Source organism: Bradyrhizobium sp., from assembly GCF_035652035.1.
Lineage (GTDB): Bacteria > Pseudomonadota > Alphaproteobacteria > Rhizobiales > Xanthobacteraceae > Bradyrhizobium.
Map to the genome: position 1 here is coordinate 56,213 of NZ_DASREO010000002.1, position 81,646 is coordinate 137,858.

Annotated in this window: 71 protein-coding genes (1 of these 71 only partly in view); 24 read left to right on the top strand and 47 right to left on the bottom strand. The window is 62.2% G+C overall.

The window, feature by feature from the left end; genetic code table 11:
- From VFB05_RS00510 to VFB05_RS00520, 3 genes are all read right to left on the bottom strand, one after another.
- A protein-coding gene (locus VFB05_RS00510; RefSeq protein WP_325007590.1) for an extracellular solute-binding protein crosses the window boundary here: on the bottom strand, positions 1–1,717 show its 5' portion. The gene continues 152 nt to the left of window position 1, outside the view; the window shows 1,717 of its 1,869 coding nt (coding positions 1–1,717); the start codon lies at positions 1,715–1,717; its stop codon lies beyond the left edge, outside the window.
- A gap of 14 nt (positions 1,718–1,731) precedes the next feature.
- Positions 1,732–3,627 (bottom strand): extracellular solute-binding protein, encoded by a 1,896-nt coding sequence (locus VFB05_RS00515; protein WP_325007592.1) that lies wholly within the window; start codon positions 3,625–3,627, stop codon positions 1,732–1,734.
- 239 nt (positions 3,628–3,866) lie between these two features.
- Positions 3,867–4,415 (bottom strand): cytochrome c family protein, encoded by a 549-nt coding sequence (locus VFB05_RS00520; protein WP_325007594.1) that lies wholly within the window; start codon positions 4,413–4,415, stop codon positions 3,867–3,869.
- 210 nt (positions 4,416–4,625) lie between these two features.
- Between VFB05_RS00520 and VFB05_RS00525 the strand changes: the two genes are divergently transcribed.
- Both VFB05_RS00525 and VFB05_RS00530 read left to right on the top strand, forming a co-directional pair.
- A complete protein-coding gene (locus VFB05_RS00525; protein ID WP_325007596.1) occupies positions 4,626–5,372 on the top strand; it encodes a 3-deoxy-manno-octulosonate cytidylyltransferase in 747 nt (248 codons plus the stop codon).
- Between the two features lie 44 nt (positions 5,373–5,416).
- A complete protein-coding gene (locus VFB05_RS00530) occupies positions 5,417–6,277 on the top strand; it encodes a prephenate dehydratase (RefSeq protein ID WP_325007599.1) in 861 nt (286 codons plus the stop codon).
- A gap of 191 nt (positions 6,278–6,468) precedes the next feature.
- Here VFB05_RS00530 and VFB05_RS00535 read toward each other — a convergent pair whose 3' ends face one another.
- Positions 6,469–7,488, bottom strand: coding sequence for an LLM class flavin-dependent oxidoreductase (locus VFB05_RS00535; protein WP_325007602.1), 1,020 nt, complete (start codon positions 7,486–7,488; stop codon positions 6,469–6,471).
- A 372-nt stretch (positions 7,489–7,860) separates the two neighbouring features.
- On the opposite strand from VFB05_RS00535, the gene metF reads away from it, so the two are divergent.
- Positions 7,861–8,775: a methylenetetrahydrofolate reductase [NAD(P)H] gene (gene metF, locus VFB05_RS00540; RefSeq protein WP_325007604.1), complete on the top strand. Its 915-nt coding sequence runs from the start codon at positions 7,861–7,863 to the stop codon at positions 8,773–8,775.
- A gap of 4 nt (positions 8,776–8,779) precedes the next feature.
- Positions 8,780–12,673, top strand: a complete 3,894-nt coding sequence (metH, locus tag VFB05_RS00545) for a methionine synthase (RefSeq protein WP_325007606.1) — start codon at positions 8,780–8,782, stop codon at positions 12,671–12,673.
- Between the two features lie 85 nt (positions 12,674–12,758).
- On the opposite strand, the gene VFB05_RS00550 is transcribed toward metH, so the two are convergent.
- The gene (locus VFB05_RS00550) at positions 12,759–13,229 is read right to left on the bottom strand and encodes an Lrp/AsnC family transcriptional regulator (protein WP_325007608.1); all 471 of its coding nucleotides are present in this window, start codon (positions 13,227–13,229) and stop codon (positions 12,759–12,761) included.
- A gap of 142 nt (positions 13,230–13,371) precedes the next feature.
- Here VFB05_RS00550 and VFB05_RS00555 point away from each other — a divergent pair, with 142 nt between their 5' ends.
- The gene (locus tag VFB05_RS00555; RefSeq protein WP_325007610.1) at positions 13,372–14,391 is read left to right on the top strand and encodes a 1-aminocyclopropane-1-carboxylate deaminase; all 1,020 of its coding nucleotides are present in this window, start codon (positions 13,372–13,374) and stop codon (positions 14,389–14,391) included.
- 11 nt (positions 14,392–14,402) lie between these two features.
- On the opposite strand, the gene VFB05_RS00560 is transcribed toward VFB05_RS00555, so the two are convergent.
- Positions 14,403–14,963, bottom strand: a complete 561-nt coding sequence (locus tag VFB05_RS00560; protein ID WP_325007613.1) for a DUF3617 domain-containing protein — start codon at positions 14,961–14,963, stop codon at positions 14,403–14,405.
- 195 nt (positions 14,964–15,158) lie between these two features.
- Between VFB05_RS00560 and VFB05_RS00565 the strand changes: the two genes are divergently transcribed.
- Positions 15,159–18,437: an efflux RND transporter permease subunit gene (locus VFB05_RS00565; RefSeq protein WP_325007615.1), complete on the top strand. Its 3,279-nt coding sequence runs from the start codon at positions 15,159–15,161 to the stop codon at positions 18,435–18,437.
- Positions 18,438–18,913: 476 nt separating this feature from the next.
- Positions 18,914–20,311: a cytochrome C gene (locus tag VFB05_RS00570; protein WP_325007617.1), complete on the top strand. Its 1,398-nt coding sequence runs from the start codon at positions 18,914–18,916 to the stop codon at positions 20,309–20,311.
- A gap of 62 nt (positions 20,312–20,373) precedes the next feature.
- On the opposite strand, the gene VFB05_RS00575 is transcribed toward VFB05_RS00570, so the two are convergent.
- From VFB05_RS00575 to aspA, 8 genes are all read right to left on the bottom strand, one after another.
- Positions 20,374–21,402 carry a cobalamin-independent methionine synthase II family protein gene (locus VFB05_RS00575; protein WP_325007619.1) on the bottom strand — a complete coding sequence of 343 codons (1,029 nt, stop codon included), beginning with the start codon at positions 21,400–21,402 and terminating at the stop codon, positions 20,374–20,376.
- Positions 21,403–21,405: 3 nt separating this feature from the next.
- Positions 21,406–22,149 carry an ABC transporter ATP-binding protein gene (locus VFB05_RS00580; RefSeq protein ID WP_325007621.1) on the bottom strand — a complete coding sequence of 248 codons (744 nt, stop codon included), beginning with the start codon at positions 22,147–22,149 and terminating at the stop codon, positions 21,406–21,408.
- Entirely contained in the window at positions 22,139–22,885 is a 747-nt protein-coding gene (locus VFB05_RS00585) for an ABC transporter ATP-binding protein (protein WP_325007623.1), read from the bottom strand. Before VFB05_RS00585 ends, VFB05_RS00580 begins: the two co-directional genes overlap by 11 nt.
- Complete coding sequence (locus tag VFB05_RS00590) at positions 22,882–23,835, bottom strand: branched-chain amino acid ABC transporter permease (RefSeq protein WP_325007625.1); 954 nt, start codon at positions 23,833–23,835, stop codon at positions 22,882–22,884. The genes VFB05_RS00585 and VFB05_RS00590 overlap by 4 nt, the downstream gene beginning before the upstream one ends.
- Before the next feature lie 2 nt (positions 23,836–23,837).
- The gene (locus tag VFB05_RS00595; RefSeq protein WP_325007627.1) at positions 23,838–24,707 is read right to left on the bottom strand and encodes a branched-chain amino acid ABC transporter permease; all 870 of its coding nucleotides are present in this window, start codon (positions 24,705–24,707) and stop codon (positions 23,838–23,840) included.
- Between the two features lie 286 nt (positions 24,708–24,993).
- Positions 24,994–26,238, bottom strand: coding sequence for an amino acid ABC transporter substrate-binding protein (locus VFB05_RS00600; protein WP_325007629.1), 1,245 nt, complete (start codon positions 26,236–26,238; stop codon positions 24,994–24,996).
- Between the two features lie 158 nt (positions 26,239–26,396).
- A complete protein-coding gene (locus VFB05_RS00605; RefSeq protein WP_325007631.1) occupies positions 26,397–27,305 on the bottom strand; it encodes a dioxygenase in 909 nt (302 codons plus the stop codon).
- A gap of 159 nt (positions 27,306–27,464) precedes the next feature.
- Positions 27,465–28,922: an aspartate ammonia-lyase gene (gene aspA, locus VFB05_RS00610; RefSeq protein ID WP_325007634.1), complete on the bottom strand. Its 1,458-nt coding sequence runs from the start codon at positions 28,920–28,922 to the stop codon at positions 27,465–27,467.
- A gap of 50 nt (positions 28,923–28,972) precedes the next feature.
- On the opposite strand from aspA, the gene VFB05_RS00615 reads away from it, so the two are divergent.
- Positions 28,973–29,380, top strand: coding sequence for a hypothetical protein (locus tag VFB05_RS00615; RefSeq protein ID WP_325007636.1), 408 nt, complete (start codon positions 28,973–28,975; stop codon positions 29,378–29,380).
- Between the two features lie 68 nt (positions 29,381–29,448).
- Positions 29,449–30,420 carry a GGDEF domain-containing protein gene (locus tag VFB05_RS00620; RefSeq protein WP_325007746.1) on the top strand — a complete coding sequence of 324 codons (972 nt, stop codon included), beginning with the start codon at positions 29,449–29,451 and terminating at the stop codon, positions 30,418–30,420.
- Between the two features lie 192 nt (positions 30,421–30,612).
- Here VFB05_RS00620 and VFB05_RS00625 read toward each other — a convergent pair whose 3' ends face one another.
- Both VFB05_RS00625 and VFB05_RS00630 read right to left on the bottom strand, forming a co-directional pair.
- On the bottom strand, positions 30,613–31,272 hold the full coding sequence (locus tag VFB05_RS00625) for a hypothetical protein (RefSeq protein ID WP_325007748.1): 660 nt from the start codon (positions 31,270–31,272) through the stop codon (positions 30,613–30,615).
- A gap of 128 nt (positions 31,273–31,400) precedes the next feature.
- Complete coding sequence (locus VFB05_RS00630) at positions 31,401–31,652, bottom strand: hypothetical protein (protein WP_325007638.1); 252 nt, start codon at positions 31,650–31,652, stop codon at positions 31,401–31,403.
- Positions 31,653–31,817: 165 nt separating this feature from the next.
- On the opposite strand from VFB05_RS00630, the gene VFB05_RS00635 reads away from it, so the two are divergent.
- A complete protein-coding gene (locus VFB05_RS00635; protein WP_325007640.1) occupies positions 31,818–32,156 on the top strand; it encodes a hypothetical protein in 339 nt (112 codons plus the stop codon).
- 12 nt (positions 32,157–32,168) lie between these two features.
- Here VFB05_RS00635 and VFB05_RS00640 read toward each other — a convergent pair whose 3' ends face one another.
- From VFB05_RS00640 to hisE, 4 genes are all read right to left on the bottom strand, one after another.
- Positions 32,169–33,137 (bottom strand): nitronate monooxygenase family protein, encoded by a 969-nt coding sequence (locus VFB05_RS00640; protein WP_325007642.1) that lies wholly within the window; start codon positions 33,135–33,137, stop codon positions 32,169–32,171.
- 111 nt (positions 33,138–33,248) lie between these two features.
- Positions 33,249–33,809 (bottom strand): hypothetical protein, encoded by a 561-nt coding sequence (locus tag VFB05_RS00645; protein ID WP_325007644.1) that lies wholly within the window; start codon positions 33,807–33,809, stop codon positions 33,249–33,251.
- A complete protein-coding gene (locus VFB05_RS00650; protein ID WP_325007646.1) occupies positions 33,806–34,387 on the bottom strand; it encodes a YqaA family protein in 582 nt (193 codons plus the stop codon). The genes VFB05_RS00645 and VFB05_RS00650 overlap by 4 nt, the downstream gene beginning before the upstream one ends.
- 52 nt (positions 34,388–34,439) lie before the next feature.
- Positions 34,440–34,832, bottom strand: coding sequence for a phosphoribosyl-ATP diphosphatase (gene hisE / locus VFB05_RS00655; RefSeq protein WP_325007649.1), 393 nt, complete (start codon positions 34,830–34,832; stop codon positions 34,440–34,442).
- A gap of 390 nt (positions 34,833–35,222) precedes the next feature.
- Between hisE and VFB05_RS00660 the strand changes: the two genes are divergently transcribed.
- From VFB05_RS00660 to VFB05_RS00690, 7 genes are all read left to right on the top strand, one after another.
- Positions 35,223–36,260, top strand: a complete 1,038-nt coding sequence (locus VFB05_RS00660) for an ABC transporter substrate-binding protein (RefSeq protein WP_325007651.1) — start codon at positions 35,223–35,225, stop codon at positions 36,258–36,260.
- A gap of 108 nt (positions 36,261–36,368) precedes the next feature.
- Positions 36,369–37,631, top strand: a complete 1,263-nt coding sequence (locus tag VFB05_RS00665) for a serine hydrolase domain-containing protein (RefSeq protein ID WP_325007653.1) — start codon at positions 36,369–36,371, stop codon at positions 37,629–37,631.
- Positions 37,632–37,749: 118 nt separating this feature from the next.
- Positions 37,750–39,525 carry a glucan ABC transporter ATP-binding protein/ permease gene (locus VFB05_RS00670; RefSeq protein ID WP_325007655.1) on the top strand — a complete coding sequence of 592 codons (1,776 nt, stop codon included), beginning with the start codon at positions 37,750–37,752 and terminating at the stop codon, positions 39,523–39,525.
- Positions 39,526–39,725: 200 nt separating this feature from the next.
- Positions 39,726–41,105: a D-alanyl-D-alanine carboxypeptidase family protein gene (locus VFB05_RS00675; RefSeq protein ID WP_414643122.1), complete on the top strand. Its 1,380-nt coding sequence runs from the start codon at positions 39,726–39,728 to the stop codon at positions 41,103–41,105.
- A gap of 196 nt (positions 41,106–41,301) precedes the next feature.
- The gene (locus tag VFB05_RS00680; RefSeq protein WP_325007659.1) at positions 41,302–42,987 is read left to right on the top strand and encodes a long-chain fatty acid--CoA ligase; all 1,686 of its coding nucleotides are present in this window, start codon (positions 41,302–41,304) and stop codon (positions 42,985–42,987) included.
- A gap of 24 nt (positions 42,988–43,011) precedes the next feature.
- Positions 43,012–43,563 carry a DUF924 family protein gene (locus VFB05_RS00685; RefSeq protein WP_325007661.1) on the top strand — a complete coding sequence of 184 codons (552 nt, stop codon included), beginning with the start codon at positions 43,012–43,014 and terminating at the stop codon, positions 43,561–43,563.
- A 70-nt stretch (positions 43,564–43,633) separates the two neighbouring features.
- Positions 43,634–44,119 carry a peroxiredoxin gene (locus tag VFB05_RS00690; RefSeq protein ID WP_325007663.1) on the top strand — a complete coding sequence of 162 codons (486 nt, stop codon included), beginning with the start codon at positions 43,634–43,636 and terminating at the stop codon, positions 44,117–44,119.
- A 188-nt stretch (positions 44,120–44,307) separates the two neighbouring features.
- Here the strand turns inward: VFB05_RS00690 and rnhA are convergent, their stop codons facing one another.
- The 3 genes from rnhA to ispH are packed head-to-tail and all read right to left on the bottom strand — an operon-like array spanning position 44,308 to position 46,719.
- Positions 44,308–44,760: a ribonuclease HI gene (rnhA, locus tag VFB05_RS00695; protein ID WP_325007666.1), complete on the bottom strand. Its 453-nt coding sequence runs from the start codon at positions 44,758–44,760 to the stop codon at positions 44,308–44,310.
- Positions 44,761–45,729: a homoserine kinase gene (locus VFB05_RS00700; RefSeq protein WP_325007668.1), complete on the bottom strand. Its 969-nt coding sequence runs from the start codon at positions 45,727–45,729 to the stop codon at positions 44,761–44,763. It abuts the gene before it with no gap.
- 24 nt (positions 45,730–45,753) lie between these two features.
- Positions 45,754–46,719, bottom strand: coding sequence for a 4-hydroxy-3-methylbut-2-enyl diphosphate reductase (gene ispH, locus VFB05_RS00705; RefSeq protein WP_325007670.1), 966 nt, complete (start codon positions 46,717–46,719; stop codon positions 45,754–45,756).
- Positions 46,720–46,953: 234 nt separating this feature from the next.
- On the opposite strand from ispH, the gene VFB05_RS00710 reads away from it, so the two are divergent.
- Positions 46,954–47,646, top strand: a complete 693-nt coding sequence (locus tag VFB05_RS00710; protein WP_325007673.1) for a DUF1013 domain-containing protein — start codon at positions 46,954–46,956, stop codon at positions 47,644–47,646.
- 28 nt (positions 47,647–47,674) lie between these two features.
- On the opposite strand, the gene VFB05_RS00715 is transcribed toward VFB05_RS00710, so the two are convergent.
- From VFB05_RS00715 to VFB05_RS00735, 5 genes are all read right to left on the bottom strand, one after another.
- Positions 47,675–47,944 carry a hypothetical protein gene (locus VFB05_RS00715; RefSeq protein WP_325007675.1) on the bottom strand — a complete coding sequence of 90 codons (270 nt, stop codon included), beginning with the start codon at positions 47,942–47,944 and terminating at the stop codon, positions 47,675–47,677.
- A gap of 152 nt (positions 47,945–48,096) precedes the next feature.
- Positions 48,097–50,007, bottom strand: coding sequence for a propionyl-CoA synthetase (locus VFB05_RS00720; RefSeq protein WP_325007677.1), 1,911 nt, complete (start codon positions 50,005–50,007; stop codon positions 48,097–48,099).
- A gap of 136 nt (positions 50,008–50,143) precedes the next feature.
- A complete protein-coding gene (locus VFB05_RS00725; RefSeq protein ID WP_325007679.1) occupies positions 50,144–51,499 on the bottom strand; it encodes a tetratricopeptide repeat protein in 1,356 nt (451 codons plus the stop codon).
- An 87-nt stretch (positions 51,500–51,586) separates the two neighbouring features.
- Entirely contained in the window at positions 51,587–52,360 is a 774-nt protein-coding gene (locus VFB05_RS00730) for a hypothetical protein (RefSeq protein ID WP_325007681.1), read from the bottom strand.
- A gap of 7 nt (positions 52,361–52,367) precedes the next feature.
- A complete protein-coding gene (locus VFB05_RS00735) occupies positions 52,368–53,171 on the bottom strand; it encodes a glucose 1-dehydrogenase (RefSeq protein ID WP_325007683.1) in 804 nt (267 codons plus the stop codon).
- Positions 53,172–53,353: 182 nt separating this feature from the next.
- Here VFB05_RS00735 and VFB05_RS00740 point away from each other — a divergent pair, with 182 nt between their 5' ends.
- Positions 53,354–54,523, top strand: a complete 1,170-nt coding sequence (locus VFB05_RS00740) for a beta-propeller fold lactonase family protein (RefSeq protein ID WP_325007685.1) — start codon at positions 53,354–53,356, stop codon at positions 54,521–54,523.
- 906 nt (positions 54,524–55,429) lie between these two features.
- Here the strand turns inward: VFB05_RS00740 and VFB05_RS00745 are convergent.
- From VFB05_RS00745 to VFB05_RS00755, 3 genes are all read right to left on the bottom strand, one after another.
- The gene (locus VFB05_RS00745; protein ID WP_325007686.1) at positions 55,430–55,993 is read right to left on the bottom strand and encodes a hypothetical protein; all 564 of its coding nucleotides are present in this window, start codon (positions 55,991–55,993) and stop codon (positions 55,430–55,432) included.
- Between the two features lie 438 nt (positions 55,994–56,431).
- Entirely contained in the window at positions 56,432–57,334 is a 903-nt protein-coding gene (locus VFB05_RS00750; RefSeq protein WP_325007688.1) for a CoA ester lyase, read from the bottom strand.
- A 17-nt stretch (positions 57,335–57,351) separates the two neighbouring features.
- Complete coding sequence (locus VFB05_RS00755) at positions 57,352–57,843, bottom strand: hypothetical protein (RefSeq protein WP_325007690.1); 492 nt, start codon at positions 57,841–57,843, stop codon at positions 57,352–57,354.
- A 202-nt stretch (positions 57,844–58,045) separates the two neighbouring features.
- On the opposite strand from VFB05_RS00755, the gene VFB05_RS00760 reads away from it, so the two are divergent.
- Positions 58,046–58,342: a hypothetical protein gene (locus VFB05_RS00760; RefSeq protein WP_325007750.1), complete on the top strand. Its 297-nt coding sequence runs from the start codon at positions 58,046–58,048 to the stop codon at positions 58,340–58,342.
- A 142-nt stretch (positions 58,343–58,484) separates the two neighbouring features.
- Here VFB05_RS00760 and VFB05_RS00765 read toward each other — a convergent pair whose 3' ends face one another.
- On the bottom strand, positions 58,485–59,702 hold the full coding sequence (locus tag VFB05_RS00765; RefSeq protein ID WP_325007692.1) for a hypothetical protein: 1,218 nt from the start codon (positions 59,700–59,702) through the stop codon (positions 58,485–58,487).
- Between the two features lie 70 nt (positions 59,703–59,772).
- A complete protein-coding gene (locus VFB05_RS00770) occupies positions 59,773–60,753 on the bottom strand; it encodes a tripartite tricarboxylate transporter substrate binding protein (protein ID WP_325007694.1) in 981 nt (326 codons plus the stop codon).
- Positions 60,754–60,911: 158 nt separating this feature from the next.
- On the opposite strand from VFB05_RS00770, the gene VFB05_RS00775 reads away from it, so the two are divergent.
- The 3 genes from VFB05_RS00775 to VFB05_RS00785 all read left to right on the top strand — a co-directional run bounded on the left by VFB05_RS00775 (position 60,912) and on the right by VFB05_RS00785 (position 62,935).
- A complete protein-coding gene (locus tag VFB05_RS00775; RefSeq protein WP_325007697.1) occupies positions 60,912–61,340 on the top strand; it encodes a PaaI family thioesterase in 429 nt (142 codons plus the stop codon).
- Between the two features lie 115 nt (positions 61,341–61,455).
- Complete coding sequence (locus tag VFB05_RS00780; protein ID WP_325007699.1) at positions 61,456–62,475, top strand: aldo/keto reductase; 1,020 nt, start codon at positions 61,456–61,458, stop codon at positions 62,473–62,475.
- A gap of 178 nt (positions 62,476–62,653) precedes the next feature.
- The gene (locus VFB05_RS00785; protein ID WP_325007701.1) at positions 62,654–62,935 is read left to right on the top strand and encodes a hypothetical protein; all 282 of its coding nucleotides are present in this window, start codon (positions 62,654–62,656) and stop codon (positions 62,933–62,935) included.
- 168 nt (positions 62,936–63,103) lie between these two features.
- Here the strand turns inward: VFB05_RS00785 and VFB05_RS00790 are convergent, their stop codons facing one another.
- From VFB05_RS00790 to VFB05_RS00855, 14 genes are all read right to left on the bottom strand, one after another.
- Complete coding sequence (locus tag VFB05_RS00790; RefSeq protein ID WP_325007703.1) at positions 63,104–64,756, bottom strand: tetratricopeptide repeat protein; 1,653 nt, start codon at positions 64,754–64,756, stop codon at positions 63,104–63,106.
- A gap of 133 nt (positions 64,757–64,889) precedes the next feature.
- On the bottom strand, positions 64,890–66,239 hold the full coding sequence (locus VFB05_RS00795) for a HAMP domain-containing sensor histidine kinase (protein WP_325007705.1): 1,350 nt from the start codon (positions 66,237–66,239) through the stop codon (positions 64,890–64,892).
- Positions 66,232–66,930, bottom strand: a complete 699-nt coding sequence (locus tag VFB05_RS00800; protein ID WP_325007707.1) for a response regulator transcription factor — start codon at positions 66,928–66,930, stop codon at positions 66,232–66,234. Before VFB05_RS00800 ends, VFB05_RS00795 begins: the two co-directional genes overlap by 8 nt.
- 28 nt (positions 66,931–66,958) lie before the next feature.
- Positions 66,959–68,515, bottom strand: a complete 1,557-nt coding sequence (locus tag VFB05_RS00805) for an efflux transporter outer membrane subunit (protein WP_325007709.1) — start codon at positions 68,513–68,515, stop codon at positions 66,959–66,961.
- A gap of 135 nt (positions 68,516–68,650) precedes the next feature.
- Positions 68,651–69,925 carry an efflux RND transporter periplasmic adaptor subunit gene (locus VFB05_RS00810; protein WP_325007711.1) on the bottom strand — a complete coding sequence of 425 codons (1,275 nt, stop codon included), beginning with the start codon at positions 69,923–69,925 and terminating at the stop codon, positions 68,651–68,653.
- A 27-nt stretch (positions 69,926–69,952) separates the two neighbouring features.
- Entirely contained in the window at positions 69,953–73,147 is a 3,195-nt protein-coding gene (locus tag VFB05_RS00815; RefSeq protein ID WP_325007714.1) for an efflux RND transporter permease subunit, read from the bottom strand.
- A 441-nt stretch (positions 73,148–73,588) separates the two neighbouring features.
- Entirely contained in the window at positions 73,589–73,789 is a 201-nt protein-coding gene (locus VFB05_RS00820) for a hypothetical protein (RefSeq protein WP_325007716.1), read from the bottom strand.
- Between the two features lie 148 nt (positions 73,790–73,937).
- Positions 73,938–74,822, bottom strand: coding sequence for an alpha/beta hydrolase (locus VFB05_RS00825; protein WP_325007718.1), 885 nt, complete (start codon positions 74,820–74,822; stop codon positions 73,938–73,940).
- A gap of 40 nt (positions 74,823–74,862) precedes the next feature.
- Complete coding sequence (gene hydA / locus VFB05_RS00830; protein WP_325007720.1) at positions 74,863–76,272, bottom strand: dihydropyrimidinase; 1,410 nt, start codon at positions 76,270–76,272, stop codon at positions 74,863–74,865.
- Positions 76,272–77,036 (bottom strand): aspartate/glutamate racemase family protein, encoded by a 765-nt coding sequence (locus VFB05_RS00835; RefSeq protein WP_325007723.1) that lies wholly within the window; start codon positions 77,034–77,036, stop codon positions 76,272–76,274. Before VFB05_RS00835 ends, hydA begins: the two co-directional genes overlap by 1 nt.
- Positions 77,033–77,773 (bottom strand): GntR family transcriptional regulator, encoded by a 741-nt coding sequence (locus VFB05_RS00840; RefSeq protein WP_325007726.1) that lies wholly within the window; start codon positions 77,771–77,773, stop codon positions 77,033–77,035. The genes VFB05_RS00835 and VFB05_RS00840 overlap by 4 nt, the downstream gene beginning before the upstream one ends.
- 6 nt (positions 77,774–77,779) lie before the next feature.
- The gene (locus tag VFB05_RS00845; protein WP_325007728.1) at positions 77,780–78,538 is read right to left on the bottom strand and encodes a maleate cis-trans isomerase family protein; all 759 of its coding nucleotides are present in this window, start codon (positions 78,536–78,538) and stop codon (positions 77,780–77,782) included.
- A 25-nt stretch (positions 78,539–78,563) separates the two neighbouring features.
- Complete coding sequence (locus VFB05_RS00850; RefSeq protein ID WP_325007730.1) at positions 78,564–79,862, bottom strand: MFS transporter; 1,299 nt, start codon at positions 79,860–79,862, stop codon at positions 78,564–78,566.
- 243 nt (positions 79,863–80,105) lie between these two features.
- The gene (locus VFB05_RS00855) at positions 80,106–81,053 is read right to left on the bottom strand and encodes an N-carbamoyl-D-amino-acid hydrolase (RefSeq protein WP_325007752.1); all 948 of its coding nucleotides are present in this window, start codon (positions 81,051–81,053) and stop codon (positions 80,106–80,108) included.
- Positions 81,054–81,235: 182 nt separating this feature from the next.
- On the opposite strand from VFB05_RS00855, the gene VFB05_RS00860 reads away from it, so the two are divergent.
- Positions 81,236–81,646 (top strand): PaaI family thioesterase (locus VFB05_RS00860; RefSeq protein ID WP_325007733.1); only part of this gene is annotated, 411 nt, incomplete at its 3' end.

Sequence of the window (81,646 nt, forward strand, 5' to 3'; positions counted from 1 at the left end):
TCCAGTAGCGCCCGGCACGGAAGACGCGGTCGATCGCGCGGCACGCCGCGGTGAGTTCGGCACGCGTTTGCGCGCCGATAGCTCTCTCGACCAAAGCATCAATCGCTGGATTGGCAACACCCGCCAGATTGTAGGACCCCTTGGTGGCGGCGGCCTGCGATGTGAAGTAGGGACGCAAGGAGTCGCCCGGCGTCGCCGAAATGCTGAGGCGCTCGACGGTAATGTCGAAATCGAAATCTTCCACGCGCGCGCGAAACTGCACGGCATCGATCAGGCGGATACTGGCGTCGATGCCAAGCACGCCGAGATTCTTGATGAAGGTTGCATGGTGTGGCTGGAACGACGGTTCGTCGAGCAGAAATTCGACCGTGAAGCGCTCGCCATTTGGAAGCAGCCGCTTGCCGTCCTTTACCGGCAGGCCGGCTTCCTGGAGCAGTTGCTGCGCCTTGCGCAACAACGCGCGGTCCTGCCCGGACCCATCCGAGACCGGCGGCACGAAAGGCTCCTTGAACACTTCCTCCGGCACCTGGCCGCGAAACGGCTCCAACAGTTTCAGTTCCTCCGACGACGGCAACCCGCTCGCCACCATGTCCGAATTCTGAAACGGCGAACTGGTGCGGGCGTAGGCGCCGTACATCACCGTCTTGTTGGTCCATTCGAAATCGAAGGCGCAAATCAGCGCTTCGCGAACGCGTGGGTCTTTGAACTTGTCGCGTCTTGTATTGATGAACCAGCCTTGGCCGCCGGACGGAGTTTCATCCGGCACCAGCTCGCGCTTGACGCGGCCATCCTTGATGGCCGGAAAATCATAGCGCGTCGCCCAGATCCGCGAGGTGAACTCCTCACGAAAGAGATAGTTCTTGCCGGTAAAGCCTTCGAAGGCGACGTCGCGGTCACGATAGAATTCAAAGCGAATGACATCGAAATTGTAACTGCCGCGATTGACCGGCAGATCGGCCGCCCACCAGTCCTTCACGCGCTCGAATTCGATGAAACGGTTGATCTCGAACTTCCCGACCTTGTATGGCCCCGAACCCAATGGCGTATCGACCGTGGACTCCTCAAACGGCCGTGACGCATAGTAGGTCTTGGAGAAGATCGGCAGGCCCGCAACATACAGCGGCACGTCGCGCGCGCGGTTGGGCGCGAAGGTGACGACGAGCGTGGCCTCGTCCGCCGCTTCGGCCTTCACCATGTCGCGCAACTGCACGATGACCAGGGGATGGCCCTTTTCCTTCAGCACCGTGAGCGAGAACGCCGCATCCTGCGCAGTCAGTTTCGATCCGTCGTGGAAGCGCGCCTCCGGTCGCACGGTGAAGCGATACGTCAGCCCGTCAGGCGAAATCTGAACGGACTTGGCCGCCAGACCGTACATCGCATCGGGCTCGTCGCTGGCGCGCGCCATCAGCGAGGCGAACGTCATGTCCATGCCCTGGGCGCCTTCGCCCTTGAGGACAAAAGCGTTGAGCGAATTGAAGGTGAAGAAGGATTGGTTGTAGGCCCGCGTCGGCGGGATCAGCGAAAACAGTCCGCCTTTTGGCGCAGCCGCATTGACGTAGTCAAAATGGGCAAAATCGGCGGGATATTTCAGATCGCCAAACGCCGATATGCCGTGAACAGCCTTGTCTGTCTCCGCTGCCCTGGCGCCAGCCAGCCACGGCGCGCTCATGGCGCCAAGGCTCAAGCCCAGCACATGCCGGCGGGAGAAAAGCGCCATGCGCGATAAATCCTTCAAGATTTCCTGGCCGTCCTGGCGGCCTTGTCGGCGTCGAACCACCACAGAGCTGGAAATGCTGCTGCCCCGTATTTCGGCATTTCAGCCGGCCGGCTAAAACGATCCCAGCGCGCGGTCCGTACCTTCGGGTAATTCCACTGCGGCACGACGTAATGATTCCACAACAAGACGCGGTCGAGCGCGTGCGTCGCCGCCACCAGCTCGGTGCGGTCCTTGGCGAAGATTACCTTGTCGATCAGAGCATCGACAGCGGGATTCTTGATGCCGATGTAATTACTCGACCCCGGAACGTCGGCGGTTTGCGAGCTCCAGTACTCCCGCTGCTCATTACCGGGCGAAAGAGACTCTGGCCATGAATGGATGATGATGTCGTAATCGAAGCTGCGCAGCCGGTTCTCGTATTGCGCGTTGTCAACAACACGGACCGACGTCGCGACCCCGATCCTTTCCAGTGACGGCTTGTAGAACAGAGCAACTCGTTCGAAGGCCGGATCCTGAACCAGGATTTCGACCGCAACCGGCTTTCCGGTTGTGTCGACCAGCTTGCGATCCTTGATCTCGTAGCCAGCTTCCTTCAACAACCGCATAGCTTCGCGCAAATTGCCGCGCACCGCTTCGGGATCGCCGCCGACCGGATTTTGATACGGTTTGGTGAAGACCTCGGGCGGCACCTTGTCGCGCACGGTTTCGAGGATCGCCAGTTCCTGTCCCTCTGGAAGGCCGGAGCTCGCAAGCTCCGTTCCGGCAAAATAACTATTGATGCGGATGTATTGTGCGTAGAACAGCTGCTTGTTCATCTCCTCGAAGTCGAAGGCCCAGTTGAACGCATTTCGCACCCGGGCATCCCTGAATTGATCCCGGCGATTATTGAGCACGAAGGCCTGCATGACACCGGAGCTGCGGTTCGGAAACTCTTCCTTCACCACGCGCTTTTCGGTGACGGCCGGAAAGTCGTAGGCCGTGGCCCAGTTCTTCGCGCTGTTTTCGAGGCGCCAGTCGACCTGATCGCCCTTGAACCCTTCAAGCGCAACGGTCGAGTCGCGGAAGAATTCGTAGCGCAGTTCGTCGAAATTATTCTGGCCGATCTGTACCGGAAGGTTGGCGCCCCAATAATCCTTCACCCGCTCCAGAGTCAAAGTGCGGCCGGCGGCGAAATCCTTGATGCGGTAGGGACCGGAGCCCAATGGCGGCTCCAGAGTGGTCTGCGAGATATCACGCTTTTTGCCTTGGCTGTCGGTGCCTTCCCAATAGTGCTTGGGCAGCACCGTCAACTCGCCGACGATCTGCGGCAATTCACGATTGCCGACAGAATCGAAGCTGAACTTGACCTCGCGCTCGCCGGTCTTTTCAGCCTTCGCGACGTGGCGATAGTATGCGGCATATAGCGGGTTGTATTTCTTCAGCACCTCAAGCGAATAGACGACGTCCTCCGGCGTCACCGGCTTGCCGTCGTGCCAGCGGGCTTCCTTGCGAAGACGGTAGATGACCCAGGAAAAATCGCCCGGATGTTGGGCCGCTTCGGCCAGCAGACCGTATCCGGTCGCAACCTCATCCAGAGCATTTTCCATCAGCCTTTCGTAGATCAGTCCGATCGGCGCAATCGACCCCTTCACACCCGAGACCGCGATGTTGAAATTGTCGAACGTGCCGACCGAAATCTGGCGTACCGCTCCGCCCTTGGGCGCGTCGGGATTGACATAATCGAAGCGTTTGAAATCGGCCGGATACTTGATGTCGCCGAACAGCGACAAGCCGTGCCGCCAGGCAGGCTCATTTGCGGACGTCTGTGCGCGCGCGGCGCTGACGAGAGGAAATCCGGATGTAGCGCGAAGGGCCGGCGCGATCGCAGCAACGGCGCCACCCTGCAAAAGACGTCTTCGGTTAAAGGCCAAATGAGAAATCCCGTGTTGATCCGCGTTACAGGGAACGGAGTATAAGGCAAGGTTTTGACCGATTAAGTTGCTTTTTGCTCATCATGGCCGCCATCGTGGGACCAAAGGCCGCGGCAACGAAAGTGAAACCGGCGCCACACGCGCAGATTTGAACCTCGGACCGGGAACCGACGGGGCGAATGCGAAAACGGCCGGGAAACCCCGGCCGTTCCAAAACCGAATGCCTCAATCAGCAGACGCTACTTCGCCGCGGTCGGCAAGGGCTGCGGATTGTCCGAAAGCGAGTTCAGGTAGGCGATCACGTCGGCGCGCTCGCTACCCTTCTGGATACCGGCAAAGCCCATCGCGGTGCCGGGAATAAAGCCCTTCGGGTTGTCGATGAACTTGTCGAGGTCGTCGATGGTCCAGGTGCCGCCCTTGGCCTTCATGGCCGCCGAGAAATTGAAGCCACGGCCTTCACCCTTCTTGTCACCGACGATGCCATAGAGATTCGGACCGACCTTGTTGGGCCCGCCCTTGGCGAAGTCGTGACAGGCGCCGCACTTCTTGGCGGCCGCCTCACCCTTCTGGACAGAGGCGGTCTGAAGCAGCTTCTCGATCGGCTCGGCCGGCGCCGCGGCGGCGGCCTTTTCGCCACCCGCAGCTTCTTCCTTCACGGCGATTTCGAAGCCGGGCTTTTCGGGCTTGTTGGGAGCGAAAATCGCGCTGGCGGTGAAGCTCGTCACCAGCAGAAGAATGCAGGTACCGAGAACGGCACCGAGAATTTTATTGAGTTCGAAGGAGTCCATTTTGGATCAGGCTCCAGGCCGGAAATGTCGAGTTGGCCGGAGAGAAACGGCCGCGAGAGCGCCGAGGAATCGGCCCTTTGCGCCGCCCCCCAAGGCTCGCATCAGATATCGGTTTGCCCGTGCTCTGGCAACCCGTATAAACGCTTTGGCTTTTGACCCGTCCCCCATTATTTCCGGCCACTTCTCCAAGGGGTATCCAACCTTATCCCGATGACCAACCCCCGCATTTTGGTCCTGATTCCGGCCCGCATGGCCGCGACGCGCCTGCCCGGCAAACCGCTGCTGGAGATGGCCGGCCTGCCGATGATCGTCCACGTGCTGCGGCGGGCCGAGGCAGCCGGAATCGGCCGCGTCGCGGTTGCAACCGACACGGCCGATATCGCATCCGCCGTGACCAGGCATGGCGGAGAGGCCGTCATGACCCGCGCCGACCACCCCTCCGGCTCGGACCGGATCTTCGAGGCGGCGTGCCTCCTCGATCCCAGCCGCGAGGCCGAGATCGTCGTCAATTTGCAGGGCGATTTTCCGACCGTCAGTGCCGACAATATCCGCGACGTGCTGATCCCGCTGGCCGACCCGGACGTCGATATCGCGACGCTCGCCGCGGAAATCCACACCGAGGAGGAGGCCACGGCGCCCAGTGTGGTGAAGGCGGTCGGCTCCATGATCGGCCCACGCCGCCTGCGCGCCCTCTATTTTACCCGTGCCACCGCGCCCCATGGCGATGGGCCGCGCTACCATCATATCGGGCTCTATGCCTATCGGCGTGCGGCTCTCGAACGCTTTGTCAGCCTGCCGCCCTCGCCGCTGGAGCAGCAGGAGAAGCTCGAGCAATTGCGGGCGCTGGAAGCGGGCATGCGGATCGACATCGGCATCGTCGACACGGTGCCACGCGGCGTCGACACCCCGGCCGACCTCGAGGCCACGCGCCAGATACTTGCACTGGCGAAATCCTGATACCCGCACTGGCGAAATCCTGACCGGCTGCTACAAGGCACGCCATGACCAAGAAGCTGAAAATCGCATTCCAGGGCGAGCCGGGCGCCAACTCCCACATCGCCATCACCGAAGCCTATCCGGACGCGCAGGCCCTGCCCTGCGCGACCTTTGAGGACGCGCTGGCCGCGATCTCTTCCGGAGAGGCCGATCTCGGCATGATCCCGATCGAGAATTCGGTCGCCGGACGCGTCGCCGACATCCATCATCTGTTGCCGCAGTCCGGCCTCTTCATCGTCGGCGAATGGTTCCTGCCGGTGCATCATCAGTTGATGGCCCCGCGCGGCGTCAAAATCGGCGACATCAAGACCGTCGAGAGCCACGTGCATGCGCTGGGGCAATGCCGGCGCATCATCCGCAAGCTCGGCATCAAGCCGATCGTCGGGGCCGACACCGCCGGCAGCGCGCGCATCGTAGCCGAGCGTGGCGACAAGAATTGCGCGGCGATTGCCTCGAAGCTCGCAGCCGAAATCTACGGCCTCGACATTCTGGCCGAGAACGTCGAGGACGAAGATCACAACACCACCCGCTTCGTGGTGCTGGCGCGGGAAGCCGACTGGGCAAAACAAGGCGCGGGACCGCTGGTCACCACTTTTGTTTTCCGTGTGCGCAACCTCCCCGCAGCGCTCTACAAGGCGCTCGGCGGTTTTGCCACCAACGGCGTCAACATGACCAAGCTCGAAAGCTACATGGTCGACGGCAATTTCTTCGCCACGCAATTCTATGCCGATGTCGACGGCCATCCCGACGACAAGGGTCTCGCCTTTGCGCTGGAGGAATTGAAGTTCTTCTCGCGCGAATTCCGCATCGTCGGCGTCTATCCGGCCCACCCGTTCCGCGAGACGTTTAGCGAGAAGCAGGACTAGCCGAGTCGCACGATCGTCTTCCGTCGCGCCTGTAGATTCCGTCATTGCGAGCAAAGCGAAGCAATCCAGAAGATGCACCGCATCAAGATTCTGGATTGCTTCGTCGCTTGCGCTCCTCGCAATGACGGCAACAACATCTGTCCGCGGTTATGGGTCCGGCTCGCGCTTGCGCTTGGCCGGGACGACGCGGATCAAGCCGCTTCCTTCTTGCCGAGCCCGAACGCATTCGCCAGTAGGCTGTACGACTGCTTGCGCGCTTCGTGATCGTAGATCGCGCTGACGATCATCAGTTCGTCGGCCTGGCAAGCCGCAATCATCGGTTCAAGCTTCTGCATGACGGTTGCCGGGCTGCCGACAAACAGCCGTGAGCGGTTGCGTGCGATCGCGGCGCGATCGGCGTCGGTGTAGGGGAAGGCCTGCGCCTCCTCCGGGCTCGGCAGCGGGATATATTGACCGCGGTCGCGCAGCAGCCGGTTGAGATCCATCGACGCCGCGAGCCGCTCGGCCTCGGCGTCGGTGTCGGCCGTAACGACTGCAACCGCCAGAATCGCATAAAGCGTCTCGCGCCAGCCGGTTTGCTTGAAATGCGCGCGATAGTTCGTCATCGCGGCCGTCGCATCGTACGACGCAAAGTGATGCGCGAACGCAAAGCCCATGCCGACCTGCGCCGCCAACTCCGAACTGTAGTCGCTCGAGCCAAGCAACCAGATCGGCGGCAGCGGCGTGTCGTCCGGCATCGCCACCACCTTGTTGAAGGGGTGATTGGGCGGGAAGTTGCGAGTCTCCCACAATGTCAGTTCGTGCAACCGTTCGAGAAAATCGTCGCCCTCGCGTTTGTCGAGCCTGGAGCGTAGTGCATAGGCCGTGGGGCCATCGGTGCCGGGCGCACGCCCCAAACCGAGATCGATCCGGCCAGGGAACAGCGCCTCCAGCATCTTGAAGCGTTCGGCCACCACCAGCGGCGCATGGTTCGGCAACATCACGCCACCGGAGCCGACGCGGATGTTTTTCGTCACCGCCGCGATCTGCCCAATCATCAGATCAGGCGCGGGGCTCGCCACCGACGCCAGATTATGATGCTCGGCGAGCCAGTAGCGGGTGAAGCCGAGCGCATCGACGTGGCGGGCGAGATCGATGCTGTTGCGCAGCGCCGCGGCCGGCCTGGTGGCGGACGTGACAACGGAGAGATCGAGGACGGAAAGCGGGATCATGGCCGTAAACCTAGTGCAGGGAACCGGCAGCACAACGGCGCGGCGCGCAGGTCAGGTCTTTGGGCCGACACGCGAAGCAAGGCGCCACTTGGCTCGGTGGGCAATGGATTTTGTCTTTCTTAATAATGTCAATTTGCCCACTCCCTTCTTCAAAATCGGATCGAAATAAATAATTTAAAACAATATATTATGCTGATTCAAGCTTCGCCCACCGGAGAAGAAACGGGTCTAGAATTCCATTTCTATTGGCGTAATTGGGCTACTTCCCACATATAGTGGGCTATTTCGCGAAAGCCTTTTCACCTATCTTGGTTCGATACCATCAACGCCCCTGCGCGGCTTTTCAGGTTTGTTGCGGAGATTACCAAAGTCATGAGTGAAACTACCCTGGCCACGTCGGCCGCATCCCGCGCGCCAAATCAGCCGGCGATCTCCTTCGAATTCTTCCCGCCGAAGACCGAGGAGATGGAAAAGAGCCTGTGGGAGACCATCAAGCGTCTCGCGCCGCTGACCCCCAGTTTCGTCTCGGTGACCTATGGCGCCGGCGGCTCCACCCGCGAGCGCACCCATTCCACCATCGCCCGGATTCTCGGCGAGACCGAACTTCTGCCGGCCGCGCATCTGACCTGCGTCGGCGCCGCGCGCAGCGAGATCGACGACATTGTCAGCCGCTATCACGCGACCGGCGTCCGCCACATCGTGGCGCTGCGCGGCGATCCGCCCGGCGGCATCGGCACCCCCTACTCCACCCATCCCGACGGCTATCAGACCTCTTCCGAACTTGTCGCCGGCATCAAGAAGCGATTTCCCGATATCGAGGTCTCGGTTTCGGCCTACCCGGAGAAGCATCCGGAGAGCCCGAGCTTCGATGCCGATATCGATACGCTGAAGGCGAAAGTCGACGCCGGCGCGACGCGCGCGATCACGCAGGTCTTCTTCGACAACGACCATTACCTTCGCTACCTCGACCGCGTGCGCGCTCGCGGCATCGATATTCCGATCGTGCCCGGCATCATGCCGATGCACAATTTCAAGCAGGCGCGAAATTTCGTCACCCGGGCCGGCACCACCGTGCCGGATTGGCTTGCGGCAAAATTCGACGGCCTCGACGACGACGCCGAGACCAGGAAGCTCGTCGCGGCGACTGTCGTTGCCGGGCAAGTGCAGAAGCTCAACAAGCACGGCGTCGACACCTTTCATTTCTACACCATGAACCGCGCCGACCTGGTTTTCGCGATCTGCCATCTGCTCGGCATCCGCCCTTCGGCTGCGCAGAAGGCGGCGTAAGTCGATGACCGTTCCCGTCTCTCCGAAACGCACTGCGTTCCTTGCTGCCGCCAAGGAGCGCATTCTCGTGCTCGATGGCGCCATGGGCACCATGATCCAGGCGCTGCAATACGACGAAGCTGCTTTTCGCGGCGCGCGCTTTGCGGATTTTCATCGCGACGTCAGGGGCAACAACGACCTGTTGATCCTGACCCAGCCGAAAGCGATCGAGGACATCCACGCCGCTTACCTGCGCGCGGGCGCCGACATCGTCGCCACCAACACTTTCTCGTCGACCGGAATCGCGCAAGCCGACTATGACATGTCGGACCTCGCCTACGAGCTCAACCTCGAGGGCGCGAAGCTCGCGCGCGCCGCCGCGGAGCGCGTGGCCGCCGAGGACGGCAAGCCGCGATTTGTCGCCGGCGCCATCGGCCCGACCAATCGCACCGCCTCGATCTCGCCCGACGTGTCGAATCCGGGCTACCGCGCCGTCACCTTCGACGATCTCCGCACGGCCTATGGCGAGCAGATCAAGGGCCTGCTCGACGGCGGCGCTGATTTGCTGCTGGTCGAAACCATTTTCGACACGCTCAACGCCAAGGCTGCGCTTTACGCGATCGCCGAGATCACCGAAGCGCGCGGCATCGACGTGCCCGTCATGGTGTCGGGCACGATCACCGACAAATCCGGCCGCTTGCTCTCGGGCCAGTTGCCCGAAGCGTTCTGGAATTCGGTCCGGCACGCCAAACCGATCACGATCGGCTTCAATTGCGCGCTCGGCGCCGAGGATCTGCGCGCGCATATCGCCGATATCGGCCGTGTCGCCGATGCGCTGGTCTGTGCCTATCCCAATGCCGGCCTGCCCAACGAGTTCGGCCAGTACGACGAGAGTCCGGAATATATGGCGCGGCTGATCGGCGAGTTTGCCGCGAGCGGCCTCGTCAATGTCGTCGGCGGCTGCTGCGGCACCACGCCCGAGCATATTTCCGCGATTGCGGCCGCAGTCAGCCCGCACAAGCCGCGCATCGTTCCCGTGATCGAACCGCGCCTGCGGCTTTCCGGCCTCGAACCTTTTGAGCTCACCCCGGCCATTCCCTTCGTCAATGTCGGCGAACGCACCAACGTCACGGGATCGGCGCGCTTCCGCAAGCTAATCACGGCCGGCGACTACACCGCGGCCCTGCAGGTCGCGCGCGACCAGGTCGAGAACGGCGCGGTCGTGATCGACGTCAACATGGACGAAGGCCTGCTCGACTCCGAAGCGGCGATGGTGACCTTCCTCAACCTCGTTGCCGCCGAGCCGGACATCGCCCGCGTTCCCGTGATGATCGATTCCTCGAAATTCCACGTGATCGAGGCCGGCTTGAAATGCGTGCAGGGCAAGCCGGTCGTGAACTCGATCTCCATGAAGGAGGGCGAGGAGAAATTCATCCACGAGGCCAATATCGCGAGGCGCCATGGCGCGGCTGTCGTTGTGATGGCCTTCGACGAAAAGGGCCAGGCCGATACGTTTGCGCGCAAGACCGAAATCTGCAAGCGCGCCTATGACATCCTGGTCAACCGCGTCGGCTTCCCGCCGGAAGACATCATTTTCGATCCGAATATTTTCGCGATCGCGACCGGTATCGAAGAGCACAACAATTACGGCGTCGATTTCATCGAGGCGACGCGCTGGATCCGGCAAAACCTGCCGCACGCGCATATCTCCGGCGGCGTTTCCAACCTGTCGTTCTCGTTCCGCGGCAACGAGCCGGTGCGCGAAGCCATGCACTCGGTGTTCCTGTATCACGCCATCAAGGCGGGCATGGACATGGGCATCGTCAATGCCGGACAGATGATCGTCTATGACGACATCGATCCCGAGCTGCGCCAGGTGTGCGAAGATGTCATCCTCAACCGCGACGCCGGCGCGTCCGAGCGGCTGCTCGGCTTGGCCGAAAAATTCCGCGGCAAGGAGAAGAAGACCGAGACGCAAGATCTCGCCTGGCGCGAATGGCCGGTCGACAAGCGCCTCTCGCACGCGCTGGTGCACGGCATCACCGAATATATCGACGCCGACACCGAGAAAGCGCGAAAGCTCTCGGCGCGCCCGCTCGATGTGATCGAAGGCCCGCTGATGGCCGGCATGAACGTCGTCGGCGATCTCTTCGGCGACGGCAAGATGTTCCTGCCGCAGGTCGTCAAATCCGCCCGCGTGATGAAGCAGGCGGTCGCCTACCTGATGCCGTTCATGGAAGAAGAGAAGGCGAGGAACCTTGCCAATGGCACGGTCGCCGACGACCGTCATGCCGCCGGAAAGATCGTGCTCGCGACCGTCAAGGGCGACGTCCACGACATCGGCAAGAATATCGTCGGCATCGTGCTGCAATGTAACAACTTCGAGGTGATCGACCTCGGCGTGATGGTGCCGGCGGCAAAGATCGTCGAGACCGTCAAGGCGCAGAAGGCAGATATTGTCGGCCTGTCCGGCCTCATCACCCCCTCGCTGGACGAGATGGCGTTCTTTGCGTCCGAGCTGCAGCGTGAGGGGTTGAAGGTTCCGCTCTTGATCGGCGGTGCCACCACCAGCCGCGTCCACACAGCCGTGAAGATCGATCCCAATTATCGCAGCGGACCGGTGGTGCATGTCAACGATGCGAGCCGCGCCGTCGGCGTCGCCTCTGCACTGCTGTCGCCGGAAAAGCGCGAGGCCTATGCCGCAGAAGTCCGCGCCGAATACGCCAAGATCTCCGCGGCACATTTCCGCGCACAGGCCGACAAGAAGCGGTTGAAGCTCTCCGATGCGCGCGCCAACGCCGTGCCGGTCGATTTTGCCAAGACGCCGCCGAAAAAGCCGTCGTTCCTCGGGCTGAAGACGTTCCGCAGTTACGATCTTGCGGAGCTCGCCGACTACATCGACTGGACGCCGTTCTTCCAGACCTGGGAGCTGAGCGGGCGCTTTCCCGCCATTCTCGACGATCCCAAGGTCGGCGAAGTGGCGCGCTCGCTCTATGACGATGCGCGCAAGATGCTCCATCGCATCATTGCCGAGAAATGGTTCACGGCGCAGGCGACGATCGGCTTCTGGCCGGCCAACACGGTCGGCGATGACATCCTCGTTTACGCGGACGAGACGCGGAGCAAGCCGATTGCAACGCTTCACACGCTGCGCCAGCAGCTTGAGAAGCGCGAAGGCCGCTTCAACGCTGCGCTGTCGGATTTCATCGCGCCTGTGGCTTCCGGCGTGAAGGACTATGTCGGCGGCTTCGTGGTCACGGCCGGCATCGGCGAGGACGCGGTCGCCGACCGTTTCAAGAAATCGAACGACGATTATTCGTCGATCCTGTGCAAGGCGCTGGCCGATCGCCTTGCCGAGGCCTTTGCCGAGCGCATGCATGCGCGCGTGCGCCGCGAATTCTGGGGCTATGCGCCGGACGAGGCTCTCTCGACTGACGATCTCATCCTCGAGAAATACGACGGCATCCGTCCCGCGCCCGGCTATCCGGCACAGCCCGACCACACCGAGAAGGCGACGCTGTTCAAACTGCTCGATGCCGAGAACACTGCGGGCGTGAAACTCACCGAGAGCTTTGCGATGTGGCCGGGCTCGTCGGTGTCGGGGCTTTATTTCAGCCATCCCGAAAGCTTCTATTTCGGTGTCGGCAAGATCGAGCGCGACCAGGTCGAAGACTATGCCGCTCGCAAGAGCATGACGGTCGCGGAAGTCGAACGCTGGCTGGCGCCGATCCTGAACTACATCCCGGCGCAGGACCAGTCGGCGCAGAGCCGTGGTGTGAGCGGGACGATTGCAACGCTGGCGCTGTCCTCCGCCGCGCCCGCCAACGACGCCGACGTGAAGGAGCTTTCCTCGCATCCGCCCGGCTGCAACTGCGCGATCCATCTCGCCTGGCGCAAGAAGAAGGTCGGCGCGGGGTAGGTTCTTTCCCCTCTCCCCTTGCGGGAGAGGGCGCCCGAGCGAAGCGAGCGCCGGGTATTTCTCCACGGACGCGCCGGCATCGGCCTTAGAAATCGAGCGGCGCGTTGTCGACCACTTCCTTCATGACAAAGAATGTGCGGGTCTGCCGGACGCCGGGCAGCGCCAGCAACTGTTCGCCGTGCAACGATCTGAAATCGGCGATGTCCTTGACGCGGATCTTGAGGAAGAAATCGAAGTCGCCGGCGACCAGATGGCAATCGAGCACAAACGGCAATTTCCGGATCGCCGCCTCAAAGGCCGAAAAACTCTCCTGCGTCGAGCGATCGAGCACCACGCCGACAATGACGAGCGCGCCGCGATCGACCTTGTCAGGCGAAATGTCCGCGCGCACCGAGCGAATGTAGCCCTCGTCGAACAGCCGCTGGGTCCGCCGGTGACATGTCGCGGGGCTGATATTGGCGGCCTTCGCCAACTCCGCATTGGTCATCCGCCCCTCGCGTTGCAGACGCCGGAGAATGCGTTGGTCGACGCGATCGAGCGTGGAATATTCTTTCATATTTTCGCGCCTTATTCGAAGAAATGAGCTGTATTGTTGTTCCAAATAGGCCATTTTTGAAAAAATGGGAAGAACATTCGAGAGCACCTTTTCCGGGATTTTCGCTACACCTGTCTCGCAGCCGCCTGACCCGGAGATCGACATGCTGAGACTGGACAAGTTCGAACGCTATCCGCTGACCTTTGGCCCGACGCCGATCGAGTACCTGCCGCGGATGACCGAAGCGCTCGGCGGCAAGGTGAAGATCTACGCCAAGCGTGACGACTGCAATTCGGGTCTTGCGATGGGCGGCAACAAGCTGCGCAAGCTTGAATACATCGTGCCCGATGCGATTGCTTCTAACGCCGACACGCTGGTGTCGATCGGCGGCGTGCAGTCGAACCACACGCGCATGGTGGCGGCGACCGCGGCCAAGATCGGCATGAAGTGCGTGGTCATCCAGGAGACCTGGGTGCCGCACGAGGACGCCGTGTACGACCGTGTCGGCAATATCATGATGACGCGGTTGATGGGCGCCGAGAGCCGCATCGTCCCTGATGGATTCGACATCGGCATCCGCAAGAGCTGGGAAGAAGCGATCCAGTCGGTGAAGGACGCCGGCGGCAAGCCCTACGGCATCCCGGCCGGCGCCTCGGTGCACAAATATGGCGGCCTCGGCTATGTCGGCTTCGCCGAAGAAGTTCGCGCCCAGGAAAAGCAGATGGGCGTCACCTTCGACTACATCATCGTCTGCGTGGTCACCGGCTCGACGCAAGGCGGCATGATCGTCGGCTTCGCTGCGGATAATCGCGCCCATCGCGTGATCGGCATCGATGCTTCAGGAACCCCCGAGCAGACTCGCACGCAGGTTCGCGGCATCGTCGATCAGACCGCCGAACTGGTCGAGCTTGGACGGAAAGTGCGCGACGACGAAATCGTCATCCTGAACGACTATGCCTATCCGGCCTATGGCGTGCCGAGCAAGGAGACCAGCGACGCGATCCGCTTTGCGGCGCGCACCGAAGCCATGATCACGGACCCTGTCTACGAGGGCAAATCGATGCAAGGCATGATGGATCTCGTCAGGAAAGGCTTCTTTCCCGATGGCGCCAAGGTGCTCTACGCGCACCTCGGCGGCGCGCCTGCGCTCAACGGCTACAGCTACACCTACCGAAACGGATAGAAGGTCGCGGCCTACTTGCCGAACGGCACCATCGCACCCGGTGCGCCCGCGCGCTTCTGCAAGTCCGGGATATTGACCTTGACGCCACCCGCCATGACGACATCGCCGGGCCGCTGATCCGCCGCACAGGCGCCCAGCCATTTGGCGTCCATCGTCATCCTGGTCGCCGGCAGATCGACACCTTCTGCCGTCACCGTCATGGTGTAGGCGGAATCGAAGCTGCCTGACACCACTGCATGCGCGCTTGCCGGCTTGCCGTTGAAGGTGCACTGCGTGTCGATCGTCATCCCGCCTTCCGATTTCTTCACCTCACGCTTGGCGCAAATCGGCGCCGCAAGCGGGCCGGTGCTCGATTGCAGCATCTGGTCGGTCGCGGCATCGATGCATTGTTGCACCGTGACCGCGCGCCCGCGGTCGTCGATCGAGGTCTTGACTTCCCACAAGCCCGGCTTGCGCGCAGGCGCATCTTCGGCTGTCGCAGGCACTGCGGCGAGCAAACCAAGGACAGCGCCGATACGGACCACAGCGTGTAACCCGGTGTTACCGGGCAACCGGCGTTTACAAGAATTCATTTGCAGCGACCTCGTCTCATCGGCAACTTCCTATCAATATCATCGATCTCCGCGCAACAATTACGCGGGTGAGAACAGGCTGGTTTCGAGGCCTTGATTTGGGGCAGGCGTGTGGCGATATCGTGTGACATTGTGTGGCTTTTGCCTCGAAGCGTTGCCAGATAGAAGCTGGCCACAACGACTTCGAATGCGCCGATGAGCCTGTCCGCACCCTTCGTCCGCCGCCCGGTCGCCACCACGCTGCTCTCGCTGGGACTCGTGGTGGCTGGCGTGATCGCGTTCTTCAAGCTGCCGGTCGCGCCGCTGCCGGACGTCGACATCCCGACCATTTTTGTGCAAGCGACGCTGCCCGGCGCGAGCCCGGAGGACGTCGCCACCACGGTCGCCAGCCCGCTCGAGCGCCATCTCGGCCAGATCGCCAGCGTCACCGAAATGACCTCGTCGAGCAACCTCGGCTCCGCGAACATCGCCCTGCAATTCGACATCGGTCGCGACATCAATGGCGCCGCACGCGACGTGCAGGCCGCGATCAACGCGGCCCGCGCGGATCTACCGTCCAGCCTGCGCACCAATCCGACCTATCGCAAGCTCAACCCGGCTTCGTCCCCGATCCTGATCTACACCCTGACGTCAGACACGCTGATGCCGGGGGAACTCTACGACGCCGCCTCGACCATCCTGGCGCAGAAGCTGTCGCAGATCGAAGGTGTCGGTCAGGTCTCCGTCCAGGGCGGGTCGCTGCCGGCGGTGCGTGTCGAGCTGTTGCCACCGGCGCTCTATAAATACGGCATTGGCCTCGAGGACGTTCGCGCCGCGCTGGCCTCAACCAATGCGCACAGCCCGAAGGGCGGCATCGATGTCAGCAGCCAGCGCTACCAGATCTACTCCAACGACCAGGCCAACAAGGCTGACGACTACAAGCCGCTGATCGTCGCCTACCGCAACGGCGCGCCTGTGCGGCTCGCCGATATCGGTGAAGTCGTCAACTCGGTCGAAAACGTGCGGACGCTCGGCCTTTCAAACGGCAAGCCGGCGGTGATGATGATCGTGTACCGGCAGCCGGGCGCCAACGTCATCCAGATGGTCGATCGCGTGAAGGCGCTGATGCCGCAACTCAAGGCGTCGGTCTCGCCTGCGATCGATGTCAATCTTGCCCTCGACCGCTCGAAGACGATCCGCGCCTCGCTCAGGGACGTCGAGATCACGCTGCTGATTGCGGTCGCGCTCGTGATCCTCGTCGTGTTCGCCTTCCTGCGCGATGCGCGCGCCACGCTCATTCCGACCGCAGCCGTCCTGGTGTCGCTGGTGGCGACGCTCGCCGTCATGTATGTACTGGGTTATACCCTCGACATCTTCTCGCTGATGGCGCTGACAGTCGCGACTGGCTTCGTTGTGGATGACGCCATTGTCGTGCTGGAAAACATTGCCCGCCATATGGAGGCCGGCTTGTCGCGGCTGGAGGCCACCCTTGTCGGCTCCCGCGAGGTCGGCTTCACTGTTCTGTCGATGAGCGTGTCGCTGGTCGCGGTGTTTATCCCGGTCCTGTTGATGGGCGGCCTGGCCGGCCGGCTGTTTCGCGAATTCACCATGACGATCACGATCGCGATCGCGATTTCGCTCGTGGTGTCACTGACGACGACGCCGATGATGTGCGCCATCTTGCTGCGCGGCGATCGCCGCCAACCGCATGGGCGCATCTACCGGATCAGCGAATACGTCTTCGAGGCGATGTTGCGCTTCTATCGCTGGACGCTTGGGATAGCATTACGCCACCCGCTGCTGGTGATGTTGACACTGGCCGCGACGCTCTACCTGAACTTCCATCTCTACCGCGTGGTCCCGAAGGGCTTTGTGCCGCAGCAGGATTCCGGTCTTTTGCGGGGGGTGATCCAGGCCGATCAACATTCCTCGTTTCAACTGATGCGACAGAAGCTCACGCAATTCATCGACATCGTCAAACAGGACCCGGCGGTCGACACCGCGCTCGGCTTCACCGGCGGCGGCGGGCCGGGCTCCGGCGGCGTCAATACCGGAACGGTATTCGCCTCACTGAAACCGATCAGCGAGCGCGGGGTCTCGGCAGAGCAGGTGGTCGAACGGCTACGCGGGCAGCTCTCGGCTGTGGCAGGCGCCACTTTGACACTGCAATCGCTCGGCGACCTCGGCGCCGGCGGGCGTACGGGCAACGCGGCTTATCAATACACCCTGCAAGGCTCGACGTCCGACGAACTGAACGAATGGACGCCGAAACTGGTCGCAGCGCTTCAGGCCATGCCCCAGCTTTCGGACGTCTCCAGCGACCAGCAGAACAAGGCGCTGCAATCCAACCTCATCATCGACCGCGACGCCGCCGCTCAGTTCGGCATCAGCGTCCGCGAGATCGACAACACGCTCTATGACGCCTTCGGACAGCGGCAGGTCTCGACGATCTATGTCGAGCGCAACCAGTATCACGTGATCATGGAGGTGACGCCCGACTACTGGCAAAATCCGGAGACCCTGAAGGACGTCTATGTCAGCACCATCGGCGGTCCCGCGAGCGGTTCGCAAACGACCAACGCTGTGGCAGGAACGGTCGCCTCGCGCTCTCAGCCGAACTCGCTCAGTTCGATCGTCGCGAACGCGGTGCGAAACCAGGCGACCAATTCGATCGGCGCGGCCGGCAAGGGCGCCTCGTCGACCGGAACGGCGATCTCGACCAGCGCCGAAACGATGATTCCGCTGGCAAGCGTCGCCCGCTTCGCGGAGGGCGAGACGCCGCTTTCGGTCAGCCATCAGGATGGTCTCGTTGCCTCGACCGTCTCCTTCAACCTCCCGCCCGGCGTTTCCTTGAGCGCGGGCACGGCCGCGATCGAGGCGACGATGAGCAAGATCGGCATGCCGGCCGATATTCGCGGCAGCTTTGGCGGCGCTGCCAAGCTTTTCCTGCAATCGGTGGCGAACGAGCCGTTCCTCATTCTGGCGGCGCTCGCCACGATCTACATCTCGCTCGGCATGCTCTATGAGAGTTACATTCATCCGCTCACGATCCTGTCGACGCTGCCGTCGGCGGGTGTCGGCGCGGTCGCCGCTCTGATGCTGTCGCACACCCAATTCGACATCATCGCGATGATCGGCGTGATCTTGCTGATCGGCATCGTCAAGAAGAACGCGATCATGATGATCGACTTTGCGCTGGACGCCGAACGCATGCGCGGGCTGTCGTCACGCGAGGCGATCTTCGAGGCCTGCGTGATGCGCTTCCGCCCGATCATGATGACCACCATGGCCGCTTTGTTTGGCGCGGTGCCGCTGATGGTTGGCCTCGGCGAAGGCAGCGAATTCCGCCAGCCGCTGGGTATTGCCATTTTTGGCGGGCTGATCCTGAGCCAGATTCTCACCCTCTATACGACGCCGGTGGTCTACCTCTATCTCGATCGCGCGCGGCATTGGCGGCGGCGACGGCGCGAGCGTCGTCTGGTTCCCGGCGAGTAGACGCGTCGCCATCGAACGCATTTCGGCGTTGCGCGCTGCTTGAGAGACGGCAGCCGCCGGTCCCACCCGCATCGCGTGGCAACTCCCGCTCGCAAGCCCGTCGCAACAACATCATCGTATCGCCGCCGAACGACGGGTGACACAAAGTCTTCACCCGTTGAGCACACATCGCGCAACCCGCGTTACAATGTCGGGCATCATTCCGCCGGTTGCATCGTCCGTCGCTGCAATCACCAAATGAACATGATTAAACGTACTGCTCCGCCATCTTTGGACGAACGCTTGCCCGCATTCGCGTCGATGTTCTTTGCAGTCCTGAGTACGGTGAAATCTCCGCAGCTTTCGCCAGTGGGGTCTCGGTGACCGCGAGTGACCGCAAGGAAAGCTCGCGCTGATTTCTGCGTGGGGAGCATCACATGCCGCGAGAGACTCGTTCTCGGGGCTTCCGTTTGGCATGTCTGCCGAATGGAGCCCTGTTGCTTGCAATCGTCATCCTCGAGCTGTTCATTCCGCGCCAGGCGTCCGCGCTACCGAGCTTCGCGCGACAGACCGGACTCGGTTGCGGCGCATGCCACACCGAGTTTCCACAACTCACCCCCTTCGGCAGGCGTTTCAAGATTCTCGGATATACGCTCGGTCGTTCGGTCCCGGAGGACAAACGGGTGCTGGGCTACAATTCGCCATTTCCGAGCAAGGACCAGGTGACGCCGGATGCTTCACTGCCGTTGTCCGTGCAGGCTATCGCATCCTTCACACACACCGCGACGGGTCAGGACACCGCTGGCTCGGCGCCCTTTCTGAAGTCGAATGATAACGTCGAGCTCCAGACCGCCAGTCTTTTCTATGGCGGCGCCATCACCGATCATATCGGCGCCTTTATCCAGGGCACCTATAATGCGCAAGGGTTTGGCCCGCCCGCAGCTCATCTGTTCACATGGGATAATCTCGACCTGCGCTATGCCAACACTTTTGACATTGGCGGCATGCCGCTGGTCTACGGCGTCACCGTGAACAACAATCCAACCGTGCAGGACCCCTGGAATACCACGCCGGCATGGGGGTATCCCTTCACGACATCAAACCTCGCCAATACACCTGCCGCGAAGACGCTCATCGACCAAACCTATGCCGCGCAGGTGCTAGGTATCGGCGCCTATACCTTCATCAACGATCAGCTCTACCTCGAACTCGCCGGCTACCAGACGCTGAACCCCGGCGCGCTCAATTCGCTCGGGGTCAATCCGGACAACACCCTACCGATCAACGGTGTTGCGCCTTATTTCAGGGCCGCTTTCGAACAGCAATGGGGCAGGCACTCGCTCGAACTAGGAACATTCGGCCTGCTTGCCGAAACCGGCTTGCCGCTCGCCACTCCGGGCGCAGGCACCAATCGCTTCACCGACATCGGGCTGGACTCGCAGTATCAGTACCGGGGTGACGGCTATTGGGTGACGCTGCGTTCCACCTATCTGCACGAGAACCAGTCGCTCGGCGCCAGCGTTGCCAATGGTCTTGCCGCCAATCTCAATAACACGCTGAATACATTCCGCACCCAGGCCTCATTGAGCTATGGCACTGATGGCAAGGTCATCCTGACCGGCGGCTATTTCAATACCTGGGGCAGCTCCGATTCCATCCTGTATGGTGGAAACCGTACATTCAGCCCGAACAGCGACGGCTTTGTCGGCGAGATCGCCTACCAGTTCTTCGGCAAGAACAACGCTCCAAAACTATGGCCGTGGTTCAATTCGCGCGTCGGCCTGCAATATATCGCCTACAACAAGTTCAATGGCGCCAGCACGAACTTCGACGGCAACGGAACGAATGCCCGCGACAACGACACACTGTTGATCTATCTCTGGTCAACTTTTTAACGTGCCGCGGTGATCGATCGCTGGCAAGACGGTACCGGCGGTACGAAGTCGGCAACGGCGCCTCACGACAACGCTGCGCGCACGATCGCCGCGCCGTCAGCGAGCGCCTTCAACTTGGCAAAGGCGAGCTCGCGCGGCAGATATTTCATGCCGCAATCGGGTGCGGGCACCAGCCGCTCTGGCGGAAGATGTTTCAGCGCGGCGCGAATGCGGTCCGCGACCACAGTGGCGGTTTCCGCATTGGGATCGGCAAGGTCGATCACGCCCAGCATGATCTTCTTCGGCGACAAATCTTTGAGCACGCCGAGATCGAGCTTCGGCTGCGCCGCCTCGATCGAAATCTGGTCGGCCTTGCACGCGGCGAGCTCGCCGAGGAAGGAATAGCCGACCGGCTTCTCGCCCTTGACGACCGCGGCGTAGCCGAAACAGAGATGTACCACCGTCGTGACCTTCAAGCCTTCCAGCGCGCGGTCGATCGCCTTCACCGCGATGCGTTTGGCGGCCGCCGGATCCTGACGCAGCCAGGGTTCGTCGAGCTGGATGACGTCGGCGCCGGCCTTTTCGAGATCGCGCGCCTCGGCGTTCACCGCGGCGGCGAAATCCATCACCATCTCGTCGTCGTCCTTGTAATAGTCGTTGACGGCCTGCCGGCTCATCGTGAACGGACCGGGCAGCGTGATTTTGGCCAGACGCTCGGTGTTACGGCGCAAAAATTCCATGTCGCGCGTTTCGACCGCCTGCGTGCGCTTGATCGGACCGACCACGCGCGGCACCGGCGTGGCAAGGCCGGCCTTCGAGATCACCTCGGCGGGCTTGGTGATCGAAATACCGTCGAGCGCGGTGGCAAATCGGTTGGAATAGCTTTCCCGCCGCACCTCGCCGTCGGTGATGATGTCGATGCCGGCGCGCTCCATGTCGCGGATCGCCAGCAGCGTCGCGTCATCCTGCGCCTGTTCGAGCCAGGGTTCCGCGACGCGCCACAGATCGAGCCGCACCCGCGCCACGCCTTTCGACAGCATCTGGCGGTCGACCAGCCAGTCGGGCTGGGGGTAGCTGCCGACAACGGTCGTGGGCAGAAGTTTTGCTGTCATTGGCTATCCTGTCTTGACGCTGCCGCCGAGATAAAGCTGCTTGACGATATCGTTGCCGTGCAACTCGCTGACATCAGCAGCAACGACAATCTCGCCATGCACGATGATATAGCCGCGATCGGCGATACGCACGGCCTGATTGAAGTTCTGCTCGGCCATCAGGACCGTGAGGTCGAAGCGCTCACCGAGCTCGCCGATCTTGGTGATCATTTGCGAGACCAGAAGCGGCGACAGGCCGACAGACGGCTCGTCGATTAGCAGCAACCGCGGCGAGGACATCATCGCGCGCGCGATCGCCAGCATCTGCTGCTGACCGCCCGACATGGTGCCGGCCAGTTGTTTGGCGCGCTCCTTCAGCACCGGAAAGGCATCGAACGCAAGCGCGAGGTTGCGGTCGATGTCAGCCCGGGCGGCGCGGCGGAACGCGCCCAGCATGAGATTTTCCGAAACCGTCAACCGCGGAAACAGCCGCCGCCCCTCGGGGACCAACGCGACGCCGAGATCGACGATCGCCTCCGGCGACATCCTGGAGAGATCGTGAGCAGTGCCATCGATCGTGAGCGATACGCTGCCGCGCCACGGCCGCACCAGACCCATGACGCACTTCATCAGCGTGCTCTTGCCGTTGCCGTTGGTGCCGAGCAGCGCCACCGTCTCGCCGGTTGCAACGTCGAGCGAAACGCCGCGCAGCGCTTTCACCGCGCCGTAGCCGGCATCGAGGTCGCGGATCGCAAGGCTAAGTGCCAAGATAAGCCTCCTGCACCCGCGCATTGCCCATCACTTCCGACGGCTGGCCGATCGCGATGATCTTGCCGGCATCGAGGCACATGATTCTCTGGGAGAAGCGCATCACCGCCTGCATGATGTGCTCGATCATGATGATGGTGATGGATTCGCCCGCGAGCTTGAGCAGAAGATCAAGCACCTCGTCGACTTCCGAGCCGGACAGGCCCGCCATCGCCTCGTCCGAAATCAGAAGCTTGGGTCGCGTCGCCATCGCGCGTGCGAGCTCCATCTTGCGCAGTTCGACCTGGCTCAGGCCGGTCACGCGCGCGTTTGCCTTGTTGGCGAGACCCATCTGCTGAAGGATCGCCATCGCCTGGTCGCGGTGGTCGTCAGCCGTGAGGCTGAGATGGCCGCCGGTGAAGTCGGCAGCGACCATCAGATTCTCGATCACAGTCATGCTGCGGAAGGGCCGTGGGATCTGGAAGCTGCGCGCGATCCCGCGCCGCGTGCGCACATGCGGCGGCATGCGCGTGATGTCCTCGCCATTGAAGACGACGGTCGATGGCTCGGTACGGAATGCGCCGGAGATGCAGTTGATCAGCGTCGTCTTGCCGGAGCCGTTGGGGCCGATCAGCCCGAACCGTTCGCCGGGCCGGATATCGACGCTGACATTGTCGAGCGCGGTGAAGCCGCCGAAGCGTTTCGTCAGTCCGCCGATTCGCAGCAACGCAGCCTCTGTCGTCTCGCTGGAGGTCATGTCTTGCCCTCCGCGCCGCGGCGGTTGCGGAACAGCCCGATGATGCCCTCGGGCGCGCCGATCACGAACAGCACGAGCATGATGCCGAGTACCAGCACGTTGACTTCCGAGGAGATGGTGACGGCGAGCAATTGCTGGGTGACGCCAAGCAGAATCGCGCCGATCACGGGGCCGATCCAGTGCGCAGTGCCGCCGATCAGCGCCATCGCGAGCACCGAGACCGAATAGTTCAGGTTAAACGCCGAGCCGGGATCGGCGTATTGCAGATACATCGCCGCCGGCGCGCCGGCCGCGCACATCAATGCGCCCGAGATCACGCAGGCGGTCAGTTTCAGCCGCAGCGTCGGCACGCCGGTGCATTCGGCGGCGAGTTCGTCGTCGCGAAGCGCCTGCAGGCCGCGACCGATCCAGGAATTCTGGATGTAGCGCGCGATCGCGACCGAAAGCACCACGAGCAGCGCCTGCACGAACACCAGCATCTGCACATAGCTGTGGAACGGCGGGCTGACCGGCGGCCGCTGGATCTGGATGCCCGCCGCGCCGCCGAGTTCGCGCCAGTTGGTCACCGTGGTCTCGATGATGATGGTGAGCGCGATGGTGGCGATGGAAAAGAAAATGCCCTGCATGCGCAGCGTCAAAAGGCCGACCGCAAAGCCCAGGATCGCCCCGACAACGGCGGCGACCGCGATCTGAAGGGGAAGCGGGGCGCCGAATGTGCTGACCAGAAAGACCGCCGTATAGACGCCGACGCCGAAGAACGCGCTGGTGCCGAAGTTCACATAGCCCGCATAACCGCCCAGAATGGTCCAGGCGACCGAGAGCACAATGAATTGCAGGATCACATAGCCGGCGAAGAACCAGTATTCGTTGGCGACGAGCTCCGTCGACACCAGAATGGCGGCGAGAAACAGGACGCAGGCACCCCAGAAGGCGAGAGCGTTGCGCTTCATGGTCATCGCCTGCCGAGCAAGCCTTGCGGCCGCACGGCGAGGACGCCAAGCAGCAGCGCAAAGGAAATCGCCGGCGCCCAGGAGGCGCCGAACATGGTGAGCACGATGGTCTCTGAGATGCCGAGAATGATCGCCGCGATCAGCGTCCCGGTCATGCTGCCGAGTCCCGCCATGACAACGACGCAGAAGGTGCGCCCGATATAGGCGCGGTCGAGCGTCGGATCGACCGGCGCGACGATAATGAGCAGCGCGCCGGCAACCCCTAGCACAGCAGTCGCAATCCCGAACGCCCATTGCTTGATGCGCACCGGATTGGCGCCCATCAGCCGCACGGCTTCCTCATCCTGCGCCACCGCGCGGATCGCCCGGCCCATGAAGGTGCGCGACAGATAGACGGCCAAGAGCAGCGTCAATCCGGTCGCGACGGCAAATGCCACCATCAGGCGGAGCGGAATCCGCATGCCGCCGAAGCGCCAGGATTTACCGATGTATGAGGCCGTGACGGAGTGCTGGTCGACGCCGAAGTACAGGATCAGCAGAACCTCGATGATGAAGGCGACGCCGAAGAAAAACGCGATGCCGCGCACGGCCGCATCGGTACCGCGGCGTTCGAAGGTCTCGTAATAGAGCCGGTAGGCGGCAAGCCCGAAAAAGAACAGCAGCGGCGTGACCAGGAGACCCGCCAGCAGCGGATCGATCTCGTAGGTGTCGTTGAGGAAGAAAACCGCGTAGGACGCCATCACCAGAAACGCCGGATGCGCCACATGCGGCACGTCGAGGAGCCCAAAGGAAACCGACAGCCCGATGCTGACGGCCGCATAGAAGCAGCCGAGCAACACGCCGGTGACGACCGACTGGAGCAGCAGGTCCATCGAAAACAATTTCAGGCTCCCCTCGCCCTTCTAGTCGCTACTCGTTGCTCTACGTGTGGGTTACCTCTTCCCGCAAGTAGGAAATCGATCGTGCTCGGTTGCGCTGGCACTTTCTTTTCCCTCCCCCTTGCGGGGAGGGTCGGCGAGCGAAAGTGAGCCGGGGTGGGAGTCCTCAAAAATCCCTTCCGCCGTTTCTTGATGTCACCAGCCGCCCCCACCCGACCGTCGCTCCGCGACGGCCACCCTCCCCGCGCTCCCGCGGGGGAGGGATAAGAATCCCCGAAGATTACTTTCGCGCCGCTTCGAACGGCGTGATGAGATTGCCGGACTTCAGCTTCTCGGGAAACAGGATGACCTGCTTGCCGGGCTTCTTGAACTGATCCATGTCGTTGTCGACGATGCCCTGGAACTGCGCCTGCAGGGTTGCGGTCTCCTTGCGCTCGCCATCCTCCGAGAACGCAATCGGACCGACAATGGTCTTGATCTCGCTTTCGTGCAGGTATTTTGCGATCGCCTTCTGATCGAGCGAGTTCGTCGCCGTGACGGCCGCCGCGATGATCTGACCCGACGCATAGCCGAACGGCGCGAGATAAAAGCCGAGCGGATCGACCTTGGCCGCGACGGCGCGTTTCGAATATTCCTCGAAGAAGGCCTTGGTGCCGTCGAAAAACATGCCGGGCTCGGGCAGCCAGGTATTGAAGTTGACGACGCCGTTAAGCAGCGAGCCCATCTTCGCCATCACCGGGCCGAACTGAAGCCCGACCATGCCACCGCCGAACAGCTTGACGTTATCGCCGATGCCGATCTCGTTGACGGCGCGCAGGATGCCCGCCGAATCCGGCGGATAGGATGCGACATAGACGATGTCGGGTTTGGCGGCGCTCAGCGCGCGCACGATCGAGGAGAACTCCACCGTATTGGGCGGATAGGCCTGGTCGAACACGATCGGCATGTTGCGCTTGCCGGCGACTTCGCGCGCGGTCTTGGCCAGATTCTGCGCGAACTCCTGGTCGGCGGTCAGCAGCGCCACCGACTTGCCGCCGGCCTTCTGGCCAAGATCGAGAAACGACGACGCCCAGGCGTCGGCCGGTCCCCACGGCGCGTTGTTGAACCACATGTCGTGGTGGATCTTGCTGTTGACCTGGAACGAGAAGTTGCCGATCAGCACCATGCCGCGCTGCTTGACCAGCGGCATGATCGGCGCGGTCGGCACCGTCGCATAGGGCGCGAACAACAGATCGACCTTGTCGATGTCGAGCAGCTTGGAATAAAGCGCCGGCGTTTCGGATGCGCTTGATTTGTCGTCATAGACGATGAGTTCGACCTTGCGGCCGAGCAGCCCGCCCTTGGCGTTGATATCGTCGCGCCAGATTTCATGGCCGAGCAGCGCAGGCTTGCCGCCCCCCGCCAGTCCACCGGTCAGCGGCATTGACATGCCGATCTTGATCGGCGGCTGATCGGCCCCCGCCTTGCCGATCAACGAGACGCCGATGCCGGTGATGGCCGCGCCGAGAAACGTTCTGCGTTTCATAATTCCTCCCTGGGATATGCTTTTAGAGGCGGCCCTCGCCGGGTCTTTCGCCCGGTCGCGGACAGCATCAGGTGTCGTCAAACGTTAGGGCCAGCGGGCTTGGAGCCACAACCCAACTCTGGTCGCATGCCCCCTGCCCGCCCATACGCCCGCTTTGGTCAAGCCGGCTGCTTCAGGATCGCGGCCGGATCGGCGCCGACGCGGCCGCCGGCCCGGTCGGCCGCGGTTTCGCGCGACAGGCGCATGTCGAAGCGGATGCTCGGCAGGCCCGGAATCGGGCATTCCGGATCCTTCTTGATATCGACCGCCAGATCGCCGGAGGAGCCGAACACGACGTCGTCCGCGAGATGCGGATCGTCGCGCAGGTAAAGCGCGGTCACGAGCTCCCGATAGCCGGGCGCGCCGACCAGGAAATGAATGTGCGCCGGCCGCATGCCGTGCCGCCGTTGCGCGGTGACCATCTCGCCGACCGGCCCGTCCATCGGGATCGAATAGCCGAGCGGCTTCACCGTGCGCAGAACGAAGAGCCCCTTGGCGTCGGTGGTGAAGATGCCGCGGTAGTCGACCGAACCCGGATCTTCCTGAATGTCATAAAGACCGCTGGCAGAGGTCTGCCACAGCGAAACGGTCGCACCCGCGAGCGGCTTGCCGTTCACATCGGTCACATAACCGTAGAGCGCGATTTCGGTGTCCGGCTCGGCGTTTTTGGCAATCTGGCTGCCGGCAGGCAGGTTCGGCGTGGTTTCGCGATAAAACGGGCCGAGCAAACTCGTATGCGTTCCCTCCTCCAACGCGGTCTCGTCGTGAAGGCCGTTGACCAGCGCCGAGAGACCGAGCGTATCCGACAGCAGAATGAATTCCTGCCGCGCCGGCGTGCAGATTTTTCCGACCGCGGTCATGAAGGCGATGCCCTTGAGCCATTCCGCCGGCGTCAGATTCACGTCCCTGGCGAAGGCATGCAGGTGTTTGACTGCCGACGCCATGATCTCCTTCAGGCGCGGATTGGCTGTCGTGGACATCTGGTCAAGCACGGCCTGGGTGATGTTTTCCGGCGTCAACTCCTGCATAGGCTCCTCCTCAGGTCTGCTTGTCCATGGCTTTGGTGATCCATGGCTTTTTTATCAGGCGATAACGTATCGCCCTCCGCGCGCAACCGCAAATCCGGAAAGCTCTGCCTGCATGGGAATTTGCGACGCGTCCGGCCCAAATTTTCATCAGATGAGAAATCAGTCGGTCTGGTCGCGGCGGACGCTGAGCGGGTGCGTCTGCGCGGTCGTTGTGGCGGTGCCGAACATCCGCGGCTGGGTCAAAACCTCCGGCTGCAGGATCTGGTCGAGCTGCTCGCGGGTCAGGAGCTTCTTGGCGAGCACCAGATCGTAGACGCTCTGGTCGGTCAGAAGCGCCTGCTGCGCGACCTCGGTCGCGTTGGCGTAACCGATATAGGGATTGAGCGCGGTGACGATGCCGATCGAGCGCTCGACGCCGCGGCGCAGATGCTCGCGATTTGCCGTGATGCCCTTCACACAGCGTTCGGCCAAGGTCAGGCAGCCCGAGCGCAGGTGATTGACGCTCTTGAACAGGCTGTGGGCAATGATCGGCTCGAACGCATTGAGCTGCAACTGGCCGGCCTCGGCGGCAAAACTCACCGTCACGTCGTTGCCGATCACCTCGAAGGCGATCTGGTTGACGACTTCGGGAATCACCGGATTGACCTTGCCCGGCATGATGCTCGAGCCCGCCTGCATCGGCGGCAGGTTGATCTCGTTGAGGCCGACGCGCGGGCCCGATGACAATAGCCGCAGATCGTTGCAGGTCTTCGACAGTTTCACCGCGACGCGCTTGAGCACGCCGGAGAGCTGCACGAACGAGCCGCAATCCTGCGTCGCCTCGATCAGGTTCGAGGCGGTGACGACGGGAATGCCGGTGACGTCGCGCAAATGCTGACAGACCAGGCGCGCGTAATCGGGATGGGCGTTGATGCCGGTGCCGATGGCGGTCGCGCCCATGTTGATCTCACAGACCAGAAGCACCGCCTCCTTCAGCCGCATCTCGTCTTCGCCGAGCATGACCGCATAGGTCGAGAACTCCTGCCCGAGCGTCATCGGAACCGCGTCCTGCAACTGGGTCCGGCCCATCTTGATGATGTCCTTGAACTCTTCGGACTTGGCCTCGAAGGTCCCGCGCAGCTCCGCCATGGCATCGACGAGGCGCATGATGCCGGAATAGGCCGCAAGCTTCAGCGCCGTCGGATAGACGTCGTTGGTGCTCTGACCCATGTTGACGTGTTCGTTGGGATGCAAAAATTTGTAGTCGCCCTTGGCGTGGCCAAGCAGTTCCAGCGCCCGGTTGGCGATCACCTCGTTGGCGTTCATGTTGGTCGACGTGCCGGCGCCGCCCTGGATCACATCGACGACGAACTGCTCGTGCAGCTTTCCTGTCCTGATCTCTTCGGCGGCCGCCACGATGGCGTCAGCTTTCGTGGAATCGAGCAGGCCGAGGTCGCGATTACTTCGCGCCGCCGCCATTTTGATCGACGCCAGCGCCTTGATCAGGTCGGGATAGATCGAGATCGGCGTTCCGCTAATCGCGAAGTTCTCGACCGCCCGAAGCGTGTGAACTCCGTAATAGGCCTCAGCCGGAACATCCCTGTCACCCAATAGATCGTGTTCGCGTCGCGTGCTCATGAAGGCCTCGTCCGATTCTCGCTAGTGTCCTTTCGATTCCGAAGTTCAAAATGTGGCTCGGCAAAATGCCGCCGAACTTCAGAATCGGGACACTAGTGAGCGATCAAAACAGGATGGGGCGGGATTTCAAGACGGCATTTTCGTCCCTTATGCACCCCGATTGGCGTGCCTTATACGGAAGCGAACACGCGGCGATTGTGGGAATCTTCAATCGCGATCAACCCGGGAATCTCCATCATTATCAACGAAAGTTTCGACCGATTTCAGGGATTTTGGATGCCAGCAGACCAGCTGTAGGGGCAATGTTTAAAGCATCATTTAGATGTGGCGGCTATCGTGGTCGCGCGATTGCCCTGATTGCACTGGGGAATTCGTCAAAATCCTTATCGCCGGTTAACCAGTCGATTTTCCAAGATTCTGGGCCGGAAAAGTCCCGGGTGGGGATGGATTCAAGATAATGAGCAGCACCGTCAACGAGATTGACTTCGATTACGCGACGTCAACCGCGGATCGGGCCAATCGTTTGATGGCGCAGTATGGCGTGCCGCCAACCCCCGATAATTTTTCAGTCTGGTTTTACTACGTGAGCGGCGGCTCGCTCACGCTGAAAAAAACCATCGACATCCTGATCGCCAACAAGCGCAAGTTCGATTCCGCGACCAACCGCGATCTCTACATCACCTACGTCAATCCGCATTCGAGCACGAGCGGGGACTTCCCCGAGCAATTGCGCAGCGTGATCGACAGCGCCAAGGATTTCCTGGCAACCGCGATTTCCGACAACCGCACCCAGATGGAGACGCTCGACGAAGTCTCTGCACAGTGCAAGCCGACCACCGATCCACGGCCGATCATCGAGATGCTGGTGAAGGAGCTTTCGCACGCGACGACGCGGTCCACGGCGCTGGAGGAAAATTTCCTTCAGACCACGAAGGACCTCGATCAGATCAAGGATTCACTCAAGCAGGCGGAGGAGCACTCCAACACCGACGCGCTCACCGGGCTTGCCAACCGCCGTTCGCTCGAGGCCTTCCTGCGCGCCGCCCAGATCACGGCGATGGAGGCCGGAACGCCGCTCTCGATCCTGATGATCGACATCGACCACTTCAAGAAATTCAACGACAGCTACGGCCATCAAGTCGGCGATCAGGTGCTGCGGCTGGTCAGCAGAGTGTTGCTGGAGAGCGTCCGCGAATGCGATCTCGCCGCGCGCTATGGCGGTGAGGAACTGATGGCGATCCTGCCGGGCGCCTCGCTCGATGCCTGCGCCGAAGCGGCCGAGCGCCTGCGCCGCCGCATCGCCGAAGCGCGGTTGACGCGGCGCACGACCGGCGAGGAAATTTCCAGCGTGACGGTTTCGATCGGCGTGGCGCAATTCCGCATGGGCGAAACCGCCGACGGCATGATCGAACGCTGCGACCGCGCGCTCTACCAGGCCAAGCGCCAGGGGCGTAACCGCACGGTCAGGGAATCCGCCGAAGAAGAGATCGCGGCCTAAGCGTCCATCTTGAAGCCAGCGCGCCGCCTAGTGGTCCAATTCTAACATTCGCATCCCTTCTCAGCGTCCACTTTTGCGAATGTTAGAATTAGAAGGACCACTAGCAAGTATAAGTTGCTAGCGGAGTTTGGGATTTGACATTCGCTTGACGGGCCCGTGGCTAGATGGGCGGCGAATGTCAAATCCACTCCGCTAGATCATCGCCGCGACTTTTTCCAGACCAATCAGGCGGGCGAGCAGGCGCACTTCGCGCTTCTGGTCTTCGCGCAACTGAAACAGCAGCGGCATCGCCGCCGATTTCAACTGCTGGACTTCCGCGGAATCCGGATCGATATGCGCCGCTGCATTGGGGTCGGTCTGGTGCGTGGCGTGAAGCTTTCGAGCGACCGCGCGCAGGGCATTCTCCACCGCCGGCCAGTAATATTCTTGCGACGACGACAGTTGCAGCCGCTCCTTGATGCCGGCGATCTGCGCGTCGCTCAATAGCGTGTAGGATTTCTGCACCGGCGGCTTGGCGACCACCGGCTTCGGCTTCGACGGTGCGGCGGGCGCCGGATCGACCAATTTGGGAGCCTCTGTCTCGGCAGCCGGCGCGAACGCCAGGGCCTGCCGCAGCGGCTCGGGCGCAATCGCGCCGGTGGGCTCTGCGGGGACCGGATCCGGCGGTGCAACGGCTGCGACGGTCAGCCTGTCGGCCTTGCTCTCCCGGTTCGAGACGACCTGCGTGAAGGCCGGCGACACCGACGCCGCCACGCCCGCGGCGGGTATGCTGTCGCGGCCCAAAATCGCGGCCGCGGCTGCGCCTACGACCAGAAAGCAGGTCAGCGCAATAATAGTCACCACTTTTGACAGGAAACTCTCCATTCTCGGCGGCAAGGACTTGGGCGGCGTAAACTTGATCCGAACCTTCCCGACAATAACGGCGGGAAATAAGGCCTAACCGTGCCACGGCCGTGACAATCCGGACCTATGAGGGCGAATCAAGCGGCTGCGACGAGTTCGTAGGCATCCTGAATGTCGGCAATGATATCGGACGCTTCCCACAGCGCATCCGGCGCGACCGTCTGCCAGCTGATGGTCCAGTTCCGCCCGCCCCTGGTCGAGCGCGGCATGCTGACGACGTCGAATTGCACCTGGCGGCAGAGCGGGTGGCGCTCGAGGGCGTAAGTGACGCGGCGCCTGATCTCCTCCAGTGTCGCCGGCGTCTTCGCAAAAAGCGTCTCGAAATCCATGCCACACCCCCGCAACTCGCAACCTCCGGCCGGCCCGCGCAAGCATGCGTCGGGTGGCCTTCGGGGATGAATCTTGGGCTGGCGTGGTTAATGGCGGGTTAAGTCGCCGCAGTCGCTGCAAACGATCGCGGCGCGCTCAAATTTTGCGAGGATCGGCGCGCCCAAATGCCTTTCGATGCAAGCTTGGCGACGCTACCTTATCGAGCTTTTTCAACCTTGGGGTACGGCATGACTGATAGCGAAAGGAGATTACTCACGGCGCTCGTGTATATGGTCCGGCAGCATCTGCCTGAGCACGGCGACGAGATCGACAACCTCGCCGAGTCCGCCGGAGAACGCGCAATTCAGGTACTCGCAGATTTCGGGCTAATGGAGCTTCGCAACTCCCGCTTCGGGTTCTGGACAGAAGCGGGCAAGAACTTCATCAAAGAGATCTACCCACGTGGGCGTCAGCTAGCGGACCGTTCGAGCGGGATAGTGTTGGTCGGTAAAAAGCCGACCTAGATTTGCCGCCTCTCACAGCGGCGGATCGACCGCGGCGTCATATTCCTTTTTCAGGCGTGCAATGAGTTCGGCCGCCGGCAAGATCTTTTCGACGCTGCCGACGCCCTGGCCCGAGCCCCAGATATCCTTCCAGGCCTTGGCCTTCGCACGCTCGCCGGAGCTATCTGTCCCAAAACTCATCTTCGAGGCATCCGACTGCGGCAGGTTTTCCGGGTCCATGCCGGCCGCCACGATCGAGGGCTTCAAGTAATTGCCATGCACTCCGGTGAAGAGATTGGAATAGACGATGTCTTCCGCGCCTGACGCCGTGATCATCTCCTTGTAACGATCGACCGCATTCGCTTCTCTGGTGGCGATGAAGGCCGAGCCGATATAGGCGAAGTCGGCGCCGAGCAGACGCGCGGCGCGGATGGCCTGGCCGTTGGCGATGGCGCCCGACAGCGCGATCGGGCCGTCGAACCATGCCCTCGTCTCGGCCACGAACGCGAACGGCGAGATCACACCGGCATGCCCGCCGGCGCCGGCGGCGACCAGGATCAGGCCGTCGGCGCCCTTCTCGACCGCCTTGTGCGCGAATTTCTGGTTGATCACGTCGTGAAAGACGATGCCGCCCCAGCGATGCGCCGCCTCGTTGACCTCCTCACGCGCGCCAAGCGAAGTAATGATGATCGGCACCTTGTGCTTCTCGCAGAGCGCCAGATCATGCTCGAGGCGGTTGTTCGAGCGGTGCACGATCTGGTTGACCGCAAATGGCGCCGACGGCCGCTCCGGATGAGCGGCGTCATATTCGGCGAGCTCTTGCCTGATCCGCGTCAGCCACTCGTCGAGCAGTTCGGGCGGGCGCGCGTTCAGCGCTGGAAACGCGCCGACGATGCCGGCCTTGCATTGGGCGATCACGAGATCAGGCACCGAGATGATGAACAGCGGCGCCCCGATCACCGGAAGCGACAGGCGGCCTTTGAACAGCGCAGGCATCGACATCAGAGAAATCCTTGAATTCCGGACGGCGGGAAATTTTTCCCGGCTCAAAGGATGATGCCCGACATTATATCAGGAAGGCAACCGCGGTTATTGTTTCAGCGAGCGGTCACGCTACTGGCACAAGGCGCGCGTCACAAAATTGTCGGTCCGGCAGTCGTCGGGCTTTCGCGTCCGGCCCGGAATCAGCACCTTCGGCGAACAGGCTTCAACCGAATCCGTCGACAGGCTCTTGCCTTCCTTGAATCCCTTGGACTGGCAAAGCTTGTCTGCCGCCATCTTGCAATCGGCCGCGCCGTTGGCGGCGGCAGGACACTTGCTGCGGCCGGTCACCATCGACGAAGGGTTGGTGAAGCGCGACAGGCTTTCGCTCGCGTCCTTGACGGCGTCCTTGGTTTTCGCATTGAGGTCGTCGATCGTCTCGCTCGGGCTCTTCATCGTCGGCAGGATCGACAGGGATTTTTCCAGCGCCTTGCCCATTTCGTTGAGCAGGCCCGGATTTTCCGGAGCGGCGGGCTGGGCCGCGCCTCCTGCCGGCGGCGGAGCTTGCGGGTTTGCCGGCTGCGGCGTTGACTGTTGCGTTGGTGGTGGAACTTGAGGCGGAGCTGCCGTTTGCGGCCAGCCGCTACTGACGACGCAAGTCCAGACCAGCGCGGCTAGTACTGCCGATCTCAAATCAGCTTGACCGCGATGACGAAACCACCGGCGAGCAAGATAATGAATGCCGTCAACCACAGGCCAAGCCGCTTCTCGATCTCGGCGCGGATCACATCGCCGTATCGATTCAGCACGATCGCGACGATGAAAAAGCGGCCGCCCCTGGCGATGATGGAGCACAGGATGAACAGCCAGATGTTGTAGCCGGCAAAGCCGGAGGTGATCGTGACCAGCTTGTAGGGGATCGGCGTCAGCCCCTTCAAAAGGATGATCACGCTGCCCCATTGCGCGTAGGAAGCTCGAAAAGCCTCGACCTTGCCGCCGAGGTGATAGAGGTTGATCAGCCACTGCCCGACCGAGTCATAGAGAAGCGCTCCGATGGCGTAACCGAGCACGCCGCCGGCCACAGACGCAATCGTGCAAAGCGTCGCAAACAGCCACGCGCGCTTCGGCCGCGCCAGCGACATCGGCAGCAGCATGATATCAGGGGGAACCGGAAAGAAGGAACTTTCCGCAAACGCGACCGCACCCAAAATCCACAGCGCGTATGGCTTGTCGGCGGCGTCGATACACCAATCGTAGACACGTCTGAGCATGCCGCGATGAAGCATCTAGGGAAGCTTTTGTCTATTGCGGAAACGGCTGGATTTAGTGGCGCTTGCGCAAGCCACGCCCTTCGAGCGCGACAATTGGCCGCCGCGCGATCCGGGAGGGTGGGACCTTCACCGGCGACTTCGGCATCTTCTCGGCGATCCCGAGCAGGTCCTCGCGCCGTTCCATCTCCTGCCAGACATCTGCGGGGCGGACGCCGGCGGAGGCCCACAGCACGGTCAGGTTATAGAGCAGGTCGGCGCTCTCGCGGACGACCGCGTCGGTCTTGCCGTTGACCGCGTCGATGACGACCTCGATGGCTTCTTCGGCGAGCTTCTTGGCCATTTTGTCGGGGCCGCGCTGAAACAGCCTTGCCGTGCGCGAGACCTGGGGATCGAGATCCTTGGCCGCGATAACCGCCTGATAGAGCCGTTCGAGCGAATCACTCATAGCCGTTAAGATAATCCAAACGCCTCGCCGGCGTGTTAACGGTCGCAGGCCAAATCCGGAAACCGCCGGCCACGGTGACCAGCGACTTAACTCGGCCGCGAGATTTCAGGTGCCGGCAAACGGCGCGAGGCGCGGCGCTTGCGTTGGGACCGAGCAATATCCACCGTGAAAGGCAGCGTCACCGCCGTAATAATACGGCCCCTTGCTCTGCCGATCCCTATATCGATCCTTGCGCACTCAGATGTGAATTGATCGACCGCTCAAACCAATCTGAAACCACGCCTGCTCACCCGCGGTTCAGGTTAGCCTGTGCATAATGCCCTGAAACCGGCGGTGTCATGAAACCGACATATCTACCGGACCAATTCTAACATTCGCATCCTTGGTGCGATGCCGATGCGCGTCACTCAGACCATCATTGCCTGTTGCCTCGCTGCCTGGGCCAGCCTCGGCCTGTCGGCAAGTCATGCCGGCGAGGCCGCCCACCCCGTTTCGATCAACCTTGCTTTCGATCGTCCGATCAATGCCGGCGAGGCTCCCGTGATCGTCGGCATGACCGACGGCCTGTTCGCTGCAGAGGGACTTGCGGTCACCACCAGTACGGCGGCCGGCTCGCCGGAAGCCATCGCGCGGGTCACCTCGGGATCAAGCGAATTTGCCCTGGTCGATCTCAATGCGCTCATTCGATTTCGCAGCCAGAGTTCCGTGCCGGTGAAAGCGGTGTTCGTGCTGTTCAACAAGGCGCCTTACGCCATCGTCGCCCGCAAGAGCCGGGGCATCCACGTTCTCTCCGACCTCGAAGGCAAGACGTTCGGCATCGCCGACAGCGACCTTTCGGCCGGACTTTGGCCGGCGCTGGCGCACCAGAACGGCATTCATCTCGATCACGTCAAGCAGAGCCGCATCAGCGCCGCCGTGCGCGAGCCGATGCTATCGGCCGGCCAGGTCGATGCCGTTGCCGGGTTCTCCTACCTGTCTGCCGTAAACTTAAGGGACCGCGGCGTTCCCGCCGACGATCTCGCGGTGCTGCGCTTTGCCGATTATGGCTGCGATGCCTATGGCTTTGCGATCATCGTCAATCCCGCCTTTGCCGACAAACATCCCGATGCGGTCAAGGGCTTCGTGCGGGCCCTGATTGCCGCCACCAACCTGACCATCCGCGACGAAGGCCATGCGGTCGACCAGGTGCTGACCCGGATGGATGAAGGCACGCGCGACCTGGAACTCGAGCGTCTACACGCGGTGATCCGCGACAACATCATGACCGACGAAGTCAACCGCAACGGCCTTGGCGCGGTCGATCCAGTCCGGCTCGAGCGCTCGATCGACCAGGTCGGCGAAGGTTTCAAATTCGGAAAGCGTCCGTCGGCGGCCGATATTTTCGACGACCGCTTCCTGCCTCCTCGCGCCGACCGTCTGATCAATTAACGGGCCTTGTAGCGCGCTTCGCCAACGGCGGCTAAGATGTCCGCTGCGCTCCCCAGCCGCGCAAAGGCAAGACAAGGCTGTTGCTTCTCGCCGACCCCTTGAACAGAGATGACCGACCGGCTTAGACGGCGCACCTTTTTGCAGGCGCTTGCAATGACCAGCCTGAGTGCGGTCGCGCACCCCCCCGCTCGCGGCGCTACGCCAGCCCGTCTTCGCTTAAAGAATGAAGACATTGATACAGCGCTACGCGCCGCGGTCGATCGCGCTGACATCGCCGGCGTGGTCGCGATGGCGGCAACGGCGACATCGGTTTTCTATCAGGGAAATTTCGGGCGCCGCGATATCAGCGGAAAATCGGAAATGTCTCCGGACACGACTTTTCGTATCGCCTCAATGGTCAAGCTGCTGACGTCGGTTGCGGCCCTCCAACTGGTCGAAACGGGCAAGCTCACGCTCGATGATCCCGTCGCGGCATTGGACCCGACGCTAAGCGCGGCGCAGGTGCTGGCCGGATTCGATGCCGAGGGAGCACCAATTCTGCACCCGGCGCAAAAGGCCATGACGCTTCGCAATCTGCTGACGCACACCTCGGGATTGAGTTACCAGCTCTGGGATTCAAATCTGGTTCGTTATGTCAAAATCGCTCGAACGAAGCCGGACCTGCCACGCATGCCGCTGATGTTCGATCCCGGCACGAGATGGGCTTACGGCGGCAGCCTCGATCGCGTGGGACGGCTGATCGAGCTCGTTTCCGGAAAGAATCTGGACCAGTATTTCCGCGACCACATTCTGGGCCCGCTGGGAATGGCAAATACCGGCTTTTCGTTGACTGAAAATCAACGCGCGCGGCAAGCCAGCCTTCATACCCGGAAAGCCGATGGCACGCTGATCCCGCAACCTCTCGAGAAACTATCTGCCCCGAAGACGTTTTCCGGAGGAGGCGGCATCTATTCCACGGCTCCGGACTACCTGACCCTGCTCCAGGCTCTTCTCAACGGCGGGCATTTGGGAACAGCGACCATTCTCCGTCCCGAGACCGTCGCGCTGATGAACCAAAATCAGATCGGAAATCTCGACGCCGGAATTCTCAAGACGACCAACCCCGCGCTGTCCAACGACGTGGATTTTTTCCCCGGAGTGCGGCTGCGGTGGGGATTGGGACACATGATGAACCTGGATCCGGTGGAAGGCGGTCGCAAAGCGGGGAGCCTGACCTGGGCAGGCCTCTACAACACATACTATTGGATGGACCCGGTCTCTGGAATTGCCGGGGTCATCATGATGCAGGTGTTGCCGTTTGCGGACACACGCGCTCTGCGCGTCTATCGCCGGTTTGAAGTTGGCGTGTACCGTTCGATCGCGCGCGGTTGAGGGTCAAACGGCAAGATCATGTGGGTTCGCAAGTCGGCGCTGGTCCTTCGCCGTGATCCCTGATTAGAATACGCCCAGCCGTGTTGAAGTCGTCCCGGCCGGTTATTTTTGGATTTGCATGTCCTTGCCTCGTCTCTATGCGCGTGTGCTCGAATTGCTCGGCAAGGAAGCACGGCTGGGCTGGATCCTCGCCGGCGCCAACCTGCTGCTTGCCGGCGCGCAGTTCGCCGAACCGGTCTTGTTCGGCAAGATCGTCGACACGCTCTCCGGCACGCCGGCGAGCGGTTCCGGATCGCCGTCAGCCTGGGTGATGCTGCTCGCCTGGGCCGGCTTCGGGCTTTTCACCATCCTGTGCGGCGCCTGGGTCGCACTGCACGCCGACCGGCTGGCGCACCGCCAGCGCCAGGCCGTGCTGACCAGCTATTTCGAACATATCCTGCAACTGCCCCTCACCTTCCACACCGGAACCCATTCCGGGCGGCTGATGAAGGTGATGCTCAACGGCACCGACGCGCTGTGGCGGCTGTGGCTCGGATTTTTCCGCGAGCACTTTGCCGCGATCCTGTCGCTGGTCGTGCTGCTGCCGCTCGCGCTTTACATCAACTGGCGGCTGGCGATCCTGCTGTTCCTGCTCTGCGTGGTGTTCACCGTGCTGACGACGCTGGTGGTGCGCAAGACCTACGGCATGCAGAGCGACGTCGAGACCTATTACGGCGACCTCTCGGCGCGTGCGTCAGATGCGCTCGGCAATGTCGCGCTGGTGCAGAGTTTCGTGCGCATCGACGCCGAGGTGCAGGGCGTGCGCTTCGTCGCCGACAAGCTGCTGGCGGCGCAGATGCCGGTGCTGTCGTGGTGGGCGCTGGTCACCGTGATCACGAAAGCCTCGACCACGATCACGATTCTCGCGATCTTCACGATCGGCATCTTCCTGCACGAACGTGACCTCACCACGGTCGGACAGATCGTGATGTTCGTCTCCTTCGCCACGCTTCTGATCCAGAAGCTCGAGCAGGTGGTCAGCTTCATCAACAACGTGTTCATGGAGGCGCCGCGCCTTGCCGAGTTCTTCAACGTGCTCGATGCGGTGCCCGCCGTGCGCGACCGTCCCGATGCGATCGACACTGGACGGTTGTCGGGCCTTGTCGAATTCAACGACGTGTCGTTCTCCTATGACGGCAAGCGGCCGGCGGTCGAAGACCTTTCCTTCAGTGCGCTGCCGGGCCAGACCATCGCGCTGGTCGGCCCGACCGGCGCCGGCAAGTCCACCGCGATTGCGCTGCTGCATCGCGCCTTCGATCCGCAATCCGGCTTCATCAAGATCGACGGCATGGACGTGCGCGGGCTGAAGCTGAACGCACTACGGCGGAACATCGGCGTGGTGTTCCAGGAAGCTCTGTTGTTCAATCGCACGATCGCCGACAACTTGCGGGTCGGCAAGCCGGATGCGACCGACGATGAAATGCGGCAGGCGGCTTCCCGAGCGCAGGCGCTGGAGTTCATCGAGCGCAGCGACCTCGGCTTCGACACCAATGCCGGTGAGCGCGGGCGAATGCTGTCGGGCGGCGAGCGTCAGCGGTTGTCGATTGCGCGCGCGCTGCTGAAGGACCCGCCGATCCTGATCCTCGACGAGGCGACCAGCGCGCTCGATGCCGTCACCGAAGCCAAGGTCAATGCCGCACTCGACGAAGTGATGAGGGGCCGCACGACCTTCGTCATCGCCCATCGCCTGTCGACCATTCGCAATGCCACGCGGATCCTGGTGTTCGACGGCGGGCGGGTGATCGAAAGCGGAACTTTCGATGAACTTGTCGCGAAAGGCGGCCGTTTCGCTGAGCTAGCGAAAGCCCAGTTCATGGTGCAGGAAAGCGCACGCGCGAGCGTTACAGCTTCCTGAGAAACCTCACATCGCCGTCAAGACTCAAGTACCGTCGAAATTCGGCCTATTTCGTCATCGATTTTTTGCCTCTTGAGCCTGTTCCAGACCGGCAAGCCGGTATAGGTTGGCGTCCGCCGCCGGACACGCTTGAAACCCGAATGTCATCTAGTGAAGACCTCCTTGGCCGAAGGCGGGTCTCAAAGGACCGGAATCGGATAGTGCATTTTCATCGCCCGTCGATTTTCAGATCATCTTTGCGTTCGATCGTCCTTGTTGTGGCGTTTGCGCTCGCCACGACGCATGCAAACGCGGAAGCGCTGCTCCTGGTCGAAGCCGATACGGGCAAGGTTCTGCAGGCCGAGAACGCGACCTATCCCTGGTATCCGGCTTCCATCACCAAGATGATGACGGCCTATGTGACGCTCAAGGCCGTCAAGGAAGGACGCATCACCCTCGACACGCTGTTCACGGTGTCCCCGGTCGCGGCCTCGCAATCGCCGTCGAAAATGGGATTGCGGCCCGGCACGCAGGTCACCGTCGACAATGCGCTCAAGATGATGATGGTGAAGTCGGCCAACGACATGGCGGTGGTGCTGGCCGAAGGCGTCGGCGGTTCGATCGACGGCTTTTCGGCGATGATGAACGACAACGCCAAGCGGCTCGGCATGACGCAGACGAACTACGTCAATCCGAACGGGCTGCCCGCCGAAGGGCACGTCACCTCGGCGCGCGATCAAGCGATCCTGGCGCGCGCGATCATTCACGATTTGCCGGAATACGAATATTTCGTCCACATTCCCTCGATCCGCTACGGCCGCCGGATCACACAGAACTTCAACAAGCTGATCGGGCGCTATCCCGGCGCCGATGGCTTCAAGACCGGTTTTATCTGCGCGTCCGGCTACAACCTCGTGGCGTCCGCAACGCGCAACGGCAAGCGGTTGATCGCGGTCGTGCTCGGCGCTTCGTCCGGGATGGCGCGTTCGATCAAGGCCGTGCAGATGCTCGACCGCGGCTTCGCCAACGACCAGCTGTCATGGCTGAAGCCATCGCTCGGCACGGTGGACAGTCTCGCGCCGGTCGACGCCTCGCCGCCGGACCTGCGCGACGAGATGTGCAACGGCAAGCGGCATCGCCCGGCCTCCGACGACGATGACACGGTCGCCAGCAACAGCTCCGAAGGCTCCGGCCAGGCGCTCGCCTTTTTCGCAACCGGCCAGACGCCGACGATGAAGCCCTCGGAATTGCTCGCAGCCGCGCCCGCACCCTCCGAGCCGATTCCTGTCTATGCCGGACCGACCCGCACCGGCGCCGCGCTGATCGCCACGGTCGCGGCTGACACGGCCGCCCAGGAACAGGCCTCGGCCAAGCATCGCGGCAAGAAGTCTCGTGTGGCCGCCAGGAAGCCCCCGGAAGCGGGGACCGACGATGCCGGCAAGCAAGCCAAATCTTCGGCCAAGCCGGTCAAGCATGCCAATGCCAGGCCTGATGCGGCGGCAAAGACCGCCGACAAGCCGGCGACATCGGCCAAGCCGAAGGCTGTTGCCAAGCCGGCCAAGCCCGCGCCCAAGCCGGACGCCAAAAGCAGCAACGGCTAACAGAGCGAGCCAGCGCCGCCGCTGGCGGCGATCAAAGCCGCGCGCATTAACCCTTGGAGGGGTTCCCAAGGCCGCCTGTCGGCCGTCCCCGCCGCTTGCCATCGGCGGCGGCAGCGCCCAATATTGCAAGATAATAAAATGTGCCGTCACAGAAACAGACACAATCCAGGCGACATGATTGAGGAGGGGAAGTGACATGGAGCGCATCTGGCTCAAGCAATATCCGGCTGGCGTGCCCGCCGATATCGATCTGACCCAGTACTCATCCCTGGTCGAGCTATTGGAAGAAAGCTTTGCGAAGTTCAGGGATCGCAAGGCCTTCATCTGCATGGACAAGTCCATCACCTACCGCGACCTCGACGAGATGTCGCTGGCGCTCGCCGCCTATCTGCAGAGCAAAGGCTTGAAAAAGGGCGCCCGCGTCGCGCTGATGATGCCGAACGTGCTGCAATATCCGATCGCAACCGCCGCGGTGCTGCGCGCCGGCTATGCCGTCGTCAACGTCAATCCGCTCTATACGCCGCGCGAACTGGAGCATCAGTTGAAGGATTCCGGCGCGGAAGCCATCGTGGTGCTGGAGAATTTTGCGACCACCGTGCAGCAGGTGATGGGCAAGACGTCGGTCAAGCACGTCATTGTCGGCAGTATGGGCGATCTGCTCGGCTTCAAGGGCGTCATCGTCAATCTCGTGGTGCGGCGCGTGAAGAAGATGGTGCCGGCCTATTCGCTTCCGGGCAGCGTTTCATTCAACGACGCGATTGCGGCCGGACGCTCGATGACATTTCAGAAGCCGCGGCTGATGCCCGATGACGTCGCCTTCCTGCAATATACCGGCGGCACCACTGGCGTCTCCAAAGGAGCGACGCTGCTCCATCGCAACATCCTCGCCAATGTGCTGCAAAACGACGCGTGGCTGCAGCCGACGCTGACGCGGCCGCCGCAGGTCGACGAGCTCTTCATCGTTTGCGCGCTGCCGCTCTATCACATCTTCGCGCTGACGGCCTGCTACCTGCTCGGGGTGCGCGCCGGCGGCGTCAACTTGCTGATCCCCAATCCGCGCGACATGCCGGGCTTCATCAAGGAGCTTGCGAAATACCAGGTCAATTTCTTCCCCGGCGTCAATACGCTTTACAATGGCCTGTTGCACACGCCCGGCTTCGACAAGCTTGATTTCTCCAAGCTGAAAGCCTGTAACGGCGGCGGCATGGCCACGCAAAAGCCGGTTGCTGAAAAGTGGCTCGCGGTGACGCACTGCCCTCTGTCGGAAGGCTATGGCCTGTCGGAGACCTCGCCGACACTGACCTGCAATCCGGCCGACATCGACCGCTTCACCGGATCGATCGGCATTCCCGTTCCCTCGACCTGGCTGTCGATCCGCGACGACGATGGCAATGAAGTGCCGCTCGGCGAAGCGGGCGAAATCTGCGCCAAGGGCCCGCAGGTGATGGCCGGGTACTGGAACAGGCCGGATGAGACCGCGAAGGTGATGACGGCGGACGGCTATTTCCGCACCGGCGACATCGGCGTGATGGGCCCGGACGGCTACACCAAGATCGTCGACCGCAAGAAGGACATGATCCTGGTCTCCGGCTTCAACGTCTATCCGAACGAGATCGAGGAAGTGATCGCAAGCCATCCCGGCGTGCTCGAATGCGCCGTGATCGGCGTCGAGGACACGAGGTCCGGCGAGGCGGTGAAGGCCTTTGTGGTCCGCAAAGACCAAAACCTCACCGCCGAGGACGTCATCAAGTTCTGCGCCACGCAGCTCACCGCCTACAAGGTGCCGAAGCAGATCGAGTTCAGGGCTGCTTTGCCGAAGACCAATGTCGGCAAGATCCTGCGCCGCGAGCTGCGCGACGAGAAGAAGGCGGCGGCCGCTTAAGGGAAACGCGGCCGTGTCGAGGCGATGACGGATCCGGAAAGCCGTATCCAAGACGTCCTCGCGTTTTGGCGCGAAGCCGGTCACGAGCGCTGGTACACGCCAGACGCCGATTTTGATGCGGGCGTACGCGAGCGGTTTCTTGCCCTCTGGCGGGAAGCTGCGTCAGGCCAGCTGTCATCCTGGGAGACGAGCGACGACGGCGCGCTCGCGCTCGTCATCGTGCTCGATCAATTTCCCCGCAATATGTTTCGCGGGCTCTGCGAAGCCTTCTCGAGCGATGTGCTGGCGCGTGAGGTAGCGATCCGCGCCATTGCCCGCGGCGTCGACATGCGCATCGAGCCACCGCTTCTGCAATTCCTCTATCTGCCGTTCATGCACTCGGAGGAGTTGGCCGATCAGATCCGCTGCGTCATCCTCTTTCAGGCCGGCGACGACCCGGAAAACCTGCGATATGCCGAGGAACATGCCGACATCATCCGCCGGTTCGGGCGATTTCCGCATCGAAATCGCGTGCTCGGGCGCATCACAACGCCGGAAGAGCAGGCCTTTCTCGACGGCGGCGGCTTTTCCGGCTAGACCCTCTCGCTATATTGTGCCCTGCACAGACCCCATTTAGAAACGCCCGCACATCCCCAAGGAGACTAAGATGACAATCAAAGTTGGCGACAAGCTGCCCGAGACCAAGTTTCGCGTGTTGACCGCGGACGGTCTCCAGGTCCGCACCACCGATGACATTTTCAAGGGCAAGAAGGTCGCGCTGTTCGCCGTGCCCGGCGCCTATACCGGCACCTGCCACAAGATGCATCTGCCGAGCATCTTCCTGAATGCCTACGCCATGAAGGACAAGGGCGTCGATACGATCGCGATCGTTTCCGTCAACGACGCCTTCGTCATGAGCGCCTGGAAGCGCGACACCGACCAGCGCGACGAGGCCACTTTCCTTGCCGACGGCAATGCCGACTTCGCCAAGGCGATCGGCATGGAGCTGGATGCGTCCGGCAACGGGCTCGGCATCCGCTCCAAGCGCTACTCGATGGTGGTGGAAGACGGCGTCGTGAAAAAGTTCAACCTCGAAGCCGCGCCCGGCAAGGTCGAGGTTTCCGGCGGCGATACGCTGCTGGGACAACTTTGAGCCGAGCTGCATTTCTTCCCCTCTCCCCTTGTGGGAGAGGGTGGCGAAATCGAATGGAATGAGATTGAGCCGGGTGAGGGGTTACGCTTCATCGATAGAGCATGACCCCTCACCCGGTTTCTCGTTGACGCTCGAAACCACCCTCTCCCACAAGGGGAGAGGGTAAAGAGCCCGCCCCGCGAGTTGGACTACCCCTTCAACCTCGCCATCGCGACGCCGTCGCGCGCCAATTGATCGGCACGTTCGTTCTCGTCGTGACCGGCATGGCCCTTGACCCAGTGCCAGCTCACCTTGTGCGGCTTGAGCGCCTCATCGAGGCGCTGCCACAGCTCTGCATTCTTCACCGGCTTCTTGTCAGCGGTGCGCCAGCCATTCTTCTTCCAGCCGTGAATCCACCCGGTGATGCCCTGACGGACATACTGGCTGTCGGTATAGAGATCGACCGCGCAGGGTTTTTTCAGCGCCTCCAGTGCCGAAATCGCCGCCATCAACTCCATGCGGTTGTTGGTGGTGTGGGCTTCAAACCCGACCAGCTCTTTCTCGACCTCGCCGAATTTCAGGATTGCGCCCCAGCCGCCCGGACCGGGATTGCCGGAACAGGCGCCGTCGGTGTGGATGATCACCTGGGGAAGCGCAGCCATTTAAGCGAGCACGCCGTAGTCGCGGATCGACGTCACGGTCTGATGGAAGCGCAGCTTGCGGACATATTCGAGCGGATCTTTCGGGCGCACCAATGCGCCCTTCGGCACGTTGAGAAAATCGACGAGCCGCGTCAGCAGGAAGCGCAGCGCCGCGCCGCGCGCCAATAACGGTAGTGCGTCTTCTTCGGCTTTCGTGAGTTTGCGCTCGCGGCCATAGGCCGACAGGAGCGCCCGCGCCTTGGTGACGTTGAAAGAGCAGTCGGGCTCGAAACACCAGGCGTTCAGGCAAATCGCCACGTCATAGGCGAGCATGTCGGTGCAGGCGAAGGTGAAGTCGATGATGCCGGAGACCTTATCCTCGAGAAAGAACACGTTGTCCGGAAACAGGTCGGCATGAATGACGCCGCCCGGCAACGCCTTCGGCCAGACGCCGCTTTCGAGATATTCGAGTTCGGTCTTAAGAAAATCGCGCAAGCCCAATTGCACCTCGTCGGCGCGCGCGGCCGCCTGTTCGAACAGCGGCCGCCATCCCGCAACCGACAGCGCGTTCGCCCGCACCATCGCGAAATCAGCACCCGCCAGATGCATTTGCGCCAGCACCTTGCCGACGCCGGTGCAATGCGCAGAGTTGGGCTTGCGCGGCCAGATGCCTTCGAGAAAGGTGATGATCGCGGCCGGGCGGCCGGCGAGCGTGCGTAGCGCTTCGCCGCTTCTATCCCTCACCGGCTGCGGGCAATTCACCCCGCGCGAGGCAAGGTGCGTCATCAGCGCAAGAAAGAACGGCAGGTCGCCTAAAGCGACGCGCTTTTCGTACAGCGTCAGGATGAAAGAACCCGACGTCGTGTGCAGCAGGAAGTTGGAATTCTCGACGCCCTCGGCGATGCCCTTGTAGGACAGGAGTTCGCCGATCTCGTAGTTCTTCAGGAAGTCCGCAAGCTCGTCGGCGGCGACGTCGGTGTAGACCGCCATTTGCGCTTTGCCCCGGCTTTGAGCTTACTCGGCGGCGTCAGGCCGCAGCGAACGCGGCAGCGGGAAGAACTCGTTCTCCTGCGCGGCCGACACTGTCTCCACGTGCAATTCGTAGCGCTCGGCGAACGCGCCCATGATCTCTTCCACGATCACTTCCGGCGCGGACGCGCCCGCGGTGATGCCGAGGCTCGTGATGCCGTCAAAGCGCGACCAGTCGAGGTCGCTGGCGCGTTGCGCCAGAATCGCGATCGGGCAACCCTCGCGCTCGGCGACCTCGCGCAGGCGCTGCGAGTTCGACGAGTTCGGCGCGCCGACCACGATCAGCGCATCGACCACCGGCGCCACCTTCTTCACCGCGAGCTGGCGGTTGGTGGTGGCGTAGCAGATGTCTTCCTTGTGCGGACCGGAAATGTTCGGAAACCGTTCCTTCAGCATCGCGACGATTTCCGCGGTGTCGTCGATCGACAGCGTGGTCTGCGTCACGAAAGCGAGGTTGTTGGGATCTTTCGGCGTAAAGGTCTTGGCGTCTTCGGCGGTCTCGATCAGCGTCACCGCGCCCTGCGGCAATTGGCCCAGCGTGCCGACCACTTCCGGGTGATGCGAATGGCCGATCAGGAGGATTTCGCGGCCGCGCTTGAAATGGATCGCCGCCTCCCGATGCACCTTGGTCACCAGCGGACAGGTGGCGTCGAGCGAAAAGAAATTGCGGGTCTGGGCTTCGGCCGGAACGGACTTCGGAACCCCATGGGCCGAGAACACCACTGGTGCATTGGTATTGTCGGGGATTTCGGCCAGTTCCTCGACGAAAATCGCCCCCTTGGTCTTGAGGCTGTCGACCACATAGCGGTTATGCACGATTTCGTGGCGGACATAGACCGGGGCGCCGTAAATCGTAAGCGCCCGCTCAACGGTGTCGATCGCCCGCACAACGCCGGCACAAAAGCCGCGCGGCGAACAAAGCACGATTCTCAGGGGGGGTTTGGCTGGCATAAGGGGCCTCGGACCTCCTCCGCGCCTTCAGCCTTAACCATGGCCGAAGGGTCGTGGAACGGTCGATTCAAAGGGATTAATCCAAGCAAGGACTTGGGACGGCTTTGCCGCCCTGTCAAGGGCAACCCATTGCGCGAAAGCCCTTAGGCGGCATATAAGGGGCTTAATTCCCGTCATCGTTGATGACCATGGCTTCGCCTCCGAGAGGTGGGCGAAGCGCAAAGGAGATTTGCCATGAGCAATGCACCGCTGATGCCGAAGGCAACCGCCGTGTGGCTGGTCGATAATACCGCCCTGACCTTCGATCAGGTGGCCGATTTCACCAAGATGCACCCGCTCGAGGTCCGCGCCATCGCCGACGGCGACGCCGCCCAGGGCATCAAGGGCATGGACCCGATTTCGACCGGGCAATTGACCCGGGACGAAATCGAAAAAGGCGAACAGGACCCGAACTATCGGCTCAAGATCGCCGAGAGCAAGGTGACCTTGCCGCCCCAGGCCAAGAAGAAGGGCCCGCGCTATACCCCGGTTTCGCGCCGGCACGAGCGGCCGAGCGCGATCCTCTGGCTGGTGCGCAACCACCCCGAACTGAAGGACGCGCAGATCATGCGCCTTGTCGGCACCACCAAGACCACGATCGCCAGCGTTCGCGACCGCACCCACTGGAATGCCTCGACCTTGACGCCGATGGACCCGGTGACGCTCGGCCTGTGCTCGCAGATCGAGCTCGATTTCGAGGTGCAGCGCGCGGCCAAGGAAAAGCCAACCGACATCTCACATGGCGGCCCGACGCTGCTGCCGGCCTCCGAGACCACCCGCAAGGAGCCGGAACTGGAGACCGCCGAAAAGGGCGGCGACGACCTCAACGTCGATGCGGTGTTTGCCAAGCTCAAGACCATCGGCGGCAAGAAGCCGGACCAGGAATAGTTTATTCCAACCGGCCGCAGTTCGCGCCTTAAGGCCGAACCGGATTGTTCAGCATGTACTCGCCGACATCGCGCTGTCTCCTGTCGGCACGCGCGATCTCGTTGGCGCGCTGCGCATCGCGATCCCTGATGCAGGCGACATATTCAGGCGAGCCCGGTGCAACCTGTCCGCCCTTCCGGCAGAAGGTGTCGTCGTCTTCCTTCAAAGACGAATAGGTCGGCGCCTCGCCACGATGGGAGCAGGACGCAAGCGCAAGCGCCGTCAGCGCGATAATAAGCGACGTGGATCGCAGTCCCATACGCAGGTGCCTCGAGTTTCGTCATAGCCGGGCATCGCCGTTTGAAGAACGGCTTCGCTTCCGCTCGCCTTTGACCCGGCAATCCATCAAAAACAAGGCATTCTCTTGAATGGACGCCCGGGTCAAGCCCGGGCATGACGACTGGGCTGGCCTCAGCCCCTCCCCTTCAAGGCCTCGGTGATCTCGTCCAGCACCTTGGGATCCTCGATGGTGGCGGGCATGGCCCATTCGTCGCCGTCGGCGATCTTCTTGATGGTGCCGCGCAGGATTTTCCCCGAACGCGTCTTCGGCAAGCGACCGACCGTGATCGCCAGCTTGAAAGCTGCGACCGGGCCGAGCTTCTCGCGCACCAGCGCCACGATTTCCTTTTCGATCTCGATCGGCTTGCGCGTCACGCCAGCCTTCAGCACCAGGAAGCCGCAGGGTACCTCGCCCTTGATCGCGTCCTTGATGCCGAGCACGGCGCATTCGGCGACATCGGGATGCGACGCCAGGATCTCCTCCATGCCGCCGGTGGAAAGCCTGTGGCCGGCGACGTTGATGATGTCGTCGGTGCGGCCCATCACGAAGACGTAGCCGTCCTCGTCGATGTAGCCGGCGTCGGAGGTTTTGTAGTAGCCGGGAAACTCGCTGAAATAGGCTTCCTTGCAGCGCGCATCCTGCTGCCACAGCGTCGGAAGGCATCCGGGCGGCATCGGCAGCTTGATCACGATCGAGCCCATGGTGCCGGCGGCGACAGGCTTCGACGCTTCATCCACCACGGCGAGCTGGTAGCCGGGCATCGGCACCGTCGGCGAGCCATGCTTGACCGGCAGAAGACCGAGGCCCACCGGATTGCCGGCGATGCACCAGCCGGTTTCGGTCTGCCACCAGTGATCGATCACCGGCACCTTCAATTGGCTCTCCGCCCATTCGACCGTCGGCGGGTCGGCGCGCTCGCCGGCGAGAAACAGCGTGCGGAATTTTGTCAGATCATATTGCCGGATGAATTTGCCGTCGGGGTCTTCCTTGCGGATGGCGCGAAACGCCGTCGGCGCGGTGAACAGCGCGACCGCGCCGTGCTCCGCGATGACTCGCCAGAACGCGCCGGCGTCGGGCGTGCCGACCGGCTTGCCCTCATACATGATCGAGGTCGCGCCATGAATGAGCGGGCCGTAGACGATGTAGCTGTGGCCGACCACCCAGCCGATGTCCGAACCGCACCACCAGACCTCGCCCGGCTTGATGCCATAGAGATGAAACATCGACCATTTCACCGCGACGAGATGCCCGCCATTGTCGCGCACCACGCCCTTCGGGATGCCGGTCGTGCCTGACGTATAGAGGATATAGAGCGGATCGGTCGCCAGGACTGGAACGCAACCGGCGGATTTCTTCGCCTTGATTGCGGCCTCGCGCAACGAAGCCCAGTCGTGATCGCGCCCGGCGGTCAATTCGCAGGTCTGCTGCGGCCGCTGAAGGATGATGCAGGCCTGCGGCTTGAAACGCGAAAGCTTGATGGCTTCGTCGAGCAGCGGCTTGTAGGCGACGATGCGGCCCGGTTCGATGCCGCAGCTTGCGGACAGGATCAGTTTCGGCGCGGCGTCGTCGATCCGGGTCGCGAGCTCCTTCGGCGCGAAGCCGCCGAACACCACGGAATGCACCGCGCCGATCCGCGCGCAGGCGAGCATCGCGACCACCGCTTCGACCACCATCGGCATGTAGATGATGATGCGATCGCCCTTGGTAATGCCGAAGTCGACCATGACAGCGGCCAGCGTCTTCACCTCGTTCAGCATCTCGGCATAAGTGAGTTTGGTGACGCGGCCGGTGAGCGGCGAATCATGGATCAGCGCAAGTTGATTGGCGCGGCCACGTTCGACGTGGCGATCGAGCGCGTTGTAGCAGGTGTTGACGATCCCGCCCGCAAACCAGCGGCCGTAGAGGCCCTGGGCAGGATCGAACACCTTCTCCGCCGGTTTGATCCAGTCGATCTCGCGCGCCGCCTCGCCCCAAAAGCCCTCGGGATCACGCAGTGAGCGTGCATGGACCTCGTGATAGCGGCTCTTCTCCTGGATGTTCATGGCGTCCTCCGGCAGCCGCTTCCCTGTCATGGCCGGGCATGACGATGCGGAATGGCCATTAATTATCTCATGACCATTGTCATCCGAAGTTGCGCGAGATCAAGCCGGAACCGCTTCGCCCTTCGGCTAAAGGTACCTACTTGGAGATCGCACTGAGCTGGTCGACCCGCTGCGCCATGGCCTGGCGCAGGTCGTAACCCGGGCGGCCATAGGAGGCGTTGCGCTTGTCGATGAACTCGCGTTGCTGCTTGGTCAGGTTCAGCGCCGCGCGATGGCTGTCGCTTTCGGCCGCAGCAATCGCCTTCAGGAAGGCATCGCTCATGTTGCGGTCGAGCCGCGCCAGATCGGGATTGGCGCAAATCGCCTTTTCCACGTCACGCCTGGCAACCGCGCAATTGAAGCTCGGCAGGCCACCCGCGTCCTTCAGTCCGTTCAGGCGCTCGATCTCGACCGAGACCTTCTTGTAGTTGTCGGCAGCCTTGGCATCGGACGGATTGAGCCGAACGCCTTCCGCATAATCCTGCAAGGCGCGTTCACGGTCGCCCTGGCCCTCATGGGCCGCACCGCGGTTGTTGTAGGCGCGCTGGAACTTCGGATCGAGCTTGATCGCCGCATCGTAGTCGGCAATCGCACGGTCGTAGTTTTTCATCGCCTGATAGGCATCGCCGCGATTGGTCAGGAAATTCGCGGTCTGGCGAAGCTTGATCGCCTGATCGAAATCGGCGATCGCACTGGTGTAGTCGCCATTGCGGTAAAGATCGAGCCCGCGATTGTCGAAGAATTCGGGCTTTGAGGGGTCGATCCGGATCGCCGCCGTCTCGTCGTCGAGCGCGTGCTGGATGTTGCCGAGCTTGCGCCAGGCCGCGCCGCGATTGGTCCAGGTTTGCGCCCGGTCCGGATCGAGCTTGATGGCCTGATCGTCGTCGGCAATCGCCTTCTGGTACTCACCCTTGAAATACCAGGCGGCGCCGCGATCGGCATAGGCCAGCGCAAGATCGGGCTTCAGCCGCAGCGCCTCGTTGTAGTCTTCGATCGCGCGGTCATATTTGCCGGTGTTGTTGAAGACGCTGGCGCGGGTTTCATAGGCTTCCGCATATTCGGGATCGAGCCGGATGGCCTCGTTCAGCGCGCCAAACGCCTCCACGGTATTGCCTTGCTGGCGCAGGATCTCGCCGCGGGCGCGGTAAGCAGGCGCAGGCCTGGGATCCTCGGCGATGACATGGTCGAGTTCGTTCAGTGCCTGGTCGCTCTGGCCGTTGTTGTGGCGTGCCAGCGCCTGCACGACCATGGCCTTGTAACGATCCGCATCCGCCGTTGCCGGATTGTCGATCACAGCAGTGCAAGCGTCGATCAACGGGGCGGCCGCAGTATGCCAACTCAGGGCGCAAGCGACCGGCGGCTCGCCGGTCGTCTGGGCACGCGCGGCGGTGGACGGCAGGCTGGCAGCGGCCAGAACGGCCGCAGTTAACAATGGCGAGGCAAAAATTCGCATGACCGGCTCTTGAGTGTCGGGTGCTCGGCAAAACTGCCGATTTCGCAGGATTTGTCGCCAAAAACCGCCGCGAGGTTCAAGCACCAGTTACCGATTAACCAGGCCCATCAGATGATCCAGCCGGTCCCGCATCATCTTTTGCAGGTCGAAATCGCCCTTGCCGAAGTCGGCGTTGCGCCGGGCGATGAAGTCATCCTGTTCGCGCTGCATGGCGCGCCCGGCGCGCGGATCGCGCTGCGCCGTCTCGCGGACGACCCTGGTGTTCACGGCGTTGATCTCGCGGTCGAGATTGGCAAGCTCGGGATTGGCGCAGATCGCCTTTTCAACTGGACGCCGCGCGGTCGCGCAATTGAAGCTCGGTCTGTTGTTGACCGCCATCATGGCGCCGATGCGTTCGATCTCAAGCGACAGCGACTTATAGTTGGCCTTGGCCGCCGCATGATTGGGGACAAGCCTGACCGCCGCTCCGAAATCGGCGAGCGCGTGCACACGGTCGCCTATCCTGCGATAGAGTTCGCCTCGCGCATTGAGCACATCCGGCATCGCGGGATCGAGCCTGAGCGCAATGTCGTCGTCGCCGATCGCGCGATCGATGTCGCCCTTGCGGTCGTAGGCGGACGCGCGCGCAATCGCCGCCTTGACGCGATCGGCTTTAGGAGCCTTGTCGTTGCCGATCAGCGCCGCGCAGGAGGCGATGATCCTGTCATCGTCATTGGCCGACAACGCCGCCATGCAGGGCGCGGAATCGATCTGCTCGCCGGTCGGCTCGACGGGAGCTGCGAGCGCCGTGTGCGGCATTGCCGCAAGCCACAACATGACCGCCGCGAGCGTACGGATCGGCATCACAAGCGAAAAACGCATTTGCTGTTCAAGTCACTTTCAGCGTGATGCCGCCGTCGACCACGAGTTCGATGCCGGTGATGTATTTCGATTCGTCGGAGGCGAGAAACAGGGCGGCGTTGGCGACGTCGAAGGCATCGCCCATATGCCCCATCGGCACCTGCGCGTCGCGCGCCCGCCACATCGCCTCCACATCGCCCTTGGCGTAGCTCGCGGCAAGGCCGGCCGAATGCTCAACCATCGGCGTCTTCATCAGCCCCGGCAGGATCGCATTGACGCGAATTTTTTGCGCGGCGAATTCGACCGCCGTGGTGCGCGTCATCTGGTTCATCGCCGCTTTCGTGGTCGCATAGGTGACATAGGAGATGCCAAGATGCCGGATCGAGGCGATCGAGGAAATGTTGATGATCGAACCGCCGCCTTGCGCCACCATGACGGGAATGACGTGCTTCATGGCAAGATAGGCGCTCTTGAGATTGACGGCGAAGACGCGGTCCCAGTCGGCCTCGGTGACATCGACCACGCTGCCGGTTTCGGCAATGCCGACATTGTTGTCGAGCACGTCGATGCAGCCGTAGGCCTTCAGGCACGCCGCCACCATCGCCGCAATATCCTCAGCGCGCGACGCATCGGCGGCAAAGGCCGTCGCCGTGCCGCCCTCGCTTGTGATGATCTCGGCGGTCTCACCGGCCGCCGCCGCATTGCGGTCGACGCAAAAGACCAGCGCGCCCTCACGCGCAAAGGTCACGGCGGTCGCCTTGCCATTGCCCCAGCCCGGCCCAATCGAACCGGCGCCAACCACGATTGCTGTCTTGCCTTGCAGACGTCCCAAAATGCATCTCCGCTTTTCCGGGAGCATTGGCCGGAGCCGCGCCTCCGGTCAACTGTTCAGTCGCGTGCCAAACAACGCCATACCAAGGTCGAAAGTCTGGCACTAGCAACGAGGAGGCTCGCCGCGTAATGTCGCGGCCGCCAACCCGCCCGTGAGAGGCCGGTTTAAGGGAGAACGCGAATATGACTGTTTTTCGAAAGCTTGGATTTGCGCTGGCGACCACGATGCTGTGCGGCGCCGGTGTCAACCATGCCTGCGCCAAGCCGTTCATGATCGTCGGCATCGACGAGAAGGTCACCTGGGATGACGACGGCAAGACCGTGCTTGCCGCGCCCGGCAAGGACTCGGTCCTGATCGTCGATCTCGCCAATCCGGAAACGCCCAAGATCGTCGCCTCGCTGCCGCTGGAGAATTCCGTGGTCGGCCCGCCGGTCAATGTCGACATCGATCCGACCGGCGCGGTTGCGCTCGTTGCCGACTCGGTCGACGTGGTCAAGGACGGCAGTGCGCTCAAGCAGGTTCCGGACAACAAGATCTTCGTCATCGACATGAAGGCCGAACCGCCGAAGCTGGCTGCGACCATCACTGGCGGCAAGCAGCCGTCGGGACTGAATTTCAGCCCGGACGGCAAGATGGCGCTGGTCGCCAATCGCGGCGACAATTCGGTCAGCGTGCTTTCCGTCAACGGCACCGACGTCAAGATCACCGATACCATCACGTTCCCGGACAGCGTCGCGCATGTGATGTTCACGCCGGACGGCAAGCATGCGCTGGCGGTGCGCTTTCCCGCGCACAAGGTCTCGGTGCTGGACGTCAATGGCGACAAGGTGACCTACAACAAGATCGACCTGCCGACCGGCCAATGGCCGTACAACGTCGTCGTCACCCCCAACAGCAAGCTCGCGCTCACCTCCGACAATGGCGGAGCCGGATCGTCCGACGGCAGCGTCGACACGACGAGCGTGATCGACCTCGAGGCCAACCCGCCGCGGATCATCGATCGCGTGGTGGTCGGCGACGGCCCGGAGGGACTGGCGATGTCGCCGAAGGGCAATCTCGCGGTCGCGGCGATCCTGCGCGGCTCCAACATGAAGAAGGCGTTCTTCTACAACAAGAACGGCAGCCTCTCGATCCTGAAGATCGACGGCAAGAAGGTGACCAAGACCCAGGACATCGAGGTCGGCGGATTGCCGGAAGCCGTCGCGTTCACGCCTGATGGTAAATACCTTCTCGCCGGCAACTATCTCGACCAGGACTTTTCGATCCTGAAGGTCGACGGCACCAAGGTCACCGACACCGGCAAGCGCTTCAAGGTGCCAGGTCATCCGGCCTCGGCACGCATGGGGCATTGAGGCAACCGCCGTCATCGCGAGGAGCATTGCGACGAAGCGATCCAGGATCACAAGGAAAACTGGATCGCTTCGCTGCGCTCGCGATGACGTCGTGCCATAGTAATAGCTCGCGTTGCAGTTCTATACAGTTTTCAAACAGCACGTGCATTCGGCCTCATGGTTCGAGACGGTGCTCCGCACCTCCTCACCATGAGGGTTTAGAGCCGCTTGCTTCGACCTCATCCTGAGGAGCATCGCGCAAGCGATGCGTCTCGAAGGATGGGCCGCACCAAGAATCGAGACGACACGAGCTCGCATCCCCGCAGCGGCTTTCCGCCCAGGCTTTACCAAATCGTCGGCCCTCGAAAAAAGAGGGCGCAGGGAATGCCGGGTGATCAGGCTCACCCGCAGCCTCGTGCGCAGAAGTAAAAAGCACACGAGTTAGTCACCACAGGTTCGCCGAACATTCCGGCATTCCCTGCGCGACGGTTTACGACTTACTCCGCGCTCTCTCCGGCGATCGGGCTCTTTGTCACCGTCACCGGCGCAATGCGTCAGCATTGTCGCCAGCTTCACGCCAGCGTCGAGGCGTCAAGACCACACGGCTTCGTCGTCCGTGACAATGCACCCGTCTTGTGCGCTGTCGGCGTCCATCGCATCCCGCGCCCAACGTTCGTGACGATCGCGAAACGCCCCTCTTGATCGGGTGCAGGATGGCGCGAGCTTGTAGAGATGATTTGCCCGACGGGCGAAGCGAAATATTTTTCCGCGAAGGGCTTGTGTGTCTGAGCAAATCAGCTGTGGCGCTTCTGTTGGGAAGTACGGTGCTTGGTTCAAGGCTACGCTTTTATCGGTACGATCAGGTCGCATTTTCGACCCAAACCGGACATTGATTACTTGGTAACCGCGCCCACACTGGCGCAGCGGTCACTCATAGTTGGCAATTCCCAAGCGGCGCCATTCCTTGGCCTCTCCTGAGGCAAGATCAAATCCCATTTCGACCGCGAAGGTGACCTTCGTGATCCCCTGATATTTTGAAACGCGGATAAACGGCGGTGACGTACGTTTCTGCGGTGGTTCCGGATCAAGGCAGGGACTACGAAAGCCATCCGTTGCCAACTCGATATAACCAAAGCGCTCGTCGCGAGCGATGACGCCTTGTTGCACGCGGCTCAAGTCAAGATGCTGAACTTTCCAGGAACTGTCGTCGCCCCAATAACAGCCCCAGACGAAACCAAAATCGCCGACCGGCCATTCGTCATCCGCCGTCCAGTGTTTACCGCCGGGGATAAAGGATTCGTCGAGTACGTCCAGCCAGTCGGGCACGTAGAAACCAACGGGACAGAATCCGTTGCCGTTGGGCCCGCGAGCCTCCTCAGCGATCACCTCCCCGGAGGTCAGGTCCAGAACAGCCGTCGTGGTGTAATCTCGGGAAATCAAAGCAAGTTCGCGGTCTCCTTGACGAAAGGGTTCAAAAGTCTGGAACATCACGTGATTACGCTCATATCGGCAGACCTTTTCCACGTCCCCGGCGGGTGTGTTGCGGCGAAATACATCGACGATGGTCGAGTCTGTTAGCCCCGGTCTGGTTTTCGGCGTGAGCTCGACGAAGTACTTGTCTCGGGGGGGCAGGGCGCGCGGGGACTTCGAAGTCAGTCTCGACCGTCACGTCGCGGATGACAAAACCGCTATTGTGATACTGCTCGGCCCAATTTCGTCCGTTCATCTCTTTAGCCCGAAGCTTCGCGATCTCCGCCTCTGCCTCGAGAACGGTCCGGAACGCCCCGAAATATACATCCTTGTCGCGCCCGGCGTGGACACCGTACACATGATAGACAATGTCGCCACGCATCAGTTGTCCACCCTATAGCGGGTATCGAAAGCCACATCGCCGCGGTTGCCTGTATGTCGGCCCACGCTTCGAGTTCATTACTTAGCTTCACCCCGCTCAAACTCCTGCATCGCCTCGTGACGGGCAAGCAGGCGTTTGGCGGTGGCATAGGCCGGCATTTCGACCAGTGCGCCGTCGAGTTCGACGCGCCCCTGCCCTGAGGCTCGCGCCTGTTCGAACGCTGTGACCAGACGGCGCGCGCGCAGAACTTCATCGTCGCCAGGCGAAAGAATGCCGTTGATGACAGGCGCATGTGCAAGCGCCACGAGGCTCTTTGCGACATAGCCGAGCCGCCGCGCCCAGCGCGTCTCCTGGGCAACGCCCTCGGCATCGCTGAACGTATAGGGACAATCGACCGCGACGACGCCAGCGGCGACGCATTCGACCAGAAAGCGCTGCCGGCAATAAGCGAGTTCGATGCCGTCCGGCCCGCGCTCGGCGCCGAGATCGGCCGCCATGTCTTCGGAGGCCATCAGGCACGCGACCGTTCTTGGGCTCGCCTTGGCGATCAAGGCCGTTTGAACGAGGCCGCGGGCGAATTCGATGTTCGGCAACAGCGCGGTCGAGCCCTCGGGGAGACCATACTCGCGTTCGAACCGGGTCACCGCCTTGTCAAGCCGTGTCACATGAAAGGGTTCGGCGACTTTCGGCAAGCCAACGATGTCGGGCGCCCCGCGCATGACGGCTGCGAGATCATCCATGCCGTCCTGATCGAGCGGATTGACGCGCACGGCAACGACGCGGCCTGCCGCACGCCAGGATGCATAGAGATCGGGAGCGAGCGCGCGCGCCTTGATGCGCAACGCCGGCGGCGTAAAATCCTCCAGCTCCTGGATCAGGACATCGGCGCCGCTTGTCCCCGCCTGGCCCAGCGCCGTTTCATTGGCGCCTTCGACGAAGAGCCAGGACCGGCAAAATCGCGCGGGCCGCAGGCGGCGCATCAGCAATCAGTTCCCGCTCACTGGAAAGTCATATCGATACACTTCGTGATATCCGAGCCGAGGCCGGAAGAGATGGTGATGCAGCCGCGCACCCGCTGCTTGGTGTTGTCGCTGACCCAGATCGAATAGCCGCCGGGCCCGAAAAAGGAGTTGGTATTCGGCGGCTCGGTTTCGGTGGCGTCGAAGGAATATTCGGAATCGTTGTCGAAAACGCGCGGCTTCTTGCTGCAACTGCCGTCAGGCAGCACGTTGATCACTTCCTTGTTGTCTCGCTGCACCACGAGAGTGACCTGACACCGGAAATATTCCGACGTCTTTGTATTGAAGACATAGGCGTAGGACTTGCACGTCGCGGTATTGATCTTGCCAGCCATCAGGCCGCGGCTGCAGGAAATGCGCTGGTTGTTAGAGAGCTTGAAGTCGTCGGCCTGCACCATCGCAGCCGTCGCCAACAACAACGCGGCGCCAAGGCCAATCCTCACAAGGCCAATTTTCACAATGTGGTTCATTCCAAATATCCCTGTCACGTTGCCGCGGCTTGCGCGTTATCGCGGCAAGATAGTCATGAAGTGCAAGGCAGGGAATCACAAAGTCATTGGTAGACTTTGATCTTAGCCTGCCGCTTGTTGACGGCCCGACATCGTTCGTGATTTGTTCAAAGCGAGATGCCGCGAAACGCATGCGGGATAAGGGGGAGGATGCGAGGACATGATGCAATTTTTGAAGAAGACAGCGATGGTCGCGGCGGCATTTGCCGCGCTCTCCGTGCCGGCCCTGGCCCAGCAGGCGACGCCGTGGGAGCTGAAGCCGGACACCGGCTACGCCTATGGCAAGGACGGCAAGACCCTCACCTACAAGATGGGGCCCGACAATGCCGGCGTGCTGCTCAAGGGCGCCAAGAAAGTACCGAAAGGCACGCTGTTCTTCCTCGGACAGAACGGGCAGCTCTATATGCGCAAGGGCCCGTATCTCAACGACGACGGCAGCTTCATGTTCGGAACGAAGTGATGACCTCTCTCCTTCTCCCCTTGCGGGAGAAGGTGCCCTCGCGAAGCGGCTCGATTCGCCACCCTCTCCCGCAAGGGGAGAGGGTACAGACCTTCGTCGCGGAGCCGCTCGTGCCCAATCTCATCTCGCTTTAGCGGTGCGGCTATTGCGACGACGCCGACTGCGGAATGGCTGGATAAAACGCCGCCGCAAGATCCTTCGCACCCGGCAGGTTGCTGTGTGAGTCCATCCGGCTGTCGGTAGCGGCGAATAACTTTGCAACCGTGTTGTAGCGGATCACGACCGAGTTGCGCTCATAACCGCCGCGCTGGAAGAAATTCGAGGTCGGCACCTGCTCGCGCATCGCCTGCGGCATCGTCACCATGTCGAGACCAGTGCCGTCGCCCGACAGATTCATCATCTCGAGCTCGGCAGCCGTGAGCGGGCGATTGAATCCCTTGGCGCGCGCGAAGATCACCGACGTGAGCAGCTTGTGGGTTTGCAGCATCGGTCCGACGTCGATGTCGAGCACCATGGCGTGCAGCGCCCAGCCCTGCGGCGTATCGGCGAGTTTCTGGTGAGCCGACCAGTCGTCCGGCACCGAAAGCGCAAAGGCCACCATTTTCTTCAAGACGGCGAGTTTGCGCTCCATGACCTGACGCTGCGGCCCGGACAGGCTTGCTGCCCTCGTCGTCAATTCCCTGACGAACGTCTGGCCCTGTTCGGCCAACAACTCGATGCTGTTGGTGGTGAGGAGCTGGTTATAACCCACGGCGGTCGAAATCGCGCGCTTGCCGCCATGCTCTATTCCCGACTGCACGTCGTAATTGCCGGTGCCGCCGGTCTCGAACGAATAGACCCGAACCGCCTGTTCGCGCGTCAACCCGGCCGCTTGCGCGTAGCGCGCATAGGCACGCTTGAACTCGATTTCGCTCGCGGGCTTTTGCGGCGCCCATTGGTAGTACTCGTTCGCGGCCTGCAAGAGATCGCTGACCACCGGGATCGCCTTGTGCTCGCGCGGCGGCCGCACTTCCGGCGCTTCCGGCTCGGGATTCACCGGCCGCTTCGGCCCGGTATAGACGGGCGGCTGGGTCAGCACATAATCGTCGAGTGAAATGGCAAGATGTTCACGCCGCTTGGCGTTGCGACCGCGCCGCTTCTCGGCGATGGCGTTCCAATAGGCGCCCGCCTGTTCCTCGAACGCCGCGCGCGCCGCCTGATATTCGCGGAGCAGCCTTTGATATTCCGCGATCGCAAAAGGCGACGCAGCCTGCGCCATGGCGTCGGCAGGCGCAGTCTCTTGCGCATGGACCGGCAGCGCGCTCGACAACAACCCAAGCGCAACGCACCCGGCACTACAACGAATCATTTGAAGGAACATGGCCCGATTCTAAAACACGGAAAGGCCGCGGGGAAACGGCTTTTGTGCCGAGCAAGCCGTATTGTTCGGCCTACTCGGGCTCCACACCGCTCGCCTTGACGAGTTCCGACCATTTCCTTTCGTCCTGGTCGATGAAGTCGGCATATTGTTCCGGCGTGCTCGGCGTGATCTCGGTGCCGTCCAATTCAAGCTGCTTTTTCACCTCATCCGAGGCAAGCGCATCGCGCAGAGCCTTGTTGAGCCGATCGATCACTGCACGCGGCGTACCGGCCGGCGCGACCAACCCGTAGGCCAGCACCGCGTCGAATCCCGGCACGCCAGCTTCGATCATGGTCGGCACATCGGGCAATAATCTGTTGCGCTTGGCGGAGGTCACGGCGAGGGCGCGCAACAGGCCGGCGTTGACGTTGCCCGCAGTGGTGGCGATCGGCGAAAACGACATCGGAATATGCCCGCCCAACAAATCGCTCACGGCCGGTCCGGTCCCTTTATAAGGAATGTGAACGATCTTGATTCCGGTCGCGCGCGCGAAATATTCGCCGGTGATGTGGCCGACGGTGCCGATCCCGGCGGAGCCGAAATTGACCTTGCCCGGATTTTGTTTGGCATAGGCGATCAGCTCAGCCACGGTCTTCACCGCAAAGGACGGATGCACCACCAGCGACGATGGCGCGCTGCCGATCATGCCGATCGCAACAAAATCCTTGCGCGGATCGTAGCCGGCGTTGCGGTAGAGCGAAGGGGCGATCGCGAGCGTGCCGGTATAGCCGACCATCAGCGTGTAACCGTCGGGATCGCTTTTGGCGACAGTCCTGGTGCCGACCGTGCCACCGGCCCCGCCCCTGTTGTCGACCACAATGCCGACACCGAGCAGCTCACTCATCTTGTCGGCGATCACGCGGCCGACGATCGAGGTCGAGCCGCCAGGCGGGAACGGCACCACCATCGTGATGGTGCGGCTCGGATAGGTTTGCGCACGCGCAGCGCCAAGGCTGCCGCCGGGGCCGAGCGTCAGCATCAGCAAGGCGAGCAGCGCGCTTGACCTTCGCATAAGCGAGACCTCCCGAAGCCATGTTGGCGTCATCGTCCTCGAAAGAGCAAGCCTTCGCAAGGCGACCATTCGGTTAGATGGCTTGACTAAGGCCCCTCCCCGATTGATGAAATGGCCGCAATCCGGTCAAAAACCCGCTCCTGCAAAAGCTTTCAGAAATGACGACCGACATGACCGAGGAGACGCTAAAGGCGGACGGCTGGAGCGTCGTCGAGACCAGCGGCTTTCTGAACCTGATCGGCCCGCTGTGGGAACGCGTCATCGACGGCAATCACGAATACGCGATCCTCGCCGTCGACAAGCATCATAACCGCCGCAACCGCGTTCAGGGCGGAGTATTGATGACGCTCGCCGACCGCGCCTCGGGCATGATTGCGCGGATCGTATCCGGCCGGCCGACGCTTGCCACGGTTCAGATGGACGTACACTTCATCGACGCTGGCCAGATCGGCGAGCTTCTGATTGCAAGACCGCGCGTCGTCCGCGTCACGCACACGCTGATCTTCACCACTGCCGAGGTGGTTGCCGACGGCCGCGTCGTCGTCACCGCGAGCGGCGTCTTCAAGATCCTGAAAGACGGCAGCTAGTGTTCGGCCGTCATTCCGGGGCGATGCATAGCAGCGAACCCGGAATCTCGAGATTCCGGGTCTGGTGCTAACGCACCATCCCGGAATGACAACCCAAATCGAAAGGAATGCGCCAGTGGAATATCGTCAGCTCGGCCGCAGCGGCCTGAAAATCTCGCCGATCTGTCTCGGCACCATGATGTTCGGCGGACCGGCCGACGAAGCCAGTTCGAACCGGATCATCGCGAAGGCGCGCGATGCCGGCGTCAACTTCATCGATACGGCCGATGCCTATTCCAATGGCGGCTCGGAGACCGTGGTCGGCCGCGCCATATCCAACAACCGGCCGGGCTGGATCCTGGCGACGAAACTCGCCAATCAGATGGGCGATGACCCTAATCGCGGCGGACTGTCGCGGCGATGGGTGCTGCAGGCCGCCGAGGAAAGCCTGAAGCGGCTCGGCACCGACTACATCGACATCTACTACCTGCACAAGGAAGACCATGCGACGCCGCTCGCCGAGACCGTGCGCGCGATGGGCGAGCTGATCAAGCAAGGCAAGGTGCGCTATTTCGGCGTCTCGAATTATCGCGCCTGGCGCGTCGCCGAAATCTGCAACATTTGCGACGATCTCGGCATCGACCGGCCGATCGTCAGCCAGCCTTATTACAACGCGATGAACCGCATGCCCGAGGTCGAGCATTTTCCGGCCTGCGGCTATTACGGGCTCGGCATCGTGCCTTACAGCCCGCTCGCGCGCGGCGTCCTGACCGGCAAGTACAAGCCGGACGCCGCACCCGACAAGGAGACACGCGCAGGCCGCAGCGACACCCGGATGATGCAGACCGAGTGGCGGCCGGAGTCGCTGCAACTGGCGCAGGAGATCCGTAAGCACGCCGAGGCGCGCGGCATCACCGCCGGGCAGTTTGCGGTGGCATGGGTGCTCAACAGCGCGTTCGTCAACGGCGTGATCGCAGGTCCCCGCACCGAGGAGCAATGGGACGACTACGTGCGCGCGCTCGACTATCGCTTCACCGCTGAAGACGAAGCCCTGATCGACCGGCTCGTCGTCACCGGCCATCCCTCGACGCCCGGCTACAACGATCCGCAATATCCGATCGAGGGGCGAAAGCCGCGCACCTCGTCCCAGACATAATCCGAAACCCTTCGCTCGGAAAATTCTCGCGCCCGGCGGGCAAAGCTTGCCGGGGCGTTAATGGCGGGCGTCCAATTGCCCTTTGATTTCTAAAGGTAATTTATCTGGCCCGCGGTTTGCTTCGTTTTTCCGAAGGGGGTTGTGCCTGTTGAGTGAGTTCCTTCGAAAGGAATGACACATGTCACGACATCACATCATGCCGCCGGCGATCTACACGCCGCCGCCACCGAAGAAGATCGAGAAGAAGAAGCCCCGCATGGCGATCGGCATGCTGAGCGAGCTCGACGAGACGGAAGAGGCGCGCGAGACAGGCGAGACCGGCTCATCGACGCCGGCCAGCAGGCCGTTGCAGCAAAATCTTGCCGAGATTGAAGACGCGAGCAGCAAGCCGTGGCATCCGTCGGGCCGGCTCAGCCAGGCCACGCTATCCGAGCTATTGCGCGTGCAGGAATTGAAGTAGGCGAGCATGCTTTCCTCATCCTGAGGAGCCGCGCGAGCGGCGTCTCGAAGGATGAGATATCGAGGCCTCATGGTTCTCCCGGCGATGCGAAGCATTTTTGGCGCCGTTCGCTAACGGCCTCACGTCGCTCGGCCTGCTAGGGCGCTATGCGCTCCTCACCATGAGGGGCTAGCCTTGTTTCGCCAGCTTCCGCAGCATCGCGTCGTAAGCGAGCTTGATGCGGCGCACCGCGGGGTCCTTGTAGAGAAATCCCTCGTTGCGGGCATGGACCAGCATCGAGGCATTGACCTCGAACACGACGACATTGCCGGTCGCATCCAGCCCGCAATCAATGCCGAAATAGTCGAGACCGACGCGCTCGCGAATGGCGTGCAGCGCCTGCATCTGCTCGGTGCCGAACACGGTGGCGGAGCCGTTCAGGAATGCCGCCTCCTCCTGCTGCATCCATGGCTGATGCGCCATGTCGGTATTGATGTGATGCAGTTTCCATTCGCGCCCGATGCAGAGGTGGTAGGGCAGAATCTGGTCGTCGACGAAGATGAACCGGTATTTCCGGAAATGACCGTCGGCGGACACGTAGTCGATATATTCGATCAGGTAGTGGTCGTGATCGGGCCGCTGCGACAGGAAGGCCGACAGCGCCGCCAAATCTTCAACCTTTTCGAAATCGTCGCCGCCATGGGTCCCGACCGGGCGGGCAAGACAGGCTGAAGCGAAAGGCGGCATCGCTTTCAGCGCGGCCTCACAATGGTCCGCTCCCGCCTTCAGCCGCAAGGCCTGCGGAATGCGGCAGGTGGGAATTCCGGCAAGCAGCGTGGCCACGGCATCGCGCGTTGTCTGTTGCACCTTGCGCGGATGGTTGACCACCGGCAGGCCGAAGCGGTCGACGAGATCGGCCGCGAGCGGCAGCAACGCTTCGGTCTGGTCGGCATCCGAGACAAGGTTGACGACGAGTTGGACGTCTCGCGCAAGCGCCGCCGCGTCATAGTCGCGATCGGGAAACAGCGACAGCGTGTCGGTGTCGAAAAACGCGTCCTGGAATAGATATTCGGTCGGCGTGTTGCCGCCGAACGGCGCGTACAATGAGAGCACGCGAAATTCGGCCGGCTGCTTCACCGCCGGCCGCTTGATCAGCGGCTCGATCCGCGCGGCTTGCGCATAAGCGGCCTGAGCCGCCTTGTCGTCGCCCAAGGACTGCTTGAGCGCACCGATCCAGTTGATGCTCGCGGCGTCGTTGGGATTGAGGGCAACGGCTTCGCGGAAGCTTGCGATCGCGGAATCGATTTCGTTCAGCTCGAAAAGAGTCTTGCCGAGCAGATGATGGATACCGGCGTCCTGCGGGCGTTCGCCCTTCAGCTCGAGCAGGATCGCCTTGGCGATGACAAATTGCTTGCCCGCCATCAGCGCGTGAACCATGTTGGCGCGCGCCGCCCAGTGGCGGGGATTGAGCTTGAGCGCCTGAAGGTAGAGATCGATCGCCCGCTGATGCTGCCCGCAGCGCAAATGCAGGTCGGCGAAACTGCACCAGCAATTGGTCAGATGCGGCGCAATCTTCAAAGCCGCCTGGTAATTGACGGCTGCGAGCTGCGCGTCTCCGGTGGCAGCAGCCACGTTGCCGAGCTTGGCGTAGAGATCGGCCATCGTCTCGGCGGATTCGGTTCCAGCCTTTTCAGCCTCACGCAGTCCATGCTGGAAAGCTGATATCGCCTCCGCCGCGCGTCCATCGCGGAATAGTTGCACGCCGTCACGCAGATATTTCTGGACGATCGAGCCTTCGGTTTCAGCAGTCGGGGAAGCGCCGGCCAATGACGTGGTCTGCATGTCTGTCGCCTTCGGGTCGGCCGATCATTCCGCTGGAAAAGCCTGCTTCGAGCTTTGCCAACTCTTGGTTAACAAGATGTTACCGGCGGGGATGCACAGCGAGAAGCAAGAGCCGGACGCTCGGAAGGCGGCCCTAATTCTTGCGGCCGACCATCTCGAACACCGCGCCCGGACTATTGTCGTTAAAGCGCAGGTCGAACTCGTGCAGGTTGGCGATGGCGGCCGCGATGCTCAAACCCAGCCCGCTGCCGGGAACGCGGTGGCCGCTCGATGTACGGTAGAAACGCTGAAATATCTTGTCACGTTCGCCCGGTTCGACGCCGACGCCGCTGTCGCGCACCCGCACCACCGGCAGGCCGTCCTCGCGGATCACCGAGATGCTGACCGCGCCGTGGTCGGGCGTGAACTTGATGGCATTGCCGATCAGGTTCGACACCGCCTCGCGCATCAGGTCGCCGTCACCGAGGATCTGGACCGGCGAGTGGCTTTCCAGCGTCATCTTGATCGATTTCGATTCGGCCAGCGGTTCGTAGAACTCGAAAAGGTCGGTGCAGATCGCCGACAGATCGATCAGCTGGAAGTTGCGCGACTTCGGACTGTATTCGACATCGGCCAGGCGGAGCAGCGCTGCCACCGCGAGCATCGCCCTGTCGATATGCGACAACGCCTGCTTCACGACCGAGCGAAGTTGCTCATCGCTTGAACTTTCAAGCCCGCGCTCGAGCTGGGCATGAACGACCGAAAGCGGGCTGCGCAGGTCATGGGCGATGTTGTCGCCCACGCCCTTGAGCTGCACCAGAAGGCGTCCGATCTCGTCGAGCATCAGGTTCACGTCACGCGATACCTTGTCGATCGGATCGCGCCCCGAGCCAATCGGCAATCGCAAATCCGTATCTCCCTTCATGATCCGGGCGATGGCGTCGTGAATGGTGGTGAGACGGCGCGAGGAGCGGCGCGCGAAGTAGGCGCCGATCGCAAGCGCCAGCAACAGCATCGGTGCGAGGCCGGCGAGCAGAGCGCTCTGCACGATGCGGCGGAAGGCCAGGGTTTCAAGCAGGCTTCGACCCAGCAGCATGATATTGCCGTCGGGCCTCTGGCGCGCCACGAAGATCGCCGGCTCCAGACGGTTGTCGCTGCCTGGCACGCGTATCGCACGGACGAAGTGCGCCTTGCCGTCCACCGGTATGTTCGGCAGGGCATCGACATTGCCGAACATGAACTTTTGTTCGGCATCGAACAGCGCGGCATAGTCGATGCGCCGCAGGTCGTTGGTCAGCCTGACGTCGAATGCGGTCCTCAGTTCGGCGACCGGACGATCGACGCTCTTGGCCGCCTCGGCCTCGAGAATGATCCGGTTCCTCGATTCGTTCGCCTCGCCGATCCGCAAGTACACGAGCGCGAAAACCGCCGTGGTCGCCACCGTCGTGACAAGCACGAAGGCAAGCGCGACGCGCACCGCCGAGGAGCGGAGAAATTCAAGCATTCGCGTTCAGCATGAAGCCCGCTCCGCGTATATTGACGATCAGCGAGGGCATCCCTTTGGTGTCGATCTTTTTCCGCAAGTTTGAGATGTGGACGTCGACGACGTTGGTCTCGAGTGAAAAGTGATACTGCCAGACTTCCTGCAACAGCATGGCGCGCGTGATGACCCGTCCGGGATGGCGCAGGAAATATTCCAGCAGCCGAAATTCGCGCGGCAGCAATTCGATCCTGACGCCGCTGCGATGGACGGTCTTTTCGATCAGATCCATTTCGAGATCGCCGACGCGCAGCTTGGTCGTGCGCACGTCGTCAAGCCGGCGCAGCATCGCCTCGACCCGGGCGAACAGCTCGACCATCGCAAACGGCTTGGTCAGGTAATCGTCGCCGCCCGCTTTCAGGCCTTTGACCTTCTCGTCGACGGAGGACAGCGCCGAGATGACCAGAACGGGTACCTTGACGCCTTCCTTGCGCAAGGCTTCCAGCGTCACCAGACTATCCTCGCCGAACACAATCCGGTCCATGATCATCATGGCGGCGTCGCCGACCCGCGCCGCATCGGCGGCTTGCGCGATGGAGGCGGGACGCACGAGGTAGCCCTGACTTTCGAGCCGACCCTTGATCTCGTCCGACATCGCCTGCTCGTCCTCGACGAGGACGATGGTCTGCGCACGGGTCTCAGGTTTGTTCGTCAACGATTCGATCCCTTTCCTTAACGAACGGTCAGGGGGTCATTCCCGGCGGTGGTAGCGGCGGGCGCTCATGCGGAGGGTCCTGCGCGAGGCGCTTGACCGCCGCGATGAATGCCGGATCCGGATGCCTGACCGGCGGGATGACCTCGTCCAGCGGCCAGCCGCCGCCGAGCGCCTTATAAAGCGCCACAAAGCTGTCGCCCGCAAGCCGCACTACCTCGGCGCGTTGCTGCTCCAGGGTAAATTGTTGCCGCTCCGCGTCCAGCACGTTGAGGAAGTCGGTGAGGCCGCGATCGTAGCGCTCGGTCGCCACCTTGGTCGCCTGACGGGCAGCGTCCAGCGCCAGGTCCAGGCTGCGCAGGCTTTGACGGAAACCCTGATAGGCGGCATTCGCTTCGTCCACCTGCTGGATCGCAACCAGAATGTTCTGCTTGTAGGCCGCCGCAAGTTCATGCGCCCGGTAGTCCGCGATCTCGATCCTGGCGTCGAGCGCGCCGAAGTCGAGGATCGGAGCCGTCAGCGCCGGTCCAACCGAACCGATCCAGGTGATCGGGATGGTCGACCCCGAACGGGGACCGGTCTGCGCGCCCGCGCCGGCAGTGATCGCCACGCTCGGGAACAGGTCCGCCGTGCGAGCGTCGATATCGGACACCGCGGCGGCGAGCGCCCGTTCGGCCTCGCGAATGTCGGGGCGGCGGCGCAACAGGTCGACCGGAGTTCCGGCTGGCGCCCGCGCCGGCAGGCGCGGCACCGCCGCCGTACGTTGCAGACGGCGAGCTATGGTTTCGGGATACTCGCCGACCAGAACGGCAATCGCATAGGCATTCGCGGCGATCTGCGCCTTGAGCGGCTCGACGTCGGCCTGCAAGGTTTCGACCTGCCGCTTGGCGAGCAAGACGTCGAGTTCGTTGGTCAAGCCGCGCTCAAGGCGGGTTTGGGCAAGGTCCTGCACCTTTCGCGACGCTTCGATGTTGCGATAGAGAATTTGCAGCCGGTCCTGGCGCGCGCGCAGGTCGAAATAGAGGCGGGTGACGTCTGCCGCGATCACCACGTACACCCAGTCGCGCGCTTCCTTCAGCGCCTCGGTCGTGTAGACCTGCGCCTGGAGGCGGTTGGCAATCTTGCCGAAGAAGTCGATTTCCCATTCGGCATCAAGACCACCGATCGCACTGAGCGTCTTCAGGCCCGTGGTGTTTTCGCCATTGCGCAAGGGTTGTGCGGCTCTTCCTCTCGTGTTGTCGGTTCCGGTACCAACACCGCCGCCGGCGCTGGCGTTGAGCTCAGGCACGGCCTGCGCGCCGATCACGATTAGCTGCAGCCGCGCCTGTTGCAGACGGTCGAGCGCGATCTTGAGATCGAGGTTGTTCTCGATCGTCAGCTCGATCAGGCTGTTGAGCTGCGCATCGTGCAGGGTCCTCCACCATTGCCACGCTTCCGGGCTGGCGGGCGACGGCGCTCCGTTGCCCGCGGGCGGGGTCGTGAAGCTGGCGGGAATGGCAGCATCGGGCGTGAAATATTCAGGGCCAACCGAGCATCCCGCCAATGCTCCGGCGCATACGATCACACAAGCGAGACCTTGGACTCTCATGCACCTATTCCAGACGCTATGTCTCTCGACAGGCGCGAGACCAGATATCGCCAATTGGACGTGGTCCGCTGCACCGGCGTCAACCCACCCGGCAAACTTTGGCGGACCGTGTTGTGAAAACGCAACGGAGGCTGCTCATCGCACTTCAGCCTCGTGCGCCGGGGACGGCGCCGCATCCTTCGAGACGCGGACCTGCTCGCCCTGCGACAGGGAATCCGGCGGGCTGTTGATGACCGTGTCCGAAGGGCTAAGACCGGCAAGCACCTCAAACTCGGTTCCGAGGTTGCGACCGAGCTTGATCGAGCGCAATTCGACCTTGTCGCCGGGACCGAGCAGCGCAACTTGCGCGCCGGCCTCGCGGAAGATCAGCGCACTGGTCGGGATTCGCAGCGTGCCGGGAGTGTCGGCGAGATTGAAACGAACCTGGGCGAACGTGCCCGGCTGCAGCAGATTGTCGTTGTTATCGGCGTGGAGTTCGACCAGCAGGGTTCGTGCCGTCTTGTTGATGGCCTCCGACGTCGTCGACACCACCGCTTTGAAGGTCTTGTCCGGATATTGCGGCAGCGTCATCTCGGCTGTGAGACCGGCGCGCATGTTGGACGATATTTCCTGGGGCACCTGCACAAACACGCGCATTTCGTGCACGTCGGCAACCCGAAACAGCTGGGGCCCGGTGCCGCCGCCGACGCCGCTGCCGGCATTGATCAGGGCGCCGACATCGGTGTTGCGTTGGGTCACGATCCCGTCGAACGGCGCTCTTATGCGCTTGAAATGCTCAAGCGCGGTGAGCCGGTCGACCTCGCTCTGGTTGACATTGGCCTCCGCGATGGCTGCCTTGTAACGGGCATCGGCGCTGCCGAACTCCGCCTTCTTCGATTCAGTCTCCTGTTCGGAAACGACGCCCTTCGGCGACTCGCGCCAGCGGGTGTAGGTCGTCTCGGCGAAATTGCGCTCGGCCTCTCTCACCTTGACCTGCGCTTGGGCCGAATTGAGCTTAGCTTGTGCCGCCGCCAATTGCGCATCGAGATCGGGCGCGTCGATTTCGGCGAGCAACTCCCCCTTTTTGACGTGCGCGCCAAAATCGAAATACCAGTCCTTCAGATAGCCGCTGACCCGCGCGTAGATCGGGGCCTCGAACCACGCCTCGATATCGCCCGGAAGGGCGATTTGCTGGCCGGTGACCCCCTGCTTGGGCGTAATCGTGGCGACGGTCGGTATCGCCAATTCGGCGGTCCATTTCGCGACTTCGTTTTCCTGCTGGCGGCGCCAGATGATGCCGGCCACCGCGATGCCGATCGCGACGAGAAGCGCGATGCCGCCGATCCAGCGCGCCCGGCTCGGCGGCGCGGCTATCTTGTCCGGTCGGGTGTCCGATTCCGTCGGCGCGTGATGCGGATGAGAATCAAGCAAAGTATTTCTCCCAGGTCATCGGCTCGCTCACTCGATGGCCGCGCCAGCTGTCGCGGAGCCGCTGGTCTTGCGGTGAAGAACGCTGAAGACGACTGGAACAAAGAACAGCGTCGCGACGGTTGCGACGGCAAGTCCGCCGATGACGGCACGGCCGAGCGGCGCGTTCTGTTCGCCACCCTCGCCCATTGCCAGCGCCATCGGAATCATGCCGATGATCATTGCGAGCGCCGTCATTAGCACGGGGCGGAACCGGGTAAAGCCGGATTCCAGCGCTGCTGTCGTGGCGTTCAGGCCATTTTGCAGACCCTCGCGGGCGAAACTGACCAAGAGAATACTGTTGGCGGTTGCAATGCCCATGCACATGATCGCGCCAGTCAAAGCCGGAACCGACAGCGTAGTACCGGTCATGAACAGCGTCCAGACGATGCCGGCCAACGCTCCCGGCAGCGCGGTAATGATGATGAAGGGATCGAGCCAGGACTGGAAGTTGACGACGATGACGAGATAGATCAGCACGACCGCGCCGGCAAGGCCGATGAAGAGCTGGCTGTAGGCGGTATTCATGGTTTGAACCTGGCCGCGCACGATCGTGTAGGAGCCGCGCGGCAGGTCTTTCTTGCTCTCAGCCAATATTTTATCGATGTCGCGCGAGACGGCGCCGAGGTCGCGCCCCTGGATATCGCCGAAGATGTCGATCACCGGCTGCACGTTATAGTGAGACACGACGCCCGCGCTCGGTCCCTGGCTGATTTTTGCTAGCCCGCCCAGATAGCGCTGCGCGCTCGCGCCATTCTCCGACGTCGTGATCGGGATATTGGACAAGTCGGAAATGCTGTTGACGCGGTATTGCGGCATCTGGGCAACGATCGGATAGGACACGCCGTTTTCCGGGTTGAGCCAGAAATTCGGCTTCACCTGGCCGCTGCCGGACAGCGTGACGAGAAGGCTGTTGGCGACGTCGCGCTGGGTCAGGCCGACGTCGGCGGCCATGGTACGGTCGACATCGATATTGATCTGCGGATAGTTGAAGATCTGCTGGATGCGAAGGTCGGCGATGCCGGCCACGTTGCGAATCTTCTTCATGACGTTGTTGGCGTATTCGTAATTTTCTTTTTGCTTGTTGCCGACGATCTGCACGTCGATCGGTGCGGGCAATCCGAAATTGAGAATCTGCGACACGATGTCGGCAGGCAGGAACGAGAACGTGGTGCCGGGGAATTTCTGCGGCAGGATCGTGCGCAACTTCTTGACGTAATGGGCCGTGGGGCCGTGGTCCTCCTTCAACGTGATCAGCGCATCGCCATCTTCAGGACCGATCGTGCCGGTGTTCTGATAGGCCATGTTGATGCCGGAAAACGGCAGGCCGATATTGTCCACGATGTTGGCGAGTTCGTCCGGCGGAATCGTCCCGCGCACCGTCTGCTCGACCTGCTCGAACAGGCGGGCCATCTCCTCGATCCGCGTGCCGGGCTGGCCGCGTACATGCATCAGGATCTGGCCGGAATCGACGGCGGGAAAGAAATTCGAACCCAGAAACGGGGCGAGGCCGAACGAGAGCACGACGCATGCAAGGAAGATCGTGATGAAGGCTTTCGGCGCCTCGAGCGCCTTGACCAGCAGCGTACGATATCCCGCACGGAAGCGTTCGAAGCGCTTTTCAAAACCTTGCTGGAACCGCAGCAGCGGATTGCGCGAGCGGATCGGCAGCCTGTCGTGGCCGATGTCGGTCTCGATCGCATGATGATGCGCGCTCATCAGATAGTTCGCCATCGTCGGCACGAGCGTGCGCGACAGGATGAACGAGCCGAGCAACGCGAACACCACAGCTTCGGCAAGCGGCCGGAACAGATAGCCGGCGACGCCGCCGAGTTGGAACATCGGCACGAACACGATGCACAGGCACAGCAAGGTAACGAAGGCCGGAATCACGATCTGCTGCGCGCCGTCGAGAATCGCGGGTTCGATCTCCTTGCCCTGCTCGAGGTGGTAGTTGATGTTTTCGATCGTCACCGTGCCGTCGTCGACCAGGATGCCGACGGCGAGCGCAAGTCCGCCGAGCGTCATCACGTTGATGGTCTCGCCCATCAGCGACAGCGCGGTCAACGAAAACAGCACGGCGAGCGGAATTTCAGTGAGAATGATGACGGTCGAGCGCCAGCTGCCGAGAAACAGAAGGATCATCACGCCGACCAGCGCCGCCGCCAGCACCGCCTCGCGGATGACGCCGAACACGGCCGCCTTGACGAACACGGACTGGTCGCCCACGGCTTCGAGATTGAGACTCGAAGGCAAGCTCTCTTTGACCCGCGTCAGCAGCGACTTGACACCGTCGATCACGTCGAGCGTCGATGCGGCACCAGCCTTCAAGATGGTCATCAGCACCGCGCGCGAGCCGTTGACGCGCACGAGGTTGGTCTGGGGCGGCGAGCCCTGGTGAACGTAGGCGACGTCGCGCACGAAGATCACGGTGCCGTTGGACTTCTTGACCGGCAGATCATTGATCTTTTCGAGATTGACGGGGCTTGCATTGAGCGAGACGTTCCAGTCGAACTTGCCGATCTTCTGGTCGCCCGCCGGAAGAATCAGGTTCTGCACCGAAACGGCGTTGACGACGTCTTCCGCCGAGACGCCATGCGCCTGCATCGCCTGCTGATCGAGATCGATCTGGACCTGCAGCACCTGGCCGCCATAGGGCGAAGGCACGGCGGCGCCGCGCACCGTCGCAAGCTGCGGGCGGATGAAGTTCTGCCCGAGATCGAATAGCCGCATCTCCGGAAGCTGCTTGCTCGATAGCGCCAATTGCAGGATCGGCACGCTGGAGGCGTTGTACATCAGGACGTATGGCGGCGTGATGCCGGGCGGCAGCAATTTCAGCACCGTCTGCGAGGACGCCGTAACCTGCGCCATCGCGGCCGAGATATTGACGTCCTTCTGGAAGAAGACCTTGATCACGCCGTAGCCGGCGAGCGACTGCGACTCGACATGTTCGATGTTGCTGACCTGGGCGGTGAGGAAGCGCTCGTAGTAGTAGATCACTCGGCCGGACATGTCGTTCGGCGGCAGTCCGTTATAGCTCCAGACGACGGCGATGACCGGGATGTTGATGTTCGGAAAGATGTCAGTCGGGGTGGTCAGCGCGGAGCGAATGCCGAACAGCGCGATCAGCACTGCAAGCACCACGAACGTATACGGGCGCCTGAGCGCGGTCAGGACGATCCACACGGCGCTAACCTCCCGGGAACTGGCCGAGGCGTCGCCGGCAGCCTAAACGGTTGCGATCAGGATTCAACGATCTCAGAGAGGAATTCGCCGTTCCCCCCCAGGTCTGGATGGATAACTTCATGATGAACGCTTGTATCCTTCCAGACACCCGACGCAGTGTCGAACGCGCGAAACCTCGAGTGAGACCGGCCTGGTCGGGCGGGATCGCACGCATCCACCGCCCCGCAGGGAAAATGAGGACGCTGCTGCACCGCCACAACTAATATAAAATTTATAGATCGATCAGCGTGTTCCGCGACATTCCCAGCCTAGACTTTAGGCCAAATCCGGCAGGCGCGGAAAGCAATCGCGAGCGCGCAAAACGCTGGAAAAAGACGATGGAATTCCGCTGCTTTGCACGGCTGTCACAAGCGCGCGTCTTTGGGACGAGTTAGGTGCCGGTCACGACTTGCGAGGCCGGCCGCGCTTGGCAAACACCACCCCGCGCTTGTCGGCGGAGCGGCGCAGTGCGCCCGCCGCTTTGAGCGCCTCGTTGCGCTCTGGCCCGGGCGCCATCTGACGCGCGAGCTCGAGCGCGTCCGCGGCCACCTCGTCCTTTTCCAGCCGATCGCGATCGGATGGGCGTGGCGGATCCTTGCTCATCGCCCCAACAGCACTCCCATGCCCCATGTCGTCTTTGTGTAAGGTGACGCCTGCATCACGGGTTGGCTGAAAGATTGGCGCGATTCACCAACCCCGTCAACATTGTGTTCCGTCAGGCGGAATGCACTGCACAACATTGATTCCACGATCAATTTTTCATGCCGGTGATCGAGGACGAGACCGCGCGGGGATCGCGCTGCGGCCAGCGCCCGCTTTCGGCCTGAGCCAGAAATTCACTGACGATCCGGTTGTATTCTTCCGGCTCCTCGATGTTGATCGCATGGCCCGAATTCGGGATCACCGAAAGCGCCGCCGAGGCAATGTTCTGCTTCATCAGAATCCCCGGCAGAAGGCACGGCCAGTCTTCGTCGCCGGTGATGATCAGCGTCGGCACGGTGATGCGCTTCATCTCCTCGACGAGCGTGTAGAGCGAGGGCCGCTCCTTCTGCACGCCTTGCTGGGTATTGGCCGAGCCCAGGTTCGAATGTTCGGCCAGCATCTTCTTGAACTCGGCATGGCCGCGCGGGTCCTTGTTTTCATACTGCACGCGCGTCGGGCCATAGGCGTAGCGCTCGGCGAACGCCGCCATGCCATCCTTCCGAAGCGAAGCCGCGATCACGTCAGCCTCGGCGCGGAAGATCTCGCGCTTGTCGGGCTCAGCGCCGTAGCCGCAGCCGCCGATGCAAAGCGACAGCGCGCGGCTGTGGTGGCGAATGCCGAAATGCAGCGTCGCAAAGCCGCCCATCGATAACCCGACGATATGCGCTTTCGGCGCCTTGATGTGATCGAGCACGGCGAGGATGTCATCCGCCGCGCGGGCCTGCGAGTAGGAAGCAACATTCTCCGGCACGTCGGACGGCGGAAAGCCGCGCGCGTTATAGGCGATGGCGCGATAGCGCTTGCCGAAGTGCCGCATCTGCGGCTCGTAGCTGCGGAGGTCACCGGCGAATTCATGCACGAAGATCACCGGCTGGCCCGAGCCGGTTTCCTCGAAATAGAGGCGTACCCCGTCGTCTGTCGTTGCATATGGCATGGTGTTCTCCCTGCTTCTCGTTGAACGTCCTGTTGATCTTCTACACCGCAAGATTCTTTGGCGGTTTGTTGCGTGAAAGATACGTGCCGTGGCCTTTGGCGCCAACGAGCTTGCCATCGTCGACCACGACCTTTCCGCGCACCATGGTCAGCACCGGCCAGCCCGTCACTTCGATTCCCTCATAGGGCGTGTAGTCCGAACCGTCATGGATCAGATCGTGACGAATAGTGACCTTGCGCTCCGGGTCCCAGATCGCAATGTCGGCATCCGATCCGACCGCGATCGTGCCCTTCTTCGGATAGAGGCCGTAGATCTTGGCGTGATTGGTGGCGCTGAAGGCGACAAAGCTGTTGAGATCGATGCGACCCTTGACGACGCCTTCCGAGAATAGAATTGGCAACCGCGTCGCGACGCCCGGAATCCCGTTCGGCACCCAGCGGAAACTGGTGCGCCCCTTCGGCACCAGCTTGCCTTGCGGGTCGTCGTAGCGGAACGGACAGTGATCGCTGGAGAAGACCGAAAACACCTTCTGCTGCAGGCCTTCCCAGCATGCCTTCTGGCTGGCTTCGTCGCGCGGCGGCGGCGAGCAGACGTATTTGGCGCCTTCCATGTTGAGCTTGTCGAGGTCCTTCTCGGTCAAGACCAGATATTGCGGACAGGTTTCGCCCAGGACTTTCAGCCCGCGCTGCTGGGCGCGGCGGATTTCGTCCATCGCTTCGCGATTGGAGACATGCACGATCATGATCGGCACGTCGATCAGTTCGGACAGCGAGATCGCGCGGTGCGTGGCTTCGCGCTCAACCGGTATCGGCCGCGAAGTCGCATGAAAGCGCGTCGCGGTTTGGCCTGAGCGTTCGAGACGATCGGTGAGAAACTTGATGGCGTCGAAATTCTCCGCATGCACCATCAGCATCGCGCCGGTCTCGCGTGCCACCGACATGGTCTCCAAAAGCTCGCGATCCGACAGCGCCAGCCCCTCATAGGTCATGAAGACTTTCAGCGAGGTGTAGCCGTCTTCGACAAGCGCCGGCAGTTCCTGGCCCAGCACATGTTCGGTCGGATCCGACACGATCAGATGGAAGGACACGTCGACATGGCATTCGCCTTCGGCCAGCGCATGATATTTGCGCAGCGCTTCGCGCAAGGTCTGCCCCTTCTCTTGCAGGCAGAACGGCAGCACCGTGGTATTGCCGCCAAAGGCCGCGGAGCGCGTGCCCGACGCAAATCCGTCCGCCATGACGATGCCCTCGCCCGACGGCTGCGCGAAATGAACATGACTGTCGATGCCACCCGGCAGCACCAGGCGTCCGGTCGCGTCGATCATGTTCTCCGCCGTGCCAAGGTCGTTGCCGAGGGCTGCGATCTTGCCGCCAAAAATACCGACGTCGCAGGAAAACGTGTCGGCCGCGGTGACCACCGTGCCGCCGCGGATGATGGTATCGAACCGCATCAGCGCCCCCTCTCGTTGGTGTCGCGGTGCTCGATCACGGCGGCGAGCGGCTCGCTGAGTCCAATCGTCGGTTTAGGACCAGGACGCTGGAAGGTGCCGGCGCGCGCTTTAAGCGGCTTGAGCACGGCGAGCGTTTCCGCCTGCCGCACGGCGGCAGAGATGGGATCGATCAGTGGAACCGGAATGCGGTCTTTGATCTTGTCGGCCAGCCCCGACAAAGGCGCACCCGACAGGATCACGACGTCGGCTTGGTCCTGTTCGACTGCGGCATTGGCAAGTCGCACCAGCACTTCTTCCTTCTCGGATTGAACGTCCGAGATCGATTGAAACGCTTCGTCGAGCGCGCGGATGCCGGCGCAGCGCTTCTCAAGACCGTGCATCGCCACGCATTCCTCGTACCAGGGTGCAAGCGTGCGCGAAAACGTCACGATCGCAAACTTTCGCCCGACCATACAAGCGGTCAGCATCGCGGCCTCAGCAAGACCGACAATCGGGAAAGCGAACAATTCGCGTGCGCCGAACAAGCCGGGATCGCCGAAGGCGGCAATGATCGCGGCATCGAAGCTCGGCCCGGCCTCGGCAAGCATTTCCAGCGCGATCGCGCCGCCGATCTGAGCCTCGGCGCGGGTCGCAATATAAGGCACGCCACGTCTGGCAGTCATCGCCACCAGCTCCGTGCCCGGCGAAGCGGCGCGGTGACCAGCGGCATAAAGCAGGCCGGTCACTTCCGCCGTGGTGTTGGGGTTGAGCAGAAGGATCTTCACGGCACAGCCTCCTTGTTCGTCAGCGCCTCAGCCACGGTTTCACCGGTGCGGCGAACGTGCTGGCCCAGCAGACGGCCTGCCCGCTCGGCATCACGCGCCTTCAATGCGGCGAGGATTTGCCGATGCTCGCGCACCGATTCATCCCAGCGGCCATGGGCCGACAGCGCAAAAAAGCGCGCCCGCTCGGCGCGCGCCAGCAGCGCATCGTGCGAGGTCTTCAGCACGCTGTTGCGGGAAAAGTCGACGATGGTCGAATGGATCTGCTGGTTGATCTCGAAATAGGCGCGCAATTCACCGCGATCGTGATGCCGCTCGATCCGCTTCTGCAACGCCTCTAACCGCTGCACGTCCGATGCCGTCATGCGCTGCGCGGCCAATTCCGCCGCACAGCGCTCGATACCGCTGACGGCCTCGAACAGTTCAGAAAGTTCTTCCAGACGCAACGATGCGACGACCGCGCCGCGATTGAGTCGAAGCTCGACCAGACCTTCGGCGGCAAGCTGCTTCAGCGCTTCGCGGAGCGGCGTGCGCGAAATGCCGAGCGCCTCAGAGAGGCTGACCTCAAGCAGCGGCTCGCCGGGCAAGAGATCGCCGCGCACGATCAGCGTGCGGAGTTTTTTGGCGGCCTGTTCGTGCAGGCCCGTGCGTGGAACGCGCAATGCGCGTCGTTGCAACGCGGTCACGCCGCTGCGGCGCTTCGGCGCTTTTCGCTCTGATTTGAGATTGGTTGCAGTCACGGCGGCTCACGGATGTTGAGAGAGGACAGAGGCGGCGGCAGGCAGCAAACGCGGATCAGCGAATACGCTGCCCCAGCCGCGGATAACGCGCGGATCGACGCCGGCAGCAATCAGGCACGCCCACAGCGTGACGGCGATCGAATCGTAGACGCCAATGCCGAGCTTTCGCTCCAGAGGTTCAGCGACTTTCGCGCCGCGCATGTTGGTGCAGAGCACGACGACCGCATCGGCGCCTTCGCCTGCGACCTCCTCACACAGCCGCGCCACCTCGGCCTCGGGCACTTCGGCAAAGGAAAAGTTGTCCGCCAGCGACAGGTGCCGCTCGGCGATGCAATGCAGTCCCTGCGAGCGCCAGACAGCCATGATCCGCTCTTGCACATCGACCGTGTAGGGCGACACCAATCCGATCCGCGCGGCGCGCAATTGCCGGAACAGGTCGCGATAGGCGAGCACCGTCGTGCAGGCGAGAATCCCGGTTGCTTCCGTGATGCGTTCGCACAACCGTTCGTCGCGGTCGAAGCCGAGCCAGCTTGCCGACGTTCCGTTCCAGGCGATGACGTCGACCTTGGCGTGCGCGAGCAGCTCGGCCGCGCGCAGGATTTCGCTATGGTCGAACTGCGCTTTCGAGGACTCCGACAGCGCAATCTCCGTCACCCTGAAGCGCGAGAAATGCGCCGAGACGCCGTCTGCGCCTGCCAGCATCGCACAGGTCAACGGCTCGAGCGCCGTGTTCGACGAGGGCGTGAGCATGCCGAGCCGTTTCATGCGTCACCTCGAACCAGCGCCGCGCTCACACCGGCAGCCGGCGGCTATAGTCGATCAGGGTCGAGCAGATCAGCAGAGCCACACCGGCGAACGCAAAATACATCATCGCCAGGAAGTAGGAGCCGGTCGCTTGCACGATAAGGCCGACGATCAGCGGGGTCGTGATGCCCGCGATATTGCCGCCGAGATTCATGCAGCCGCCGAGGAAGCCTGCCTTTGCCCGGCCCGCGAGCGCCGCAGGGATCACCCAGTACATGCCGCACCAGCGCAGGAAGAACAGCGTCGTGGAGAGCAGCACGACGACCAGGATGGCATCCCTGGTAAAGGCGACGAGAAAGATCGAGATCGTCACCATGATCGCCGCAATTCCAAACAGCGCGCGGTAGACGAGGTTTGGCGAGCCGCCACTCTCACGCCAGCGATCGCCGATCCAGCCGCCGATCAGTTCGCCGATGAAGCCCGCAAAGAAGATGATGAAGGACGTATTGCCGAGCGACTTGATGTCGAGATTGTGCACCTTGAACAGATAGGTCGGCATCCAGGTGAGCAGGCCGTAGAACGTCACGTTGAAGAAGAACCAGCCCAGGCACATGCACCAGACCGAGCGGAATTTGAAATAGGCGACCCAGCTTCCGCCCGACGACGGCGTCGAGGCCGCATCTTCCAGCGCATGCGCCTTTTCGATATAGCGCGCTTCCGCTTCATTGACCGAGGGATGCTCGCGCGGCGAGTTGCGGATGTAGTACCAGGCCCACAGGCCGCACAGCATCGTGCCGACGCCGGCAATGACAAAGGCCGCGCGCCATGAGTTGAACGCCGCGATCAGCCAGGCGATCACGATCGAGCCGAGCGCTGCACCAAGCGGCGCGCCGCCGTCGAGCAAGGTCGCGCCGCGCCCGCGTTCGGTCTGCGTCATCCAGAGACCGTTGAGTTTGCCGCCCGCGGGGTAGATCGGCGCTTCCGACGCGCCGAGGCCGAGCCGGGTCAACAGCAACACAAACCAGTTGGTCGCCATCGCTGCGATCGCCTGGAACGCACCCCAGAACACGGTTGCCAGCGCCACGACGATCCGCGGCTTGAAGCGGTCGGCCAACATGCCGCCTGGCACCTGCATGAAGGCATAGGTCCAGAAGAACGAGGAGAGGATCAGCCCCTGCCACGCCGGATCGATATCGAATTCCTTCGAGATCAGCGGCATCGCGACCGACAGCGAGGCGCGATCGATGTAGTTCACCGAAACCAGGAACAGCAGCAGGAAAAAGATCTTCCAGCGCACGCTGGTCGGTTTGACGGCGCCCGCCGCCGCGATGACCTGTTCACTCATGGCTCTCCCCAACGCCGGCGTTGTGCGACCGTCGCCATTGACGATCGGCAGCTATCGGCGAGGCGAAGTCTGCGACAAGGCGAAACAGGCGGCAACGACATTTTGCATGCTGCATGCAATATCTTTTAACATGATGATATTAAGATACTTTTTGTGACACGAATGACGCGGTCGCTGTGCTTTTAAACTTGGCTGATGAATGCTTGGGCGGTTTCTTGGGCGGTTTGGCGTGGCTTGGGCACGCTACGTGTCGCGGCCCGCCGCCGTTCCGTCAGCCATGAGATTGCGTCCCTTCCGCTCGACGATCATTCGATAGGCGCGTGGCTGGCGATGGACATCGAAATTGAAAGTGGTGCGCTTGTAGGAGTTGCAGAGATCGAGATCGCAGCGCGCCAGCGCGATCTCATCGCCCTTGGTCGTGCAGCTGGCTACGACTTCGCCTGACGGCGCGATGATGCAGCTTCCGCCGATCTGGTCCACGCCTTCCTCGACGCCTGCTTTTGCAACGCCGACCACAAAGGTCCCGTTCTGATAGGCGCCCGCCTGCATCACGAGTTGATTGTGGAACAGCGAAAGATCGTCGTGCTCCGGCGCCGGCGGATTGTGGACCGGCGTGTTGTAGCCGATCATCACCATCTCGACGCCTTGAAGTCCCATGACCCGGTAGGTCTCGCTCCAGCGGCGATCGTTGCAGATCGCCATCCCCATCACGCCACCGAACGCCTCGACCACACCGAAGCGATCGCCAGGCTCGAAATAGCGTTTCTCGAGATGCTGGAATTTCCGCCACGGCTCGTGCTCGCCATGGCCCGGCAAGTGAACCTTGCGGTATTTCGTGACGATGGCGCCGCTCTTGTCGACCAGAATCGACGCGTTGTAGCGATGGACGGCGCCCTCCTCGATCGCCAATTCGCCGTAGCCGAGATAAAAACCGATTCCGAGTTCGGCCGCGAGGTCGAACAATGGCCGCGTCTCCGGCCCCGGCATTTCCCGCTCGAAGAAGCGGTCGATTTCCGCCTGATCCTCGATGTACCAGCGCGGAAAGAACGTCGTCAGCGCCAATTCCGGATAGACGATCAGATCGCATCCGCTTTCGCGCGCCTGGCGCATCAAGGCGGACAGGCGCGCCACCACGTGCGCCCGCGTTTCGTTTCTGGCGATGGGACCGAGCTGGCCCGCTGCTACGTTGATCAATCGCACTGCAAAAATCTCCACCATCGCGCAGCCGCTGTGACTGGTTCATCCAGCCAGCCGGAGGGATGACTTTACGTGAGGCGGCCGGCAATTTCGATACCGCCGCAAAGAGCCAAACGCAGTTTGATATCGCTCACATCTGGATCATGATGCCGGGGACGCAATTGGCAGGAAGGCACATGTTTCAGGCACAGGATACGAATTTCCGCGAGCGCGTGCGGGCGAGCTTTGCGCGCCAACAGGTCATGGCGACGCTCGGCATCGAAATGGTTCATGTCGAGCCGGGCGAAGTCCATCTGACCATGCCGCCGAATCCGGCGTTCACGCAGCAACACGGCTTCATGCACGCCGGCATCATCACGACCGCGCTCGACAGCGCCTGCGGCTATGCGGCGTTCTCGCTGATGCCGGCGGACGCCGCCGTGCTGACCGTGGAATTCAAGACCAATCTGCTCGCGCCCGCCAAAGGCGAGCGATTCGTCTTCCGCGCCCACGTCATCAAACCGGGGCGCACGCTGACCATCTGCGACGCGCAGGCGCTGGCGCTGGAAGGATCCAGCGAAAAGCTGGTGGCGACGATGACCGGCACG

Bases quoted from the DNA above. Each gene is read 5' to 3' on its own strand.
- VFB05_RS00680 (WP_325007659.1), top strand. From the start codon at position 41,302: ATGGAGCGCATCTGGCTCAAGCAATATCCGGCTGGCGTGCCCGCCGAT.
- hisE (WP_325007649.1), bottom strand. From the start codon at position 34,832: ATGAGTGATTCGCTCGAACGGCTCTATCAGGCGGTTATCGCGGCCAAG.
- VFB05_RS00630 (WP_325007638.1), bottom strand. From the start codon at position 31,652: ATGGATTTCGAGACGCTTTTTGCGAAGACGCCGGCGACACTGGAGGAG.
- VFB05_RS00555 (WP_325007610.1), top strand. From the start codon at position 13,372: ATGCTGAGACTGGACAAGTTCGAACGCTATCCGCTGACCTTTGGCCCG.
- VFB05_RS00590 (WP_325007625.1), bottom strand. From the start codon at position 23,835: ATGAAGCGCAACGCTCTCGCCTTCTGGGGTGCCTGCGTCCTGTTTCTC.
- VFB05_RS00575 (WP_325007619.1), bottom strand. From the start codon at position 21,402: ATGACAGCAAAACTTCTGCCCACGACCGTTGTCGGCAGCTACCCCCAG.
- VFB05_RS00525 (WP_325007596.1), top strand. From the start codon at position 4,626: ATGACCAACCCCCGCATTTTGGTCCTGATTCCGGCCCGCATGGCCGCG.
- VFB05_RS00785 (WP_325007701.1), top strand. From the start codon at position 62,654: ATGTCACGACATCACATCATGCCGCCGGCGATCTACACGCCGCCGCCA.
- VFB05_RS00690 (WP_325007663.1), top strand. From the start codon at position 43,634: ATGACAATCAAAGTTGGCGACAAGCTGCCCGAGACCAAGTTTCGCGTG.
- ispH (WP_325007670.1), bottom strand. From the start codon at position 46,719: ATGCCAGCCAAACCCCCCCTGAGAATCGTGCTTTGTTCGCCGCGCGGC.
- VFB05_RS00665 (WP_325007653.1), top strand. From the start codon at position 36,369: ATGACCGACCGGCTTAGACGGCGCACCTTTTTGCAGGCGCTTGCAATG.
- aspA (WP_325007634.1), bottom strand. From the start codon at position 28,922: ATGAGCACGCGACGCGAACACGATCTATTGGGTGACAGGGATGTTCCG.
- VFB05_RS00795 (WP_325007705.1), bottom strand. From the start codon at position 66,239: ATGCTTGAATTTCTCCGCTCCTCGGCGGTGCGCGTCGCGCTTGCCTTC.
- VFB05_RS00660 (WP_325007651.1), top strand. From the start codon at position 35,223: ATGCCGATGCGCGTCACTCAGACCATCATTGCCTGTTGCCTCGCTGCC.
- VFB05_RS00685 (WP_325007661.1), top strand. From the start codon at position 43,012: ATGACGGATCCGGAAAGCCGTATCCAAGACGTCCTCGCGTTTTGGCGC.
- VFB05_RS00620 (WP_325007746.1), top strand. From the start codon at position 29,449: ATGGCGCAGTATGGCGTGCCGCCAACCCCCGATAATTTTTCAGTCTGG.
- hydA (WP_325007720.1), bottom strand. From the start codon at position 76,272: ATGCGGTTCGATACCATCATCCGCGGCGGCACGGTGGTCACCGCGGCC.
- VFB05_RS00535 (WP_325007602.1), bottom strand. From the start codon at position 7,488: ATGATCCCGCTTTCCGTCCTCGATCTCTCCGTTGTCACGTCCGCCACC.
- VFB05_RS00775 (WP_325007697.1), top strand. From the start codon at position 60,912: ATGACGACCGACATGACCGAGGAGACGCTAAAGGCGGACGGCTGGAGC.
- metH (WP_325007606.1), top strand. From the start codon at position 8,780: ATGACCGTTCCCGTCTCTCCGAAACGCACTGCGTTCCTTGCTGCCGCC.
- VFB05_RS00560 (WP_325007613.1), bottom strand. From the start codon at position 14,963: ATGAATTCTTGTAAACGCCGGTTGCCCGGTAACACCGGGTTACACGCT.
- VFB05_RS00700 (WP_325007668.1), bottom strand. From the start codon at position 45,729: ATGGCGGTCTACACCGACGTCGCCGCCGACGAGCTTGCGGACTTCCTG.
- metF (WP_325007604.1), top strand. From the start codon at position 7,861: ATGAGTGAAACTACCCTGGCCACGTCGGCCGCATCCCGCGCGCCAAAT.
- VFB05_RS00640 (WP_325007642.1), bottom strand. From the start codon at position 33,137: ATGTCGATGCCTGCGCTGTTCAAAGGCCGCCTGTCGCTTCCGGTGATC.
- VFB05_RS00605 (WP_325007631.1), bottom strand. From the start codon at position 27,305: ATGCAGGAGTTGACGCCGGAAAACATCACCCAGGCCGTGCTTGACCAG.
- VFB05_RS00740 (WP_325007685.1), top strand. From the start codon at position 53,354: ATGACTGTTTTTCGAAAGCTTGGATTTGCGCTGGCGACCACGATGCTG.
- VFB05_RS00635 (WP_325007640.1), top strand. From the start codon at position 31,818: ATGCCTTTCGATGCAAGCTTGGCGACGCTACCTTATCGAGCTTTTTCA.
- VFB05_RS00670 (WP_325007655.1), top strand. From the start codon at position 37,750: ATGTCCTTGCCTCGTCTCTATGCGCGTGTGCTCGAATTGCTCGGCAAG.
- VFB05_RS00650 (WP_325007646.1), bottom strand. From the start codon at position 34,387: ATGCTCAGACGTGTCTACGATTGGTGTATCGACGCCGCCGACAAGCCA.
- VFB05_RS00845 (WP_325007728.1), bottom strand. From the start codon at position 78,538: ATGAAACGGCTCGGCATGCTCACGCCCTCGTCGAACACGGCGCTCGAG.
- VFB05_RS00820 (WP_325007716.1), bottom strand. From the start codon at position 73,789: ATGAGCAAGGATCCGCCACGCCCATCCGATCGCGATCGGCTGGAAAAG.
- VFB05_RS00750 (WP_325007688.1), bottom strand. From the start codon at position 57,334: ATGCGCCGCCTGCGGCCCGCGCGATTTTGCCGGTCCTGGCTCTTCGTC.
- VFB05_RS00760 (WP_325007750.1), top strand. From the start codon at position 58,046: ATGCAATTTTTGAAGAAGACAGCGATGGTCGCGGCGGCATTTGCCGCG.
- VFB05_RS00585 (WP_325007623.1), bottom strand. From the start codon at position 22,885: ATGACCTCCAGCGAGACGACAGAGGCTGCGTTGCTGCGAATCGGCGGA.
- VFB05_RS00755 (WP_325007690.1), bottom strand. From the start codon at position 57,843: ATGAACCACATTGTGAAAATTGGCCTTGTGAGGATTGGCCTTGGCGCC.
- VFB05_RS00600 (WP_325007629.1), bottom strand. From the start codon at position 26,238: ATGAAACGCAGAACGTTTCTCGGCGCGGCCATCACCGGCATCGGCGTC.
- VFB05_RS00770 (WP_325007694.1), bottom strand. From the start codon at position 60,753: ATGCGAAGGTCAAGCGCGCTGCTCGCCTTGCTGATGCTGACGCTCGGC.
- VFB05_RS00595 (WP_325007627.1), bottom strand. From the start codon at position 24,707: ATGGACCTGCTGCTCCAGTCGGTCGTCACCGGCGTGTTGCTCGGCTGC.
- VFB05_RS00565 (WP_325007615.1), top strand. From the start codon at position 15,159: ATGAGCCTGTCCGCACCCTTCGTCCGCCGCCCGGTCGCCACCACGCTG.
- VFB05_RS00720 (WP_325007677.1), bottom strand. From the start codon at position 50,007: ATGAACATCCAGGAGAAGAGCCGCTATCACGAGGTCCATGCACGCTCA.
- VFB05_RS00730 (WP_325007681.1), bottom strand. From the start codon at position 52,360: ATGCGTTTTTCGCTTGTGATGCCGATCCGTACGCTCGCGGCGGTCATG.
- rnhA (WP_325007666.1), bottom strand. From the start codon at position 44,760: ATGGCTGCGCTTCCCCAGGTGATCATCCACACCGACGGCGCCTGTTCC.
- VFB05_RS00725 (WP_325007679.1), bottom strand. From the start codon at position 51,499: ATGCGAATTTTTGCCTCGCCATTGTTAACTGCGGCCGTTCTGGCCGCT.
- VFB05_RS00790 (WP_325007703.1), bottom strand. From the start codon at position 64,756: ATGCAGACCACGTCATTGGCCGGCGCTTCCCCGACTGCTGAAACCGAA.
- VFB05_RS00850 (WP_325007730.1), bottom strand. From the start codon at position 79,862: ATGAGTGAACAGGTCATCGCGGCGGCGGGCGCCGTCAAACCGACCAGC.
- VFB05_RS00715 (WP_325007675.1), bottom strand. From the start codon at position 47,944: ATGGGACTGCGATCCACGTCGCTTATTATCGCGCTGACGGCGCTTGCG.
- VFB05_RS00805 (WP_325007709.1), bottom strand. From the start codon at position 68,515: ATGAGAGTCCAAGGTCTCGCTTGTGTGATCGTATGCGCCGGAGCATTG.
- VFB05_RS00765 (WP_325007692.1), bottom strand. From the start codon at position 59,702: ATGTTCCTTCAAATGATTCGTTGTAGTGCCGGGTGCGTTGCGCTTGGG.
- VFB05_RS00825 (WP_325007718.1), bottom strand. From the start codon at position 74,822: ATGCCATATGCAACGACAGACGACGGGGTACGCCTCTATTTCGAGGAA.
- VFB05_RS00710 (WP_325007673.1), top strand. From the start codon at position 46,954: ATGAGCAATGCACCGCTGATGCCGAAGGCAACCGCCGTGTGGCTGGTC.
- VFB05_RS00520 (WP_325007594.1), bottom strand. From the start codon at position 4,415: ATGGACTCCTTCGAACTCAATAAAATTCTCGGTGCCGTTCTCGGTACC.
- VFB05_RS00615 (WP_325007636.1), top strand. From the start codon at position 28,973: ATGTGGCTCGGCAAAATGCCGCCGAACTTCAGAATCGGGACACTAGTG.
- VFB05_RS00550 (WP_325007608.1), bottom strand. From the start codon at position 13,229: ATGAAAGAATATTCCACGCTCGATCGCGTCGACCAACGCATTCTCCGG.
- VFB05_RS00530 (WP_325007599.1), top strand. From the start codon at position 5,417: ATGACCAAGAAGCTGAAAATCGCATTCCAGGGCGAGCCGGGCGCCAAC.